This window comes from Sanguibacter sp. HDW7 (genome assembly GCF_011300875.1).
Lineage (GTDB): Bacteria > Actinomycetota > Actinomycetes > Actinomycetales > Cellulomonadaceae > Flavimobilis.
Genome location: NZ_CP049862.1, coordinates 2,741,338 through 2,853,743, shown reverse-complemented (window position 1 = coordinate 2,853,743; position 112,406 = coordinate 2,741,338). Strand labels below are relative to the sequence as shown.

Annotated in this window: 106 protein-coding genes, 1 tRNA gene and 1 pseudogene (2 of these 108 only partly in view); 70 read left to right on the top strand and 38 right to left on the bottom strand. The window is 72.7% G+C overall.

Annotation, left to right across the window (positions count from 1 at the left end; genetic code table 11):
- Positions 1 to 264, bottom strand: the 5' portion of a protein-coding gene (locus tag G7063_RS12930) for a DUF3806 domain-containing protein (protein ID WP_166414758.1). 255 nt of this gene lie to the left of the window's left edge; the window shows 264 of its 519 coding nt (coding positions 1-264); it begins with the start codon at positions 262 to 264; the stop codon falls past the left edge of the window.
- A gap of 183 nt (positions 265 to 447) precedes the next feature.
- On the opposite strand from G7063_RS12930, the gene G7063_RS12925 reads away from it, so the two are divergent.
- From G7063_RS12925 to G7063_RS12915, 3 genes are all read left to right on the top strand, one after another.
- Positions 448 to 885, top strand: coding sequence for an OsmC family peroxiredoxin (locus tag G7063_RS12925; RefSeq protein ID WP_166414757.1), 438 nt, complete (start codon positions 448 to 450; stop codon positions 883 to 885).
- An 89-nt stretch (positions 886 to 974) separates the two neighbouring features.
- On the top strand, positions 975 to 3,980 hold the full coding sequence (locus G7063_RS12920) for an FAD-binding and (Fe-S)-binding domain-containing protein (RefSeq protein ID WP_166414756.1): 3,006 nt from the start codon (positions 975 to 977) through the stop codon (positions 3,978 to 3,980).
- Between the two features lie 105 nt (positions 3,981 to 4,085).
- On the top strand, positions 4,086 to 6,011 hold the full coding sequence (locus G7063_RS12915) for a hypothetical protein (protein WP_166414755.1): 1,926 nt from the start codon (positions 4,086 to 4,088) through the stop codon (positions 6,009 to 6,011).
- 143 nt (positions 6,012 to 6,154) lie between these two features.
- Here G7063_RS12915 and G7063_RS12910 read toward each other — a convergent pair whose 3' ends face one another.
- The 3 genes from G7063_RS12910 to G7063_RS12900 all read right to left on the bottom strand — a co-directional run bounded on the left by G7063_RS12910 (position 6,155) and on the right by G7063_RS12900 (position 9,062).
- On the bottom strand, positions 6,155 to 7,186 hold the full coding sequence (locus G7063_RS12910; protein ID WP_166414754.1) for an alpha/beta hydrolase: 1,032 nt from the start codon (positions 7,184 to 7,186) through the stop codon (positions 6,155 to 6,157).
- Entirely contained in the window at positions 7,183 to 8,139 is a 957-nt protein-coding gene (locus G7063_RS12905; RefSeq protein WP_166414753.1) for a zinc-binding dehydrogenase, read from the bottom strand. Before G7063_RS12905 ends, G7063_RS12910 begins: the two co-directional genes overlap by 4 nt.
- A 188-nt stretch (positions 8,140 to 8,327) precedes the next feature.
- Complete coding sequence (locus tag G7063_RS12900; RefSeq protein WP_166414752.1) at positions 8,328 to 9,062, bottom strand: maleylpyruvate isomerase N-terminal domain-containing protein; 735 nt, start codon at positions 9,060 to 9,062, stop codon at positions 8,328 to 8,330.
- Positions 9,063 to 9,133: 71 nt separating this feature from the next.
- Between G7063_RS12900 and G7063_RS12895 the strand changes: the two genes are divergently transcribed.
- Together G7063_RS12895 and G7063_RS12890 are read left to right on the top strand one after the other, a co-directional pair.
- A complete protein-coding gene (locus tag G7063_RS12895) occupies positions 9,134 to 10,210 on the top strand; it encodes a hypothetical protein (protein ID WP_166414751.1) in 1,077 nt (358 codons plus the stop codon).
- 263 nt (positions 10,211 to 10,473) lie between these two features.
- Entirely contained in the window at positions 10,474 to 11,031 is a 558-nt protein-coding gene (locus G7063_RS12890) for a hypothetical protein (RefSeq protein ID WP_166414750.1), read from the top strand.
- A 172-nt stretch (positions 11,032 to 11,203) separates the two neighbouring features.
- Here the strand turns inward: G7063_RS12890 and G7063_RS12885 are convergent, their stop codons facing one another.
- Together G7063_RS12885 and G7063_RS12880 are read right to left on the bottom strand one after the other, a co-directional pair.
- On the bottom strand, positions 11,204 to 11,602 hold the full coding sequence (locus G7063_RS12885; protein ID WP_166414749.1) for a PPOX class F420-dependent oxidoreductase: 399 nt from the start codon (positions 11,600 to 11,602) through the stop codon (positions 11,204 to 11,206).
- 24 nt (positions 11,603 to 11,626) lie between these two features.
- On the bottom strand, positions 11,627 to 12,124 hold the full coding sequence (locus tag G7063_RS12880) for a MarR family winged helix-turn-helix transcriptional regulator (RefSeq protein WP_166414748.1): 498 nt from the start codon (positions 12,122 to 12,124) through the stop codon (positions 11,627 to 11,629).
- Positions 12,125 to 12,221: 97 nt separating this feature from the next.
- Here G7063_RS12880 and G7063_RS12875 point away from each other — a divergent pair, with 97 nt between their 5' ends.
- The 4 genes from G7063_RS12875 (at position 12,222) to G7063_RS12860 (ending at position 15,212) form a co-directional block, all read left to right on the top strand.
- Entirely contained in the window at positions 12,222 to 12,629 is a 408-nt protein-coding gene (locus G7063_RS12875) for a DUF6069 family protein (protein WP_166414747.1), read from the top strand.
- A gap of 48 nt (positions 12,630 to 12,677) precedes the next feature.
- Positions 12,678 to 13,751 carry an alkene reductase gene (locus tag G7063_RS12870; protein WP_166414746.1) on the top strand — a complete coding sequence of 358 codons (1,074 nt, stop codon included), beginning with the start codon at positions 12,678 to 12,680 and terminating at the stop codon, positions 13,749 to 13,751.
- Positions 13,752 to 13,834: 83 nt separating this feature from the next.
- Complete coding sequence (locus G7063_RS12865; RefSeq protein ID WP_166414745.1) at positions 13,835 to 14,293, top strand: nitroreductase/quinone reductase family protein; 459 nt, start codon at positions 13,835 to 13,837, stop codon at positions 14,291 to 14,293.
- A gap of 31 nt (positions 14,294 to 14,324) precedes the next feature.
- Complete coding sequence (locus tag G7063_RS12860; protein WP_166414744.1) at positions 14,325 to 15,212, top strand: SDR family NAD(P)-dependent oxidoreductase; 888 nt, start codon at positions 14,325 to 14,327, stop codon at positions 15,210 to 15,212.
- An 88-nt stretch (positions 15,213 to 15,300) separates the two neighbouring features.
- Here the strand turns inward: G7063_RS12860 and G7063_RS12855 are convergent, their stop codons facing one another.
- Both G7063_RS12855 and G7063_RS12850 read right to left on the bottom strand, forming a co-directional pair.
- Entirely contained in the window at positions 15,301 to 16,671 is a 1,371-nt protein-coding gene (locus tag G7063_RS12855) for a homoserine O-acetyltransferase (protein WP_240916086.1), read from the bottom strand.
- A complete protein-coding gene (locus G7063_RS12850) occupies positions 16,671 to 18,014 on the bottom strand; it encodes a bifunctional o-acetylhomoserine/o-acetylserine sulfhydrylase (RefSeq protein ID WP_166414743.1) in 1,344 nt (447 codons plus the stop codon). The genes G7063_RS12855 and G7063_RS12850 overlap by 1 nt, the downstream gene beginning before the upstream one ends.
- Before the next feature lie 389 nt (positions 18,015 to 18,403).
- Between G7063_RS12850 and G7063_RS12845 the strand changes: the two genes are divergently transcribed.
- The gene (locus G7063_RS12845) at positions 18,404 to 19,852 is read left to right on the top strand and encodes an NlpC/P60 family protein (protein WP_166414742.1); all 1,449 of its coding nucleotides are present in this window, start codon (positions 18,404 to 18,406) and stop codon (positions 19,850 to 19,852) included.
- Between the two features lie 151 nt (positions 19,853 to 20,003).
- On the opposite strand, the gene G7063_RS12840 is transcribed toward G7063_RS12845, so the two are convergent.
- Positions 20,004 to 20,498, bottom strand: a complete 495-nt coding sequence (locus G7063_RS12840) for an inorganic diphosphatase (protein WP_102510058.1) — start codon at positions 20,496 to 20,498, stop codon at positions 20,004 to 20,006.
- Positions 20,499 to 20,736: 238 nt separating this feature from the next.
- Here G7063_RS12840 and dacB point away from each other — a divergent pair, with 238 nt between their 5' ends.
- The 3 genes and pseudogenes from dacB to G7063_RS15515 form a co-directional block, all read left to right on the top strand.
- Entirely contained in the window at positions 20,737 to 22,149 is a 1,413-nt protein-coding gene (gene dacB, locus G7063_RS12835) for a D-alanyl-D-alanine carboxypeptidase/D-alanyl-D-alanine-endopeptidase (RefSeq protein WP_166414741.1), read from the top strand.
- Positions 22,146 to 23,252: a zinc-dependent metalloprotease gene (locus tag G7063_RS12830; RefSeq protein ID WP_166414740.1), complete on the top strand. Its 1,107-nt coding sequence runs from the start codon at positions 22,146 to 22,148 to the stop codon at positions 23,250 to 23,252. Before dacB ends, G7063_RS12830 begins: the two co-directional genes overlap by 4 nt.
- Positions 23,249 to 23,902, top strand: a pseudogene (locus G7063_RS15515) (ATP-binding protein); the annotation flags it as partial. The gene G7063_RS12830 and the pseudogene G7063_RS15515, both read left to right, overlap by 4 nt.
- A gap of 154 nt (positions 23,903 to 24,056) precedes the next feature.
- Here the strand turns inward: G7063_RS15515 and G7063_RS15510 are convergent.
- Positions 24,057 to 24,317, bottom strand: a complete 261-nt coding sequence (locus G7063_RS15510) for a pentapeptide repeat-containing protein (protein WP_370520745.1) — start codon at positions 24,315 to 24,317, stop codon at positions 24,057 to 24,059.
- Positions 24,318 to 24,456: 139 nt separating this feature from the next.
- Between G7063_RS15510 and hpt the strand changes: the two genes are divergently transcribed.
- From hpt to lysS, 16 genes are all read left to right on the top strand, one after another.
- A complete protein-coding gene (hpt, locus tag G7063_RS12820; protein WP_166414738.1) occupies positions 24,457 to 25,011 on the top strand; it encodes a hypoxanthine phosphoribosyltransferase in 555 nt (184 codons plus the stop codon).
- A gap of 143 nt (positions 25,012 to 25,154) precedes the next feature.
- Complete coding sequence (ftsH, locus tag G7063_RS12815) at positions 25,155 to 27,206, top strand: ATP-dependent zinc metalloprotease FtsH (RefSeq protein ID WP_166414737.1); 2,052 nt, start codon at positions 25,155 to 25,157, stop codon at positions 27,204 to 27,206.
- A complete protein-coding gene (folE, locus tag G7063_RS12810) occupies positions 27,203 to 27,796 on the top strand; it encodes a GTP cyclohydrolase I FolE (RefSeq protein WP_166414736.1) in 594 nt (197 codons plus the stop codon). The genes ftsH and folE overlap by 4 nt, the downstream gene beginning before the upstream one ends.
- 34 nt (positions 27,797 to 27,830) lie before the next feature.
- Positions 27,831 to 28,712 (top strand): dihydropteroate synthase, encoded by an 882-nt coding sequence (gene folP / locus G7063_RS12805; RefSeq protein ID WP_370520714.1) that lies wholly within the window; start codon positions 27,831 to 27,833, stop codon positions 28,710 to 28,712.
- Entirely contained in the window at positions 28,709 to 29,935 is a 1,227-nt protein-coding gene (gene folK, locus G7063_RS12800; RefSeq protein WP_240916085.1) for a 2-amino-4-hydroxy-6-hydroxymethyldihydropteridine diphosphokinase, read from the top strand. The genes folP and folK overlap by 4 nt, the downstream gene beginning before the upstream one ends.
- Positions 29,932 to 30,414 carry a DUF3180 domain-containing protein gene (locus tag G7063_RS12795; protein WP_240916084.1) on the top strand — a complete coding sequence of 161 codons (483 nt, stop codon included), beginning with the start codon at positions 29,932 to 29,934 and terminating at the stop codon, positions 30,412 to 30,414. The genes folK and G7063_RS12795 overlap by 4 nt, the downstream gene beginning before the upstream one ends.
- A 124-nt stretch (positions 30,415 to 30,538) precedes the next feature.
- Positions 30,539 to 32,851 (top strand): PH domain-containing protein, encoded by a 2,313-nt coding sequence (locus G7063_RS12790; RefSeq protein WP_166414735.1) that lies wholly within the window; start codon positions 30,539 to 30,541, stop codon positions 32,849 to 32,851.
- Complete coding sequence (locus G7063_RS12785) at positions 32,848 to 33,339, top strand: PH domain-containing protein (RefSeq protein WP_166414734.1); 492 nt, start codon at positions 32,848 to 32,850, stop codon at positions 33,337 to 33,339. Before G7063_RS12790 ends, G7063_RS12785 begins: the two co-directional genes overlap by 4 nt.
- Entirely contained in the window at positions 33,336 to 34,964 is a 1,629-nt protein-coding gene (locus G7063_RS12780; RefSeq protein ID WP_240916083.1) for a PH domain-containing protein, read from the top strand. Before G7063_RS12785 ends, G7063_RS12780 begins: the two co-directional genes overlap by 4 nt.
- Entirely contained in the window at positions 34,961 to 35,920 is a 960-nt protein-coding gene (locus tag G7063_RS12775) for a Rossmann-like and DUF2520 domain-containing protein (protein WP_166414733.1), read from the top strand. Before G7063_RS12780 ends, G7063_RS12775 begins: the two co-directional genes overlap by 4 nt.
- Positions 35,917 to 36,846 carry a pantoate--beta-alanine ligase gene (panC, locus tag G7063_RS12770; protein WP_166414732.1) on the top strand — a complete coding sequence of 310 codons (930 nt, stop codon included), beginning with the start codon at positions 35,917 to 35,919 and terminating at the stop codon, positions 36,844 to 36,846. Before G7063_RS12775 ends, panC begins: the two co-directional genes overlap by 4 nt.
- A 9-nt stretch (positions 36,847 to 36,855) precedes the next feature.
- A complete protein-coding gene (panD, locus tag G7063_RS12765) occupies positions 36,856 to 37,344 on the top strand; it encodes an aspartate 1-decarboxylase (RefSeq protein WP_166414731.1) in 489 nt (162 codons plus the stop codon).
- A 5-nt stretch (positions 37,345 to 37,349) separates the two neighbouring features.
- A complete protein-coding gene (locus G7063_RS12760; protein WP_166415364.1) occupies positions 37,350 to 39,125 on the top strand; it encodes an L-aspartate oxidase in 1,776 nt (591 codons plus the stop codon).
- 28 nt (positions 39,126 to 39,153) lie between these two features.
- Positions 39,154 to 40,062, top strand: a complete 909-nt coding sequence (locus G7063_RS12755; RefSeq protein WP_166414730.1) for a M15 family metallopeptidase — start codon at positions 39,154 to 39,156, stop codon at positions 40,060 to 40,062.
- Positions 40,063 to 40,234: 172 nt separating this feature from the next.
- On the top strand, positions 40,235 to 41,110 hold the full coding sequence (gene nadC / locus G7063_RS12750; protein WP_166415363.1) for a carboxylating nicotinate-nucleotide diphosphorylase: 876 nt from the start codon (positions 40,235 to 40,237) through the stop codon (positions 41,108 to 41,110).
- A 142-nt stretch (positions 41,111 to 41,252) separates the two neighbouring features.
- Positions 41,253 to 42,812, top strand: coding sequence for a lysine--tRNA ligase (lysS, locus tag G7063_RS12745; protein WP_166414729.1), 1,560 nt, complete (start codon positions 41,253 to 41,255; stop codon positions 42,810 to 42,812).
- Between the two features lie 131 nt (positions 42,813 to 42,943).
- On the opposite strand, the gene mmsB is transcribed toward lysS, so the two are convergent.
- The 3 genes from mmsB to chvE all read right to left on the bottom strand — a co-directional run bounded on the left by mmsB (position 42,944) and on the right by chvE (position 46,911).
- Positions 42,944 to 44,134, bottom strand: coding sequence for a multiple monosaccharide ABC transporter permease (gene mmsB / locus G7063_RS12740; protein ID WP_240916082.1), 1,191 nt, complete (start codon positions 44,132 to 44,134; stop codon positions 42,944 to 42,946).
- Positions 44,131 to 45,690, bottom strand: coding sequence for a multiple monosaccharide ABC transporter ATP-binding protein (mmsA, locus tag G7063_RS12735; RefSeq protein ID WP_166414728.1), 1,560 nt, complete (start codon positions 45,688 to 45,690; stop codon positions 44,131 to 44,133). Before mmsA ends, mmsB begins: the two co-directional genes overlap by 4 nt.
- Before the next feature lie 72 nt (positions 45,691 to 45,762).
- The gene (gene chvE, locus G7063_RS12730) at positions 45,763 to 46,911 is read right to left on the bottom strand and encodes a multiple monosaccharide ABC transporter substrate-binding protein (RefSeq protein ID WP_166414727.1); all 1,149 of its coding nucleotides are present in this window, start codon (positions 46,909 to 46,911) and stop codon (positions 45,763 to 45,765) included.
- Positions 46,912 to 47,328: 417 nt separating this feature from the next.
- Between chvE and G7063_RS12725 the strand changes: the two genes are divergently transcribed.
- Complete coding sequence (locus G7063_RS12725; RefSeq protein WP_166414726.1) at positions 47,329 to 47,514, top strand: hypothetical protein; 186 nt, start codon at positions 47,329 to 47,331, stop codon at positions 47,512 to 47,514.
- Positions 47,515 to 47,905: 391 nt separating this feature from the next.
- Complete coding sequence (locus G7063_RS12720) at positions 47,906 to 48,238, top strand: Lsr2 family protein (protein WP_166414725.1); 333 nt, start codon at positions 47,906 to 47,908, stop codon at positions 48,236 to 48,238.
- Positions 48,239 to 48,424: 186 nt separating this feature from the next.
- Here the strand turns inward: G7063_RS12720 and G7063_RS12715 are convergent, their stop codons facing one another.
- Together G7063_RS12715 and xylA are read right to left on the bottom strand one after the other, a co-directional pair.
- A complete protein-coding gene (locus tag G7063_RS12715; protein WP_166414724.1) occupies positions 48,425 to 49,882 on the bottom strand; it encodes a xylulokinase in 1,458 nt (485 codons plus the stop codon).
- A 158-nt stretch (positions 49,883 to 50,040) separates the two neighbouring features.
- The gene (gene xylA, locus G7063_RS12710; protein WP_166414723.1) at positions 50,041 to 51,228 is read right to left on the bottom strand and encodes a xylose isomerase; all 1,188 of its coding nucleotides are present in this window, start codon (positions 51,226 to 51,228) and stop codon (positions 50,041 to 50,043) included.
- Between the two features lie 65 nt (positions 51,229 to 51,293).
- Here xylA and G7063_RS12705 point away from each other — a divergent pair, with 65 nt between their 5' ends.
- The gene (locus tag G7063_RS12705) at positions 51,294 to 52,517 is read left to right on the top strand and encodes an ROK family transcriptional regulator (protein ID WP_166414722.1); all 1,224 of its coding nucleotides are present in this window, start codon (positions 51,294 to 51,296) and stop codon (positions 52,515 to 52,517) included.
- A 178-nt stretch (positions 52,518 to 52,695) separates the two neighbouring features.
- Positions 52,696 to 53,877: a beta-propeller fold lactonase family protein gene (locus G7063_RS12700; protein ID WP_166414721.1), complete on the top strand. Its 1,182-nt coding sequence runs from the start codon at positions 52,696 to 52,698 to the stop codon at positions 53,875 to 53,877.
- 105 nt (positions 53,878 to 53,982) lie between these two features.
- On the opposite strand, the gene G7063_RS12695 is transcribed toward G7063_RS12700, so the two are convergent.
- Entirely contained in the window at positions 53,983 to 54,288 is a 306-nt protein-coding gene (locus G7063_RS12695; RefSeq protein WP_166414720.1) for a (2Fe-2S)-binding protein, read from the bottom strand.
- A 233-nt stretch (positions 54,289 to 54,521) separates the two neighbouring features.
- Between G7063_RS12695 and mshA the strand changes: the two genes are divergently transcribed.
- Positions 54,522 to 55,760: a D-inositol-3-phosphate glycosyltransferase gene (gene mshA, locus G7063_RS12690; protein WP_240916287.1), complete on the top strand. Its 1,239-nt coding sequence runs from the start codon at positions 54,522 to 54,524 to the stop codon at positions 55,758 to 55,760.
- A 13-nt stretch (positions 55,761 to 55,773) separates the two neighbouring features.
- Here the strand turns inward: mshA and G7063_RS12685 are convergent, their stop codons facing one another.
- The gene (locus G7063_RS12685; protein ID WP_166414718.1) at positions 55,774 to 56,154 is read right to left on the bottom strand and encodes a GntR family transcriptional regulator; all 381 of its coding nucleotides are present in this window, start codon (positions 56,152 to 56,154) and stop codon (positions 55,774 to 55,776) included.
- A complete protein-coding gene (locus G7063_RS12680; RefSeq protein ID WP_166414717.1) occupies positions 56,151 to 57,086 on the bottom strand; it encodes a hypothetical protein in 936 nt (311 codons plus the stop codon). The genes G7063_RS12685 and G7063_RS12680 overlap by 4 nt, the downstream gene beginning before the upstream one ends.
- 53 nt (positions 57,087 to 57,139) lie before the next feature.
- Here G7063_RS12680 and G7063_RS12675 point away from each other — a divergent pair, with 53 nt between their 5' ends.
- Together G7063_RS12675 and G7063_RS12670 are read left to right on the top strand one after the other, a co-directional pair.
- A complete protein-coding gene (locus G7063_RS12675; RefSeq protein ID WP_166414716.1) occupies positions 57,140 to 57,829 on the top strand; it encodes a hypothetical protein in 690 nt (229 codons plus the stop codon).
- Between the two features lie 71 nt (positions 57,830 to 57,900).
- Complete coding sequence (locus G7063_RS12670; RefSeq protein WP_166414715.1) at positions 57,901 to 58,641, top strand: phosphoglyceromutase; 741 nt, start codon at positions 57,901 to 57,903, stop codon at positions 58,639 to 58,641.
- Positions 58,642 to 58,718: 77 nt separating this feature from the next.
- On the opposite strand, the gene phoU is transcribed toward G7063_RS12670, so the two are convergent.
- Entirely contained in the window at positions 58,719 to 59,372 is a 654-nt protein-coding gene (phoU, locus tag G7063_RS12665; protein ID WP_166414714.1) for a phosphate signaling complex protein PhoU, read from the bottom strand.
- Between the two features lie 264 nt (positions 59,373 to 59,636).
- On the opposite strand from phoU, the gene G7063_RS12660 reads away from it, so the two are divergent.
- The 6 genes from G7063_RS12660 to pstB all read left to right on the top strand — a co-directional run bounded on the left by G7063_RS12660 (position 59,637) and on the right by pstB (position 65,993).
- Positions 59,637 to 60,812 (top strand): sensor histidine kinase, encoded by a 1,176-nt coding sequence (locus tag G7063_RS12660; RefSeq protein WP_370520713.1) that lies wholly within the window; start codon positions 59,637 to 59,639, stop codon positions 60,810 to 60,812.
- Positions 60,809 to 61,531 (top strand): response regulator transcription factor, encoded by a 723-nt coding sequence (locus G7063_RS12655; RefSeq protein ID WP_166414713.1) that lies wholly within the window; start codon positions 60,809 to 60,811, stop codon positions 61,529 to 61,531. The genes G7063_RS12660 and G7063_RS12655 overlap by 4 nt, the downstream gene beginning before the upstream one ends.
- Before the next feature lie 268 nt (positions 61,532 to 61,799).
- Entirely contained in the window at positions 61,800 to 62,945 is a 1,146-nt protein-coding gene (gene pstS, locus G7063_RS12650; RefSeq protein WP_166414712.1) for a phosphate ABC transporter substrate-binding protein PstS, read from the top strand.
- A 4-nt stretch (positions 62,946 to 62,949) separates the two neighbouring features.
- The gene (gene pstC / locus G7063_RS12645; RefSeq protein ID WP_370520712.1) at positions 62,950 to 64,134 is read left to right on the top strand and encodes a phosphate ABC transporter permease subunit PstC; all 1,185 of its coding nucleotides are present in this window, start codon (positions 62,950 to 62,952) and stop codon (positions 64,132 to 64,134) included.
- Complete coding sequence (pstA, locus tag G7063_RS12640) at positions 64,134 to 65,192, top strand: phosphate ABC transporter permease PstA (protein ID WP_166414711.1); 1,059 nt, start codon at positions 64,134 to 64,136, stop codon at positions 65,190 to 65,192. Before pstC ends, pstA begins: the two co-directional genes overlap by 1 nt.
- 21 nt (positions 65,193 to 65,213) lie before the next feature.
- A complete protein-coding gene (gene pstB, locus G7063_RS12635) occupies positions 65,214 to 65,993 on the top strand; it encodes a phosphate ABC transporter ATP-binding protein PstB (RefSeq protein WP_166414710.1) in 780 nt (259 codons plus the stop codon).
- A 159-nt stretch (positions 65,994 to 66,152) separates the two neighbouring features.
- Here the strand turns inward: pstB and G7063_RS12630 are convergent, their stop codons facing one another.
- Positions 66,153 to 66,614, bottom strand: coding sequence for a hypothetical protein (locus G7063_RS12630; protein WP_166414709.1), 462 nt, complete (start codon positions 66,612 to 66,614; stop codon positions 66,153 to 66,155).
- Between the two features lie 217 nt (positions 66,615 to 66,831).
- Here G7063_RS12630 and G7063_RS12625 point away from each other — a divergent pair, with 217 nt between their 5' ends.
- From G7063_RS12625 to G7063_RS12605, 5 genes are all read left to right on the top strand, one after another.
- On the top strand, positions 66,832 to 67,314 hold the full coding sequence (locus G7063_RS12625) for a CarD family transcriptional regulator (RefSeq protein ID WP_166414708.1): 483 nt from the start codon (positions 66,832 to 66,834) through the stop codon (positions 67,312 to 67,314).
- A gap of 222 nt (positions 67,315 to 67,536) precedes the next feature.
- On the top strand, positions 67,537 to 68,325 hold the full coding sequence (locus G7063_RS12620; RefSeq protein ID WP_166414707.1) for a 2-C-methyl-D-erythritol 4-phosphate cytidylyltransferase: 789 nt from the start codon (positions 67,537 to 67,539) through the stop codon (positions 68,323 to 68,325).
- Complete coding sequence (gene ispF, locus G7063_RS12615; protein WP_166414706.1) at positions 68,322 to 68,831, top strand: 2-C-methyl-D-erythritol 2,4-cyclodiphosphate synthase; 510 nt, start codon at positions 68,322 to 68,324, stop codon at positions 68,829 to 68,831. Before G7063_RS12620 ends, ispF begins: the two co-directional genes overlap by 4 nt.
- A gap of 114 nt (positions 68,832 to 68,945) precedes the next feature.
- A complete protein-coding gene (locus G7063_RS12610) occupies positions 68,946 to 69,104 on the top strand; it encodes a hypothetical protein (RefSeq protein ID WP_166414705.1) in 159 nt (52 codons plus the stop codon).
- Positions 69,105 to 69,196: 92 nt separating this feature from the next.
- Positions 69,197 to 70,087 carry a hypothetical protein gene (locus tag G7063_RS12605; RefSeq protein WP_166414704.1) on the top strand — a complete coding sequence of 297 codons (891 nt, stop codon included), beginning with the start codon at positions 69,197 to 69,199 and terminating at the stop codon, positions 70,085 to 70,087.
- Positions 70,088 to 70,108: 21 nt separating this feature from the next.
- On the opposite strand, the gene G7063_RS12600 is transcribed toward G7063_RS12605, so the two are convergent.
- On the bottom strand, positions 70,109 to 70,501 hold the full coding sequence (locus G7063_RS12600) for an MmcQ/YjbR family DNA-binding protein (RefSeq protein WP_240916081.1): 393 nt from the start codon (positions 70,499 to 70,501) through the stop codon (positions 70,109 to 70,111).
- Positions 70,498 to 71,865 (bottom strand): D-arabinono-1,4-lactone oxidase, encoded by a 1,368-nt coding sequence (locus tag G7063_RS12595; protein WP_240916080.1) that lies wholly within the window; start codon positions 71,863 to 71,865, stop codon positions 70,498 to 70,500. Before G7063_RS12595 ends, G7063_RS12600 begins: the two co-directional genes overlap by 4 nt.
- A 69-nt stretch (positions 71,866 to 71,934) precedes the next feature.
- On the opposite strand from G7063_RS12595, the gene G7063_RS12590 reads away from it, so the two are divergent.
- From G7063_RS12590 to rlmB, 3 genes are read left to right on the top strand one after another with little or no spacing between them, the layout of a single operon-like run.
- Entirely contained in the window at positions 71,935 to 73,119 is a 1,185-nt protein-coding gene (locus G7063_RS12590; protein ID WP_166414703.1) for an alanine racemase, read from the top strand.
- 54 nt (positions 73,120 to 73,173) lie between these two features.
- Positions 73,174 to 74,607 (top strand): cysteine--tRNA ligase, encoded by a 1,434-nt coding sequence (cysS, locus tag G7063_RS12585; RefSeq protein WP_166414702.1) that lies wholly within the window; start codon positions 73,174 to 73,176, stop codon positions 74,605 to 74,607.
- The gene (gene rlmB / locus G7063_RS12580) at positions 74,607 to 75,596 is read left to right on the top strand and encodes a 23S rRNA (guanosine(2251)-2'-O)-methyltransferase RlmB (protein ID WP_166414701.1); all 990 of its coding nucleotides are present in this window, start codon (positions 74,607 to 74,609) and stop codon (positions 75,594 to 75,596) included. The genes cysS and rlmB overlap by 1 nt, the downstream gene beginning before the upstream one ends.
- A gap of 92 nt (positions 75,597 to 75,688) precedes the next feature.
- Here rlmB and G7063_RS12575 read toward each other — a convergent pair whose 3' ends face one another.
- The 4 genes from G7063_RS12575 to G7063_RS12560 form a co-directional block, all read right to left on the bottom strand.
- Positions 75,689 to 76,954, bottom strand: a complete 1,266-nt coding sequence (locus tag G7063_RS12575) for a DUF4032 domain-containing protein (protein ID WP_166414700.1) — start codon at positions 76,952 to 76,954, stop codon at positions 75,689 to 75,691.
- Positions 76,955 to 77,083: 129 nt separating this feature from the next.
- Positions 77,084 to 78,208: an ABC transporter ATP-binding protein gene (locus G7063_RS12570; protein ID WP_166414699.1), complete on the bottom strand. Its 1,125-nt coding sequence runs from the start codon at positions 78,206 to 78,208 to the stop codon at positions 77,084 to 77,086.
- A 160-nt stretch (positions 78,209 to 78,368) separates the two neighbouring features.
- Positions 78,369 to 79,166, bottom strand: a complete 798-nt coding sequence (gene otsB / locus G7063_RS12565) for a trehalose-phosphatase (RefSeq protein WP_166414698.1) — start codon at positions 79,164 to 79,166, stop codon at positions 78,369 to 78,371.
- Positions 79,163 to 80,683, bottom strand: coding sequence for a trehalose-6-phosphate synthase (locus G7063_RS12560; protein ID WP_166414697.1), 1,521 nt, complete (start codon positions 80,681 to 80,683; stop codon positions 79,163 to 79,165). Before G7063_RS12560 ends, otsB begins: the two co-directional genes overlap by 4 nt.
- A gap of 213 nt (positions 80,684 to 80,896) precedes the next feature.
- On the opposite strand from G7063_RS12560, the gene G7063_RS15140 reads away from it, so the two are divergent.
- From G7063_RS15140 to G7063_RS12540, 4 genes are all read left to right on the top strand, one after another.
- Positions 80,897 to 83,002: a serine/threonine-protein kinase gene (locus G7063_RS15140; RefSeq protein WP_206188155.1), complete on the top strand. Its 2,106-nt coding sequence runs from the start codon at positions 80,897 to 80,899 to the stop codon at positions 83,000 to 83,002.
- Positions 83,003 to 83,060: 58 nt separating this feature from the next.
- A complete protein-coding gene (locus G7063_RS12550) occupies positions 83,061 to 83,603 on the top strand; it encodes a hypothetical protein (protein WP_166414696.1) in 543 nt (180 codons plus the stop codon).
- A gap of 59 nt (positions 83,604 to 83,662) precedes the next feature.
- Positions 83,663 to 84,490 carry a thioredoxin domain-containing protein gene (locus G7063_RS12545; RefSeq protein WP_166414695.1) on the top strand — a complete coding sequence of 276 codons (828 nt, stop codon included), beginning with the start codon at positions 83,663 to 83,665 and terminating at the stop codon, positions 84,488 to 84,490.
- An 80-nt stretch (positions 84,491 to 84,570) separates the two neighbouring features.
- Positions 84,571 to 84,643: transfer RNA gene (locus G7063_RS12540), tRNA-Thr, on the top strand.
- A gap of 64 nt (positions 84,644 to 84,707) precedes the next feature.
- Here the strand turns inward: G7063_RS12540 and G7063_RS12535 are convergent.
- Positions 84,708 to 85,373: a response regulator transcription factor gene (locus G7063_RS12535; protein WP_166414694.1), complete on the bottom strand. Its 666-nt coding sequence runs from the start codon at positions 85,371 to 85,373 to the stop codon at positions 84,708 to 84,710.
- A gap of 159 nt (positions 85,374 to 85,532) precedes the next feature.
- Here G7063_RS12535 and G7063_RS12530 point away from each other — a divergent pair, with 159 nt between their 5' ends.
- From G7063_RS12530 to G7063_RS12510, 5 genes are all read left to right on the top strand, one after another.
- Positions 85,533 to 86,744: a sensor histidine kinase gene (locus G7063_RS12530; protein WP_166414693.1), complete on the top strand. Its 1,212-nt coding sequence runs from the start codon at positions 85,533 to 85,535 to the stop codon at positions 86,742 to 86,744.
- A 147-nt stretch (positions 86,745 to 86,891) separates the two neighbouring features.
- Complete coding sequence (locus tag G7063_RS12525; protein ID WP_166414692.1) at positions 86,892 to 87,323, top strand: hypothetical protein; 432 nt, start codon at positions 86,892 to 86,894, stop codon at positions 87,321 to 87,323.
- A 391-nt stretch (positions 87,324 to 87,714) separates the two neighbouring features.
- A complete protein-coding gene (locus G7063_RS12520) occupies positions 87,715 to 88,143 on the top strand; it encodes a hypothetical protein (RefSeq protein WP_166414691.1) in 429 nt (142 codons plus the stop codon).
- 4 nt (positions 88,144 to 88,147) lie between these two features.
- Positions 88,148 to 88,861 carry a signal peptidase I gene (locus G7063_RS12515; RefSeq protein WP_166414690.1) on the top strand — a complete coding sequence of 238 codons (714 nt, stop codon included), beginning with the start codon at positions 88,148 to 88,150 and terminating at the stop codon, positions 88,859 to 88,861.
- Positions 88,861 to 89,673 (top strand): hypothetical protein, encoded by an 813-nt coding sequence (locus G7063_RS12510; RefSeq protein WP_166414689.1) that lies wholly within the window; start codon positions 88,861 to 88,863, stop codon positions 89,671 to 89,673. Before G7063_RS12515 ends, G7063_RS12510 begins: the two co-directional genes overlap by 1 nt.
- Here the strand turns inward: G7063_RS12510 and G7063_RS12505 are convergent.
- Both G7063_RS12505 and G7063_RS12500 read right to left on the bottom strand, forming a co-directional pair.
- A complete protein-coding gene (locus tag G7063_RS12505; RefSeq protein WP_166414688.1) occupies positions 89,653 to 90,537 on the bottom strand; it encodes an SGNH/GDSL hydrolase family protein in 885 nt (294 codons plus the stop codon). The genes G7063_RS12510 and G7063_RS12505 overlap by 21 nt on opposite strands.
- Entirely contained in the window at positions 90,525 to 91,220 is a 696-nt protein-coding gene (locus tag G7063_RS12500) for a uracil-DNA glycosylase (protein WP_166414687.1), read from the bottom strand. Before G7063_RS12500 ends, G7063_RS12505 begins: the two co-directional genes overlap by 13 nt.
- 137 nt (positions 91,221 to 91,357) lie before the next feature.
- Here G7063_RS12500 and G7063_RS12495 point away from each other — a divergent pair, with 137 nt between their 5' ends.
- The 3 genes from G7063_RS12495 (at position 91,358) to G7063_RS12485 (ending at position 92,833) form a co-directional block, all read left to right on the top strand.
- Positions 91,358 to 91,690, top strand: coding sequence for a DUF3263 domain-containing protein (locus G7063_RS12495; RefSeq protein ID WP_166414686.1), 333 nt, complete (start codon positions 91,358 to 91,360; stop codon positions 91,688 to 91,690).
- A gap of 94 nt (positions 91,691 to 91,784) precedes the next feature.
- The gene (locus tag G7063_RS12490; protein ID WP_166414685.1) at positions 91,785 to 92,444 is read left to right on the top strand and encodes a LytR C-terminal domain-containing protein; all 660 of its coding nucleotides are present in this window, start codon (positions 91,785 to 91,787) and stop codon (positions 92,442 to 92,444) included.
- A gap of 185 nt (positions 92,445 to 92,629) precedes the next feature.
- Positions 92,630 to 92,833, top strand: coding sequence for a cold-shock protein (locus G7063_RS12485; RefSeq protein WP_166414684.1), 204 nt, complete (start codon positions 92,630 to 92,632; stop codon positions 92,831 to 92,833).
- Positions 92,834 to 92,987: 154 nt separating this feature from the next.
- Here G7063_RS12485 and G7063_RS12480 read toward each other — a convergent pair whose 3' ends face one another.
- Positions 92,988 to 94,364 (bottom strand): glycoside hydrolase family 15 protein, encoded by a 1,377-nt coding sequence (locus G7063_RS12480; protein WP_240916078.1) that lies wholly within the window; start codon positions 94,362 to 94,364, stop codon positions 92,988 to 92,990.
- 143 nt (positions 94,365 to 94,507) lie between these two features.
- On the opposite strand from G7063_RS12480, the gene G7063_RS15320 reads away from it, so the two are divergent.
- From G7063_RS15320 to G7063_RS12445, 8 genes are all read left to right on the top strand, one after another.
- On the top strand, positions 94,508 to 95,497 hold the full coding sequence (locus G7063_RS15320) for a DUF262 domain-containing protein (RefSeq protein WP_240916077.1): 990 nt from the start codon (positions 94,508 to 94,510) through the stop codon (positions 95,495 to 95,497).
- 27 nt (positions 95,498 to 95,524) lie between these two features.
- On the top strand, positions 95,525 to 97,000 hold the full coding sequence (locus G7063_RS15315; protein WP_240916076.1) for a DUF4268 domain-containing protein: 1,476 nt from the start codon (positions 95,525 to 95,527) through the stop codon (positions 96,998 to 97,000).
- Between the two features lie 131 nt (positions 97,001 to 97,131).
- On the top strand, positions 97,132 to 97,788 hold the full coding sequence (locus G7063_RS12470; protein WP_166414682.1) for an RHS repeat-associated core domain-containing protein: 657 nt from the start codon (positions 97,132 to 97,134) through the stop codon (positions 97,786 to 97,788).
- Positions 97,789 to 97,867: 79 nt separating this feature from the next.
- Positions 97,868 to 98,086, top strand: a complete 219-nt coding sequence (locus G7063_RS12465; protein WP_166414681.1) for a hypothetical protein — start codon at positions 97,868 to 97,870, stop codon at positions 98,084 to 98,086.
- 13 nt (positions 98,087 to 98,099) lie between these two features.
- A complete protein-coding gene (locus G7063_RS12460) occupies positions 98,100 to 98,336 on the top strand; it encodes a hypothetical protein (protein ID WP_166414680.1) in 237 nt (78 codons plus the stop codon).
- Between the two features lie 411 nt (positions 98,337 to 98,747).
- Positions 98,748 to 100,256, top strand: a complete 1,509-nt coding sequence (locus tag G7063_RS12455; protein ID WP_166414679.1) for an NAD(P)/FAD-dependent oxidoreductase — start codon at positions 98,748 to 98,750, stop codon at positions 100,254 to 100,256.
- 208 nt (positions 100,257 to 100,464) lie between these two features.
- The gene (gene groL, locus G7063_RS12450; protein WP_166414678.1) at positions 100,465 to 102,090 is read left to right on the top strand and encodes a chaperonin GroEL; all 1,626 of its coding nucleotides are present in this window, start codon (positions 100,465 to 100,467) and stop codon (positions 102,088 to 102,090) included.
- A gap of 275 nt (positions 102,091 to 102,365) precedes the next feature.
- Positions 102,366 to 102,656 carry a WXG100 family type VII secretion target gene (locus tag G7063_RS12445; RefSeq protein WP_166414677.1) on the top strand — a complete coding sequence of 97 codons (291 nt, stop codon included), beginning with the start codon at positions 102,366 to 102,368 and terminating at the stop codon, positions 102,654 to 102,656.
- 9 nt (positions 102,657 to 102,665) lie between these two features.
- Here the strand turns inward: G7063_RS12445 and G7063_RS12440 are convergent, their stop codons facing one another.
- The 8 genes from G7063_RS12440 to G7063_RS12405 form a co-directional block, all read right to left on the bottom strand.
- Entirely contained in the window at positions 102,666 to 103,490 is an 825-nt protein-coding gene (locus tag G7063_RS12440; protein ID WP_240916075.1) for a hypothetical protein, read from the bottom strand.
- A gap of 104 nt (positions 103,491 to 103,594) precedes the next feature.
- Positions 103,595 to 105,274, bottom strand: coding sequence for a cell wall metabolism sensor histidine kinase WalK (locus G7063_RS12435; RefSeq protein ID WP_166414676.1), 1,680 nt, complete (start codon positions 105,272 to 105,274; stop codon positions 103,595 to 103,597).
- On the bottom strand, positions 105,271 to 105,993 hold the full coding sequence (locus tag G7063_RS12430) for a response regulator transcription factor (RefSeq protein ID WP_166414675.1): 723 nt from the start codon (positions 105,991 to 105,993) through the stop codon (positions 105,271 to 105,273). Before G7063_RS12430 ends, G7063_RS12435 begins: the two co-directional genes overlap by 4 nt.
- A gap of 201 nt (positions 105,994 to 106,194) precedes the next feature.
- Entirely contained in the window at positions 106,195 to 106,767 is a 573-nt protein-coding gene (locus G7063_RS12425) for an NYN domain-containing protein (protein ID WP_166414674.1), read from the bottom strand.
- A gap of 122 nt (positions 106,768 to 106,889) precedes the next feature.
- Positions 106,890 to 107,648 (bottom strand): PspA/IM30 family protein, encoded by a 759-nt coding sequence (locus G7063_RS12420; RefSeq protein WP_166414673.1) that lies wholly within the window; start codon positions 107,646 to 107,648, stop codon positions 106,890 to 106,892.
- 134 nt (positions 107,649 to 107,782) lie between these two features.
- Positions 107,783 to 109,840 carry a TPM domain-containing protein gene (locus G7063_RS12415; RefSeq protein ID WP_166414672.1) on the bottom strand — a complete coding sequence of 686 codons (2,058 nt, stop codon included), beginning with the start codon at positions 109,838 to 109,840 and terminating at the stop codon, positions 107,783 to 107,785.
- A gap of 131 nt (positions 109,841 to 109,971) precedes the next feature.
- Positions 109,972 to 110,910 (bottom strand): carbamate kinase, encoded by a 939-nt coding sequence (locus G7063_RS12410; protein ID WP_166414671.1) that lies wholly within the window; start codon positions 110,908 to 110,910, stop codon positions 109,972 to 109,974.
- Between the two features lie 99 nt (positions 110,911 to 111,009).
- Positions 111,010 to 112,406, bottom strand: partial view of a hypothetical protein gene (locus G7063_RS12405; protein ID WP_206188154.1) — the 3' portion only. It continues 259 nt past the right edge of the window; 1,397 of the gene's 1,656 nt are visible here — the last part of the coding sequence; the start codon falls outside the window, past its right edge — the gene reads right to left on this strand; it ends in the stop codon at positions 111,010 to 111,012.

Sequence of the window (112,406 nt, the reverse complement as noted above, 5' to 3'; positions counted from 1 at the left end):
GCCGACGGCGATGCCGAGCGCGGTGAGCGACGGCATGGGGTTCCAGCGTTCCGTGGGCGGCGTCGCGTGCCAGCGGCAGCACCAGTCGACGAAGAGTCGCTCGACGTGCTCAGGGATCGTGAGGTCGACCCCGGGGACCCGGAGGAGCTCGCGGAGCTCCTCCATCCGGACCAGCTGGAAAGGGTCCGGCTCCTCGACCTGCAGAGCCGTGTCCGAAGAGTGGCGGAAGCCGCTCTCGGGGCTCTGCTCGGTCCGCTGCGTCATACCTCTGTATCGGCACCCGTGCGTCGCAGCATGAGCGTTCGGGTCGGTGTCGTCGGGGTGAGTCTTCGGGTGATGCGCTCGGTGCGACCGAGGTGCAGGACGACGGTGGCGAGCCATGGCCGTTGTCGGCGGCTCGGGCTAGGTTCGGAAGGGTCAGCTGGTCCCGATGCACTGGAGGTTGTCATGCCCACGCGTACCGCACGTACCGCATGGAACGGCTCGTTCGAGGAGGGGCAGGGCCAGGTCGAGCTGTCGAGCTCCGGTGCCGGCACGTTCACGGTCTCGTTCCCGACGCGCTCGGCCGACGACGCGAACGGGGTGACGAGTCCTGAGGAGCTCATCGCGGCCGCGCACTCGTCGTGCTACGCGATGCAGCTCTCGGCGCTCCTCGGTGCGGCGGGTCACGCCCCGGACGCGCTGCACGTGAGCGTCGAGGTCGACCTGGGTCCGGACCCGGCGGGCGGCTTCCGCATCCCGGGGATCCGCGTCGCGGTGGAGGGTGAGGTCCCGGGGATCGACGAGGCGCGCTTCGTCGAGATCGCCGAGCAGGCGAAGGCGACGTGCCCCGTGAGCAAGGCGCTCGCCGGCACGGAGATCACCCTCGAGGCGTCGCTCGCCTGACGTGGCGCGCCGGCGGGCCTCACGCCCGCCGGCGGCACCCGGGCGTGGCGCGCCCTGCCGGCGTCGGTAGGTCCGAGGTCCGGACAGACATGTCCAGGTCGTGGGAGGATTTCCCCGTGTCGAGCGCACCCGCAACCCTGCCCTCCCCCGAACCTTCCGAGGCCGCTGACCTCGTCGCGGCGCTGAGCGTCGCCGTCTCGGGAGAGGTCGACGCGTCGTCGGCGAGGCGGGCGCAGTACTCGACGGACGCCTCGAACTACCGGGTGCCGCCGCAGGTCGTCGTCGTGCCGCGCAGCACGGACGACGTGCTCGCTGCGCTCGAGGTCGCGCGGGAGGCGGGCGTGCCGGTGACGGCGCGCGGCGCGGGGACGTCGGTCGCGGGCAACGCGGTCGGTCCGGGCGTCGTCCTCGACCTGTCGCGGCACCTGCACCGGATCCATGAGATCGACCCGGAGGCGCGCACGGCGCGCATCGAGCCCGGCGTCGTCATGTCGAGCCTGCAGAAGGCGGCTGCGCCCTACGGCCTGCGCTTCGGCCCGGACCCGTCGACGCAGAACCGCGCGACGCTCGGCGGCATGATCGGCAACAACGCGTGCGGCCCCCACGCGGTCGCGTACGGACGCACCGCGGACAACACGCTCGAGCTCGACGTCGTCGACGGGCTCGGGCGCCGGTTCACGGCGGGTGCGGGCGCGGGTGCGCTCACGGTCGTGCCGGGGCTCGATGAGCTCGTCACGGCGGAGATGGCTCTCATCCGCACGGAGCTCGGCCGGTTCGGCCGTCAGGTGTCGGGGTACTCGCTCGAGCACCTGCTGCCCGAGAACGGCCGGGATCTCGCCAAGGCGCTCGTCGGCACGGAGGGCACCGTGGTCACGGTGCTCGGTGCGACGGTGCGTCTCGTCGAGCAGGCCACCGCGCCGGTGCTCGTCGTGCTGGGCTACCCGGACATGCCGACCGCTGCGGACGACGTCCCGGCGCTGCTCGCGCTCGACCCGCTCGCGATCGAGGGGCTCGACGCGCGGCTCGTCGACGTCGTGCGACGGGTCAAGGGCCCGGGCTCGGTGCCGGAGCTTCCCGCGGGTGCGGGCTGGCTCATGGTGGAGGTCGCGGGCGACGGGCTCGACGACGCGCTCGACAAGGCTCGTCGCATCGCGACGGCGGCGTCGACCGACGCGACCGTCGTCCTGCCCCCGGGGCCGGAGGCCACGGCGATGTGGCGCATCCGTGCGGACGGGGCGGGCCTCGGCGGCCGGACCCCGTCGGGCAAGCAGGCGTGGCCGGGCTGGGAGGACGCGGCGGTGCCGCCCGAGCGCCTCGGCACGTACCTGCGCGAGTTCGACGCGCTCATGGAGTCCTACGGCGTCGAGGGCATGGCGTTCGGCCACTTCGGCGACGGCTGCATCCACGTGCGCATCGACCTGCCGCTCGAGCACGACGCGGCGGTGTTTCGCCGCTTCATCGTCGACTCGGCGACGCTCGTCGCGAAGCACGGCGGTTCCCTCTCGGGCGAGCACGGCGACGGGCGCGCGCGCTCGGAGCTGCTGCCGCTCATGTACTCCCAGGGGGCCATCGACCTCTTCGAGCGCTTCAAGGCGCTGCTCGACCCGGACGACGCTCTCAACCCCGGTGTCATCGTGCGGCCCGCGCCGCTCGACGCGGACCTGCGCCGCCCCGCGGCGCGCCACGAGGTCGTCAAGCACCCGGGGAAGAAGGGTGCGGGCTTCGCGTTCACGCACGACGACGGCGACATCACCAAGGCCGTCCACCGCTGCACGGGCGTCGGCAAGTGCCGTGCGGACAACGCGACCGCCGGGGCAGGCTTCATGTGTCCCTCGTACCAGGCGACGCGCGACGAGAACGACGTGACGCGCGGCCGGGCCCGGACGCTCCAGGAGATGCTCAACGGACGACTCGTCCAGGGCGGCTGGCGCTCGCCCGAGGTCCACGGGGCGCTCGACCTGTGCCTGTCGTGCAAGGCGTGCTCGAAGGACTGCCCTGCGGGCGTCGACATGGCGATGCTCAAGTCGGAGGTCCTCCACCGCTCCTACCAGGGGCGGCTGCGGCCCGTCGACCACTACTCGCTCGGCTGGCTGCCGCGCTGGGCGCGGCTCGTCACGACGGTGCCGGGGCTGCCCGCGCTCGCGAACGCGGTGTTCAAGGTGCGTCCGCTCGCCAGGGCGATCCTCGCGGTCGGCGGCATGGACACGGCGCGCCCCAAGATGGTGACGTTCGCGTCGGAGCCGTTCCGGCGCCGCTGGCGCAAGGGTGGCGTCCCGGTGACGTCGTCGGCGGACGCGACGGTGACGACGGGCGTGCTCGGCGCGGCCGACGGCACGCCGCTGACCCCCGGCGTGCGCGGCCGCACGAAGGTCGTCCTGTGGACCGACACGTTCTCGGACACGATGGCGCCGCAGGTGCCGACGGCCGCGGTCGAGGTGCTCGTCGCGGCGGGCTACGACGTCATCGTCCCCGACCAGGAGGCCTGCTGCGGCCTCACGTGGATCTCGACGGGTCAGCTCGACGGGGCACGGCGCCGTCTCGAGGGCCTGCTCGACGTCCTGGGGCCGTTCGGCGTCAACGGGGTGCCGATCGTCGGCCTCGAGCCGTCGTGCACGGCCGTGCTGCGCTCGGACCTGCTCGAGCTCCTGCCCGACGACCCCCGAGCGCACGCCGTCGCCCGCGCGACGACGACGCTCGCTGAGCTGCTCACGGCGCCCGCGCCGCTCGGTCCGGACCCCGAGGTCTGGACGATGCCCGACCTCTCGGACGTCACGGCGGTCGTGCAGCCGCACTGCCACCACCACTCGGTCATGGGCTTCGAGGCCGACCGTGCGCTGCTCGCGGGCGCGGGTGCGACGGTGACGGAGCTCTCGGGCTGCTGCGGTCTCGCGGGGAACTTCGGCATGCAGAAGGGCCACTTCGACGTCTCGGTGAAGGTCGCCGAGCAGCAGCTCCTGCCGGCGCTCGACGCGATGGCGGACGGCGACGTCTACGTGGCGGACGGCTTCTCGTGCCGCACGCAGGCGGACCATCTGCGGGGCACGCACGGCGTCGCGCTCGCGGAGCTGCTCGCGGAGCACCTGCCGCGGGACTGACGTCGCAGGCTCGGTCATGGTTCGGGCTGCATTCGGCGCGCCGCTGCCCTAGGCTTGCCCCGCGCGTGGTATTCCCGCGCGCCTCAGGGACGAGCAGGAGCTGATGTGGCGATCTTTGAGCTCGACGCGGACCGCACCGTCGCGGTGCAGGCCATGGAGCCCGCACCGGGGGCCGTCGGGGCGCAGGTGGAGCGGATCATCGAGCAGCGGCTCGGTGCGCTGCTCGGCGAGCGGCTGCTCACCGTCGCGCGCGGGCGTGCGGGTCACGACGAGCCGTTCCTCCTCTCGGTCGACGGGTTCGGCGGCGTCGTCGTCACGGAGATCGTCACGAACCTCGACGCGGCGACGCTCGCGTCGGCGCTCGTGCGTGCCGGGCACGCGTCGCGCCTCGGCGACGCCGAGCTCGCGCAGCGCTACCACCGCGGCCCGCAGGCGTTCGTGGGAGACCGCGCCCAGCTCTTCACGACGGTTCCCGAGGTCGTCGGCGGCGAACGTCGCCCCGGTGGCGCGCGGCTCGTCGTCGTGTGCGCGGCAGTCGCGCTCGACGCGCTCGACGCGCTCGAGTTCCTCCGTCAGCCCGGCAGCAGGGTCGACGTCCTGCGCGTCGGGGTCCTGCGCGGTACGGACGGTCGACGCGTCCTCGACGTCTCGCCGCTCGGCCTCGGTGGCCGTGGCCCGCGTGGGCTCGAGGAGACGGTGCGGCCCCAGGCCACGGCCGCGCCGCAGGTGACGCGCACGTCCGCGCTCGCCGGGCACGAGCCTGTCGACCACGAGGTCGAGCGTCGTCGTCTCGCTGCGATGGTGTCGACGCAGGCGCTGCCCGTCGTCACGGACCCGCCGGCTCACGACCAGCCGTCGTACGACCACCACCGTGCGCCTGCTGCGTCGTACGCCGCCCCGACGTCCTCGTACGAGGCGCCGCGTCGGGAGCCCGTCGTCGAGAGCCCCTCGCCGGTGCGCGCCGCGTCCACGTACGCGGCGCGGCCCGAGGTCGGCGGCGCCGCGGTCGGCGGCCCCGGCGTCGGCTCCGTGGCGCAGCAGCCCTCGGCGTACGCGACCCGCTCGGCGGAGCCGCAGCGTCATGTCGAGCCGCAGCGTCCTGCCGTGCAGCAGCGCCCCGCCCCCGAACCCCGTGCGGCAGCGCCCGTGCGCGAGCCGCAGCCGATGCACGAGCCCGTGTCGCCCGCACGTGCGGCGATCGGCGTGACCCAGACCCCTTCGCACGCGACGGCGCACCCGCGGCCGTACCAGCCGTCGAGTGCCCCGGCGACGTCGGGCGCCTCCGCGCACCCTGCCGGGTATGCGGGCGCTCGCTACCGTGCCCGTCTCGCGTCGGTCGAGGAGGTGTCGATCGACACCAACCCGAACGACCTCAGCTCGCTGCGCGACTCGTCGCGCTCGTTCGCGGCCGCGATGGCGTACGACGTCCCCGCGTCGGCCGCTGACGAGGTCTACGTCGAGGCGCCCGCGCTCGCCGACCCGGACCCTGTCTACCTCGAGCCCGAGGTCCACGCGCCCGAGCCGGCACCCATGGCCTACGAGCTTGCACCTGACGCGTACGACCTCGGTCCGTACGCGTCCGAGCCCGTCGTGCACGCGGCGCCTGCGGCGTACGCCGCCCCGGTCGCGTACACGGCCTCTGGTGCGTACGCGTCACCCGCCGCGCTGCGCGCGCAGTACTCGGTCGTCGACGTCACCGAGGAGCAGGTCTCCCGCTACGCCACGCCCCACGCGTCGCAGGCCCCGTCCGCGCCGCAGGTCGCCCCGCCGAAGGGCCCGCGCGACCCGGCGCTCGCAGCGCTCGCGGCGCGGCTCGACGGTCCCGCCCCGCTCGTGTGGGTGCGCCACCGTCGGGGCGAGACGATCCACGCGACGCTCTTCACGGACGGCGTCCTCGAGCTCGCGGACGGCCAGCGGTTCTGGTCGGCCGACCTCGCGGCGAGCGCCGCGGTGGGCGCGTCGGGCATCGACGGCTGGCGCATGTGGCGCCTGGGCGACGAGACGGGCCCGACGCTCGCCGAGTGCCGCTGACGCACCGCTGAGATCAGAGGCGGGTCGCACCCCTGGGTGCGGCCCGCCTCAGCGCTTTGTTCCTGTGGGCGGGACGGCCCGCGTGCCCGCGGGGACATCGCCCGCGGCGTCGGGCGGCCCGTCGTGGACCCGGTGCCGCGCCGCTATCCCCAGCCGTACGCGAGCGACCATCGCGCGAGCTGCAGGAAGTAGTGCGCCCGGGGACCGGTCGGGGACAGGGCGAGGTCATGGATGCCGCCGGGCACGCGGACGAGCGTCACGGTGCCGCCGAGCGACGGGACGCGGCGCGCGATGGTCTCGACGTCGAGGACGACGTCGGCGGCACGCATCTCCTCGCTCCAGCGGGGATTGATGTACGTGCGTGCCGAGAGGCACACGAGCACGGGCACGTCGATGTCGAGCCCCGCAGCGACGGTCGCGTGGCCCGCGAGGATCGCGCGCAGCCAGCCCGCGCGCACGGGGAACGACGGGTTGGGACGCCAGCGCGGGTCGGTGGTCCATGCTCCGCCCGAGTGCTCGTCGACGACGCGAGCGTAGTAGCCGGGGTCGATGTTCGGCAGCGGCGTGCGCGGGTGGAAGCGTGCGATCTGCGTGACGGCAGGTGTCGAGACGGTGCGGGCGATCGAGGAGCCCTGAAGCTCGAGCCACGGCGAGTTGAGCGCGAGACCCGTGATGCGGCCGGGGTTGCGGTCGGCCCAGAGCGCGGTGATGAGGCCGCCCGTCGAGTGCGCAGTGAGGAGGACGGCGCAGTGCGGGCCGAGCTCGGCGTGGATGGCCGCGAGGGCTGCGTCGATCTCCTCGTCGTACGTCCGGAGACTCTCGACGTAACCAGGGGTCTGGTGCTCGCGCATCGAGCGCCCGTACTTGCGCAGGTCGAGCGCGTAGAACGCGATGTTCTGCTGGGTCCAGAACTCGGCGAGGCCCGTCTGGAAGAAGTAGTCGGACCAGCCGTGCACGTAGAGGACGGCGCGCGCGGGGCGCAGTCCGACGAGCCCGGGGTCGTGGCGGACGAGCGTCGCGACGACCTCGCCCTCGTCGTCGGGCTCGAGCGGGAGCGTGAGCGCGCGGTAGTCGTCGCCGAGGACGTCCGTGACCCAGCCGTCGGGCATGCCGAGGGGCGCGTGGGGCGGGAGGTCGGCGAGCGTGAACGGCTCGCCGGGGCGGTCGCCGCTCATGGCGTCAGGACGAACTTGCCGAAGTGCTCGCCCGCATCGAGGGCGCGCAGGGCACGCTCGGCCTCGGCGAGCGGCAGGATGTCGGCGATCGGCGGTTCGATGCCCGTGCGGGCGACGAACGCGGCGAGGGCCGCGAGGTCCTCGCGCGTGCCCATGGTGACGCCCTGGACGCGCAGCTCCTGGAAGAAGATGCGGGTGAGGTCTGCGGCGTCGGGGTCGCCCGTCGTCGCCCCGGCGACCGCGACGGTCCCACCGGGGCGCACCGAGGACACGGAGTGGCGCCAGGTCGCGCGGCCGACGGTCTCGACGACGCCGTCGACCCGGTGGGGGAGACGCGCCCCCGGCTCGAGCGCGGTCGCGCCGAGCGCGGCAGCACGCTCACGCTTGGCCTCGGAACGGCTCGTCGTGAAGACCTCGAGACCTGCGGCGACGCCGAGGACGATCACGGCCGACGACACGCCGCCGCCCGCGCCCTGGACGAGCACCGAGTCGCCGGGGCGAAGGTCGCACGCCCGGAACAGCAGGCTGTACGCGGTGAGCCACGCGGTCGGCAGGCACGCCGCGACAGTGAGGTCGAGGCCGTCGGGAACGTCGAGCACGTTGGCCGTCGGCACGGACACCTGCTGCGCGAGCGTGCCCTGGTAGCGCTCGGAGAGCAGCGAACGACGCTCTGTCGGGCCGACGCCGTGCCCGTCGGCGCCGATGACGCCGTGGACGAGGACGCGGCGGCCGTCAGGAGTCGTCCCCGCGGCGTCCGTGCCCAGGATCATCGGCAGGAGAGCGTCGGGCAGCCCGACGCCGCGCAGCGACCACAGGTCGTGGTGGTTGAGCGACGCGGCGGCGACGTCGACCGTCGTCCAGTGCTCACGCGGCTCTGGGGCAGGGCGCTCCCCGACGACGAGGCCCGCGAACGGGTCGGTGGACGAGGTCGAGGCGACGTAGGCGGCCAGCATGACGCCACGATACCGACCTCACCAGCCCGGCCGCTGCCCCTTCGTGCGCACGGGACGCTACGCTCGCCCGCATGACGACCAGGGGGCAGCAGGAGACGTGGGGCGACCGGCGGCGGCGCGAGCGCAACCGTGAGACGTGGTGGCGACGGGCATGGGACGCCCTGTTCTTCTGGCTCTGAGCCGAACCGCTACAGGAGCGGCAGGACGTTGCCGAGGTCGGGCACCGAGTCGGCGGTGAACGTCGTGCGCAGAGCGACCGCGAGCTCGTCGACGTCGTACGGCACGCGGCCCGCCGCGAGCCGCACCCACAGGCGGGCGTCCGTGACCTCGAGGTCCCAGCCGCCCCGCGACCGCACGATGTTGCACAGCTCGTCGGCGACGATCGCGAGAGCCGCACGGTCGACGGGGTCGTCCGCGCCGCGCGTCGAGGCGACGTCCGTGAACGAGCGCGCGATGTCGTCCGCGTGGACGACGAGCTCGACGAGCCGCGTGACGACGAGGTCACGCAGCCGCAGCGGTGCACGGTTGCCGAGGACGACGGCCTCGTCGTCGTCGCCGAGGGTGCGCAGGTGCGCGAAGGCCTCCGCGACGAGCCGCGAGACCTCTGCGAGCCTGTCGCCGCCGATGCGGCCGTCGAGCTCGCGCGTCACCGTCGTGATGTGCTCGGCCGCTCCCTTGTAGCCGCCGAGATACTCCGAGAGCGTCGCGGGGCGCGTGCCCGCAGGCTGCGGGACGGCCGCGGTGAGCGCGCCCATGCAGCGCCCGAGGTGGCTGACGAGCTCGCCCCGCGTCCAGCCCGGCAGGACGCTCGGCAGCGCAGCCGTGCCGAGCAGGTCGTCGCCGAGAGGCTCGAGCCAGCGCTCGAGCCTCGACCACTGACGGGTGAGCGCGTCGGTAAGGTCCGGGAGCGTCGTCGCTGTCATGCCACCATCCTGCCCGTCACGCCGCGCGGGCGCACTGCGTCCGGCCTGCGACCTCCGGTAGGTTCTCAGCCATGCTGAGCGTCGTCCGGAGCGTCGTGGTCGTCCTGTGCGTGCTCGTCGTGGGTGTCGTCGTGCCGACCGCACCCGTCGCGCGCTGGGTGCACGGCGCGATCGACGACACCGACGCGTACGTCGCCACGGTCGCGCCGCTCGCGCGCGACCCCGAGGTGCGCGAGCGGCTCGCGGACGAGGTGACGACGCGCCTGCTCGAGACCTTCGACGCCGAGGCGACGGTGCGCGGTGCCGCAGCGACGGCGCTCGGGCCGCTCGCCGACCTCCCGGGCGTCGGTGGCCTCATCGACGACGCCGTGACCGCCGGTGCGGCGCGCCTGCGCGACGGCGTCGCGGCGGGCGTCCGGTACGCCGTCGGCACCGAGGCGTTCGGCACGGCGTGGGACTCCGCGCAGCGTGCCGCGCACTCGGGGGTGCGGTGGGCGCTCACGAGCCCCGACATCTCAGCCGCGCATCGCCCAGGCGTCGGCATCGACGCGGACGGCGCGGTGGTCCTCGACCTCGGGACGCTTGCCGACGTGGTCGTCGAGCAGCTCGACGCACTCCGCTTCCCCGTGCCGCAGGCACTGCGGGACATGCCCGCCGCCGCGGGCATCGTCGCGCGTCTGGACGCCCTGCGCCTGCCCGTGCCCGACGCGCTGCGCGAGCTCGACGTCCAGGTCCCCGTCGTCACGTCCGCGAAGCTCGTGAGCGCCAGGACGGCGCTCGGCGTCATCGACACGTGGGGCGCCGTCGCGCCGTGGGTCGTGCTCGCGGCCGTCGTCGGCGCGCTCGTTCTCGCGCGCCGTCGCTGGCTCACGCTCGCGGCGTGCGGCGCGGCAGCGCTCGCGGGCACGGCGGTCCTCCTGGCGGGTGCGTACGTCGCAGCGCGCGAGGTCGTCGCGCAGCTCGCGCTGCCGTCCGACGGGGTGCTCGCGCTCGTCACCGACCGTCTCGTCGCGATGCTCGCGCACGGCCTGCCGAACCTGCTCGCGGACGGCGCGCTCGTCGCGGCGGCAGCGCTGCTCGTGGGTGCAGGCGCCCTCGTCCTCACCCGCCTCCGAACCCGCCGTGCGACACCCCTCACCGACTCGTAGCGCTCCCGCACACTCCTTCGCCTCCGAGGGAGTGTGCAGAGCTGCCGCGAGCCGCTCTGAAGACATGACTCGTAGCACCGGTGCACACTCCTCCTGTGTGCAGGGACGCTACGAATCGCTGAAGTGGGTCGGTTCGACGGGGCTGACTGTCGTGCGACGTGGGGAGGAGATGCACGATGGCAACGTCGATGAGTGCAGCGGGAGCCACGAGCTCTCCTCTCGCGGACGCGCTGCGATGGAGCGATCTGGTCGAGACAGGGTCGGTGAGGCCCGGCGACGAGATTCAGTGGTTTCGGGCGCTCGGACTCCCGTGCGCCCTCGTCAGCATCGTGCCGGACTCGTCGACAGTTGCTGACTGCGCGGGGCGTGATCCGCGCCGGCTCGCGGGTCATCTGCTGATCGACGGTGCGCCTCCGGACGACGTCGTGGCCTGGACGTTGCGAGGCGTGGTCCTGTTCCTCGAGTCCGCGATCGTCGCGCGGACCCTCTCCACGCGCGAGCTGTCGGCCCACCCTGCCGGGTGCGACGACGGGGCGCCGGCGGGCGACCGGCTCGAGCGCGCGGCGCGTCTCCTGAGGACGCATTGGCAGAGGGCGCTGAGGCACGTCGTCGTGGGCGACCAGCTCTCGGTGTCGTTGCGCCGGATGCCGCAAGAGATCCGCGTGCGTCTGGTCCCCGGAACCACGAAGCTGATGCCGAGCCCGACCGGCTACACGGTGGAGATGAGCGACCAGGCGCCACCTGACGACATCGCGTCGGTCGTCGCCGGGGTGATTCACGGTGCGTCGCCCGACGGCTGGGGACTGCCGATCGAGTCGTAGGCCCCATCCCTGTTCGATGGTGCTGGGGCACTACGAGTCGCCGCGGACCTTGCGGGTTCGCTGCTCAGATCTGGCGCGCTGATGTCAGTAGGTGGAATGTCCGCCCCGTGATGCGAGGGCATCTGTCGCGACTCCATCCGTGCGCTCGTGCACGCGTGACGGTGGTTCGCGTCTAGCGGACGTCGCGAGCATTGATCGAGTACGAATGGGCGTCGTGGTCAGGTTCGTCGATGCCATAGCTGATGATGCGGGTGGGGTGGATGCGGATGATGGGTGGCCGGCCGCCGTCGGCCGGGAGGGCTTCGGCGTGGCCCCGGATCTCGACACAGCGCGGGCGCCAGGGGCGCACCGAGGCGAGGTCGTCGACCACGAACGCGACGCGGCCGTTGTCGGCGATGTTGCGGTACTTGCGGCTGCCGGACATGTTGAAGCCGCTGATGTCGATGGTCCGCGTGTCGGCGTTGTAGGTGAATCCGACGGGGCTGTTCTGCAGTGTGCCGTTCGGCTTCTGGGTCGCGAGGCGGCCCAGCGGCTGGCCCTTGAGGTAGGCGATCTCGGAGTCGGTGAACATCGGCGGGTCCTTTCCGGCTTCGGTTCAGCAGTCCTGGGTGATGTCGCGGCGACGGCTGAACTGGGCGGCGACGATCGCGCTCGTCCAGGTGGTGAAGGTCGGGCGGTCGGCGGCAGGCAGCGTGGCGATCATCCTGTCGAGCGTGACGTTGAGCTGCGCATAGAACGCGACCGAAGCCGCCGCTCCGGCGTCAGTGATGATGACCTGGGTCGAGCGACGGTCGCCCGGAACGGACTCGCGAGCGACGAGTCCGCGAGACTCGGCGCGGTCGACGAGGCCCGTGAGAGCGGCCTTCTCGACCCCGAGGTTCTGGGCGAGCTCGGCCATGCGTCGTGGACCGTGGACGAGCAACCCGAGCATGCGGGCTTGCATCGGGGTCAGGCCGTTGCGGTCGGCGACCGTGCCGACCTCGGCGGTGACGATCACGGCAAGCTGGGCGAGCGGGTGCAGCGGACTGGTGCCGTCGGGCCCGACGGCGCAGGCGTCGCCCTGGGCCAGCTGTGCGGGGTTCTCGAGCGTCATGGGAATACTGTACATGGCGTAGATAGTTCACGGCATGTACAGTCGCTAGTGCGAACTCATCCCGACGCCGTCGCGTCCCCCGTCTCGAAGGAACCTCATGTCGACCATCGCCTCGACCCCCCAGACCTCCCGGCCCGCTACGCCTGCCCGCAGGGTGGGCCTCGCTGTCGTCGCCGCGCTCGTGGTCAACGTGGCCACGTTCTTCGTCGCCAAGGCAGCCGGAGCCTCGTTCACCGGCGACATGCCCTACGCGGTCAACGTGGTGGGCGTCGCCGTCGCGTCGGTCGTGCCGATCGTCATCGCGGTGCTCGTGCTGTCGCGGATCGTGCGCCGCTGGACGCGGTTCCAGAACACGGCAGCCTGGCTCGGCCTCGCGCTGGCCCTGGTGAGCTGCGCCTCGCCGTTCGCGGTCGCGGCCGACACGGCCACCGCGATCGCCCTCGCCCTGATGCATGTGTTCACCGGCCTGGCCTGGTTCTTCGCCGTCCGCCCGCGGACCGCCTGACCTGCTGCTTCCCCTGCTCCGCCGAACAACCACGTGAGGTAGAACCCCATGACTTCCGCCGCATTCAAGAGCCTCGACCTGGCCGGCACGACGCTGCGCAACCGCATCGTCATGTCACCGATGACGCGCAGCCGCGCGTACGGTGCGGGTCAGACCCCGACCGACCTGATGGCGACGTACTACGGCCAGCGCGCGAGCGCGGGCCTGATCATCACCGAGGGCACCCAGCCCTCGGTCGTGGGCCAGGGCTACCCCGACACCCCGGGCCTGCACTCGCCCGAGCAGGTCGAGGCGTGGAAGCTGGTCACCAGCACCGTCCACGCGCAGGGCGGTGCGATCTTTGCCCAGCTCATGCACACCGGCCGGGTCGGAGACCCGGACCTGCTTCCGGGTGACATGACACCGGTCGGACCTTCCGCCGTGCGTCCCGCCGGACAGATCTACACCCACGCCGGCATGAAGGACCACCCCACCCCTCACGCTCTGACCGAGGACGAGATCGCCGCCACGATCGCCGACTTCGCGGCCGCAGCGCGCAACGCGATCGCCGCCGGGTTCGACGGGGTGGAGATCCACGGCGCGAACGGCTACCTCGTGCACCAGTTCCTGGCGACCAACGCCAACCAGCGCACGGACGGCTGGGGTGGGTCGGTGGTTGGGCGCACCCGGTTCGCGGTCGAGGTGGTCCGTGCCGTGGCCGCGGAGGTCGGCGCCGAGCGCACCGGGATCCGCCTGTCTCCCGGCACGACCCTGGGCGACATCGCCGAGGAGAACCTGGAGGAGACCTACGTGTCCCTCATCGAGAGGCTCGCCCCGCTCGACCTGGCCTACGTGCACGTCATGGAGGCGCCCGGCAGGCGCGACCTGACCCTGCGCATCTGTCAGGAGTGGCCCAACACCCTCATCCTCAACCCGGCCACCGCGCCCGAGCCGACCGGCCCGGACGCCCTGGCCCTCATCGAGGACGGCACGGCCGACCTCATCTCCTTCGGCGCGCTGTTCCTGGCGAACCCCGACCTTCCCGCTCGCCTGGCCGCCGGCGGCCCGTTCAACACGCCCGACCGGGCCACCTCCTTCGGTGGGGACCACCACGGGTACACCGATTACCCGACCCTCGGCTGAGCCCTCGGCCCGGCACCCGAGCCGGCGGGGCCCCACCCGCACCACCGACGGGGCCCCGCCCCCCTCGCGCCTGGAGAGACACGATGAGCTTCACGACTCCCAACGGCACCTACGGTGTCCAGCTCCCCAGCGCCGAGCAGATGCGCGCCCTGAACGAGCGCAACGCTGCGGCTCTGCGCGAGGGCCGCACGATCATGGGGATGCGCGCGCTCCTCCTCATCACCACCGGCAAGCGCTCCGGCCTGCGGCGGGAGAACCCCGTCGCATACTTCCTCGTGCCTGACGGGTCGTGGCTCGTCATCGCCTCGGCCGCCGGCGCGGCCAAGCATCCCGACTGGTACTTCAACCTCGGCGCCCACCCCGACGAGGCAGTCGTCGTGCTCGACGGCGAGGAGTTCGCCGTCGATGCCGAGGAGCTGCCCGGTGAGGAGTGGGAGCGCCACTGGCGCCAGATCACCGCAGCCTCCCCAGGCTTCGCCCAGTACGAGACCCTCGCCGACCGGGTCATCCCCGTCATCCGCCTCTCACGGCGCGCCGACTGACGACCATCCGCACACCACACGAAGGACTGCCATGAAGAAGGACACGAGCGTGAACGTGCAGCCCGCTCGCACCAGCAGCTTGAGCGGCAGGCGCGTCGCCGTCGTCGGAGGTACCGGCGGCATCGGGCAGGCGCTGAGTCGACAGATGGCCACCCAGGGCGCCCAGGTCATCGTCGTGGGTCGCACCTTCCGCGACGCCGGTACCGCAGGCATCGATTTCGTCCAGGCCGATCTGTCCCTGATGAGCGAGGCCGAGCGCGTGGCGAAGGATCTGCCGGCCGAGGACCTCGACATGCTCGTCCTGACCACCGGGATCTTTGCTGCCCCCCAGCGGCAGGAGACCACCGAGGGCCTCGAGCGCGACATGGCGGTCAGCTACCTCAGCCGGCTCGTCCTGGTGCGCAACCTCGCCGACCGGCTCGGGACCGGACGCCCTCCGGGCGCCCCGCAGCCGCGGATCTTCGTCTACGGATACCCCGGCACCGGACAGACCGCCCACCTCGGGGACCTCAACTTCGAACAGTCCTATGCCGCCATGAAGGCGCACATGAGCACGGTCGCCGGGAACGAGGCTCTCGTCGTGGACGCCGCTCAGCGCTACCCCGCCGTGGGCGTCTTCGGCCTCAACCCTGGGCTGATCAAGACCAGCATCCGCTCGAACATGCTGGGGCAGAACAGCGTCAAGCACCGCGCGACGGAGACCGTCATCGGCTGGTTCACCCCGAGCGCCGACACCTACGCCAAGCGGATCCTGCCCCTGCTCACCACGCCCGACCTGGATGGTCGAACTGGGCTCATGTTTGACAAGAAGGGTGCCGCGATCCTGCCTTCACCGGCGATGACCCCGCAGCACGCGAGCCAGGTCGTCATCGCCTCGATCGACCTGCTGCACCGCGTGGTGCCCGGCACTCAGGTCTGAACGGCCGGACGTGGTGCCGGTGCGCGTGTGTCGGCTGAAGGCGGAGCGGACTCCGCGGGTCGAGAGCGCGGGGCGCGGGCGAGCGCGCTCAGCCGCGCCGCGTCACCAGGCGCTTGAGGAAGTGGCGGACCACCGGCCCGAGCTGGTCGAACTCGATGAGGAAGCCGTCGTGCCCGTGCTCGGACCTCAGTACCTGCAGCGGCCAGGCTCCCGGCAGGTTCCGGGTGATGCGCTCGGACTCGACGGGTTGGAAGAGCCTGTCGGAGTCGACGGCGACGACGAGGGCCTTCGCGGTGATGGACGCGAGCGCGGACTCGACGCCGCCGCGGTCGCGGCCGAGGTCGTGCGTGAGCATCGACTGCGTGAGCACGAGGTAGGAGTTCGCGTCGAAGCGGCTCGCGAGCTTGTGCGCGTGGTGGTCGAGGTACGACTGGATGGCGTAGCGCCCGCCGCGCAGCGGATTCTCGGCGTTCTGCGGGATGCGGCCGAAGCGTCGGTCGAGCTCGGTCGCCGACCGGTACGTCGCGTGTGCGATCTGACGCGCGATGCCGAGCCCGACGTGCGGGCCGATTCCGTCGGCCGCGTCGTAGTAGTCGCCGCCGTGGAAGTGCGGGTCGGCGAGGATCGCAGCGACCTGCGGGTGGGCCCACGCGATCTGGTCGCCCGTCGTCTGGGCGCCGGACGCGATGATGCCGATCGACTCGACGTCGATGCCGGCGTCGGGCCCGCAGATCGCCCACTCGAGCGCGCGCAGACCACCCATGGACCCGCCGACGACGAAGTGCCACGACGTCACGCCGAGGGCGCGCGCGAGCGCGATCTCGGCGCCGACCTGGTCGCGGACCGTGAGGTGCGGGAAGCGTGATCCCCACGGGCGGCCGTCGGGCGCGGGTGAGGACGGCCCGGTGGAGCCCTGGCAGCCGCCGACGACGTTGGGTGCGACGACGTAGTAGCGGTCGGTGTCGATGGGGGCGCCGGGGCCGATCATCTGCGACCACCAGCCGGGTGTCGGGTGGCCCGGCCCGGCGTCGCCCGTGACGTGGGCGTCGCCCGTGAGCGCGTGGAGGACGAGCACGGCGTTGGAGCCGTCGGGAGCGAGCGTCCCCCAGGTCTCGTACGCGACCGTGACGTCCGGCAGGTCGAGGCCCGACTCGAGCTCGAGCGTCCCGACCTCGCAGAAGCGGCGCTCGCCGTGCTCGTCGCCTGGCTGCCACGCGCCGCTCGGTGCGGGAGCGTCCGACGGCTCGACGGGCACGTCCAAGCCGGGGCGTGGCGTCGCGCCCGCGAACGGCGGGGCGAGGCGGCGCGGTCGGGGAGCGGGCGTCGTGCTCACGGAACCATCATCCGACGGAACCGGGGCAGGACGTGACGACGCGGCGCCGTCGGGCATGACCGGACCGTCCGGGAGCGTCCCCGGGGTGGCCTGGCCGTCGCTCGTCGGCGCCGCGTCGGTACACATCAGACGGTCGTCTCGGCGCCCGCGTGCAGCGCGGCGACGGCGGCGAAGCCCGCCTCGAGGTCGGCGAGGATGTCGTCGACGTGCTCGAGGCCGACCGAGAGACGCACGAGGCCAGGCGTGATGCCCGAGAGCAGCTGCTGCTCCGGGGTGAGCTGGGAGTGCGTCGTCGAGGCGGGGTGGATGACGAGCGAGCGGACGTCGCCGATGTTCGCGAGGTTCGAGTGGAGCTCGAGCGCGTCGACGAACGCCTTGCCTGCCTCGAGGCCGCCGTCGAGCTCGAACGCGACGATCGCGCCCGCACCCTTCGGCAGGTACTTCTGGGCGTTGGCGTGCCAAGGGCTGGAGGCGAGACCCGCGTAGTGGACGCGGACGACGCCGTCGTGGCCCTCGAGGAAGGCCGCGACCTTCTCGGCGTTGGCGACGTGGCGCTCGATGCGCAGCGAGAGCGTCTCGATGCCCTGCGCGATGAGGAACGCGTTGAAGGGGCTGATCGCGGCGCCGAGGTCGCGGAGCAGCTGGACGCGTGCCTTGAGGATGAAGGCAAGGTTGGCGCCGAAGGCGCCGCCGACGCCGAGGTCGCGTGCGTAGACGAGCCCGTTGTACGACGGGTCGGGCTGGTTGTAGTTGGGGAAGCGCTCGGGGTCCTGCGCGAAGTCGAACGAGCCGCCGTCGACGATGACGCCGCCGATGGCCGCGCCGTGCCCGCCGAGGAACTTCGTGGCGGAGTGGACGACGATGTCGGCGCCGTGCTCGAGCGGACGGAGCAGGTAGGGCGTCGCGACGGTGTTGTCGACGATGAGCGGCACCCCGACCTCGTGGGCGACGGCCGCGACGGCCTCGATGTCGAGGACGTCGGCCTTGGGGTTGGGGATGGTCTCGGCGAAGAAGAGCTTGGTGTTCTCGCGGGCGGCGGCGCGCCAGGCCTCGGGGTCGTGCGGGTCCGAGACGAACGTCGTCTCGATGCCGAGCTTGCGCAGCGTGTGCGCGAGGAGGTTGTAGGTGCCGCCGTAGAGGGACGGGCTTGCGACGACGTGGTCGCCGGCCTCGGCGATGTTGAGGATCGCGAAGGTCTCGGCGGCCTGGCCGGAGGCGAGGAGGAGCGCGCCGACGCCGCCCTCGAGGGAGGCGATGCGGTCCTCGACGGCGCCGGTCGTCGGATTGCCGATGCGGGTGTAGATAGGGCCGAGGTCGGCGAGCGCGAAGCGCGCGGCGGCAGTGTCGGCGTCAGGGAAGACGAACGACGTCGTCTGGAAGATCGGGAGGGCGCGGGCGCCCGTCGCGGGGTCGGGCTGCTGCCCGGCGTGGATCTGGCGGGTCTCGAAGGACCAGGCGGCGTTGCTCATGGGTGGCTCCAGGTTTGTCGTGTACGGCCTGCGGGTGGGCGGGCGTCGAACGGTGTCCTGGTGCCGTGGCGCGACTCGTCGAGTCGTCGCTGCACTGGCGGGTGCGGTCCCGTCGTCGCCCTGGGGGCGTGTCCGCACCGGCTCCCGGCGCGGCCGGGGCGTGAGTGCGGTGGTGTCAGCGACACATTCGACGGGTCATGGCGGTCACTCTAGGCGGAGGTGGTCACGGTATGGAACGACATGACCATCAGGTGAGATCGCTGTGACTGGTGTGACTCCCGGGGCTCCTGTGACAGATGTGACGCACGATGTTGCTGAGGTGGGAGTTCACAACGGGAGCGAAGGCGACTAGCCTCGTCGTGCACCGCTGTACCTGCCACGGAGGCTCCATGTCCCGCCTGTCCCGGATCCCGAGGACCACGACCACGCTCGTCGCGTCGGCGCTCGTCCTCGGGCTCACCGTGCCCGTCGCGCTCGCCGCGCCCGAGGACGATGGCGTCGCGTCCGCCCGCGCCTCCGAGGCCGCCGTCGCGGGCTCCGTCGCCGACATCGAGGTCGAGCTCGCGCGCCTCAGCACCGTCGCGGACACCGCCTGGGCACTCTCGGCGACAGCCGGCGAGCGCTACGTCACCGCGCAGGTCGCGCTCGAGTCCGCGCAGGACGCGGCCGCCGCCGCGGACACGAAGCTCGCCGCCGCGGTGAAGACCATGGACGCCTCGCGCCAGATCCTCGCGGGCATCGCCATCGAGCGGTACCGCTCGGGCGGCGCCATCCAGAACCTCGAGGCGGTCCTCACCGCCGACGGCATCACCGACGTGGTCCGCCGCACCTCGTCCCTGCGGGCCGTCGGCGACGTCGCCGACGCAGCGGTGCAGCAGTACCGCGCGGACGCGCTCGTCGCCGACGTCCTCCGTGCTGACGCGGCCGCCGCGGTCGCGAGCGCGCAGACCGCGGCCGACGAGGCCGAGGACGCGCGCACCGAGACCGACCGCCTCACCGCCGCGGCGCAGACCGCCGTCGACTCGGCCTCGTCGCGCCGCGACACCCTCATCACGCAGCTCGCCGCGGCCCGCAGCACGACGGTCGAGGCCGAGCGCGCACGCCAGGACCGCATCGACCGCGACCGCGAGCAGCAGCGCGAGGATCAGGCCGAGTCCGACCGGGAGCCGGCCGACAGGCCCAGCACGCCGACGAGCGACCCGACGACGCGCCCGCCGTCGAACCCGCCGACGACGACGCCCACGGTCACTCCGACCGAGGAACCTTCGAACGAGCCGACGACGCCCCCGACGCAGCGGCCGACACCGACGACCCCGCCGACGGTCGACCCGACTCCCACCCCGACGCAGGAGCCGACGACCGAGCCGACGACGACCCCGCCGACGCAGCGCCCGACGCCCACCCCCGAGCCGACGAAGCCGCCGACGGTCGACCCCCCGGGCCTCGGCCAGGGCACCGCGGTCGGCACGGCGGCCCAGGGCCGCAAGGCCGTCGAGTGGGCGCGCACGCAGATCGGCAAGATGTACGGCTGGGGCACGACAGGGCCCAACACGTACGACTGCTCGGGACTCACCATGCGCGCGTGGGAGGCAGCCGGCGTCGGCATCACGCGGACGAGCCGCTCGCAGTACGTGCGCGTCAAGAAGATCAAGTACTCCCAGATGCGTCCGGGCGACCTCATCTTCTGGGCCAACGACACCTCGGACCCCAGCACGATCCGCCACGTCGCGATGTACACGGGCGGCGGCATGATGATCGAGGCCGCGCGCCCGGGCATCCCGGTGCGTGAGGTCCCCGTCCGCTACGCGGAGACCATGGCCTACGCAGGCCGCCCCTGACGGACGGCTCAGCGGGTCGCTGCGCTCAGCGGCCCCGCAGCCAGCCTGCTGAGGCCCCGGAGCTCGTCTGCGACAGACCCAGCACGCACGAGACCGGGCGCCCCGCTGCGTGCAGCGGGGCGCCCGGTCTCGTGGTGCGTGTGCGTGTGCGTCAGTGCGCGTAGCCCGAGTCGATCGCACGCTGGCGCGAGCGCTCGATCTCGGCCTCGGCCTCGGCGCGGCCGACCCAGTGCGCGCCCTCGACGGACTTGCCTGGCTCGAGGTCCTTGTAGACCTCGAAGAAGTGCTGGATCTCGAGACGGTGGTAGTCCGACACGTCGTCGATGTCCTGGCGCCACGCGGCGCGCTGGTCGCCCGTGGGGACGCAGAGCACCTTGTCGTCGCCGCCGGCCTCGTCGCGCATGCGGAACATGCCGAGCGCGCGGCACCGGATGAGGCAGCCCGGGAACGTGGGCTCCTCGAGCAGCACGAGCGCGTCGAGCGGGTCGCCGTCCTCGCCGAGGGTGCCCTCGATGAAGCCGTAGTCGTCCGGGTAGCGCGTCGAGGTGAAGAGCATCCTGTCAAGACGGATGCGACCGGTGTGGTGGTCCACCTCGTACTTGTTGCGCTGACCCTTGGGGATCTCGATCGTGACGTCGAACTCCACTGCTCTTCCTCCAGACACGGGCGGCCGTCGCCGTCCGAGCACCTCTCGTCGTTCGTCCCGCGGCACGGGCGCGGGCCCGTGAGCCGTCGTGGCGTGGTCGTGCCAGGCGACGGTTCACGACGCGTCCGCCGTGCGGGGGCACGGGGGCGCGCTGCTCGGTCGCCGTCGTCCTGCGGGTCCAGTGTGACGCACGCGCGGGCTAAGGTGTGAACCGCGACCGAGGTGCGGGAGGAACGTCATGGGTCTGGCGGCACGTGTAGCAGCGGCGACGACGACATTCGCGCTGCTCGCCGGCGGCGGGTATCTCGTCGCCGACGCGTTCGACATCGTGCCCGGATTCCTCACGAACGCGCCGGTCGCGGCGCCGCCGGCACCCTTCCCGACGGCTCCAGGGGCGACGACGGGACCGGCGCTCACGGCGGGTCTGTCCCCCCTGCCCACGGACGCGCCTGTGCCGTCCGCCACATCTGTCGAGGACCTTGTCGAGCAGCTCGTCAAGGAGAAGGACTACGTCGGCAAGCGTGTCGGTGTGCTCGTCACGGACGCGGCGACGGGCCAGGGCATCGCGGGCCGCTCGGCGACGTCGGACTTCGTGCCCGCCTCGACGCAGAAGCTGCTCACGGCTGCGGCCGGTCTCTCGCGCGTCGGTGCCGACCGGACGCTCGACACGACGGTGATGCTTGCGGGTTCGACAGTGACGCTCGTCGGGGGCGGCGACATGATGCTCGCGGCCGGCGCGGGCGACCCGTCGAAGGTCAACGGTCGTGCCGGGCTGGCCGACCTCGCGACCATGGTCGCCGCGGCGGTCGAGGCCGCGGGGCTCGATTCCGTGACGGTGCGGGTCGACGACTCGCTCTTCTCGGGTCCGTCGGTCGCGCCGTCGTGGGACCCCAAGAGCGTCGAGGCCGGCTACGCGGCGCCCGTCACCGCGATCGCGGTCGACATCGCGCGCCGCACGGACGACACGTACGCGCAGCGCTACCCGGACCCGTCGCTCGCCGCGGCGCGCGACTTCGAGCGGGCGCTCGAGAAGGTCGGCGTCACGGTCACGGGAACCGCAGCCCGCGGCGTCGCGGCCGAGGGCGCGACGGAGGTCGGGCGTGTCATGTCGGCGCCGCTGTCCGAGGTCGTCGGCTACTTCCTGCAGACCTCTGACAACACGATCACCGAGGTCGTCGGCCGGGTCGTCGCGATCGAGACGGGCCTGTCCGGCTCGGTCCAGGGCGCGACGGCGGCCGTGCTCGACGCGGTCGGGGCGCTCGGCGTCGACCTCACGGGCGCGAAGCTCGCGGACTGCTCGGGGCTCGGCGAGGGCTCGCGGCTCTCGCCCCGCCTGCTCAACGAGCTGCTGCTGCGCATGGTCGACCCGGCGACGCCGGCGCTGCGCGCGGCGGCGCTCCAGCTGCCGCTCGCAGGGGTCTCGGGCACTCTTCACGAGCGGTTCACGACGACGGACGCCCGCGGCCGCGTGCGAGCCAAGACCGGGTCGTTGCCCAACGTCTCGGGCCTCGCGGGAACGCTCGTCACGGCCGACGACCGGCTGCTCGTCTTCGCGGTCCTCGTCGACGACTTCCCCGACGGCAACGCGTGGAACGCCCGGGCGACGATCGACAAGTTCGTCTCGGGCCTCGCGTCGTGCGGGTGCGGATGACCGGCGAGAGCCCATCCGGCCCCGACGCGCGGTCGGTCGTCGACTGGGACGCCGCGCGAGGCCTCGGCGCGTTCCTCGCGCCCGCCGGACCCGTCGACTCCCGTGCGGTGATGAGCGCGCACGTCGAAGGGCTGAGGCGGGCCGCGGCGCTCGCGGTGCCGCACGTCCTCGACGTCTCGGCGATGGAGCCGGCCGACGGTCGCGACGTCGTCGCCGACCCTGCGCTGCTCTCGCGCGTCCACGTCGTCGACCGCGCCTCGTGGGTGCGCTCGGCGTCGCAGGGCATGGAGCTGCTCCTCGGTGCGGCCGTCGCGGTTCCGGGCGCGGCGCCCGGCGCTGTCGCGCAGGCCGCGGGTGCGGCCGAGGTGGGGGCGGCGCTCGCGCTCGTCTCGACGCGCGTCCTCGGCCAGTACGACCCGCACGTGGTGGGTCCCGGCGAGCCGGGCCGGCTCCTGCTCGTCGCCCCCAACGTGATGCGCGTCGGGCGTGCGCTCGACGCGGCGCCCGAGCCGTTCGCGCTGTGGGTCGCGCTGCACGAGCAGACGCACGCGCTGCAGTTCGCGGCAGCGCCGTGGCTTGCCGCGCACCTGCGCGGTCGCGTCGCGGCGCTGCTCGACGACGTCGTCGCGACGGGCGCGGAGCTCGGCCGGGGTGGTCCTGCGCAGCGTCTGCAGGCGTGGGCGACGACCGTCGGCCGGGTCGTGCGGGCTCCCGCGGGCAGCTCGCTCGGCTCCCGCCTGCTCACGCCGTCGCAGCGCGCGACGATGGCGGAGGTCGCCGCGGTGATGTCGCTCCTCGAGGGGCACGCGGACGTCATGATGGACCGCGTCGGGGAGAACGTCGTCCCGGGCGTCGGGAAGATCCGTCGTGCGTTCGACGCACGCCGCGAGCAGCGCGGCGGCACCGTCGACACGGTGCTGCGCAAGGTGCTCGGGCTCGACGAGAAGCTCGCGCAGTACTCCGACGGAGCCGCGTTCGTGCGCGGCGCGATGCTGCGGGTCGGTCGGCGGCGCCTCAACGCGGTGTGGGACGCGCCAGAGAACCTCCCGACGGCGCGCGAGCTCGCCGACCCCGCCGCGTGGGTGCGGCGCGTCCACGGATGAGCCTTCCCACCACGCACACGGTCGCGGGGCGCCGGGCGGTGCGGGCGGCGCTCGCCGACCTCCCGCCGGGAGCGCCGCTCGTCGTGGGCTGCTCGGGAGGCACCGACTCGCTCGCGCTCGTCGCGTGCCTCGCGGCGGAGCTGGGGCTGCGGCCGGTTCCCGACGGCCGTGCGGCTGACGGAGCTGCGCCCGACGCGCGCTCCGTCCCCACGGCGCTGCCCGCGGCACCGGCCCGCCCTGCTCGACCCGTGCGCGTCGTCGTCGTCGACCACGGGATGCAGGCCGGGAGCGCTGCGGTCGCGGAGCTGGCCGCGGCGACGTGCCGCCGGCTCGGGCTGCCGACCGACGTCGTGCGCGTCGTGGTCGACGGCCCCGGCGGGCCTGAGGCCGCCGCCCGTGCCGCGCGGTATGCGGCGCTCGGGGCTGCGCTCGACGCCCTGCCGGGCGGTGCTGACGGAGCGATCCTCCTCGGGCACACGCTCGACGACCAGGCCGAGGGCGTCCTTCTCGGCCTCGCCCGCGGTGCGGGCGCTCGTTCGCTCGCGGGCATGCGGCCCGTGCGGGGTCGCGTGCGGCGTCCGCTGCTCGGGCTCAGCGGGTCCGCGACGGCGGGAGTGTGCGCGGAGCAGGGGCTCGAGCCGTGGCACGACCCGACGAACACGCCAGCGCCCGACGACGACACGGCACCGCGCCGCTCGGCCCTGCGCACGCGTGTCCTGCCGCTGCTCACGGAGGTCCTCGGCCCGGGCGTCGTCCCCGCGCTCGCGCGGACCGCGGCGCAGCTTCGTGAGGACGACGATGCGCTCACGTCGTACGCGGAGCGGCTGCTCGCCGACGCGACCGTGCCCGACGCGACCGTGCCCGACGCAACCTCGCCCGACGCAACCTCGCCCGACGCAACCTCGCCCGACGCAACCGTGCCCGACGTCGTCGACACCGCCCCCGCCCTCTCTCGCGCCCCCCGCCTCGACTGCGCGACGCTCGCCGCGGCGCCCGCGGCCGTGCGCCGCCGAGCCCTGCGCGCGTGGGCCGTCTCGATCGGCGCGACCGACGGCGCGCTGTCACGCACGCACGTCCTCGCGCTCGACGCGCTCGTCGCGGCGTGGCGGGGGCAGGGACCCCTCCCGCTGCCCGGGCGCGTCACCGTCGCCCGCAGGTGTGGCACGCTTGAGGGACACAGTCCCGCACCCTGAGGAGCTTTTTCGTGGACCTGTCCGACATCGGCAACGACATCGATCACGTTCTGCTGACCGAGGAGCAGATCGGCACGCGTCTCGACGAGATCGCCGCGCAGATCGACGTGGACTACGCGGGCAAGGACCTCCTCCTCGTCGGCGTCCTCAAGGGCGCCGTCATGGTGATGGCCGACCTCTCCCGCCGCCTGCACACGCCCGCGACGATGGACTGGATGGCGGTGTCGTCCTACGGCTCCGGCACGAAGTCCTCAGGCGTCGTGCGCATCCTCAAGGACCTCGACACGGACCTCACGGGCCGTCACGTGCTCATCGTCGAGGACATCGTCGACTCGGGCCTCACGCTCTCGTGGCTGCTGTCGAACCTCCGCTCGCGCGGTCCCGCAACCGTCGAGATCGCGGCCGCGATGCGCAAGCCGGACGCGGTGAAGGTCGAGATCGACGTGCGCTACGTCGGCTTCGACATCCCCAACGAGTTCGTCGTCGGCTACGGCCTCGACTACGCCGAGAAGTACCGCAACCTGCCGTTCGTCGGGACGCTCGCGCCGCACGTCTACGAGCGCTGAGCGACGCGGGGCGTCCGCGTGCGCGGACGCCCCGGTCCCGGCCGTCCTGCCCTGGGCGAACACGCAGGGTTCGGCCCAGGCTCGCGATGTACGGTCGGGAGCGGAACTCCCGCGAGCGGAAGGAACGGGCACGCCCGTAGCCGATGAACCTCAAGAAGATCGCCAAGGGACCTGTCGTCTGGGTCCTGCTCGTCGTCGTGCTGCTGTGGATCGGCTTCGCCGTGTTCTCGGGCCAGGGCGTCAAGCGCATCGACACGTCGCAAGGCCTCGCGCTGCTCAAGGGCACGACGGTCGAGCGCGCGCTCGTCGTCGACGGTGACCAGCGCGTCCAGCTGACGCTCACCGAGCCGTTCGTCGACGGCAAGACGGACAAGGGCAAGAGCGTCGAGTTCTTCTACGTCCAGCCCCAGGGCAAGGACGTCGTCGACGCGGTCGCCTCCGCGAGCCTCGCCAAGGGCTACAACTCCGAGATCGCACGCGTGAGCTTCCTCGCGTCGATGTTCTCGGTGCTCGTGCCGTTCCTCATCATCGGCGTGATCTTCTTCTTCCTCATGAGCCGCATGCAGGGCGGCGGCAGCCGCGTCATGGGCTTCGGCAAGTCGCGCGCCAAGCTCGTCGGCAAGGAGTCGCCGCAGGTGACGTTCGCCGACGTCGCGGGCGCGGACGAGGCCGTCGAGGAGCTCCACGAGATCAAGGAGTTCCTCCAGGAGCCCGCGAAGTTCCAGGCCGTGGGCGCCAAGATCCCCAAGGGCGTGCTGCTCTACGGGCCCCCTGGAACGGGCAAGACGCTCCTGGCGCGCGCCGTCGCGGGCGAGGCGGGCGTGCCGTTCTACACGATCTCCGGCTCGGACTTCGTCGAGATGTTCGTCGGCGTCGGCGCGAGCCGCGTCCGGGACCTCTTCCAGCAGGCCAAGGAGAACTCGCCAGCGATCATCTTCGTCGACGAGATCGATGCGGTCGGTCGCCACCGTGGTGCCGGCATGGGCGGCGGTCACGACGAGCGCGAGCAGACGCTCAACCAGCTCCTCGTCGAGATGGACGGCTTCGACCCCAAGGCCAACGTCATCCTCATCGCGGCGACCAACCGCCCCGACATCCTCGACCCCGCGCTCCTGCGTCCGGGCCGCTTCGACCGTCAGGTCGCCGTCGAGGCCCCGGACCTCAAGGGCCGCGAGGCGATCCTCAAGGTGCACGCGCGCGGCAAGCCGATCGTCGAGGGCATCGACCTCGCGATGGTCGCCAAGCGCACGCCCGGGTTCACGGGCGCGGACCTCGCCAACGTCCTCAACGAGGCGGCGCTGCTCACCGCTCGCTCGGGCGCGCACCTCATCGACGACCGCGCTCTCGACGAGGCGATCGACCGCGTCATCGCGGGCCCGCAGAAGCGCACCCGGGTGATGAACACCAAGGAGCAGAAGATCACGGCCTACCACGAGGGCGGGCACGCGCTCGTGGCCGCGGCCATGCGCTACACCGACCCCGTGACGAAGGTGACGATCCTGCCGCGCGGCCGTGCCCTCGGCTACACGATGGTCCTGCCGACGCAGGACAAGTACTCGACGACCCGTAACGAGCTGCTCGACCAGATCGCGTATGCGATGGGTGGCCGCGTCGCCGAGGAGCTCGTCTTCCACGACCCGACGACCGGGGCATCGAACGACATCGAGAAGGCCACCGCGACGGCGCGCAAGATGGTCACCGAGTACGGCATGAGCGAGCGTGTCGGTGCGATCCGTCTCGGCTCGACGGACGGCGAGCCGTTCCTCGGCCGCGACATCGGCCACCAGCGCGACTACTCCGAGGCCGTCGCGGGCACGGTCGACCACGAGGTCCGCAAGCTCATCGACGCCGCGCACGACGAGGCGTGGGAGGTGCTCGTCGAGTACCGCGACGTCCTCGACCACCTCGTCCTCGAGCTTCTCGAGAAGGAGACGCTCAACGAGGCCGAGCTCGCCGTGATCTTCGCCCCTGTGGTCAAGCGTCCGGCGCGCGAGGTGTGGCTCTCGAGCGAGCAGCGCAGCGTGTCGAGCCGCCCGCCGGTCCTCACGGAGGCGGAGAAGGCCGAGCGAGGCGACGCGCCGATCGTCCCGCAGGACGAGGGCACGGGCCGCGAGGAGCGCCCGGCCGAGTCGATCGGCGAGATCCCCGAGGGTGGCACGCCGGGTGCGGCCGCCGGGAACGAGGTGTCCGAGTGACCAGCGCAGAAGAGCTTCCCGACCACGTCGTCGACCTCCCGCGGGCCGCGGCCGCCGTCCGCGAGCTGCTTCTCGCGGTGGGCGAGGACCCGGACCGTGAGGGGCTCAGGGAGACGCCCGCACGCGTCGCCCGCGCCTACGCGGAGGTCTTCGCGGGGCTCGGCCAGGACCCGGCGGACGTGCTCGGCACGACGTTCGACATCGGCCACGAGGAGATGATCCTCGTCAAGGACATCGAGCTCTACTCGACGTGCGAGCACCACCTCGTGCCGTTCCACGGCGTCGCGCACGTCGGGTACATCCCCGGCGTCGACGGTCGCGTCACCGGGCTCTCGAAGCTCGCGCGGCTCGTCGAGGTCTTCGCGCGTCGTCCGCAGGTGCAGGAGCGGCTCACGTCGCAGATCGCGGACGCGCTCGTCGAGCACCTCGCGCCGCGCGGCGTCCTCGTCGTCGTCGAGTGCGAGCACCTGTGCATGTCGATGCGCGGCGTGCGCAAGCCCGGCGCACGTACGGTGACGAGCGCGGTGCGCGGCCAGATGCGTGACGTCGCGACGCGTGCCGAGGCCATGAGCCTCGTCCTCGGACGCTGACGGGGCGCCGGACCGCGCAGACAGGCCCACGACCGTGCACCATCCAGCTCCTCTCCCGTCCTCGCTCACCGGGCTCGACCGGACGCTCGTCATGGGCGTCCTCAACGTCACGCCCGACTCGTTCTCGGACGGAGGGGAGTGGTTCGGGCCCGAGGCCGCCGTCGCGCACGGCGTGCTCCTCGCGTCGCAGGGCGCCGACCTCGTCGACGTCGGCGGCGAGTCCACGCGCCCCGGCGCGGACCGCGTGCCCGAGGACGAGGAGCTCGGGCGCGTCCTGCCGGTCGTCCGCGAGCTCACGGCACGCGGCATCCCGGTGAGCATCGACACGACGCGTGCGCGCGTCGCGGCCCGCGCGGTCGAGGCCGGCGCCGTGGTCGTCAACGACGTCTCGGGCGGCCTGGCCGAGCCCGAGATCTACGACGTCGTCGCGCGCACGGGAGTCGTCTACGTCGCGATGCACTGGCGCGGCCACGCCGACGTCATGGACTCGCTCGCCGTCTACGAGGACGTCGTCTCGGACGTGCGCGACGAGCTCGCCGCGCGCGTCGCCGCGCTCGCCACCGCGGGCGTCGCCCGCGAGCAGGTCGTCCTCGACCCGGGACTCGGCTTCGCCAAGCCTGGCTCCGCCAACTGGCCGCTGCTCGCAGCGCTCGACGAGCTCGTCGCGCTCGGCCTGCCCGTGCTCGTGGGAGCCTCGCGCAAGAGGTTCCTCGGTACGCTGCTCGCAGGGCCGGACGGGCAGCCGGCCCCCCCGCTCGCGCGCGACGGTGCGACGGCAGCGATCTCGGCGCTCGCCGCCGCGGCCGGTGCGTGGTGCGTGCGGGTGCACGACGTCCCGGGCTCCGTCGACGCGGTCCGGGTCGCCCGCGCGTGGGACGGCGCACGCCGCCCCCGCAGAACCGAGGAGCAGAAGTGACGATCTTGCCCGGGCCGGTGCTCGACGCCCACGGCCGCCAGCTCGACCAGGTGCGCCTCACGGGCCTGTCCGCGACGGGGTTCCACGGCGTGCTCGACCACGAGCGGGCCGAGGGCCAGGTGTTCGTCGCGGACGTCACGGTCCACGTCGACACGCGCCGTGCGGCGGCGTCCGACGACCTGGCGCACACGCTCAACTACGCCGAGCTCGCCGCCGAGGTCGTGCAGGTCCTCGAGGGGCCCGCTGTGCGGCTCGTCGAGACGCTCGCGGAGCAGATCGCGTCGGCCGCGCTCGACCACACGCTCGTCGCGGCCGTCGAAGTCGCGGTCCACAAGCCGTCGGCGCCCGTCGGCGTGCCGTTCGTCGACGTCGTCGTCGCGATCCGTCGTGACCGCGTCAAGCTGCCGTCGGCACGCTTCGACCCTGCTGCGGCGCCGGCCTCGTCGGTTGCGACGATCGGCGCGCCCGAGCCCGTCGCGCCCGTCGCGCCCGTGGCGGCGCCGCTGCCCGTGGCGGCGCCGGTGCCCGCGGCCCCGACGGGAACCGCGCCGCTGCCCGCCGTCGACGCCCCCGCGCCCGTGCCTGCGCCGCCCGTCGAGGTCCCGGTCCTCGAGCCGTCCGACGACGGCCCCGCGACCGGCATCCTCGACGCGATCCACCTGCCCGAGCCCGACCTCATGGACCGAGTCCCCCCGGGCCCCGTGCAGGCCGTCCTCGCGCTCGGCTCGAACATGGGCGACCCCCGCGAGATCCTCGCGCGCGCCGTCGAGGACCTTGCGAGCGCGCCCGGCCTCGAGGTCGTCAAGGTGGCGCCGCTCGCGCGCACCGCGGCCGTCGGCGGCGTCGAGCAGCCCGACTTCCTCAACACCGTCGTCCTCGTCCGCACGACGCTCGCGCCGCGCGCGCTCCTGCGCGTCGCCCACGCCGTCGAGCAGGAGCACCACCGCACGCGCGAGGTCCGCTGGGGACCGCGCACGCTCGACGTCGACCTCGTGACGTACGAGGGCGTCGTCGGCGTGACCGACGACCTCGAGCTGCCCCACCCCCGTGCGCACGAGCGCGCGTTCGTCCTCGCCCCGTGGGCCGAGATCGAGCCGGACGCTGTCCTGCCCGGGCTCGGCGGCGGACCCGTCGCGACGCTCGCCGCGACCGCGCCGGACCGCGAGGGTGTGCGCTGGCTGCGCCTCGACTGGACGTCGGGCGAAGGAGGCGCGCGTCCGTGACGTCGGGTCTGCGTGTCCGCTGGCTCCTCGCCCTCGCCGTCGTGGCGGCGGGTGTCGGCTGGGGCGTCCTCACGCTCGTCGAGCGTGGCGGCGTCGTCGGACGGATCGCGTGGCCCGTGCCTGTGACGCTCGTGCTGCTCGCTGGCCTCGTCGTGCGGGCGGGCTGGGCGGTGCGGCAGTACACCAAGGGTCGTCGGCCCTCGCTCACTGGGCTGCGGGCCGCGCGCACGCTCGTCCTCGCGCAGTCGGCGGCGCTCACGGGTGCCGCGCTCGGCGGCTGGTACGTCGCGCACGTCCTGCTCGTCGTCGGTGACCTCGACGTCGCGGCGCTACGGTCGAAGGCCCTCTCGGCCGGGCTCGCGGCGCTCGCCGCTGCCGCGCTCGCCGTCGCGGGCGTCGTCGTCGAGACGTGGTGCAAGGTGCGCGGCGGCGAGGACGACGACTCCTCCGGGCACGGGGCATCCGCGACCCCTGCCTGAGCAGCGGCATTCCGAGGTCGCGTGAGACCAGACCTGGGGAGGTGCCGCGCCGGGTGGAACCGTCGGTAGTGTGCGGCGAGGCGCGCCGACGGAGCATGCCGCGCGAGGCAGGGGGACGGACGGCGTGCACGACGAGAACACCTGGCTGAGGCCACGTCCCCGGCAGGTGCGGGCGCGGTGCGAGACCGCGCTGTGGGCGCTCGGCACCCCGCTTGCGCTGAGCGCGGGCGTCGCGCTCCTCTGGACGCGCTGGGCGTGGATCGCCGCTGCGGTCTTCGGTCTGTGGCTCGTGGGGATGCTCGCGACGGCGCGCGCCCACGTGCGCGGGCTCGCGTGGCGGGCCGAGGACGACGCGTTCGTCACGCGGTCGGGATGGCTCGCGCGCCGGGTGCGGAGCGTGCCGTGGTCGCGCGTGCGGTCCGTCGAGCTCGGTGAGGGAATCATCGACAGCCGGCTCGGGCTCGCGACCGTGACGGTCAAGGTGCCGGGTGGGTCGACGGTCGTCCAGGGGCTCACGCCCGCGGAGGCCGCAGAGCTGCGTGACGTGCTGCTCGCACGGTCGGGGGCGGAGCTCGTCGTCCAGGAGGTCCCCGGGACCTCGGGCGTCGCGACACCTCTTGCGGCTGAGCCCCTGACCGACGTGGACATCGACGAGGAGCCCGCTGCGGCGACCGTCGTCGTCCCTCAGCTTCCTGACTCTCCCGACTCTCCCGACGCTCCTGTCGTGCCGGTCGGCGCCTCGGCTCCCGTCCCCGCAGACAGGGACGACGCGGCGGCGCGACCCGCGACCGAGCCCGACCCGTCGCTGCCCTGGTTCCGCGCGCACCCGCTGAGCCACGTCGCGGAGTCCTTCACGCTCGTCCTCGGCCTCGCCGGCTTCGGCGCGTACGTCCTCCTGCGCGAGGCCGAGGACGCCGGCGGCATCCTCGCCTGGGTGGGCCGTGCGGTGACGGATCCGCGGTGGGCAGGCCTCGGGCTCACGCTCGTCGCGCTCGCGGTCCTGTGGATCGAGGTGAGCCGCCGCCGGACGTGGTGGGCGCTCGACGGCGACGAGCTCCACAGCCGGTACACCGGCAAGGTGCGCACGCACACGACGGTGCGGCTCGCGCGCATCGACGGGGTCGACCTCTCGGTCTCCCTCGGGGCCCGCGTCGTCGGGCTCGCACAGCTCACGGTGCGCGTCGCCGACGGCGACGACCAGATGGTCGTCGGGCTGCTGCGGCGTGCGGACGCGGAAGCGTTGCGGGAACGGCTGCTCGCTCGCGGCGAGGCGGTGCAGGCCGCAGTCGTGCAGGACGCAGCGGTGCTGGACGCAGCGGCGCTGGACGCAGCGGCGCTGGACGCGGCGGTGCAGGATGCGGCGGTGGTGCAGAACGCCGTAGGGCACGACGGCGTCGCCCTCGCGCCGCACGCCCGGGACACGGCGACGCAGGACCCCGACGGCGCCGACGCGCCGGAGCCCTCACCCGACCCCGACCCGCCTGCGCCGGGCGAGCCCCGCAGGCGCGTCTCCGAGCGTGCCCTGCTCGTGCGGACGGACCGGCGCACGGTCGTGCGGGCGTTCCTCCTGCGTGATCCCGTCGCCCCAGCGCTCGTCGTCGCGCTCGCCTGCACCGTCGTCGCACTCCTGGTGCCCTCGTTGCGCGAGGGCCTCTTCCTCGCCGCCGGTGCGCTCGCGTTCGCGGGCCGCCGCGTATGGCAGGCCGTCGAGAGCGGCTCGGGCCGGACGGTCGAGCGCGTGGGGGAGGATCTCCACGTCGCGTCCGGGCTCGCGACGCGCACGGAGAAGACCGTGCGGGCGGGTCGCGTGCACGCCGTGCGGATCGGCACGCGCCCGCAGTGGTGGGGCGGTGACCTGTGGGCGGTCAAGGTGCTCACGGGATCGGACGACGACCCGGACGAGGAGGACGACGACGAGCTCTCGGGCGCTCTCCTGCCCGCGGGCGACGCCGCCTCCGCGCTGCGGGTCGCCCAGGCGGCGCTGCCCGCCCTCGCGCGCGTCGACCGTCGCCTGCTCGCGGACCTCTGGCCGGGCGGGCGCGGCGTCGTCCACCCCGATCCCGCGGTCGACGGTGCACCCGTGAGCGTCCTGCGCGTGCCGGACCGCGCGTGGTGGCTCGCGCCCCTCACGTGGCGGGTGCGTACGGCGGCGCTCGCGGCCGACGGGCTGCTCGTGCGCGCGGGCCGGCTCGCCCCTCAGGTGACGTTCGTGCCGCTGCACCGCGTCCAGGCAGTCGCGGTCGAGCAGGGGCCGCTCCTGCGCCGGGCGGGGGTCGTCACCGTCGCGGTCCATCTCGTCGACGGGCCGCTCGCGGTCGACGTCGGTCCGCTCGATCCTGCGGCGGCCCGGCACCTCGCGGACGTGCTGGAGGACGCGGCCCGCCGGGACCTCCGGGTGCGCGCGATGTCGGAGGCTGGTGGGACACTGTGCGCATGACACCCGAGCCCAGCCCGTTCGACCTGCCCGGCGTCACGTGGCAGAGCGTCTCGCCCCGCCTCGTGCCCGCACGCCAGATCGCGGTGGGCCTCTTCCTCGTCGTCCCGCTCGCCGTCGGCGTCGTCCTCGCACTGGTCGTCCACCCGGCGTTCTGGGCGCTCGCGGGCGTCGTCGCCGCGCTCTGGCTGTGGATCGCGATCGTCATCGTGCGGCAGGTGCGCGCGATCGGCTACGTCGAGCGCGAGGACGACCTGCTCATCCGCAAGGGCGTGATGTTCCGCAACCTCGTCGTCGTGCCGTACGGCCGCATGCAGTACGTCGAGGAGACGCAGGGTCCGCTCGCGCGCATGTTCGGCATCAAGTCGCTCCAGCTCCACACCGCCTCGGCCTCGACGGACGCGTCGATCGACGGCCTCGACCCGGCCGAGGCAGCGCGCCTGCGCGACCGGCTCGCCTCGCGCGGCGAGGCGCGGCTGGCCGGGCTGTGAGCACCCGGACGTCCGCCGCCCCCGAGCTCGAGCCCGAGACCGGGCTCGTCTGGCGGCGCATGCACCCCGTGACACCCGTCGTACGCGGCTGGACCGTCATCGTGGTCCTCCTCTTCATCGTCCTGCAGAACTCCGCCGAGAGCCTCCAGGGCCTCGGTGACACCGTCGACCTCGCCCGCGGCGTCGGGCTGCTGTGGATCCTCGGCGGGCTCGCCGTCGTCCTCGCCGTCGTCTCCCTGTACTGCTGGGTCGCCTGGCGCTTCACGCGGTACGCGATCGGCACGGACGCCGTCCACCTGCGCAAGGGCATCCTCTTCCGGCAGCAGAAGCAGGCGCGGCTCGACCGTCTCCAGGCCGTCGACATCGTGCAGCCGCTGCTTGCGCGCGCCTTCTCCCTCGCCGAGCTCAGGCTCGAGGTCGCGGGCGGCGCGGGCTCGGGCGTCGCGATCGGTTTCCTGCGCCGTGCCGAGGCCGACGCGCTGCGGGCCGAGCTTCTCGCGCGGGCTGCAGGCGTCGATGTCGCCGAGGGCGAGGCCGCGCCCGTCGCGCCCGAGCGCGTCCTCTACGAGGTGCCGTTCGCGACGACGGCCGGCTCGGTCGTGCGCTCGTTCGTCACGCCCGTGCTCGTCCTGCTCGTCGCGGGTGTCGTCATCGCGGTCGCCGTGACCTCCAGCGCGGCGCCGATCTTCACGCTCCTGCCGGCGCTGCTCGGCTTCGGCGGGTACGTGTTCCAGCGGCTCGTCTCCGAGGCGAACTTCGTCGGCGCGGTCTCGCCCGACGGCATCCGGTCGCGCTCGGGACTCCTCGAGACCCGCTCGCAGACCATCCCGCCGGGCCGTGTCCAGGCGATCCGCATGCGCCAGCCGCTGCTGTGGCGCCGCAAGGACTGGTGGCGCGTCGACGTCACCGTCGCGGGCTACACGATCGGTGGGGAGACCAAGGAGGTCTCGACGCTCCTGCTGCCCGTCGGTCCGCGCGAGACCGCGTTCGACGCGCTGTGGCTCGTCCTGCCGGACCTCGGCGTCGCCGACCCGCTCGCACTGCTCGCGGCGGGCCTCGACGGCTCGGGTGCCGACGGAGGGTTCACGACGAGCCCGCGCGCGGCCCGCTGGCTCGACCCGCTCACGTGGCGTCGCAACGGCTATGCGGTCGCGGGGCGCTGCCTCGTCATCCGGCGGGGGCGCCTCACGCGCAGCCTCACGCTCGTCCCGCACGAGCGCACGCAGTCGCTCGCCCTCCAGCAGGGGCCGTGGCAGCGACGCCTCGGGCTCGCGAGCGTCGCGCTCCACGTGACGCTCGGCCCGGTCCAGGCGCAGGTTCACCACCTCGGCGCTGCCGACGCTGCGCGGCTGCTCGACGAGCAGGACGACCGCGCGCGTTCGGCCCGCCGCGCGGAGGGCCCGGAGCAGTGGATGCGCCGGGTCGCGCCCGAGCTCGCGGAGCAGGTCGAGGCCACGGACGACGCGTCCGGCGTGCCCGTTCAGGCGCCGCCCGTCCCGGTCCCGCCCGTCCCGGTCCCGCCCGTGCTCGGCGCGGAGGCTCCGGCCGCCGCCCCGACGCAGCCCGCTCCCGAGCACCCGACGCACGACGACACCCGTCGCCTCGACGGCGAGCCGAGCGCATGAGCCCTGCCCGCCCCGGGCGGCTCACGGTCGGCGTCGTCGGCGCCGGCCGCGTCGGCGCGGTGCTCGGCGCTGCGCTGCGCGCGCTCGAGCACGACGTCGTCGCCGTCTCGGCGGTCTCCGAGGCCTCGCTCGAACGTGCTGCGACGCTCCTGCCGGGAGTGCCCGTGCGTGAGGTCCCTGACGTCGTGCGTGCGGCCCAGCTCGTGCTGCTCACGGTCCCGGACGATGCGCTCGGCGACCTCGTCGCGGGCCTCGCTGCCGTCGGCGCCTGGCTGCCGGGCCAGCTCGTCGTCCACACGTCGGGCCGCTACGGGACGCAGATCCTCGCGCCCGCCGCGGCCGCGGGCGCGATCACGCTCGCGATCCACCCGGCCATGACGTTCACGGGCACGTCGCTCGACCTCGCCCGGCTCGACGGCACGGCGTTCGCCGTGACGAGCGGCCCGACGGTCCAGGCGATCGGCCAGGCGCTCGTCATGGAGCTCGGCGGCGAACCCGTGGTCCTGCCCGAGGAGCGTCGCGGGCTCTACCACGCGGCCCTCGCTCACGCGTCGAACCACCTCGTCGTCCTCGTCTCGCAGGCCGCGCAGGCTCTCGGCGCGGCGGGCGTCGAGCAGCCGGGCGCGGTGCTCGGACCGCTCCTGCGTGCCGCGCTCGACGGTGCGCTGCGCGCGGCCGACGTGGCGGACTCCTCGCAGCCGCCGTCGGCCGCAGACCCGGGCGCGATGTCCGCCCTCACGGGTCCCGTCGTCCGCGGCGACGTCGGGACGGTGCGCGAGCACCTCGACGTGCTCGCGGGGCTCGCCGCGGAGGAGGACGCGCTCGACGTCCTCGACTCCTACCGCGCCCTCGCGCGTGCGGCCGCCGCACGCTCCGTGCGCACCGGCCGCCTCGCGGAGGGCCCTGCGCGCGAGATCATGGACGTGCTCGCCCAGGACCACCCGGAGGAACCATGACCAGCCCGACCGTCGCCCGCACCCGCGCAGAGCTCGACGCGGCCCTGTGGTCGCCCGAGGAGCTCGCGGGGATCGACCTCGAGGCCTTCGAGGAGACCGGCGAGGTCCCGCGCCGCGCCGTCGTCATGACGATGGGCGCTCTGCACGACGGGCACCTCGCGCTCGTACGCGCCGCGCGCGAGGCCGTCGGTCCCGAGGGCCAGGTCGTCGTCACCGACTTCGTCAACCCGCTGCAGTTCGGGCCCGGCGAGGACTACGAGCGCTACCCGCGCGACCTCGACTCCGACCTCGCGACGCTCGCGCGCGGCGGCGCGCGCGTCGACGTCGTCTTCGCGCCGTCCGCCCAGGAGATGTACCCGACGGGGCCGATCGTCCGCGTGACGTCCGGCCCGATCGGCACCGTCCTCGAGGGCGCGGTCCGACCCGGGCACTTCGACGGTGTCCTCACGGTCGTCCTCAAGCTCCTCAACCTTGTCGCCCCGGACGTCGCGGTTTTCGGGGAGAAGGACGCACAGCAGCTCCTCGCGATCCGGCGCATGGCGCTCGACCTCGAGCTGCCCGTCGAGATCCTCGGTGTGCCGATCGTCCGGCAGGCCGACGGCCTCGCGCTGTCGTCGCGCAACGCGTACCTGAGCGACGACGAGCGCACCCGCGCGCTCGCGCTGTCCGGCGCGCTGCACGCCGGTGCCGAGGCCGGCGGGAACGGTGCGGACGCCGTCCGCGCGGCCGCGAACGCCGTGCTCGAGGCCGCCGGGGTGGACCCCGACTACCTCGTGCTCGTCGACCCGACTACCGTGGAGGACGTGCCCGCGGCGTACGCGGGCGGCGCGCTGCTGCTCGTCGCGGCGCGCGTCGGTACGACCCGACTCATCGACAACACGGCCGTCGACGTCGTCCCGCCGAGCGCGGGCGTCGCCCAGGCCTGAGGATCCCTCATGAACACCACACCTCCCGCGTCGCTCCAGCGCCCCATGATGATCGCGAAGATCCACCGGGCCACGGTCACGCAGGCGGACCTCCACTACGTCGGCTCGATCACCGTCGACGCGGACCTCCTGCGCGCGGCGGACCTCGTCGCGGGGCAGAAGGTCGACGTCGTCGACGTGACGAACGGCTCTCGCCTGTCGACGTACGTCATCCCCGGCGAGCCCGGCTCGGGCCAGATCTGCATCAACGGTGCGGCCGCCCACCTCGTGCACCCCGGTGACGTCGTCATCCTCATCGCCTACGGGATCATGAGCGACGCCGACGCCCGCACGTACATGCCGCACGTCGTCTTCGTGGACGCTGCCAACAGGATCGTCGACGTCAACGAGGAGCCGGGTCTCGTGCCCGACGGCTACGGCCTCGAGGCGTCGGGCCTGCCCATCGCAGCCTTCCAGGGGCACGGCGCCGGCCCGCAGGACGCGGCGGAACTCGCGTGACGACGATCGACCCGGCGCTCACGAGCGCCGCCGCGAGCGTCGCGGTCGAGAGCACGCGCCCCGTCCTCGCGCGGCGCCTCACGGCCCCCGAGCCGGGCTGGACCGCGCACGCGGACGTCGTCGTCGTCGGCTCGGGCATCGCGGGCCTCACGGCAGCTCTCGAGCTGCGCCGGCGCCTGGGCCCCGAGGGCCGGCTCATGCTCGTGACGAAGGGCGAGCTCTCCTCGGGCTCGACCGTGTGGGCGCAGGGCGGCATCGCGGCGGCGCTCGCGCCGACCGACTCCCCGGACGCGCACCTCGAGGACACGCTCGTCGCAGGCGTCGGCGTGTGCGACCGTGCGGCGGTCGAGGTCCTCGTCACCGAGGGCCCGGACCGTGTGCGCGAGCTCGTCGGCCTCGGCGCGCACTTCGACCTCGCGGCCGACGGCGACATCGCGCTCACGCGCGAGGGCGGCCACCACGCGGACCGCATCGCGCACGCGGGCGGCGACGCGACGGGTGCCGAGATCTCGCGCGCGCTCATCGTGCAGCTCGAGGCCGTGCGCAACGACCCGGGCATCGAGATCGTCGAGCACGCGCTCGTCCTCGACCTGCTCCAGGGCCCCACGACGCTCGACGACGAGGGCCACGAGGTCCCCGGCGCGGTTGCGGGCGTGACGCTCCACGTCATCGGCGAGGGGCGTCGCGACGGCGTCGGCGCGGTGCTCGCGCCCGCGGTCATCCTCGCGACGGGCGGCATCGGCCAGGTGTACCGGTCGTCGACCAACCCGGTGCAGGCGACGGGTGACGGCGACGCGCTCGCGCTGCGCGCCGGGGCGACGCTCGGCGACGTCGAGTTCGTCCAGTTCCACCCGACGGTCCTGTGGGCCGGCTCGGGCGTGCGCGGCCAGCTCACGCTCGTCTCCGAGGCCGTGCGCGGCGAGGGTGCGCTGCTCGTCGACATCGACGGAGTGCGCTTCATGCCCGACGTCCACCCCATGGCGGAGCTCGCGCCGCGCGACGTCGTCGCGCGCGCGATCGTCGAGCGGCTGCGTCTCACCGAGTCCAACCACGTCTACCTCGACGCGCGCCACCTCGGTGCGGACTTCCTGCGCGAGCGGTTCCCGACGATCACCGAACGGCTCCTCGAGCACGGCATCGACTGGACGACGGACCTCGTGCCCGTCGCACCGGCGCACCACTACCACTCGGGCGGTGTCGTCACGGACCTCCACGGGCGCTCGACGGTCCCGGGGCTCTACGCCGCGGGCGAGGTCGCGTGCACGGGGGTCCACGGTGCCAACCGGCTCGCGTCGAACTCGCTGCTCGAGGGCCTCGTCTTCGCGTACCGTGCGGCGGTCGACGTCGCCGCGCGCCTCACGTCGGGCGAGCTCGTGCGGATCGAGCCCGTCGCGCACGAGGGTCGGACGGCGCTCGTCGCGGCCGCGATGCGTTCGCGCGTGCAGCGCGCTGCGGCGACCGGTCCGGGCGTGCTGCGCTCGCGCGAGGGTCTGCTCGCGTCGCTCGAGCGTCTCGCGTCGGTGCCGACGAACGGCGGGCCTCGGCCCGCGGGAGTCGTCGACGCGCACCCGCAGGTCGCCGAGTGGGAGACGACGAACATCCACCAGATCGCGACCGTCCTTGCTGTGACGGCGCTCGAGCGCGAGGAGTCCCGCGGGGGTCACGTCCGCACGGACTTCCCCGAGCGGGACGACGCGTGGCTCCTGCGCATCGAGGTGCGGCTCGCGGCCGACGGCTCGCTCGAGATCCTCCACCGTGCCCACACCTCCGCGGAGCGTTGACGACACGCGGCATCGGTACGATCGCCCGGTGACCACGGCGGCTCGATCTCGGACCCGGCGGCGTCGTCGACGCGTCGCGTTCGTCGTCGCGCCGCTGCTCGTCGTCGTCTCCGGGATCGGGGCGTTCGTCGCGCTCGACAGGTTCGCGCCGGACGCTCTCGCCGCGCGAGTCGGTGCGGTGCTGCCGTCGGGCTGGCTCGGGGCACCGTCGGTTCCGGCTGCCGGCGGACCGGCACCTGGGCTGACGACCGAGGGCTCCGCGACGCCCGACGCCCCGCCTGCGGCGACGCCGGACCCGCCTGGCGCCGACGAGCCTGAGCCCCCGCCGACGGTCGAGCCGCCCGGCCGCGGCTACGACATCGACTCGCCGGGCTCCGTCACCGTCGTCGTCAACAAGCGTCGCCCGCTCGACCCTCTCGAGTACGCGCCCGACGACCTCGTGCCGGTTGCGGGAGCGGCCGTGACGATGCGCGCGGCGGCGGCGGAGGCCCTCGCCGACCTGCGGGCGGACGCCCAGCGTGACGGCAGCCCGATCGCGGTGCACTCCGCGACGCGCACGTACCTCGAGCAGCGCACGACGTTCGAGGGATGGGTCGCGCAGCTGGGCGACGAGAAGGCGGAGCGCGCCTCGGCGCGCGCGGGCTACTCGGAGCACCAGACGGGCCTCGCGGTCGACGTCGTCGCTCTCGGCGACCCCTGCGGCGTCATGAGCTGCTTCGGGCAGACAGATGCGTCGGCGTGGCTCGTCGCGAACGCGTACCGCTACGGCTTCGTCGTCCGGTACGGCGATGGGCACGAGTCCTGGACGGGATACAAGGCGGAGCCGTGGCACCTGCGGTACGTCGGTTCCGGGCTCGCGGCGGCGGTGCACGAGGAGGGCGAGCCGTCGCTCGAGGAGTTCTTCGGCCTCGAGCCCGCTCCCGACTACGGGGAGTGAACGTCTCCGCACGTGGGACCGTGGTCCGTGAGCCGAGACCCTGCGGGTGATGTAGCGTTCGGGCGTGACCACCCCCACCACGGCGATCTCGCCTGCTTCAGTCGCGCCCAACGCCCCCGCGTACCCCTCGGACCCGACCCTTCCCGGTGACCCCGGCCCGGGCCGCGCGTGGATGGCGGCGACGGTCGCGATGGCGCTCGAGGAGGACCTTGGCGGGCGCGAGCGACGCGACGTGACGACGCAGGCGACGATCTCGCCGGTCGTGCTCGGCACGGCGGACCTCGTCGCGCGCGAGGACGGCACCGTCGCAGGTCTCGGTGCTGTGCGGGAGACGCTCACGCAGGTGTGCGAGATCTTCGACCTCGCGCCCGTGCGCGTCGAGCACCTCGTCGTCGACGGCGACCGCGTGAGCGCGGGCCAGGTGCTCGCACGCCTCACCGGTCCGGTGCAGGCGCTTCTCGTCGCGGAGCGCACCATGCTCAACATCGCGTCGCGCGCCTCTGGCGTCGCGACGGCGGCGCGCGCGTGGACGGACGTGCTCGACACCGTCGTGCGGCCGGACGGGTCGCGGGCGCGCGTGCTCGACACGCGCAAGACGACGCCGGGCCTGCGCGCGCTCGACAAGTACGCGGTCCGTTGCGGCGGCGGCACGAACAAGCGCATGGGCCTGTACGACGTCGCGATGATCAAGGACAACCACGTCGTCGCGGCGGGCTCCGTCGCGGCAGCCGTCACGTCGGTGCGCGAGCGCTTCCCGGACGTCGCGGTGCAGGTCGAGGCGGACACGCAGGCGCAGGCCGTCGAGGCCGTCGAGGCGGGCGCGGACTTCCTGCTGCTCGACAACATGGACGACGACGCGCTGCGGTCGACGGTCGAGGCCGTGCGCGTGCTCGAGAAGGTACGCGGCAAGGTCGAGCTCGAGGCGACGGGCAACCTCTCGCTCGAGCGTGCGGCGAGCGTCGCTGCGACGGGCGTCGACTACATGAGCGTCGGCGCGCTCACCCACTCCGCCCCGATCCTCGACCTGGCCCTCGACCTCCGAGCCTGACCCCACCCCTCTCCTTTCGCGAGATAGGGGTCTGCACTCGAGATAGGGGTCTGTAGACCGCTATCTCGCGACGGAACCCCTGTCTCGCGGGAGTCCTGAGCGGGGAGGGAGAGGTGCGCTGGGGGTCGGTAGGATTGGGGGCGTGACTGCTTTCGACGCGACGGCTTCCGCGCCCACGCCCCAGGACCCCTCGACCGCCACGGCGGACGACACCCCCGAGCAGATCCGGGTCCGCAAGGAGAAGCGTGAGCGCCTCCTCGCGTCCGGCCAGGAGGCCTACCCCGTCTCCGTGCCCGTGACGACGACGATCTCCGCCGTCCGCGCGCAGTACGGCCACCTCGAGGCAGGCGTCGAGACCGACGACGTCGTCGGCGTCGCCGGCCGCGTCGTGTTCCTCCGTAACACCGGCAAGCTCTGCTTCGTCACCATCCAGGACGGCGCCGGCGAGCGGCTCCAGGCGATGCTCTCGCTCGCGGCCGTCGGCGAGGAGCGCCTCGCGGCGTTCAAGTCCGACGTCGACCTCGGCGACCACCTCTTCGTCGGCGGCCGCGTCGGCTCCTCGCGCCGCGGCGAGCTCTCCGTCTTCGCCGACACCTGGCAGATCGCCGCGAAGTCGCTGCGCCCGCTGCCCAACCTCTACCAGCGCGAGGACGGCTCGACCGCCGAGCTCTCCGAGGAGGCGCGCGTCCGCCAGCGTTACGTCGACCTCATCACGCGCCCCGCAGCGCGCGAGATGGTGCGCACGCGCGCGGCCGTCGTGCGGTCGCTGCGCGAGAACTTCCACGGGCGCGACTTCATCGAGATCGAGACGCCCATGCTGCAGACGATCCACGGCGGCGCTGCGGCGCGTCCGTTCTCGACGCACATGAACGCGTTCGACATGGAGCTCTTCATGCGCATCGCGCCCGAGCTCTTCCTCAAGCGCGCGGTCGTCGGCGGCATCGAGAAGGTCTTCGAGATCAACCGCAACTTCCGCAACGAGGGCGCGGACTCGAGCCACTCGCCCGAGTTCACGATGATCGAGGCGTACGAGGCCTACGGCGACTACGACACGATGGCGGCGCTCACGCGCGACCTCGTGCAGCAGTCGGCCCTCGCGGTGCGTGGCACGACGCTCGTGACGCTCGCCGACGGCACCGAGTACGACCTCGGTGGCGAGTGGGCCGAGATCACGATGTACGACTCGCTGTCCGAGAAGCTCGGCGAGGAGATCACCGCGGGCACGACGGTCGAGCACCTGCTCGCCCTCGTCGAGCGCTTCGACCTCAAGGTCGACCCGAAGAAGCAGAACCACGGCAAGCTCGTCGAGGAGCTGTGGGAGCACCACGTGGGTGACCACCTCTTTGCCCCGACGTTCGTGCGCGACTTCCCGGTCGAGACCAGCCCGCTCACGCGCGGCCACCGCTCCAAGCCGGGCCTCGTCGAGAAGTGGGACCTCTACGTGCGAGGCTTCGAGCTCGCGACCGCCTACTCCGAGCTCGTCGACCCGGTCATCCAGCGCGAGCGCTTCGAGGCGCAGGCGCTGCTCGCCGCGGCAGGCGACGACGAGGCGATGGTGCTCGACGAGGACTTCCTCACGGCCATGGACTTCGCGATGCCGCCGAGCGGCGGCATGGGCATGGGCCTCGACCGCCTGCTCATGGCGATCACGGGCTACGGCATCCGCGAGACGATCACGTTCCCGCTGGTCAAGCCGCTCTGATCTAGGCCTGACGAACCCGCGCGCAGCCCCGGCTGCGCGCGGGTTCGTGCTGTGCGGTGCGTCAGCGCAACGAGCTCGGGCCCCCGGTCGACGGGAGCCGACCAGGGGCCCGAGAGCCGGTGCGGGACCGATCAGACGGCCGCGTTGCGCCGCTTGTTGAGGATGTCGAACGCGACGGCCGCGAGGAGCACGAGACCCTTGACGGTCTGCTGCCACTCGGCCGGGACGTTCATGAGCGACAGGCCCATGTTGAGCACGCCCATGATGAGCGCACCGATGATCGCGCCGGACACCTTGCCGATGCCGCCGGTGACGGCGGTTCCGCCGATGAAGGCTGCGGCGATCGCGTCGAGCTCGAAGTTCACGCCGGCGGCGGCGATCGACGCACCTGCACGGGACGTCGTGACGACGCCTGCGATGCCCGCGAGGATGCCCATGTTGACGAAGATCATGAAGTTCACGCGCTTGGTGTTGACGCCGGAGAGGACGGCCGCGTGGAGGTTGCCGCCGATCGCGTAGATGTGCCGGCCGAAGACCGTGCGGTTCATGACGAACGTGTACGCGAGGACGAGGAGGCCGACGATGATGAGGACGATCGGCGTGCCCGTGCTCGACGGGTCCGCGACGACGTTCGTCGCGAGCTTGTACGTGACGAAGCCGATGAGCGCCGCGATGACGGCCGTCTTGACGATCCACGCGACGAGCGGCTCGGAGTGCAGGCCCTCGCGGCGCAGGACGGAGCGCTTGCGGAGCCCCGCGACGACGAGGCCTGCGATCGCGACGACGCCGACGAGCAGCGTGAGGAGGTCGAACGGTCCTGCGAAGCCGAACCACGCAGGGATGTAGCCGCCTGCGATGTTCTTGAACCCCTGCGGGAAGCCGGAGATCGTCGTGCCCGCGATGACGATCGCGAGGCCGCGGAAGATGAGCATGCCCGCGAGGGTGACGATGAACGCCGGGATCCCGACGTACGCGATCCAGAAGCCCTGCCAGACGCCGACGAGGGCGCCGACGCCGATCGCGAGGACGACGACGAGCGGCCAGGGGAGTCCCTGGTTGATCATGAGCCAGCCGGTCACGCCGCCGACGAACGCGACCACCGAGCCGACCGAGAGGTCGATGTGGCCTGCGACGATGACCATGACCATGCCGATGGTGAGGATGAAGACGTACGCGTTCTGCGTCACGAGGCTCGCGATCGCGGGCGACTCGAGGATCTTTCCGTCCGTGAGCACCTGGAACACGATGACGATGACGATGAGGGCCGCCATCATGCCGTAGTCCCGCACGTTGCGGCTGAGGTACTGCGTCAGCGCGTTCACGCGTCCGCCCCTTCCTTCTCCTTGGTCATGAGGCGCATGAGCGTCTCCTGGTCGGCCTCGGCGCGTGTCACCGATCCGGTGATGCGTCCCTGGCTCATGGCGTAGATGCGGTCGCACGTCCCGAGCAGCTCGGGAAGTTCGGACGAGATGATGAGGATCGCCTTGCCGGCGTCTGCGAGGGCGTTGATGATCTGGTAGATCTCGTACTTCGCGCCGACGTCGATGCCGCGTGTCGGCTCGTCGAGGATGAGGACGTCAGGGTCGGTGAAGATCCACTTCGCGAGGACGACCTTCTGCTGGTTGCCGCCCGAGAGCTTGCCGGTGAGCGCGTCGACCGTCGGCGTCTTGATGTTGAGGTCCTGGCGGTACTTCTCGGCGACGGTGACCTCGCGGCCGCCGTCGACGACGCCCCAGCTGGAGATCTTGCCGAGCGCGGACGCGGCGATGTTGCGCTTGATGTCCTCGATGAGGTTGAGGCCGTAGCGCTTGCGGTCCTCGCTCACGTAGGCGATGCCGGCGCGGATGGCCTGCTGGACGTTGCGCAGCTCGACCTCCTGGCCCTTGACGAGGATCTTGCCGGTGTGGTGGCGGCCGTAGGCGCGACCGAAGACGCTCATGGCGAGCTCGGTGCGGCCGGCCCCCATGAGCCCGGCGAGCCCGACGACCTCGCCCGCCCGGACGTGCAGGGAGGCGTCGGAGACGACCTGACGGTCGTCGTGGAGGGGGTGGTCGACGGTCCAGCCCTCGAGCCGCAGCACCTCGTCGCCGGGGTGGGACTCGTGGTCGGGGTAGCGGTTGTCGAGCGAGCGGCCGACCATGCCGCGGATGATGCGGTCCTCGGAGACGGGCTCGTCGCCGTGCATGTCGAGGGTCTCGATGGTGCGGCCGTCGCGGATGACGGTCGTCGAGTCGGCGATCGCGGTGATCTCGCCGAGCTTGTGGCTGATGATGATCGAGGTGATGCCCTGCCCCTGGAGCGATCGCATGAGGTCGAGGAGGTGGGCGGAGTCCTCGTCGTTGAGCGCCGCGGTGGGCTCGTCGAGGATGAGGAGCTTGACCTGCTTGGAGAGCGCCTTGGCGATCTCGACGAGCTGCTGCTTGCCGACGCCGATGTCGCGGACCTTGGTGTCGGGGTGCTCGGAGAGCCCGACGCGCGCGAGGAGGAGGGCCGCCTCACGGTTGGTGCGGTTCCAGTCGATGACGCCGCGCGTCTGGCGCTCGTTGCCGAGGAAGATGTTCTCGGCGAGCGACAGGTGGGGGCTGAGCGCGAGCTCCTGGTGGATGATGACGATGCCGCGCTCCTCGGAGTCGCGGATGTTCCGGAACTCGCAGGCGTCGTCCTCGAACCGGATCTCGCCGTCGTAGGTGCCGTGGGGGTAGACCCCGGAGAGCACCTTCATGAGCGTCGACTTTCCGGCGCCGTTCTCGCCGCAGATCGCGTGCACCTCGCCGCGGCGGACCTCGAGCGTGACGTCCTCGAGGGCCTTGACCCCGGGGAACGTCTTCGTGATGCCTCGCATCTCGAGGATCGTGCTGTGCTGTGACAGGTCGTCCATCTCTCGTCCTCGTCGTCGTGCTGGTGGGGCCGGGGAGCGGCGCCGGGGCGGGTGCCCCGGCGCCGCTGCCGGTCAGAGGCCGAGGTCGGAGGCCTTGTAGAAGCCGGACTCGACGAGGGCGGACTTCACGGTGTCCTTCGTGACGACCTGCGGGGCGAGGAGGAAGGACGGGACGACCTTCTTGCCGTTGTCGTACGTCTCGGTGTCGTTGACCTCGACGGTCTGGCCCTTGACGATCTGGTCGACCATGAGGGCGACCTGGTCACCGAGGGTGCGGGTGTCCTTCCAGACGGTCATGGCCTGCTTGTCGGCGAGCATGTTGATGACGTTCGCCTTGTCGGCGTCCTGGCCGGTGACGAGCGGCCAGTCGGCGCCCGGCTTGTAGCCGTTGGACTCGAGGGACTGCTCGATGCCGAGGGCGAGGGAGTCGTTGGGCGACAGGACGACGTCGACCTTCTTGTCCTGGTAGTTGGCGTTGAGGCGGTTGTCCATCTCGGACTGGGCCTTGGCCGTCTCCCAGCCCTGGATCCCGATGGACTTCCAGTCGTCGTTGGTCTTGGGGCTCTTGCCCGACGGGACCACGAGCTTGCCGGACTCGACGAACGGGAGCAGGACGTCCCAGGCGCCGGAGAAGAAGAACTTGGCGTTGTTGTCGTCGGGCGACCCGGCGAAGGGCTCGAGGGTGAACGGGCCGGCCTCGGAGTCGAGCTTCAGCTGCTCCTTGACGAACTCGCCCTGGAGGGTGCCGACCTTGTAGTTGTCGAACGTCGCGTAGTAGTCGACGGCCTCGGTGCCGTTGATGAGGCGGTCGTACGCGATGACCTTGATGCCCTTGGCGGCGGCGGCCTCGAGGGCGTTGCCGAGCGCCTCGCCGTCGATGGACGCGACGACGAGCACCTTGGCGCCGGAGTTCACCATGGTCTCGATCTGGGAGATCTGCTGGTCGACCTTGTTGTCGGCGTACTGGAGCGACGTCTCGTAGCCGGCCTTCTTGAGGAGCTCGTCGAGGTGCTTGCCGTCGTTGTTCCAGCGCTCGAGGGAGCGGGTCGGCATGGCGATGCCGATGAGGCCGCCGGCCTCGCCGCCGCCTGCGGTCGTGGTCGCTCCGCCGCCGGCGGTCGTGGGGGAGGTGCCGGGGTCGCGCTCGGAGGCGCAGGCGGCCAGTCCGAGCGTGAGGCTCGCGGCGGCGGTGAGGGCGACGAGCTTGGTGGTCCTGGACATCGTGGGTGGTTCCCTTCGTCGGGTGGTCACGTCTTCAGGCGGGCTCATGAAGAGCTTCGTGCTGGGGTGCTGCGGTGTGCTGCTGCCTCGTCGATGAGGCGGTTCGGGTCCGCGTCGCTGCGGACGTGTTCCGCACCACAGGTTGCTGCGTTCAAGTCTTGAACGCAAGTGGTGTCGGTTTGTTGTGTCGTTGAACATATCAAGAGCCGCGGATTGGAGCCAATACCGACGATGTAACGATCCGGTTGCGACGAGTCCCGACGCGCGATTGCGCAGTTCGCTCCCTATGCGGTGGCGCGCGCTGGGGTAGCCATGGCTTCGAATCATGGACGCAGCGGCAGGCCTGCGGCTGGGGGAGTGCGCGATCGCACGCCCCGGCAGGGCCACGGCCGTGGCGCACGAACGTACGATGGGTGGGTGGACAGCATCGGAGCAGCGATCGGCGCGCTCATCCCCTCGATCGGCGTCGGCCTGCTCTTCTGGTGGGGCATGCGCGCGATCCTCCGCGCCGACCGCAGCGAGCGCGAGGCGCTCGCGCAGTTCGAGTCCGAGCGTGACGGCGTGATCGTCCCCGCCGCCAACGCCGCGTCGCGCGAGCGCTGACCCTCCCGAGCCCCGCCGCAGGCAGGGCCGTCGTCGGTCTGGACCGGGCTGTCGGCTGCGCCGCCTTCGTAATGGCGGGGCTGCCGACGAGCCGTGCCCGAGCTCTTGCGCCCCGTTCCGGGAGCGAACTCAGCGCGCGCTCAGCAGTCGCGTCCCGCCGGCGCGCCCGCCCTTGTGCTCGTGTCGCCCGGGCTCGCGCACGTGACCAATAGGCCACCGACAATGTGGTCGCGCGCCGCACAATGCCCCGTCTCAACAGGCGACCCTCGTCGACATGCCCCGCAATGTCGCAATACCGTGGGCCTGCGGCGACAGGGAATCTTTTGACGGCGCTGCACGTCCGTGAACATAATTGCTCAACACTCACGCGACGAAGGGACCGGAAACAGAAATGGCACAGAGGACCGTGGTGATTCTTGAGGATGACATCGACGGTGGCGAGGCTGCCGAGACCGTGACCTTTGGTCTGGACGGCGTCACCTACGAGATCGACCTCAACGACAAGAATGCAGCCGACCTTCGCGCCGCGCTCGCCCCGTGGGTCGGTCACGGACGCCGTGTGGCCCGTGGTTCCCGCGCTGCCGCGCCGGCCCGCGCGCCGCGTCGTCGTGGCACGTCGGACGCGACCGTCATGCGCGAATGGGCGCGGGCGAACGGCTTTACGGTCAACGACCGCGGCCGTATCTCGGCCGAGATCCGCGCTGCTTACGAGGCCGCTCACTGAGCTTCGACGCACTTCTCCGGCATTCACCGACGCGCCTGCCGGACGACGAGGCCCGACGATCTTCATCGTCGGGCCTCGTGCCATTCCGGGGGGATTCGACCTCCCGTGCCCGACCGTGGACGCGTCGGGCGCCGGCGGCCGTCCTGCGTCGATCCGGACAGCTTCCCGGGTGATTCCGGGTGAATCTCAGGCGCGGTCGAGGACGTGCGCCCGTGCCTCGGCATAACGTGCCCGCACGCGTGAGGTCGTCGCGCGGCCCTCGGCTGACGTGTCGGCGCGCAGCAGCTCGCCCGCCCCGGAGAGCGCTTCCCACACAGGAGCGTCGTCGGCGCCCGAGAGCGCCCACGCGGCCTGACGGGCCGCCCCGTCCGCGACGTACTCGCCCGCAGGCGGCACGAGGACGTCGACACCGAGGACGACGGGCGCGATCGCACGCACGGCCGGCGACTGCGCGCCACCGCCGACGAGGACGACGCGCTCGGGCGTCGTGCCCTGGCGGACGATCTGGTCGAGGCCGTCGGCGAGCGCGCCGAGCAGACCCTCGACGAACGCCCGGGCGATGTTGCCCGGGTTGGCGTTGGCGAGCGTGAGGCCGTGGAGCGACGCCGAGGCGTCGGGCAGGTTGGGCGTGCGCTCGCCCTCGAAGTAGGGCACGAGGACGACGCCGTCGGCGCCTGCGGGCGCGGCGAGCGCGAGCTCGGCGAGGCGGTCGTAGTCGACGCCGAGGACGCTGCAGGCGGAGTCGAGGATGCGTGAGGCGTTGAGCGTCGCGACGAGCGGCAGGAAGCGACCGGTCGCGTCGGCGAAGCCCGCGACGAGGCCCGAGGCGTCGGCCGCAGGTGTGTCCGTCACGGCGGCGACGACGCCCGACGTGCCGATCGACACCGAGACGTCGCCCGCGCGCAGCCCGAGGCCGAGCGCCGCACCCGCGTTGTCGCCGGCGCCGACGCCGACGACGGCCCCGCGCGTGAGCTCGCAGTCCGTCGTGCCGGCGGACGCGCCGGGGCTGAGGACGCGGGGCAGGACGACGTCGTCGCGGCCGAGCGCGAGCGCGAGCAGGTCGTGGCGGTACTCGCCCGTCGTGGGGGACCAGTAGCACGTGCCGGACGCGTCCGAGCGGTCCGTCGTGAGGTCCTCGAGCGAGCGGGCGCCGCGCAGGCGCCACGTGAGCCAGTCGTGCGGCAGGCACACGGCCGCGACGCGCGCGGCGTTCTCCGGCTCGACGCGCGCGAGCCAGCGGAGCTTCGTCCCCGTGAACGACGCGACGGGCACGGCGCCGACGGCCTCGGCCCATGCGGCCGCGCCGCGTGCCGTGTCGCCGTCGCCGAGCTCGCGCACGAGGTCGGCGGCGTCGGGCGCGGAGGACGTGTCGTTCCACAGCATCGCGTCGCGGATGACGCGGCCGTCGGCGTCGAGCACGACCATGCCGTGCTGCTGGCCGCCCACGGCGATCGCGGCGACGTCGTCGAGGCCGCCTGCGTCCGCGGCGGCTGCGACGAGCGCGTCCCACCAGGCGTCGGGGTCGACGGTCGTGCCGGCCGGGTGCGAGGCGCGGCCCTCGCGGACGAGCGCGCCGGTTGCGGCGTCGCGGATGACGATCTTGCAGGACTGCGTGGAGGAGTCCACGCCGGCGACGAGGGTCATGTGTGTTCCAGGAGTCGGGTGGGTCGGGTGGGGGATGCGGCAAGGGCGGCCCTCCGCGTGGGAGGGCCGCCCGGCTGCGCCGGCCGTGTCGAGCCCCGGGGTCGGGGCCGGCAGGCGAGCGTGCGTGCCGGGGGATGGAGGAACCCCGGCGCGGGTTCTCAGCGAGCGCCGATCGCGTGCTCGAGTGCGAGCTGGTTGAGGCGGACGAAGCCGAAGCCGTGTGCGGCGACGGCGTCGACGTCGAGGTCCTCGTAGACCGAGGTGTCGGCGAGGAACGACTCGAGCGTCTCGTCCTCGGCGAGCGTCGGCTGCGAGAGCTCGAGGACGCCCGCGGCCTCGAGGGCCTCCTGGACCTCGGGGTCGGCGCGGAACGCGAGCGCGCGCTCCTTGAGGAGGAGGTACGTGCGCATGTTCGCGGCGGCCGAGTCCCAGACGCCGGTGAAGTCCTCGGTGCGCGAGGGCTTGTAGTCGAAGTGGACGGGGCCGTCGTAGCGCGGGCCGCCGCCGGGGAAGCCGTTGACGAGGAGGTCGACGGTCGCGAAGGCGCTGAAGAGGTCGCCGTGGCCGAAGACGAGGTCCTGGTCGTACTTGATGGAGCGCTGGCCGTTGAGGTCGATGTGGAAGAGCTTGTCGGCCCACAGCGCCTGGGCGAGGCCCGTCGTGTAGTTGAGGCCGGCCATCTGCTCGTGGCCCGTCTCGGGGTTGAGGCCGACGATGTCGCCGTTCTCGAGCTTCTCGATGAGCGCGAGGGCGTGCCCGACGGTCGGCAGGAGGATGTCGCCGCGGGGCTCGTTGGGCTTGGGCTCGAGGGCGATGCGGAGGTCGTAGCCCTTGGACTTGATGTAGGCGGCGACGGTGTCGATGCCCTCGGCGTAGCGGTCGTGCGCGGCGTAGAGGTCCTTGGCGGAGTCGTACTCGGCGCCCTCGCGGCCGCCCCACATGACGAAGGTGGCTGCGCCGAGCTCGGCGGCGAGGTCGACGTTGCGCAGGACCTTGCGGAGGCCGTAGCGGCGGACGCGGCGGTCGTTCGAGGTGAACGCGCCGTCCTTGAAGATGGGGTGGGAGAACGTGTTCGTCGTGACCATCTCGACGGTGACGCCGGTCTCGGCGAGGGCGCCCTTGAAGCGGTCGAGGATCCGGTCGCGCTCGGCGGCGTCGGAGCCGAAGGGGACGACGTCGTCGTCGTGGAAGGTGACGTGGGCGGCGCCGAGCTCGGCGAGGCGGTGGACGGACTCGACGGGGTCGAGCCACGGGCGGCTCGCGGATCCGAACTGGTCCTGAGCGTTCCAGCCGACGGTCCAGAGGCCGAACGAGAACTTGTCAGCGGGGGTGGGGGTGAGCGACATGGGGTCTCCTCGTCGAGTTTTGTATTGCGAATGAACTTATCGCGCTCCGGCGGTAGGGTCAACCCATGTCGACGAGCCAGCAGCACGCGCGACGCGGACCTTCCCGGGGGACGGCCGCGCGTCAGGCGAGCCTGCGCGAGCACAACCTCTCGCTCGTCCTCGGTCACGTCCTCGACGCCGACGGCCCCGTCTCGCGCGCCGACCTCGCAGCAGCGACGGGCCTCACCCGCGCGACCGTCTCCGCGCTCGTCGACCTTCTCGTCGAGTCCCGCGTCCTCGCCGAGGGCGACCCGGTCCAGACGGGCAGCGCCGGACGCCCCGCCGTCCCGCTCACCCCCGCGCGCGGAACCCTCGCGGGCCTCGGCCTCGAGGTCAACGTCGACTACCTCGGCGTCCGCGCCGTCGACCTCGCGGGCGACGTCCTCGAGTCCGTCGTCGTCCCCGGCGACCACCACGCGTCCGACCCCGCCGTCGTCCTCGCCGACCTCACCGCGCACGCCGAGGCCGTCGTCGGCAGGCTCGAGGCCCGCGGGATCGACGTCATCGGCGCGATCCTCGCCCTGCCCGGCCTCGTCGACCCCTCCGCCGACCGCCTGCGTCTCGCGCCCAACCTCGGCTGGGCCGACGTCGACCTCTCCGCGCTGCGCGAGGTCGCGCCGTTCGACCGCCTCGGCCTCACCGTCACCAACGAGGCCAACCTCGCCGCCGTCGCCGAGTGGCGCGCTCGCAGCCGCCACCTGCAGAGCTTCCTCTACGTCTCCGGCGAGGTCGGCATCGGTGGCGCGCTCCTTCACGACAACGCCGTCTTCGGCGGGGTCCGCGGCTGGTCCGGCGAGCTCGGGCACACGACCGTCGAGCCCGACGGCCCCGAGTGCGCGTGCGGCGCCCGCGGCTGCCTCGAGGCGTACGCGGGCAAGGACGCGCTCATGGTCGCGGCGGGCCTCGACCGGCTCGGCCCGGTCGCGGACCTCCGTGCCCGGGCCGACGACGGCGACACGGCCGCGCTCGCCGCGCTCGCGCGCGCCGGCTGGGCGCTCGGCGTCGCGCTCGCGAACTTCGTCAACCTCACCGACGTCGCGCACGTCGTCCTCGGCGGCGTCTACGGCCCGCTCGAGCCCTACCTCCGCGCCCACGTCACGGCCGAGCTCGACGCGCGCGTGCTCACCGCGCCCCGGTCCGACCTCGTCGTCGAGCCGTCGGTCGCCGGCGACGAGGCCGCGATGACCGGGGGAGCGGTCGAGGTCCTCCGCGGGCTCATCGCCAACCCCTCCTCCCGCCTCCCGTCCTGATATCCACACTCTCGCGAGATAGCGGTCCCCAGCCGAGATAGCGGTCCCCAGACCGCTATCTCGGCTCCAGACCGCTATCTCGGCGACTTCCGGGTGCCCGGGAGAGTCCGGGGGCGGCGGGCTGGCAGGATGGGCAGCATCCCCACCGCGGCAGCGCCGCCCCGACGGAAGGACCCCTGTGGACCCCGTGCGCCTGTGGCTCGGCACGTACCCGAGCAGCGACGACGCCCCCGAGCAGCCCTCGGGCGTGCGCCGCGTCGACCTCCTGCCCGACGGCACCCTCGTCGACCGCGGCACCGCGGCCGAGCTGCCCCATGCCTCGTGGGTCGAGCTCCACCCCTCGGGCCGCACCCTGTGGGCGACGAGCGAGACGCCCGACGGCCTCGTCGTCGCCTACGACGTCGACGGTGACACCCTCACCGAGGTCGCACGCCTCGCCGCGGGCGGCGACTACCCGTGCCACCTGGCGATCGTCGCGGGCCCGGACGACGGCGCGCTGCTCGTGTCGAACTACGGCTCGGGCACGTTCACCGTCGTGCCGCTCGACGCCGACGGCCGCCCGACGGGCGACGGCGTCACGCACGTCCACCTCGGCTCGGGCCCGAACGCCGACCGTCAGGGCGAGGCGCACGTCCACTCCGCGTGGGAGCTGCCGGGCGGGGCGTACGCGTGGGTCGCCGACCTCGGCACCGACGAGCTGCGCCGCTACTCCCTGCGCCCTGACGGCGTCGACGGCCAGGTGCGTGTCGAGGCTGACGGCGTCGGTGCGCGCGCGAACCCGGGCTCGGGCCCGCGTCACGTCGCGATCCACCCGGACGGCGTCGCGTTCGTCGTCGGCGAGCTCGACTCGCGCGTGACGACGTACCTGCTCGCGGACGACGGCTCCGGCACGGTCGTCGGCGAGCAGGCGGCGTGCTCGTCGCCGCCCTCGGAGCGCGGTTCCTACCCGGCGCACGTCTCGCTGTCCGCCGACGGCACGCGCCTGCACGTCACCGTGCGCGGGCCGGACGTCCTCGCGACGTTCGCCGTCGAGCGCGACGCGGAGGGTCGCCCGACGGTCCTGCGGCACCTCTCCGACACCCCGCTCGGTGCCTCCTGGCCCCGCCACCACGCGCTCGTCGCGCAGGTCGGGGCGGACGGGATCGTCGTGGCGGCCGCATCGCCCGCGATCCCGAGCCATGCGAGCGTGTGGCACGGCGCGGACTCGCCCGCCGGGGTCCCTGCGGGCGACGACCTCGTGCTCGTCGCGTCGCAGGGCGGCGCGTGCCTCGTCGCGGTGCGCGTCGCGGAGGACGGGGCGGGCGAGGTCGTCGGTCGCCTCGACCTCCCGGTCAAGCCGTCCTGCGTCGTCGTCGCGTAGCCCGCCCTCGTCCAGCCGCCCAGCGAGTCGGCACAGCGAGACGACTCGTAGGTCTGGAGCACCGTTGGATGGTGCTCCAGACCTACGAGTCGAGCAGGGGGTGGGTCAGGCGATGCCGGCGCGGCCGAGCTCGATCGAGACGACCTCGGTGAGCAGCGGCACGCACTTGCCGCACGACCCGCCGGCACGAGTGCAGCGCTGGATCTCCTCGAGCGACGAGCAGCCGGCCTCGTGGATGAGACCGCGGAGCTCGCCCGCCGTGACGTTGGTGCAGTGACAGACGATGTAGTCGTCCTCGAGCGTCGCGGCGTCGACGACGGGTGCGGCGGCGTCGACGACGGCCGGCTCGGCGGCGAGCTTCGCGCGCAGGGCCTCGAGCGGGTTCGGCGTGGTTCCCGACGGTGCAGTCATAGGACCACTCTCGGGGATTAAACACGGGACCACGTAGGACTTCCGGCCCACCTTCCGGACGATCCGTCCCGATCCCGACATCGCTGGGGGTGAGGGTGTGCCGAGTCTCCCGGACCGACCCGCCCCGACGCTCGTCGCTGGTCGATACTGAGGTCATGGCCCTCATCGACCTTCCCGGCACGTCCGCGCCCGCGGACGGTGAGGTCGTGCGCGCCGACGGCCTGCGGGTCGCGATGCTCTCGGTGCACACCTCGCCCCTCGCGCAGCCCGGCACGGGCGACGCGGGCGGCATGAACGTCTACGTGCGTGGTCTCGCCCGCGCGCTCGCGGGGCTCGGCGCGCACGTCGAGATCTTCACGCGCGCGACGGCGTCGGCGCAGCCCGACGTCCACGAGGCCGGCGAGGGCGTGCTCGTCCGCCATGTCCCGGCGGGGCCGTACGAGGGCCTCGACAAGAACGAGCTGCCGGGGCAGCTGTGCGCCTTCACGGCGGGCGTCCTACGCACCGAGGCGTCGCGCCGTCCGGGCTGGTACGACGTCGTGCACTCGCACTACTGGCTCTCGGGGCAGGTCGGCTGGCTCGCCGCTGACCGCTGGGACGTGCCGCTCGTCCACTCGATGCACACGATGGCGAAGGTGAAGAACGCGGCGCTCGCGCCGGGCGACGTGCCGGAGCCGCACGGTCGCGTCGTCGGCGAGGAGCAGGTCGTCGACGCGGCGGACGCGCTCGTCGCGTCGACGCCCGACGAGGCTGCTGAGCTGCGTGATCTCTACGGTGCGGACCCGGCTCGGGTGCACGTCGTGGCGCCGGGCGCGGACCTCGAGCTGTTCCGGCCGGTGCCGGGGCCGCGCGGTGCCGACGATCCTGCGCTGCGGGACCGGCTCGGTCTGCCGCAGGGTCCGCTCGTGCTCTTCGTCGGCCGCGTGCAGCCGCTCAAGGGTCCGGACACGCTCGTGGAGGCTGCGGCCGAGCTGCGTGCGCAGGGTCGTCCGGTGCCGTGGGTCGTCGTGTGCGGGGGTCCGTCGGGGCGTCCGACGGCGGTGCGGGAGCTGGCAGTTCTCGCCGACCGGCTGGGTGTGGGCGATCGCGTGCTGTTCCGTCCGCCCGTGCCGCGCTCGGCGCTCGGCGACTGGTACCGCAGCGCGGACATCGTCGCGATGCCGTCGCACTCGGAGTCGTTCGGGCTCGTCGCTGCGGAGGCGGAGGCGTGCGGGACGCCCGTCGTCGCGACCGCCGTGGGCGGGCTGCGGACGGTCGTCGTCGACGGCGTCTCGGGCCTGCTCGTCGAGGGGCACGAGCCGCGCGCGTGGGCGGCGGCGCTCGACAGGGTGCTGGCCGACGACGCGCTGCGGGCGCGGCTCGGCGAGGGGGCGGCCGTGGTGGGAGCGAGCTTCGGCTGGGAGGCCGCGGCTCGCGGGATGCTCGACGTCTACCGCGACGCGGCGAAGGTGCGGCGCTCGCGCGTCGCGTAGGTCGGGCTGCTCGTCAGGTGCGGTTGCGCCCGAGCGCTGCGGCGAGCGCCGCGTGGGCGACGCTGTCGTCGAGCCCGGCCGCCCGGATGACGCTCGCGAGGGCGTCGGCGGCGATGTCCACCTCGACGTGCGCCGGAGCGGCCGGCGGGCTGCCCTGGGTCCCGGCCACGATCGTGCCGTGGCGTCCGGCGGTGCGGACGACGCCGTCGCGCGCGAGCTGCTCGTAGACCCTGGCGACCGTTCCGCGCGCGATGCCGAGGTCGGCGGCGAGGTGCCGGATGGGCGGCAGGGTGTCGCCCGGTCGCAGCGTGCCGTCCGCGACGTGCCGCGCGATCTGCGCCCGGAGCTGCTCGAACACGGGCACGGGCGAGGTCGGGTCGACGGTGACGATCATGCGGTCGTGCCGTCGGAGGGCGTGGGGACCTCGCGCGCGGGGCCGCCCGAGGCCCCCACGAGGCCGAACTGGCCGGCAGGTCCGCCGTCGTCGGGCAGGAGCGGCCGCCGGCCGCGCGAGCGCGGCGCGGCGTGCCACAGCGTGACGACGGCGGCGGCGAGCAGGCCGAGCCCTGTGACGAGGACCGTGGCGCCGATCGCGTCGTGGCGACGGCTCCAGCGCCCGTCGAGGTCGAGGAGCCAGGCGGCGGCGCTCAGCGCGGCGGCGAGCTCGAGGCGGCTCACGGTGACGGCGGCGAAGGCGCGCAGGCGTGCGTCGACGTGCTCGGCGCGCGGCGAGAGCGCGGGCCGTGGGCGGTCGCGGACGGTGCGGAGCACGACCTCGCACAGGAGCCACGGCGCGAGGAGGGCGAAGGTGAGCGCCGCTGTGCCGAGCCTGGGTTCGAGGGCGAGGTCGACGATGCCGAGCGCGAGGGCGCCGAGCGCGATGAACCGGGCCGCGCGCCGTACGCCGCGCGCGGGCAGCGGCGCACGCGGGACGAGGGAGGCCGAGGCCGGGCCGGGTCGGCGTCGCAGGCGGTAGCTCTCGGCGAGGAGCGCACCGACGGCGACGCCCGCGACGAGGCAGTAGAGGACGTCGCCCACGGGGCCGAGGCTGCTCGTCCCGAGGCTCACGGTGCCGTGGTCGAGGAGGAGGCCGCTCGCGACGGCGACGGTGAGGCCTACGGCGCCCCACCAGAGGCGTGAGGTGCGGTGACGGTCGAGGTGGTCGGCGTAGACGGCCTGCTCGTCGGGCGTGACGTCGTCGGTCCCGGCGAGCCACAGGACGTCGTCGCTCGTCACCCTCCGTCGCGCGAGGAGGATGCCGAGGATGACGCCACCGACGACGAGCGGCGCGAGGAGGGCCATGCCGAGTGCGAGCAGGTTGGTCATGCGATCCTCCGGTCGGTCTTGTCGTCGTCCTATCGTCACAGTACATTGTGACAATGGCTGCGACAACACCTGACCCCGAGCGCGACGAGACGCTCGACCTCCTCGTCCCGCCGCGTTCGCGGCGCCTGCGTGCCGCGGCCGTCGTCGGCGGGATCGTCGTCCTCGTGACAGCCCTCGTCACGGGCTCGTGGTGGCCCGGTGTCGTGGACCTCGGGATGTCCTACTCCCACGCCGACGGCTCGCGCGCCGAGGGTTTCGACGGCTCGACCTCGGTCGTCCTCGTCGGACGCCCCGGTCCTGACGTTCCCCTCACCCTCACGAGCCTCGACCCGCCGCCCGGCTGGCGTATCGTCCATGCCGGCGTCGCCGCGCCCTCCGCCGACATGCGCGACGGCGTCGCTCCCGAGGACCTCGCCGCGCTGCCCGCCGCGCTCACCGCGCGCTCGCGGGTCGTCATCGCGTGGGAGGTGGACTGCGCGGCCGCGATCGAGCTCGTGCGCGCCGACCCGTCGATGATCTCGACGTCGCGCGAGGCTCAGGGGGAGTTCCCGGCCGGGACGACGCTCATGCTGCGCCCGCAGACGGCGTCCGCCCACCTGCGGATGCTCGGGGTGCTGCCGGTGACGACGGGCCGCAGCGGCGACGATCTCTGGCTGTCACGCACACCGAGCCGCGACCTCGTCGTCGAGTGCGGCCTCGGCGCCGACGAGGTCGCGACGCTTCGGCAGCTCACGACGGGCTGAGGACCACGTCCGGCGTCCCACGGACCGAGGTCCCCCGTCCATGCACGGCCGCGTGCGTCACAATAGAGACCATGACCTACACCCTCGTGCTGCTCCGCCACGGCGAGAGCGAGTGGAACGCCAAGAACCTGTTCACCGGCTGGGTCGACGTGGCCCTCTCCGAGAAGGGCGTCGAGGAGGCGAAGCGCGGAGGCCAGCTCCTCCGTGACGCTGATGTCCTCCCGGACGTCGTCCACACCTCCCTCCTGCGTCGTGCGATGAACACCGCGCACCTCGCGCTCGACTCCGCGGACCGCCTCTGGATCCCCGTGAAGCGCTCCTGGCGCCTCAACGAGCGTCACTACGGTGCGCTCCAGGGCAAGGACAAGGCCCAGACGCTCGCCGAGTTCGGCGAGGAGCAGTTCATGCTCTGGCGCCGTTCCTACGACGTCCCGCCGCCCGCGATCGAGGTCGGCTCGGAGTTCTCCCAGGACGCCGACCCGCGCTACGCCGACGCCCCGCAGGTCCTCACCGAGTGCCTCAAGGACGTCCTCGAGCGCGCGCTCCCGTACTGGGACGCCGAGATCGTGCCCGACCTCAAGGCCGGCAAGACCGTCCTCGTCGCCGCGCACGGCAACTCGCTGCGCGCGATCGTCAAGTACCTCGACGGCATCTCCGACGACGACATCGCGGGCCTCAACATCCCGACGGGCATCCCGCTCGTCTACGAGCTCGACGAGGAGACCCTCAAGCCGGTGAAGCCGGGTCAGTACCTCGACCCCGACGCCGCGGCGGAGGCCATCAAGGCCGTCGCCAACCAGGGCAAGAAGTGACCGTCTGACGACGGACGGCAGGACCCCCGGGAGCCACGCTCCCGGGGGTCCTGCCGTCTTCCGGCGCTGAGAGGACCTCAGTCCTCCGTCGTCTCGAAGGCGCCCGTGACGAGGAAGAGCATGCGGCGCGCGATCGACTCGCCGTGGTCGCCGAACCGCTCGTAGTAGCGGCCGAGCAGCGTGACGTCGACGGTCTCCTGCGGCGTCCCCTCCCAGCCGCCGCCGAGCAGCGCCGCGAACGTGTCCTGGTGGAGGGCGTCGAGCTGGTCGTCGTCACGCTCGATCTTGTGCGCGAGCGTGAGGTCGCGCGTCTCGAGCAGCTGGGCGACGCGCTCGGCGACGTGCACCGCGGCCGCGTTCATCTGGGCGAACGTCGCCGCGACGTCGCCGGCGACGGCGGGCCGGGGGTAGCGCCCGCGAGCGACCTGCGCGATGTGCCGGGCGAGGTCGCCCATGCGCTCGAGCGTCGAGGAGATGCGCAGCGCCGAGACGACGACGCGCAGGTCGGTCGCGACGGGCGCCTGCTGCGCGAGCAGCAGCACGCACCGCTCGTCGAGGTCGCGCTCGAGGGCGTCGATCTCGCCGTCCTTCTCGACGACGGACTGGGCGAGCCCGAGGTCGGCCTCGAGCAGCGCCGTCCCGGCGTCCTTGATCGCCGACTCGACGAGCCGCGCCATCGCGGTGAGGTCGTCACCGATCTGCCGCAGCTCGGCCTCGAAGATTCCGCGCATGTCTACTTCCTTCGGTCGTGGTCGGCCGTGCGGCCGGGGCCGCCTCCCGCCCGCGAAGGCGGTCGGGGAGACGGTCGGGGGAGTCGGCCGGCCCGGGACTGCGGCCCGAGCGGCCGGGGGCGCATCGGCCCCGGCCCACTCTCACAGCGCCGGCCCACGTCCAGGTGAACGGCAGGAGCGCCCTCGGTGAACTTCGGGCGAGCAGTCGTCGCAACGGCCTCGCGCAGTGAGGTGGACGCGCGCGTCCCGCCTACGCTGGGGCACGTGGACGGACTCCTCATCGTCATCTCCGGCGTCGTCGGCCTCATCACCGGCGTGTTCGCGACGCTCCTGTTCCTGTGGAACGAGCGGCGCGAGCGTGTCGTGCCCGTCGGCCCGCCCGCTGACCTCGACGAGGGATTCGTGCGGGCGCTCGCGGTGCTGCGCTCGGCGGCGGTCGTCGTCGGCGAGAACGACGAGATCGTGCGGGCGTCGGCCCCTGCGTACGCGCTGGGTCTCGTGCGGCACGACGCGCTCACGCACAAGGCCGTCGAGGACATGGTGGCCTCGGTGCGGCGCACGGGGGAGATCCTCGACGTCGAGATCGAGCTGCCGCGCGGACCGTCGGGCCGCGGCGACGTGCTGCTGCAGGTGCGGGTCGCGCAGGTCGACGCCCACCACGTGCTCGTCCTCGCGGAGGACCGGACGGAGGCGCGTCGGCTCGAGGCGATCCGTCGGGACTTCGTCGTCAACATCTCCCACGAGCTCAAGACGCCGGTGGGGGCGCTCGCGCTGCTCGCGGAGACCGTGCACGACGCGGCCGACGACGCTGAGGCCGTGCGTCGCTTCTCGGGGCGCATGCAGCAGGAGTCGGCGCGCCTCGGTGCGCTCGTCCACGAGGTCATCGAGCTCTCGCGCCTGCAGTCGGCGGGGGCGCTCACGCAGGTGCAGGCCGTTGCGGTGCGCGGGATCGTCGAGGAGTCGGTCGACCGGGCGCGTACGACGGCGACGGGACGCAACATCCGCCTCGCGAGCGCGGGCGACCTCGACGCGGCCGTGTACGGCGACCACAACCTGCTCGTCACCGCGCTGCGCAACCTGCTCGACAACGCGGTCAACTACTCCGCGGACGGCTCGTCGGTGACGGTCGGCGTGCGCAGCTCGCAGGACTTCGTCGAGATCTCGGTCGTCGACCAGGGCGTCGGCATCTCGCGCGAGGTCCAGGACCGCATCTTCGAGCGCTTCTTCCGGGTCGACCCGGCGCGCTCGCGCGAGACGGGCGGCACGGGCCTCGGCCTGAGCATCGTCAAGCACGTCGTCGCCGACCACGGCGGCGAGATCACCATCTGGTCCCAGCCGGGACAGGGTTCCACATTCACCATGAAGATCCCCGCGGCGCACGTCGCGACGGAAGCAGTCGGAGTGGCGACGGTCGTCGCCGAGAAGGAAGAGGACGCATGACCCGCATCCTGGTCGTCGAGGACGAGGAGTCCTACGCCGAGCCGCTCACGTACCAGCTCCGTCGGGAAGGGTACGAGGTCGTCGCTGTCGGCACGGGCCCCGACGCCCTCACGGCGTTCGACGAGGGCGGGGCGGACCTCGTCCTGCTCGACCTCATGCTCCCGGGCCTCTCGGGCATCGAGGTGTGCCGTGAGCTGCGCGTGCGCTCGAACGTGCCCGTCATCATGCTCACGGCGAAGGACGGTGAGATCGACAAGGTCGTGGGGCTCGAGATCGGGGCCGACGACTACATGACGAAGCCGTACTCGTTCCGTGAGCTGCTGGCCCGCATGCGGGCCGTGCTCCGCCGGCACGCGGAGGTCACGGCCGCGACGGCCGCGGCGACGAGCGCGCGCTCCGAGGTCGTCGACGATGGCGCGGTGCTCGAGGCGCGCAACGTGCGCCTCGACGTCGACCGCCACGTCGTCACGGTCGACGGGCAGCAGGTGGCGTTCCCGCTCAAGGAGTTCGAGCTGCTCGAGCTGCTCATGCGCAACGTCGGCCGCGTCCTCACGCGGGGGCAGCTCATCGACCGCGTGTGGGGATCGGACTACGTCGGGGACACGAAGACGCTCGACGTCCACGTCAAGCGCATCCGCGCGAAGATCGAGGCGGACCCGGGCAGCCCGACGCTGCTCGTCACGGTCCGCGGGCTGGGCTACAAGCTCACCGACGACTGAGTCGTCCCGCGAGAGGGGGTCGTCCCGGCGCTGCCGGGGCGGCCCCCTCCGTCGTGCGCGGGAGCGCCCGTCGTCGTGACGGGTCCGTCACCCTCCCGACCCCTCGCCGACACTGTTGTAGTGCGCGCGCACGAGGCGTCCGACGACTTCGGGGGCTGTTCACCGGCGGTTCACCGTCGTCACCCGACCGGGTCATCTTCGCTCCCTAACGTCCGAGGTAGATCGCAGGCACAAGACCTGCGGCGACAGACTTCAGGATGGAACTCCAGTGAGCATCAGCCGCACCAGCCGTCGCGCCGGGTCCCTCGTGGCCGTCGGCGCCCTCGCGTTCGCTCTCGCCGCCTGCAGCGACTCGAACGAGACGACCCCCGGCGCCACCGGCTCCACCGGTTCCGGTGACACGACCTCCGAGGCCCCGGCCGGGCTGAGCGGCACGCTCGCCGGCGCCGGCGCCTCGTCGCAGGGCAAGGCCATGGAGGGCTGGGCCGCGGGCTTCGCGGACCTCGCCCCGGACGTCCAGTTCTCCTACGACGGTGCCGGCTCGGGCGCGGGCCGCGAGCAGTTCCTCGCGGGCTCGACGCTCTTCGCAGGCTCCGACTCGGCGCTCAAGCCCGAGGAGATCACGGCAGCCGCCACGCGCTGCTTCGGCGGCGAGGCCCTCGAGCTTCCCGTCTACATCTCGCCCATCGCGGTGATCTACAACCTCCCGCAGGTCTCGGCGGCGAACATCAACCTCGACGCGAAGACGATCTCGCAGATCTTCGACGGCAAGATCGCGAAGTGGAACGACCCGGCGATCGCCGCGCAGAACGAGGGCGTCGAGCTCCCGGACCTCGCGATCATCCCGGTCAACCGCTCCGACGAGTCGGGCACGACCGAGAACTTCACCGAGTACCTCGCCGCGGCCGGCGAGGGCGCGTGGACGCACGAGCCGTCGGGCGACTGGCCCGTCTCGGGCGGTCAGTCGGGCAACGGCACGTCGGGCATGGTCGACACGGTCAAGGCGGCCGAGGGCACGATCGGCTACGCCGACGCCTCGCGCGCCGGTGACCTCGGCACCATCGCGGTCAAGGTCGGGGACGCGTACGTCCCGTACTCCGCGGAGGCCGCGGCCAAGGTCGTCGACGCGTCGCCCGCCGCCGAGGGTGCGACGGACAAGCGCCTCGTCATCGAGCTCGACCGCACGACGACGGCCGCCGGCGCCTACCCGGTCGTCCTCGTCTCCTACGACATCGCGTGCTCGGTCTACGAGAACGCCGCGGACGTCGCCAACGTCAAGGCGTTCCTCACGTACGTCGCCTCGGAGGAGGGCCAGGCCCGCTCGGCGCAGGCCGACGTCGCGGGCTCCGCGCCGATCTCGGCGGACCTGCGCACGAAGATCCAGGCCGCGATCGACTCGATCTCGGTGAAGTGACCCCGTGCCCACCCCCCTCCCGGGCGGACCACTCCCGGACGCCGCCGTCGAGGACGGTGGGCAGGCCCCTCGCGGGGCCATGACGACCGCCGCCGCCGGCACCCCCGCAGGGGTGCCGGCGGACGGCCGCCGCACGTACGACGCGACGATGGACGAGGACATGCACGACGACAGCTCGGCCTGGGCAGCGCCCGGGCCCACGGACGTGGACCGCCGGGTCCCGAACCCCGCTCAGGCGGCCGCACCCGCGGTCTCCCTGCGCGCGAGCGGCGCCTCGCGCGTCGCCGACAAGATCTTCAAGGGCGTCTCGGGCGCGACGGGTGTGCTCATCCTCGTCGTCCTCGCGGCCGTCGCAGGCTTCCTCGTCATGCGGGCGTGGCCCGCGCTCACGGCGAGCCCTGACGAGCTCGCGAAGATCTCCTGGATGAACGGTCAGTCGCTGCTCACGTACGTGGGCCCGCTCGTCTTCGGCACGCTGCTCTCGGCGCTCCTCGCGCTCGCGCTCGCGGTGCCGCTGTCGCTCGGCATCGCGCTGTTCATCACGCACTATGCGCCGCGCCGCGCCGCACAGGCGCTCGGGTACGTCATCGACCTGCTCGCCGCGATCCCGTCGGTCGTCTACGGCCTGTGGGGCGCGCTGTGGCTCGCACCCGTGCTCGACCCGATCTTCCGGTGGCTCTCGGACGCGCTGGGGTTCATCCCGCTGTTCGCCGGCTACACGGCGCCCGCGCGCAACGTGCTCGCGGCCGCGACCGTCCTCGCGGTGATGATCATCCCCATCATCACTGCGGTCTCGCGCGAAGTGTTCTTCCAGACGCCCGTCCTCCACGAGGAGGCGGCGCTCGCGCTCGGCGCGACCCGCTGGGAGACGATCCGTATGGCGGTCCTGCCGTTCGGTCGCTCGGGACTCGTCTCGGCGTCGATGCTCGGCCTGGGCCGCGCGCTCGGCGAGACGATGGCGGTCCTCATGATCCTCTCGCCCGGGTACCTCTTCTCGTTCTTCCTCCTCAAGCCCGGCCAGCACCAGTCGATCGCGGCGAACATCGCCGCGAAGTTCCCGGAGGCCTCCGGCCTGTCGGTGTCGGTGCTCATCGCCACGGGCCTCGCGCTCTTCGTCATCACGCTCGCGGTCAACATGGTCGCGCGCTGGATCATCGCCCGCCGGGCCGAGTTCTCCGGAGCCAACTGATGTCCCTCGCTACCGCCACCGCGAGCTCTGCTCTCTCCCTCACAGGCAACCGTCTGCCGCGCTGGGCGCCGTGGGCCTCGCTCGCAGGCTCGGCGCTCGTCGCCGGGGGCGGGCTCGCCCTCACGGGCGAGCCGACGCCGACGACGGTCGCCGCGCTCACCGCCCTGCTCCACGCGATCGCGCTCACGGCGGCGTCCCGCTACGTCGAGGGTCCGCGCCGCGCGAAGGACCGGCTCGCGACGACGCTCGTCACGGTCGCGTTCCTGCTGGCGCTCGTCCCTCTCGTCTCGCTGCTGTGGACGGTCGGCTCGCGCGGCCTCGTCCTCTTCTCGGGCACGTTCCTCACGACTGACATGGTCGGCATCTTCGGCGACATGACGTCGGGCGGCGTTGCGCACGCGATCGTCGGCACGCTCATGGTGACGCTCACCGCGACGCTCATCTCGGTGCCGATCGGCCTGCTCACCGCGATCTACCTCGTCGAGTACGGGCGCGGCCCGCTCGCCAAGGGCATCACGTTCTTCGTCGACGTCATGACGGGCATCCCGTCGATCGTCGCCGGCCTCTTCGCGTTCGCGCTCTTCACGCTCGTCATGGGCCCTGCATACCGCTCGGGGCTCATGGGGGCGGTCGCGCTCGCGGTCCTCATGACGCCCGTCGTCATCCGGTCCGTCGAGGAGATGCTGCGCCTCGTGCCGAACGAGCTCCGTGAGGCGTCGTACGCGCTCGGCGTGCCGAAGTGGCTGACGATCCTCAAGGTCGTCCTGCGGACGTCGGTCGCCGGCATCGTCACGGGCGTCATGCTCGCGATCGCCCGGGTCATCGGCGAGACGGCGCCGCTGCTCATCACGGTCGGCATGATCACGCGCACCAACTGGGACGTCTTCGAGGGGCGCATGGCCACGCTGCCGGTGTTCGCGTACTCGCAGTACCAGCAGGGCGGCGTGGGCGTCGACCGTGCCTGGGCCGCAGCCCTCACCCTCATCCTCATCGTCATGCTCCTCAACCTCGTGGCGCGTGGCATCTCGCGGGCGTTCAGCCCCAAGACCGGCCGCTGAGCCACCGAAAGGCCTCCTCCCATGTCCAAGCGCATCGACGTCGAGAACCTCGACGTCTACTACGGAGACTTCCTCGCGGTCGAGGGCGTGTCGATGGCGATCGAGCCTCGCTCGGTCACCGCCCTCATCGGCCCGTCGGGCTGCGGCAAGTCGACGTTCCTCCGCACGCTCAACCGCATGCACGAGGTCATCCCGGGCGCGCGCGTCGAGGGGCGCGCCGTCATGGACGGCCAGGACCTCTACGCGTCCGAGGTCGACCCGGTGCAGGTCCGCCGCCAGGTCGGCATGGTCTTCCAGCGCCCCAACCCGTTCCCGACGATGTCGATCGCGGACAACGTCCTCGCGGGCGTCCGCCTCAACAACAAGCGGATCTCGCGCTCGGAAGCGGCCGACACGGTCGAGCGCTCGCTGCGTGGCGCGAACCTCTGGAACGAGGTGAAGGACCGTCTCGACAAGCCGGGCTCGTCGCTCTCGGGCGGCCAGCAGCAGCGCCTGTGCATCGCGCGTGCGATCGCGGTCGAGCCGCAGGTGCTCCTCATGGACGAGCCGTGCTCCGCGCTCGACCCGATCTCGACGCTCGCGATCGAGGACCTCATGAGCGAGCTGAAGAACGACTACACGATCGTCATCGTCACCCACAACATGCAGCAGGCGGCGCGCGTCTCGGACCGCACGGCGTTCTTCAACATCGCGGGCACGGGGCAGCCGGGCAGGCTCATCGAGATGGCGGACACGCCGACGATGTTCTCGTCGCCGTCCGTCCCCGCGACGGAGGACTACATCTCGGGCCGCTTCGGGTGAGTCCCGCATGACCTGGCGACGTCCGGCCGTACCCCATCGCGGCCGGGCGTCGTCCGGTCCGTCGCGGTCGCCGTCCACGGTCGCGGCAGGCGGGACCTAGGAACGCACGAGCCCCGGCACCCTCAGGGTGCCGGGGCTCGTGCGTCGTTCGCGGGAGCGTCAGGACGCGGCGGGCACGTACGGCGCGTAGTCGGCGTGCGATCCGTCGAGGACGGGCACGGGGACCTGCGTCGCGTCGTCCGGGGTGCCGACGGCGACGCGCAGGACGGCGCCGGGCGCGACGTCGACGGCGGCGAGGCTCGCGGTCTCGCCGGACTCGCCGCCGAGGATGACGGTGGAGCCGGCGGGGACGTCGAAGCGGAGCGTGTCGATCGCGATCGTGACGTCGGCGGCGGTGGCGTTGACGAGGCCGGCCTGGACGGCACCGGGGGCGCCCTTCGCCGACGTGAGCACGAGAAGGTTCTCGACGGTGACGCCCGAGGCGACATCGACACGGATGCCGTCGGACGCTGCGTACGGGCGGTGCGTCGTGATGGGCGAGCAGGCGGCGAGGCCCGCGACGACAGCGAGGGAGAGGGCGGCGGCGGCCCCGCGGCCGGTGCGGGTCTGCAGGCGGTTCACGTGTGCTCCTGGATGCTCGTTCCGCGGTGCGCTCCGGACGTGGGTCCCAGGAGGTCGCGGTGGTCGTGTGGTAGGGGTGTCCCGGTCCAACCCTAGTGCTACGACGGTGGTCGGAGCGCCGGGCCATGTCCACGGAGCGTGCACGAGGCCGGACGGCCCCCGTGATTCCGCCCTTTTTCGTGGTAAGATGGTTGTCCGCGAAAGGGGATCCAATCCAATGACTTTCTCAGTGGGGGAGACCGTCGTCTACCCGCACCACGGTGCTGCGCTGATCGAGGAGATCAAGACTCGGACGATCAAGGGAGAGGACAAGGTCTACCTCAAGCTCAAGGTCGCCCAGGGCGACCTGACGATCGAGGTCCCTGCAGAGAACGTCGACCTCGTGGGTGTCCGCGACGTCGTCGACCAGCAGGGGCTCGACAAGGTGTTCGAGGTGCTCCGTGCGCCCTACACCGAGGAGCCGACCAACTGGTCCCGCCGCTACAAGGCCAACCTCGAGAAGCTCGCGTCGGGTGACGTCATCAAGGTGGCAGAGGTCGTCCGTGACCTCTCGCGCCGCGACGCCGACAGGGGCCTCTCGGCCGGCGAGAAGCGCATGCTCTCGAAGGCGCGCCAGATCCTCGTCTCGGAGCTCGCTCTTGCCGAGCACACCGAGGAGGAGAAGGCCGAGGCCATCCTCGACGAGGTGCTCGCGTCCTGACGCGCGCCTCGCATGCTCGGAAGGAGCCCCGTACCGTCCCGGTGCGGGGCTCCTTCCGTCGAGGCGGTCCCCTCCGCGACCCGTAGGTCCGGAGCACGGTTCGATGGTGCTGGAGCCCTACGAGTCGCTCCAGCTTCTCGACTCGTAGCGCTCCTGCACGCTCCGGCGTGTGCAGGAGCGCTACGAGTCGGGGAGAGCTGGGCGGGGCGGTAGGTTCGGGGCATGCTCCGCTCCGCGATCCTCACGGCCGCCGGCTCCGGCTCCCGCCTCGGGTCGACGCTCCCCAAGGCCCTCGTCCCGCTCGACGACGTCCCCCTGCTCGTCCACGCCGCGCGACGTCTGCTCGCGTCGGGCGAGGTGACGACGCTCGTCGTCACGGCTCCGGCCGCTCATGTCGAGGACGTGCGCGCGGCGCTCGTCGGGCTGCGGCTCCCCGACGGAACCCTGCCCGACGTCACCGTCGTCCGGGGCGGGGCGAGCCGTCAGGCATCGGTCGCCGCGGGCCTCGCGGCGCTGCCACCGGGCGACGGCACGGTGCTCGTCCATGACGCGGCCCGTGCCCTCACACCGCCCGCAGTGGTCGCGCGCGTCGCGCGCGCCGTCGCCGCCGGGCACGTCGCCGTGACGCCGCTCGTGCCCGTCGTCGACTCCCTCCAGACCGTCGTCGACGGCGCCTTCGTCGGTGGCCGGCTGCCCGACGGCGGCACGCCGGCGCTCGGCGCGACGCCTCGGACGGGGCTCGGCATCGTCCAGACCCCGCAGGGTTTCGACCGGGCGACGCTCGACGCCGCGCACGCCGCCTCCCGCGCGGCGGGCGTCGACGGCTCCGACGAGGCGACGGCTGCGACCGACGACGCGACGCTCGTCGAGCGCGCCGGGCACCGGGTGCACGCTGTGCAGGGCGACGACCTCGCGCTGAAGATCACGACGCGCCGCGACATTGCGCTCGCGAGCCTGCTCCTCGCGGAGCAGACCCCCGTTCCCACGCACGACGAGGAGACCACCCCATGACCACCGACGACGCACGTCGCGGGTTCCCGCTGCCGCGCACGGGCATCGGCGTCGACGTCCACGCCTGGGCGGCCGACGACGACACGCGCGACCTCGCGCTCGCGGGCCTCAGCTGGCCGGGCGAGCGGCCCCTCGCAGGTCACTCGGACGCGGACGCCGCCGCGCACGCGGCCGCGGACGCGTTGTTCTCGGCGTCGGGCCTGGGCGACCTGGGCTCGAACTTCGGGACCTCCGAGCCGGAGTGGGCGGGCGCGGCGGGCACGGTGCTGCTCGCCGAGGCCGCGCGACGCGTGCGGGCCGCGGGCTTCGAGATCGGCAACGTCGCGGTTCAGGTCGTCGGCAACCGTCCGCGCCTGGGCCCGCGCCGTGCCGAGGCGGCGGCGGCGCTCACGGAGGCGTGCGGCGCTCCCGTGACGGTGAGCGCGACGACGACGGACGGTCTCGGGTTCACCGGCAGGGGCGAGGGAATCCTCGCGGTCGCGACGGCGCTCGTCGTCGCCGTCTGAGGGCTCCCGGCGCCGTGGGCGCCCCGACGTGCGGAGGCTACGAGCGTCGGGCAGGATGCACGGGACAGCGGTGCCGACGGGGGAGGACGCGTGCAGGGACTCGGACCAAGGATCGTGGCGTTCGTGGGCGGCGTGGGCCTGCTCTACCTCGCGTACCGCGAGATCGTCCGGCCGTGGGGCTCGGACATGCTGACGACGGTCTCTGCGATCGTCGGTGCGACGATCCTCCTGTCGTTCTCGCTGCGTCCGGGCCGGAACCGTAGCGTCGACTAGGGCTGTGCCCTCGTTGTCCGGCCACCGGCGCCGGGTCTAGGCTCGGGGCACCGGGCGAGGGTGTCCGGGAGCCGTCTCCGCGGGAGGTTGCCATGCTCCGCCGTCGCGCGACGTTCCTCGCGATTGCGTTCGCGGCCGCGGCGAGCGCGCTCGTCGGGTGTGCGGACCCTGCGGGGAGCCCCTCCGGCCCGTCGTCGACGACGCCCGCCCCGTCGACGACGACCCCGATGACTCTGCCGCACTTCACGACGGGCGACCGCACGCCGCTCGACTGTCCGGTCATCGCGGAGGACGAGGACGCGGCCGCCCGCAACACGTTCCTCGTCGACGAGGACTGTGCGGCACGCGCGCTCGCCGCGGAGGCGTGCAGCCTCACCGTGACCGATCCCGTCGAGCTCACGGCCACGGAGACGGCTGGCGCGACGCGCGCGTTCGGCTACGCGACGGCCGAGGGCGCGCGGGTCGTGCTGGCGCTCCTGCCCGGCCTCGCCGGTGACAACGACATGGAGCCGGAGTACGTGCTCGCGTGCGGTGACCGACCGAACGCTGCGATCCTCACGCGCGGCGACGCCGACGCGCTGCTGCGGAACCCCGACGAGGGCGGCGGTGCGTCCGCTCTCGAGCGCGTCCGGACGCTCGGCGCCGATCCTGCCGCGGAGCTCGCGCCGGGCTGCCCGGGCACACCCGCGTCGGTGACGGCCGAGTCCGCGGGGCGCTGCGTGTTCGACGCGTGGGTGGAGGCGCGGCTGTACGACGTCGGGTTCTACGCCGCGACGCAGGTTCGTGAGCGGTTCGACGGTGACCCGCCGACGGGTGTCGTGTGGGACGGCTGCCGTGCGGCGACGCACGGCAGCACGGCCGAGTCCTGCTACGGGCGCTTCACGGAGAGCGGCTCGCTCGTCGAGCTGTCGATCGCGCACGACGCGTTCTCGGGGCTGCGCTGGGTGACGGGCGCGGACTTCATCCAGCCCGACGAGGGCTGAGCGGGCGGCCGACGCCCGGGCTCAGCCGCGGTGCGTGAGGGGCCGCAGCGCGAGCGGCAGCTTCGCGACGACGAGGTCGTAGGAGTCCTCGAGGAGCTGCCCGAGCAGCTCGGGGTCGAGGTCGTCGTGGAGGACGAGCGACACCCAGTGCCGCTTGTTCATGTGCCAGCCGGGCAGGACGTCGTCGTGCGCCGCGACGAGGCCGTCGACGAGCACGGGCTCCACCTTGAGGTTGACGAACGCGTGCTCCTCGCTCACCCGGGGCGAGCTCGAGAGCAGGGCGAACATGCGGCCGTGGATGCGGAACGCCTCGGCGTCGGGCCCGAAGGGGAAGTCGCTGCGGGCGTCGGGCAGCGCGAGCGCGAGCTCCCGCAGCGCGCGGACGGACGGACCTGGCCCGGCGTCGGGGCTCACAGTCCGAGCACCTGCCGCACGTGCGCGTTGAGGAAGACGCCGTCGGGGTCGACGCCCGCACGCACGTCGAGGAAGTCGCCGAGCCGCGGGTAGACGCTCCGGAGGTGCTCGATGCCGGCGGCGTGCTCCTTGCCCCAGTGCGGTCGGCCGCCGTGCGCGACCATGATCCGCTGCACGGCCGCGAAGAGCCGCGTGGGGTCGGTCCGCCAGAACTGGTGGACGGCGACGTACGCGGTGCGCCGGCCGTGAGCGGTCGAGAGCCACACGTCGTCGGGCGCCGCGAAGCGCACCTCCATGGGGAACGAGACGGTCTCGCCCGACGACTCGATCCACGCGTCGATCTCGGCGAGGACCGGCAGTAGCACCTCGTGGGGGACGGCCCACTCGGACTCGCGGAAGCGCACGCGCCGCGGCGAGACGTACACCTCGTGCGACGGCGCCGTGAAGCGGCGCGCGCCGAGCGCGCGGGCGCTCACCGCGTTGAGTCGGGGGATCGCGCGCGGCGCGAGGCGGCCGACGCGGTTGACGACCTCGAAGAGGCCGTTGGAGAGCAGCTCGTCGTCGACGAGCCCGCGCACGCGCCCGAGCGGGGTGTCGGACACGGGACGCCGGTTGTTGCGCTTGGTGAGGGCGCGGCGCGTGTGGGGGAACCAGTAGAACTCGACGTGCTCGTTCGCGGCGAGCAGGTCCTCGAGCCCGTCGAGCACACGGTCGAGGGGCCACGGCTCCTCGACCGCCTCGAGGACGTAGGCGGGCTCGACGGCAAGCGTCACCGCCGTGAGGACGCCGAGCGTGCCGAGACCGAGGCGCGCGGACTCGAAGAGCTCGGGCCGCTCGGTCTGGGACGCGGTGACGCGCGTGCCGTCGGCGAGGACGAGCTCGACACCCCGCACCTGCGTCGACAGGCCCGCCGCGACGCCGCCCGTGCCGTGCGTGCCCGTCGAGATCGCACCCGCGACGCTCTGGTGGTCGATGTCGCCGAGGTTGCCCATCGCGAGGCCGAGCCGCGTGAGCGCGAGGTTGAGGTCGTGCAGCCGCAGTCCCGCGCCGACGCGCACCGTGTGCGTCGCGCGGCCCTCAGGCACCGCGAGCGGCACGGGCTCGTCGACGAAAGCGAGCCGGTCGAGCCCCAGCAGGACCCCGTCCGTCGCGACGAGCGGCGTGAAGGAGTGCCCGCCGCCGACGACGCGCACCCCGCGGCCGTCGGCCACCGCCTGCCCGACGTGCCGGGCGACGTCGTCCGCGTCGGACGGCTCGACGAAGGCTGTCGGGCGGCACGTGACGGAGCCCGACCAGTTGCGCCACAGGCCGTCGGGGCCGGGGGCGTGCGAGCGGGGGGCGCGGGAGAGGACGTCGATGGCCACACCGCACTATCGGACCTCGATGGCCCCGTGGTCAACGACCCACGCGCAGGTCGCGGTATGTTCGGCGGCATGAGCACCCTGCGCGCCCGTCTCGACGCCGCGACGGCCCACCTGCCCGCTCCGCTCGCCGTCGTCGACCTCGACGTCCTCGAGTCCAACGCCGACGACCTCGTCCGGCGTGCGGGCGGCACGCCCGTGCGCCTCGCATCGAAGTCCGTGCGCGTGCGCACGCTCCTCGACCACGTCCTCGCGCGGCCGGGCTGGGCGGGGATCATGGCGTTCTCGCTCGCCGAGGCGCTGTGGCTCGTCGAGCACGGCCACGACGACGTGCTGCTCGGCTACCCGGTCGTCGACAGGAGGGCGCTCGCGGCGCTCGCGGCCTCGCCCGCGGCGCGGGCCGCGGTGACGCTCATGGTCGACGACGTCGCGCAGGCGCGCCTCGCGTCCGACGCGCTCGCGGGGACGGACGGCCCCGACGTGCGCGTGTGCCTCGACGTCGACGCGTCGTGGCGTCCGGGCGTCGGGCGCTTCCGCGTGCATCTCGGCACGCGCCGCTCGCCGCTGCACGAGGTCGGCGATGTCGTGCGCGTCGCCCGCGCTGTCGACCTTCTGCCGGGGCTCGTCGTCGGCGGGCTCATGTTCTACGAGGCGCAGGTCGCTGGTCTGCCCGACGCGAGCCCGGCCGTGCGGTTCGTCAAGGCGCGTTCGGTCGCGGACCTCGACCGGCGCCGCGGGGTCGTGAGGGCTGGGGTCGAGGACGTGCTGGGGCGCGGGCTCAGCCTCGTGAACTCGGGCGGCTCGGGCTCGCTCGCGACGAGCTCGGCGGACCCGGCGGTCACCGAGGTCACGGCAGGCTCGGGTCTCTACGTGCCGGGTCTGTTCGACGGCTACCGGAGCTTCGAACCGCGCCCGTCGGCGTTCTTCGGGCTCGACGTCGTGCGTCGTCCCGCGCCCGGTCTCGCGACGCTCTTCGGCGGCGGGTACATCGCGTCGGGCCCGCCCGGGCACGCGCGCGAGCCGCGCCTCACGGCGCCCGCCGGGCTGCGCCTCACGGGCTCCGAGGGTGCGGGCGAGGTCCAGACGCCCGTGCGTCTGCCGCGCGGGACGGACCTCGCGGTCGGCGATCGCGTGTGGCTGCGCCACGCGAAGGCGGGCGAGCTCATGGAGCGCTTCGACGTCGTCCATCTCGTCCGCGGTGACCGGATCGAGCGCAGCGTGCCCACGTACCGCGGCGAGGGACGCACGTTCGGCTGAGCCGCGGACGCCGCGCGGCGGGCCTGCGCGGGCGCGCCCGATAGGCTAGGGCCCGTGACTCTCCGCCTCTTCGACACCGCCGCGCGCGAGCTGCGCGACCTCACGCCCCTCGAGCCGGGCAAGGTCGGCATCTACCTGTGCGGCGCGACGGTCCAGAGCGCGCCCCACGTCGGGCACATGCGCGCGGCCGTCGCGTTCGACGTGCTCGTGCGCTGGCTGCGCCGGGGCGGGCTCGACGTCACGCTCGTCCGCAACGTCACGGACATCGACGACAAGATTCTTGCGAAGGCCGAGGCCGCGGGGCGGCCGTGGTGGGCGCACGCCGCGCTCTTCGAGCGCGCGTTCACAGAGGCGTACGACGCGCTCGGCGTCGACCGTCCCACGTACGAGCCGCGCGCGACGGGTCACGTCACCGACATGGTCGACCTCATGGAGCGGCTCGTCGAGCGCGGCCACGCGTACAGGACGACGCCCGGCAACGTGTTCTTCGACGTCGGCTCGTTCCCCGAGTACGGCTCGCTCACGCGCCAGCGCCGCGAGGACCTCCAGCCGGCCGAGGAGACCGCGGACGCGCACGGCAAGCGCCACCCGCACGACTTCGCGCTGTGGAAGGCCAACCGTCCCGGCGAGCCTGCGACGGCCTCGTGGCCCACGCCCTTCGGCCCCGGCCGGCCCGGCTGGCACCTCGAGTGCTCCGCGATGGCCCGCCGCTACCTCGGCGACAGCTTCGACATCCACGGCGGCGGCCTCGACCTGCGCTTCCCGCACCACGAGAACGAGCAGGCGCAGTCGCGCGCGGCCGGCCTCGGCTTCGCGCAGCACTGGATGCACTCCGCGTGGGTGACGCAGGGTGGCACGAAGATGAGCAAGTCGCTCGGCAACGGGCTCGGCGTCGCCGAGCTCCTCGAGCACGCCCGTCCGGCCGCCGTCCGCTGGGCGCTCGCGACCGTCCACTACCGTTCGATGCTCGAGTGGACCGACGAGACCCTCGTCGACGCCGAGGCCACGTGGGCGCGGCTCGAGGGCTTCGTCGAGCGCGCCGCGGAGCACGTCTCCGTGACGGCCGACGATGTCGCGGCAGCGGCCGTCCCGCAGGCGTTCGCGGACGCGATGGACGACGACCTCAACGTGTCGGTCGCGCTGGCGGCCGTCCACGAGGCGCTGCGCGCAGGCAACTCCGCGCTCGCCGCGGGCGACGGCGCGGCGCTGCGCGCGGCGCTCCTCGACGTCCGCGTCATGCTCGACGTCCTCGGGCTCGACCCGGCCTCTCCCACGTGGGCGGGCACAGCGGGCGACGACCGGGCGCAGCGCGCTCTCGACGTCCTCGTCGAGGCCGAGCTGGCCCGCCGCGCGCAGGCGCGCGCGGACCGCGACTTCGCGACGGCCGACGCCGTGCGCGACCGTCTCACGGCGGCCGGCGTCGTCGTCGAGGACTCTCCGACGGGGGCCCGCTGGTCCCTCGCCACCGACTCACCGAAGGACCTCTGATGGCAGCAGGCAAGGCGAAGCGACCCGGAGCGGTCCGCAAGGCGGGATCCAAGAAGGGCCCCACCGTCGGCACGGGCGGCCACGGCCGCAAGTCCCTCGAGGGCAGGGGCCCGACGCCCAAGGCAGAGGACCGCTCGTACCACGTCGCCGCGAAGCGCAAGGCGGCAGCGTCGAAGGGTTCGCCGCAGCGCCCCGCGGGCAAGGGCGCGCAGGCCGGGCGTCGCACCGGAGGCGGACGCTCGTCGACCCACGAGATGGTCGCGGGCCGCAACTCGGTCCTCGAGGCGCTGCGCGCGGACATCCCGGCGACGAGCCTCTACCTGGCCTCGCGTCTCGAGCAGGACGACCGCACCAAGGAGATCCTCCAGATCGCCGTCGAGCGGAACGTCAACCTCCTCGAGGTGACGCGCACCGAGCTCGACCGTCTCACGGACGGCGCGATCCACCAGGGCGTTGCGCTGCAGGTGCCGCCGTACGAGTACGCGGACCTCGACGACCTGCTCGACGCCGCAGCGGCGTCCGGGCGTGCGCCGCTCATCGTCGCGCTCGACCAGATCACCGACCCGCGCAACCTCGGCGCCGTGCTGCGCTCGGCCGCGGCCTTCGGCGCGCACGGCGTGCTCGTGCCCGAGCGGCGTGCGGCGCAGATGACGGCGTCGGCGTGGAAGGTGTCCGCCGGTGCGGCGGCGCGCCTGCCCGTCGCGCGCGTGACGAACCTTGTGCGTGCGCTCGAGGAGGCCCGCAAGGCGGGCTGCTTCGTCGTCGGGCTAGACGCGGGCGGCGAGACGAAGATCGACGCGCTGCCGTACGCGAACGACCCGCTCGTGCTCGTCGTCGGCTCGGAGGGCAAGGGCCTCGCTCGCCTCGTCCGTGAGACGTGCGACGCGATCACGTCGATCGAGATCGACTCGGCGACCGAGTCGCTCAACGCGGGCGTCGCCGCGGGCATCGCCCTCTACGAGGTCGCACGCACCCGCCGCCAGGCCTGACCCGGTCCTCGACGCACCGACGCCTCCCGACCATGCGATGGTCGGGAGGCGTCGGTCCGTCGTGAGGGTGGAGGTAGGGCCGGCGGGGCCCGTCAGCCCCAGCTGCCGCCGTCCTCCTGGAGCGCTGCGTCCTCCGGAGCGAGGCCCAGCAGGCGCTGCTCGTCGCGCCGGTGCGCGAGGACGTTCGCGACGTAGCTCGCGACGGCCTCCGGCATCGGCACGTCGCGCCGCTGCTTCTCGGAGATGTACCAGCGGTGGTCGAGGATCTCGTGGAACATCTGCGCGGCCTCGAGCTTGCCGCGCATGGAGCGCGGCACGGCCCGGACGGTCGGTTCGAAGACCTCGGTCACCCAGTCGTGCGCGACGAACTGCTCCTCCTCGCCCTGGCGGTCGGCCGCGGCGCGGTACTCGTCGAGGTCGTTGAGCAGGCGGCGTGCCTGGTTGTCCTGCACGTCGAGCCCGGTGAGGCGCAGCAGGCGGCGGGAGTGGTGCCCGGCCTCGACGACCTTCGGCTGGATGTGCACCTTGGTGCCGTCGAGGTCGGTCGTCATCTCGAGCTCGCCGACGTCGAAGCCGAGCCCGTTGAGGCGCTCGACGCGGGCGGCGACGCGCCACCGCTCGGCGGCGCCGAACGTCTCCTCGTCGGTGAGGGCGGCCCACAGCTCGTTGTAGCGCTGCACGAGGGCGTCGCCGATCGCGATGATGTCGGTGTCCTCGTCCATGTACTCGCCCGCGATGAGGTCCATCATCTCGCCGATGATGTTGGTGCGGGCGAGGTCGACGTCGTAGTTGCGCTGCCCGTCGGTGAGCCTCGCGTGGAGGTCACCGGTCTCGGCGTCGACGAGGTAGGCGGCGAAGCGGTCGGCGTCGCGCCGGAAGAGCGTGTTCGACAGCGAGACGTCGCCCCAGTAGAAGCCGGTGAGGTGCAGACGCACGAGCAGCACGGCGAGCGCGTCGATGAGACGCGTCGCGGTCTCGGGGCGCAGCTCCTGGCTGAAGAGGGCACGGTAGGGCAGCGAGAACTGCAGGTGGCGCGTGATGAGGACGGCCTCGAGGGGCTCGCCGTCGTCCGACGTGCGACCCGTGATGACGCCGACGGGCTCGACGCACGGCACGCCGCCGATGCGGCCCAGCTGGCGCAGCAGCTCGTACTCGCGGTGCGCGACGGTCTCGCCGATCTCCTTGACGGCGATGATGCCGCCCGAGAGCCGCGCGAACCGCACGATGTGGCGGGAGATACCGCGGGGGAGGGCGGCGAGGCGGTCGGCCGGCCACTCCTCGAGCGGGATGTTCCAGGGCAGGTCGAGCAGCGCGGGGTCGGGGTCGGCTGCGGTGATCTGCAGGCGCTGGTGGGGCACGGGTGTCCTCGTTCGGTCGCGGCGTGGCGGACGTGGGTGCGGCGAGGCACCCACGTCCCAGCATAGGGAGCGGGAATGCCGCAGGGGCGGCCCGGCGTGTGCCGGACCGCCCCTGCGTGCGTCAGATCGTCAGGCCGGGAGGCGCAGACCGGAGCCGGCACCGAAGAGGTGCTCCTCGCCCGGGCGGATCGCGACGAAGATGCGCTCGCCCTTCGCGGGGACGTTGCGCGGGTCGATGCGCACGATGATCTGGTTGTCACCGGCGCCCGAGTGGACGTCGGCGTCTGCGAGCGAGCCCTTGAGCGTGCCGTAGACGAACGCGTCGGAGCCGAGCTCCTCGACGATGTTGACCTCGACCGGGAACGCGGAGGCCTCGGCCTGCGAGACGACGTCGAGCGACTCGGGGCGGAAGCCGAGCGTGATGCGGCCGCCGTCCTCGGCGCCGAGAGCACCGAGGGCGGTGCGCGACACGGGGATGCGGGCCGGGCCGACCTCGGCGACGCCGCCGGTGACCTTGAACGTGCCGAGGTTCATCGCGGGCGAGCCGATGAAGCCGGCGACGAAGACGTTCGCGGGGGTGTCGTACATGTCGCGCGGCGTGCCGACCTGCTGGAGGAGGCCGTCCTTGAGGACCGCGATGCGGTCACCCATGGTGAGCGCCTCGGTCTGGTCGTGCGTGACGTAGACGGTCGTGACGCCGAGGCGGCGCTGGAGCGACGCGATCTGCGTACGGGTCTGGACGCGGAGCTTGGCGTCGAGGTTCGACAGCGGCTCGTCCATGAGGAACACCTGGGGCTGGCGGACGATCGCGCGGCCCATGGCGACACGCTGACGCTGGCCACCGGAGAGGGCCTTCGGCTTGCGGTCGAGGTACTCGGTGAGGTCGAGGATCTTCGCGGCCTCCTCGACGCGGGCACGGATGTCCGCCTTCGGGGTGCCGGCGATCTTGAGCGCGAAGCCCATGTTGTCCGCGACGGTCATGTGCGGGTACAGCGCGTAGTTCTGGAAGACCATCGCGATGTCGCGGTCCTTCGGCTGGATGTGCGTGACATCCTTGTCGCCGATGAGGATGCGGCCGCCATTGACGTCCTCGAGACCCGCGAGCATGCGCAGGGAGGTCGACTTGCCGCAGCCCGAGGGGCCGACGAGGACGAGGAACTCGCCGTCCTCGATGTGGAGGTCGAGCTGGTCGACCGCCGGGCGCTCGGTGCCCGGGTAGATCCGCGATGCCTTGTCATAAGTGACGGTAGCCATGGTGGTAACCGTTCCCTTCACCGGCAGGTACGTGCCGGACGATCCGTTGTGAAGAGTGTCAGTGCTGATTCGATTGTGCGTCGTCTCTGACACGAACCGCGCGTCTGCGCGAGGTTCGTCGCCCATGATGCCACAAGTTGTGGGACGTACCACGTGGGACCTAGGTCACGATCGCATCTCCGACGTGCGCGAGCACGGCGGCGGCGTCGGTGGTCCCGGTGACGCGGAAGCGGGCGACGGTCTCGCCGGGCCCGACGCGCACGGTGACGTCGTCCGGACCGAGCGCGGCGAACGCGCGCTCGTCGGTGACGTCGTCGCCGAGGTAGAGGGTGCGGGCGGCGCTGGTCTCGGCGCCGAGCGCCGTGAGCGCGGCGCCCTTGGAGGTCGCGACGACGTTGCAGTCGACGACGTCCTTGCCGAGCATCGCGTCGACGCCGAGCGCGCGGACGCGTTCGAGCGCCTCGGAGCGCAGGTCCTCGGCGGCAGGTTGAGCGACGAGCCGCACGTGGAGCACCGCCGACGTCGGCTTGCGCTCGACCCAGGCGCCCTCGGCGCGCTCGGCGACGTCCTCGAGGACGCGGACGACGGCGGCGAGACGGTCGGCGTCGGCAGCGGGAAGGTCGAGGGGGCGGGCGTCGAGCGTGCCGTCCGGCGCGACGACGCCACGTTCGGCGCCGTGGGAGCCGACGAGGACCGTCCCGGCGGGCGCACCGGACAGGCGGGCGAGCGTCACGACGTCGCGGCCCGAGACGAGCGCGAGCACGGCGTGCGGACCCGCGGTCGCGAGCCGGGCGAGAGCCGCGGCGGCCTCGGGCCGGGGCCGGGACGACTCGGGGTCGTCGACGAGGTCGGCGAGGACCCCGTCGAAGTCGGACGCGACGACGACCGTCCGTCCGGCGCGGGCGAGCGCGGCGAGGTCGTCGAGCGCTTCCCTGAGGTCCGCGGGGAGCGCCGTCACGCGAGCGTCTCGTCGGCGTAGGAGTCGGGGTGACGCTCCTCGAGCGACAGGTCGGCGTGCGTCGCGCGGTCGCGGACCACGTCGAGGAACGTGCGGGACCACAGCGCGACGTCGTTCTCGAGGACCTGCCGGCGCAGGCGGCGCATGCGGGTGCGCATCTCGCGCCGCGGCATCGACGCGGCGCGCATCATCGTCTCCTTGAGCCCGTCGATGTCGTGCGGGTTGCACAGGAGCGCCCCGCGACCGAGCTCGTCGGCGGCACCCGTGAACTCGGAGAGCACGAGGACGCCGGACTCGTCGGAGCGGGCCGCGACGTACTCCTTGGCGACGAGGTTCATGCCGTCACGCAGCGAGGTGACGAGCATGACGTCGGCCGCGCAGAACAGCGCCGCCATCTCCTCGGCCGGGTAGGAGTGGTGCATGTAGTGGACGGCGGTGTGGCCGAAGTCGGCGACCTCGCCGTTGACGCGCCCGACGAGCCCCTCGACCTCCTCGCGGAGCTGCATGTACGCGCCGACGTTCTCGCGGCTGGGGCTCGCGACCTGGACGAGGGTCACGGACGCGACGTCGATGCTGCCGTCGGTGACGAGCTCCCCGAACGCCTTGATGCGGTGGCGGATGCCCTTGGTGTAGTCGAGACGGTCGACACCGAGCATGACGACCTCGGGGTTGCCGAGCTCGTGGCGGATCTCGCGCGAGCGCGCCTGGACCTCGGGCGTGCGGGCGAGGGCGTCGAACGAGGTGGCGTCGATCGAGATGGGGAAGGCGCCCGCGCGCACCTCGCGCGTGCCGCCGTCCGGGGTGGGCACGAGCACGTGGTGTCGTCGCGTCTGACGGTCGGTGAGACGGCGGACGGCGCGCAGGAAGTTCGCGGCGTCCGCCTTGCGCTGGAACCCGACGACGTCCGCGCCGAGCAGTCCTTCGAGCACCTGGTTGCGCCACGGGAGCTGCGCGAAGATCTCGACGGGCGGGAAGGGGATGTGGTCGAAGAACCCGATGCGGAGGTCGGGCCGCAGGCGGCGCAGGATCGCGGGGACGAGCTGGAGCTGGTAGTCCTGCACCCAGACGACACCGCCGGGCGCCGCGACCTCGGCGGCGGCGCGCGCGAAGCGCTCGTTGACCTCCTGGTAGGTCTCCCACCAGGTGCGGTGGAAGCTCGGCGGAGCGATGACGTCGTGGTAGAGCGGCCAGAGCGTGTCGTTGGAGAAGCCCTCGTAGTAGCGCTCGACGTCGCCCGAGGAGAGGGTGACGGGCACGCAGCGGATGCCGCCCGCGTCGAACGGCTCGTGCTCGACGTCGGGCGCACCGGCCCAGCCGACCCACGCGCCCTCGTCGGCCTCCATGAGGGGCGCGATCGCGGTGACGAGCCCGCCGGGGGCGCGTCGCCACACGGAGCTGCCGTCGGCGTCGACCGCGTGGTCGACGGGCAGCCGGTTGGCGACGACGACGAGGTCGTAGCCGTCGTCGGGCGCTGAGGCGCTCGGGGGCGTGGGTGCGTGGGTGAGGTCCTCGGTCATGAACGTTCCGCTCCTCCGTCGTGCGTCGAGTCCCGACGGCTGCGGCGCGCCGGTCGTCCCGATGGACGTCGCGCGCGGGCGTCGGATCCGTCCACGATCGTACCTTGACAATCCTTGACCGTCCCAGGGAGAAGTCATGGCGCTCGGTCCCTCGCCCCGGGCCGACGGCGTGTGCCGGGCGCGCCTGCGGACCCGCTCGGCTAGGTTGCGAGCATGGAGCGCAACGAACGGACGGCCGGGGACGAGGTCGGCGGCTACACGATCGAGAAGGTGCTCGGCGCCGGGGCGTCGGGCACGGTCTACCGCGCGGTCGACGGCGGCGGGACACCCGTCGCGCTCAAGGTCCTCCACCGTTCCCTCGCCGCGACGGACGGCGCCCGGGAGCGCCTCGTGCGCGAGGTCGCGGCGCTGCGCAAGGTCGAGGACGACGCGTTCGTCACGGTGCTCGACGCGGAGGTCGACGCGGACGAGGCGTTCGTCGTCACCGAGCTCGTCGACGGCCCGAGCCTCGAGGACGAGGTCCTCGGCGGCGGCCCGCTCGACGCCCACGACACGCTCGAGCTCGCGGAGAAGCTCGCCCGCGCGCTCCACGCGGTGCACGACGCGGGGCTCGTTCACCGCGACGTCAAGCCGTCGAACATCCTCCTCGCGGACCACGGGCCCGTGCTCATCGACTTCGGTATCGCGCAGGCGGTCACGGACGCTCGCGTGACGTCGCACGGCTTCGTCATGGGCACGCCCGGCTACCTCGCGCCCGAGCTCCTCGACGGCGCCGCCCCGTCGCCCGCGGGCGACTGGTGGGGCTGGGCCGCGTCGATCGCGTTCGCCGTCACGGGCCGCGCGCCCTTCGGCGTGCGCCCGCTCGAGGCCGTGCTCGGCCGCGTGCGCGCGGGCGACGTCGACCTCGGCGGGGCGGGCCCGCTCACGGCCGCCGCACTGCGGGGTGCGCTCGTCACGGACCCGTCCGCCCGGACGTCGCCCGACGACGTCGTCGAAGCCCTGCGCGAGGCCGTCGAGGCGGGGGAGACCCACGCGGCCGTCCCTGCGGCGCTCCTCGTCGGGCACGCCGCGCGCTCCGACGCCGACGAGCGCCCGGCAGAGCCGGACGCGCGCGTCGTCGAGCACGAGGGCACGGGGCCGTACGGCTCCGGCGCGGGGCCGCGCGTGACCACGAGTCCCGGCCCCGCCAACGACGGCCGCACCGACGTCCTGCGCGTCCCCACGGGCGCGTTCGGCACGCCCGCACCCGCCCCCGAGCCCGAGGTACCGCCGTTGCCCGGTTTCGACGACGTCGTCGCGGGCCGTGCCGTCCCGACCGGCGGCGTCGCGCTCGCGGCCGCCGCCGCTGCGGCCTCGCACGGCATCGACCCGACGCTCGCCGTGCCCGCCCCCGACGCGGGTGCGACGACGCCGCTGCCTGCGGGCGCCGACGGCTCGACGCGCGCGCTCCCCGCCGACGACGTCCCGTCGCCCCCGGCGGAGGCCACGGCCGTCGTCCCGGTGAACCCGTACGCCCCGCGCACCGAGGTGCTGCCGGCCCGGATGGACGACGCGTCTGTCGCGCCGTCCGCTGAGGAGCACACGGCGCTCGAGCCTGCGTGGGAGGGTGACCCGCTCGGCGACGAGGTCGCGAGCACGCACGACGCCGACGGCGACGGCGTGCCCGACGACGTCGAGCACGCCCGTCGGCCCGTCGCCGTCCTCGCGCTCGCGGTCCCGGCCGCGTTCGCGCTCGGGCTCTTCCCCGTCGTCGCGATGTTCGCGATCGTCGTCATCGTCGTCCTGGTGCGCTCGGTCGGCGTGACGTCGGACGCGGTGCGGACGCGTCGTGCGGCCCGCGGCCGCGGACGCGCCGACGGGGCACGCGCGACGATCTCCTACCCCTGGTACCTCCTCAAGGCGGGGCTCACGCTCCTGCCGGCGCTGCTCGTCGCGGGGGCCGTCGCGGCCATGTTCGGCGGGCCGCTGTGGTGGCTCCTACAGACAAACCGCATCGTCGTCTCGACGCACGAGCTGGGGGAGCGTGGGCACGGCGCGTTCGTCGCCCCCGCCGAGGGCACGACGAACGCGACGTGGGTGTTCGTCGCGGCGCTCGCGGTCGTCGGGCTCGTGTGGCTGCTGCTCGTGTGGTTCGGGCCGCTCGGCTGGTCGACACGCTGGGGCGCGCGGACCATCCTCGGGCACCTCGCGCCCGGGCGGGGCGGCACTCTCTTCGTCGTGCTCGTCGCGCTCGCGCTCACGGGCGTGGGCGTGCTGCTCGTCGCTGTCGGCATGCCGATCTTCTGGTCGCCGCTCGGCGGGCCGCCCAATCTGTCCTGACACAGGTCGCTCCCAGGCATTCTGCAGGCTGCTGCAGTATCCTCACCCCGTGCGCAGCATGACGACCCCCTCCGGCGGCGCCTCCGCGCGCCTCCGTGCGGTCGCGCTCGTCACGCGCGTCGTCGGCGCCGCCCTCGTGCTCGGCTACCTCGCCGTCCAGGCGAGCCTGCACCTCGCATTCGCGCTCGGTGACGCCGGGATCTCCGTCGTCTCGCGCTGCGTGAGCGGCACCGGCGCTCCGGCGTGGTGGGCGACGCACCTCGCGATGGTTCGTGCCGACGCGGCCTGCGCGGACGGCACGCTCGCGCTCGGCGGTGCGCCGGGCGACGTCGCCGTCGTCCTCGCGACGATCGCCGTGCCCGTGCTGCTCGCCCAGATGCTCCTGCTCGTCGTCGCGGGTGGACTCCTTGCCGCGCTGCGCACGACGCTGCGCACCGTGCGCGCCGTCGTCGGCCGCCGCCTCGTCCAGCCCGCGACGGCCCCTGTCGTCACCCCTCTCGGTCGTGTGCGCCTCGCGCCGCGGCCGCTTCTCCGGCGCGCCCGCGTGCGCGTCGGCGGACCGGTGCCCGTGCGCCGGGGCCCGCCCGTGCTCGCTGCCTGACCAGCTCGCACCCGCACGACCAGCCCCGCACACCTCGAACCACCCGGAAAGGACCTTCCATGTCCTCGAAGAAGCCCGCCACCGTCCCGAGCCGCGACAGCGCGCGCGCCCTCGCCGCCACGATGCGCGCCGAGCAGGCCGCGCGCGAGAAGCGCGTCAAGACCATCACGATCGCCGTCTTCGGCGTCGCCGTCCTCGCGCTCGTCGCCGCGATCGTCTGGGCGGTCATCGCCTCGCGCCCCACCAAGCTCCCCGAGCCCGGCGCGCTCGCGACGCCGTCGGTCGTCGCCGAGTCCGGCGGCATCTCGCTCGGCAAGGACGGGGTTGCCGGCACGTCGAACGAGGGGGCTCCCGTCGTCGACGTCTACCTCGACTACATGTGCCCGTGGTGCGGAGTCTTCGAGGAGACGAACTCCTCGCTCCTCGCGGAGATGCGCGAGGCCGGCGACATCACGCTCGTGATCCACCCGGTGACGATCCTCGACCGCTTGTCGTCGGGTACGGCCTTCTCCTCGCGTGCGGCCGCTGCTGCCGTGTACGTCGCAGAGAAGGCGCCCGAGAAGTTCGACGCGTTCAACACCGCGATGTTCGCGAAGCAGCCGGAGGAGAACTCCAAGGGTCTGACGGACCGCGAGATTGCCGACATCGCGAAGAGCGTCGGCGTGCCCGCCGCGGTCTCCGACGCGATCGCGAACCTCGACGCGTACAAGACGTACGCCCGTTGGGTCGGCTCCCAGACGGAGAAGGCGAGTGCCGACACCAAGCTGCACACGCAGGACGGGATCTTCTCGACCCCGACTATCGTCGTCGGGGGCACGAAGTTCAACGGCGACTGGCGCGACCAGACGCAGCTGCGCGCCGCGGTCGACGCCGCGAAGAAGGGCTGACGCGATCCCCGGCGGGCACGGTCGTCACGGCCGCGCCCGCCGGGGCCGCTACACTCGTGGCCGCACGTCCGTGAGGACGCGCCGCCTTAGCTCAGCTGGTAGAGCACCGCTCTTGTAAAGCGAAGGTCGTCGGTTCGAACCCGACAGGCGGCTCGCGCACGCGGGCCCCGGAACCCTTGCGGGTTCCGGGGCCCGCGTCGTCCCCCGAGGCGACCCGTCAGGCGGGCCCGGTCTCTTCGATGAGCTGGAGTGCTGCGCTCACGCGGGGGTTGCGGTCGGGGTGGGCGTCGATGCCGAGGGTCGAGTAGACGGCGTTGACGTGGTTCTGCACGGACTTCTCGGCGATGCCGAGCTCGTGCGCGATCCCCGCGTTCGACAGGCCGGACGCGAGCAGTCGCAGGACCGAGTACTGACGGTCGGTGAGCTGGGCGACGCGTGAGCCGGCGCGCGGCCTCATGCGCTCGAGCAGCACCGGGTCGAGGGTCGAGCCGCCCGCGGCGGCGATGCGCACCGCCCGCAGGAGGGAGTCGGAGTCGTTCGTCGACGTCTTCGACAGGTAGCTCCAGCTGCCGGCGATGTCGCGCGGGAGGTCGAGCATGAGGTCGATCGCGTCCTGTGCGGAGAGCAGGACGATCTTGAGCGCGGGATCGGCGCGGCACAGCAGCATGCCGAGCCCGATGCCGTTGCCGTCGGGCAGGTCGACGTCGAGGATGACGACGTCGGTCGAGCCCGGCGTGATGCGGGCCCGCGCCTCCGTCGCGGTCTCGACCGAGCAGACGAGCGACATGTCCGAGACCTCGGTGACAAGGTGCTCGAGCATGCTGCGGAACAGCGTGTGGTCCTCGACGACCGCGACGCGCAGGGTACCTCCACCGTTCTCCATCGCCCCAGTATCGCGTCTGACGGGCCAGGACGGGAGTACCTGGGCCGAACGTCCCCCGTGCGGGGCGCGTGGCTCACCCAGGAGCGCCCTTGTGGCGCCGTTCGGAGAGTGCCGTGCCCGGGTACTCCCGTAGGTGACGGCATGTGGTGATACTTGTGCATGGGCACCACCACCCCCGTCGAGGACCGTCGTGACAGGTTCGCGCACGTCGTCGCGTCCCTCGTCATCATCACGACGTTCTACACGGTGACGGGCGCCTACCTGTGGGCACAGGGATTCTTCGAGCTGCCGGCCGCGATCGTCACGTCGTGGACCCGGTTCCTCATCAACGTTCTCACGGGTGTCGTCCTCGCGCTCGTCCTCGCGGTCGTCCCCGCCTACCGGGCGCGTCGGCTGGGGGGGGCGCTGCCGGGGATCGTCCTCGCGTCCGCGATCGCGGCGGGGATGCGGCTCGGGCTCTTCGTCCTCGCGCACGAGCTCCCTGAGGCTCCGGGGATCCTCAGCGTCGAGACGATCTCAGGGTTCGCGTTCTGCCTGGGCGCTGCGTGCCTCGGCTTCGCCTACGCTTCCGTGCGCCGCGGCGAGCGGTTCGAGGCCAGGCTCGCGGCCGACGCCGCCTACCAGCGCGAGCTCGCGCTGCGCACGCTCGAGACCGAGGAGGTGCGCGTCCGACGTTCGATCGCGGAGGGGCTCCACGGCAGTCTCCAGCAGCGTCTCGTCATCGCGACGGTGCAGGTCGACATGTTCATCACGGAGGCGCGTCGGCGCGACCGCAGCGAGGAGGACATCGCACCGCTCGTCGCGCTGCGCAACGACCTCGAGGACATCCGCGAGAACGATGTGCGGGCGACGAGCCGCATGCTCTACCCGGAGGGCATCGAGATCGGCGTCGTGCCTGCGGTACGCATGCTGCTGCGGCGCCTGCCGACGGGCATCGCGACCCGGCTCCACATCGGCGACCGGCTGCGAAAGCTCGACGACCCCGGCAACTCGGAGGTGCGGCCTGCGGACCGCCTGCTCGTGGTGCGGATCGTCGAGGAGGCGGTGACGAACGGGCTGCGGCACGGGCACGCGACGTCGTTCGACGTGTCGATCGACCTCGAGGGCGACGCGACGATCATCGTCGACGTCGCCAACAACGGTGCAGCCGTCGACGTGCACCGGGCGACGCACGGCTCGGGCACGCGCCGGCTGCGTGAGCGGGTCGAGCTAGCGGGCGGGACGCTCGTCCTGGGTTCGGACGTCGAGGCGTCGCGCATCACGTCGGGCGAGGTCGACGGGACGGCGCTGCACCATGCGCACCTGTGGGCGCGGATCCCCGTGACGCGGGAGAAGATCACCGGGCTCGGCCATCTGCCGTCGAACGAGTGACCTCGTGAGCGTCGTGCGAGGTCTGTGGCGGTCGCGCGCGGTGCAGGCCTACACGATGCTTGGCGGTGACCGATAGTGAGAACCAGACGTGCTCGACGGAGGCGTGAGCCGCGATCGACGCGCCATTCAGAGTCCCTGGAGGTGACGATGCTCCGCGCCACCGACCCGCGCCGTGCGCGGCGCGTCGTAGCGGCCCTCGTCGCGCTTGCCGGGGTCGTAGGGCTCTCGCTCGCCTCGGCCACGTGGCTCGACCTCCCGTGGGGCACAGGCAGTCTCCAGCAAGGCAGCGTTCGTGCGACCGCGGGCTGCCAGGACCGGGACGCGGTTGTCGTCGCGTACGGTGCACCGGTCGTCGCGGCGGTCGGCGAGGATCCCTGGCGTGTCGCGACCGTCGAGTTCGCGGGCATCGCGGAGGCGTGCGCGGGCAGGACCTACGAGGTCGCCTACTCGACCGACGGCTCGGAGTCGTGGAAGCGCTTCGGCACGGTCGGAGTCGTCTCAGGGTCGTCGCTCACGGTGAGCCTCGAGGGCGTGGGTAACCCTGAGGCGATCACCGGCTGGTCCCTGAGGATCTACTGAGGGCGGACACGCCTCGAGGCTCCCGGACAGCCTCGCGGAGCGGGTGAATATGGGCGCGGGCGACAGAGTGGCGCGAGTCACGTCCTGCCTGCCTCGGCGGATTTTTCACGCCCTAGATGCCCTGTCCGTGGCGAATCAAGCAAGTCTCTTATCACCCAAACTTGCTGCGCGCATCCGGAAGTGCCTGCGGGATCCCGCTGAACGGTCTAGGTGGAAGGACCTATCAGGTCCGCCAAGCGGCTTTCACCTGCGCCGGGACGGTGCGTAGCGTGAGCGCCGCCGCGCCGCGAGGTGTGGCGCATCTCGTCGCGGACTGCCGATCCCGACCAGCACCCCCGTGCTCGTCGGCCGTCGTGCCGTGACCACCTACCACCCACGTTTGGGAGCAACTATGTCCTCCACCACCTCCCGTCGCCCTCGTCGTGCCGCCGCTATCGCCCTCGCGATCGTCGGCGTCGCGGGCCTCTCGCTCGCCTCGGCCTCGCAGCTCGACCTCGTCTGGGGCTCCGGCCAGCTTCAGGCAGGCAATGTCGCGGTCGACGCGGGCTGCCAGGGCACCGCGCCCGTAACTGTCTCCTACGGCGCACCGACGTTCACCTCGTCGACGACCAACCCGTGGTCCGGCTCGACGGTCGACCTCACGGGCATCGAGGGCGCGTGCGGCGGCAAGCACTACGAGATCGCCTACTCCGTCAACGGCGCGTCGTCCTGGACGAAGCTCGGTTCGACCGGCGCCGTGAGCGGCACGTCGATCTCCGCGAACATCGCGAGCATCGCTGCGCCCGAGTCGATCACCAACTGGGCCCTGACGATCTACTGAGCGCATGACCGACGTTCACGAGCCCGTCGTACCCGGTGCCCACCGTGCGCACCGGGTACGACGCGTGCTCGTGAACGTTCTGCTGTGGCCCTTGCTGGTCGTCGCGCTGTGGTTCGTCTGGCCGGTCCAGCTCGGCGGGTGCACGACCCTGACCATCGTCAGCGGCCACTCGATGGAACCCACCCTCTACACCGGGGACCTCGTCGTCTCCCGGTGCGCCGACCCCGCCGTGGGTGACATCGTCGTCTACGCGACCCCGGAGACCCAGGGCGGGCGCGTCATCCACCGGATCGTGGGCGGCGACTCCTCCGGATGGGTGCTCCGCGGCGACAACAACCCGGCGGACGACCCGTTCCACCCGACGGACGAGCAGGTCCTCGGCAGTGCGGTCCTCCACGTGCCTAGGGTCGGCACGGTACTGACGTCGCTCGCGAACCCCGTCGTGTGGCTCAGCTGTCTGCTCATCGCCGCGGCCTTCTTCCTGTGGCCCGACAAGGACCCACGGGGTCGCGCGGAGGCCGAAGGCCCTCGCGACGACACCGCGGACGACACCGCGGACGACACCGCGGACGACACCGCGGACGACACCGCGGACGACACCGCGGACGACACCGCGGACGACGATCTCGCCGACGACGCCCCGGTCGACGCCAGGTACGGCGACGCGCCGGTCGAGGACGGCCTCACCCTGCCCGACGACGACAAGGCCCTCTTGTGATGTCGCGACGGACCGCAGGGGCGTGGCTTGCCGTCATCCTCGCGACCCTGCTGCTCGGTACCGGAACGGCGAGCGCGAGCCAGCTCTCGCTCGTCGGCCCCACGCGCGCGGTCGCGACGAGCGTGGCCCGCTGCGGCAGCGCCACAGTCGCCGTGACGCCCGACGGCACGGCGAGCGCGGGCGGCACCTACACCCGCGTCCGGGTCTCAGGTGTCCCGTCAGGCTGCACCCTCGGGACCGTCCGGGTCGCGGGTCGTACCGGGACGGCATGGGCGCAGGTGGTCGTCGCGCAGCCGGCCGCGGCGGTCGCGTCAGGCGCCTTCACTGTGACCGTCCCCGCGTTCGTCCCGCCGACGACCACGGCAGGCTCCGTCTGGGCGACGCTCGACGGCTGGCCCGTGCCGGCCTCCTGGACCTTCACGCCGCAGGTGACGACCGGATGCGTCGTGCGCACCGCGTCGGGCACTGTGACCGGCAAGCCGTGCAGCCTGACGGACTTCCGTGTCAACAACTCGTGGGGCGCCGCACCGAACCGCGAGGCCAACGCCTACTTCACGGTCGTCGCCCCGACGGTTGACTACGGCGCGGGCGAGATCGTCCGGGTGACGCTCGACTTCTCTACCGCGGTCGGCATGCCGTCGGGCTGGAGGTGGACGACGACGGGGGTCGGGCCGGGCAACCTGGTCGCGGTGCCCGGGACGTCGTGCTCGACGCTGCCCGTCATCGTCGCGGACGTCGCCGCGTGGAACACCAACGTCTTCGTGCCGATCAAGGAGAACCGGGCCGGCGGCTCAGGCTTCGTCTGCTCCTGAGCCGGCGCTGTCCCTGGGCGCTCCTGCCGCGTGTTCCCCTGCTGCACCGGAACCGGGCGCTGCGGGCGCGGGCCGCTTGGCGCTGCGGCCGTCGCCCGACGAGCGCCCTGTGAGCCGCCGCTGCATCCACGGCAGCGCGTGCTGCCGCATCCACACAGCGTTCTCGCGGGCGCGCACGGCCCAGGCCTCGGTGTCGGGTGCGTCGAGCGGCGTGTTCCACGCGGGGTCGGTCGGCTCGAGGCCCAGGGCCTCGAGCGCGCCCTCGGCGACGCGCCGGTGGCCCTCGCTCGTGAGGTGGAGGCGGTCGACGTCCCAGAGGCGCCAGTCCTTGATGAAGCGCATGCCCCACTGGTCGAGCACGAACGCACCGTGGCGGCGCGCGATCGACCACACGTGCGCGTTGAACGTCGCGACGCGCGGCCTGGTGAGGCGCAGGAGCGCCGAGCCGTCGGCGTCGACGCCGGTGGCGAGCAGGACGTCGGCCCCGGTCTCGCGGACACGCACGACGGCGTTCTCGAGACGGTCGGCGAGCCGGTCGACGTCGACGCCGGGCCGCAGGATGTCGTTGCCGCCGCCGACGATCGAGACGAGGTCGGGCTGCAGGTCGAGCGCCGCGGGGAGCTGGTCGGTGAGGATCGGGCCGAGCAGGCGGCCGCGGACGGCGAGGTTGGCGTACTCGGTGCCGCCGGGCGTGCGCGCGTCGAGGTGCTCGGCGAGGCGGTCGGCCCAGCCGCGGCATGCGTCGGACCCCTCGGCCTCGCGGTCCCAGAGGCCCTCGGTGAAGGAGTCGCCGATCGCGACGTAGCGGTGCCAGCGGGGCGCGGGCGGGGTCGTGGGGGGTAGCTCGGTCGTCACAGGAACCATCCTGCACCCGCAGCGGGGGCGAGGGACCAGTCGACCGGCGCCGCGCCCTGCTCAGCGAGCGCGGCGGACGCGCGTGAGAAGGGCCGGGAGCCGAGGAAGCCGCGGCGCGCGGACAGCGGGCTCGGGTGCGCCGAGACGAGGACGGGGTGGCGCGCGAGCCGCGGTGAGAGGCGTTCGGCGTCCTTGCCCCAGAGGATCGCGACGAGAGGCTCCGGCCGGACGTCGAGCACGTCGACGACGTGGTCGGTCACCTGCTCCCAGCCGTGGCCGCGGTGCGAGCCGACGTCGCCCGCGCGCACGGTGAGGACGCGGTTGAGGAGGAGCACGCCGCGGTCTGCCCAGGCGGAGAGGTCGCCGCTCGTCGCGTCGGCGACCCCCGTGTCCGCCGCAAGCTCGTCGAGGACGTTGCGCAGCGAGCGCGGCAGCGGCCGCACGTGCGGCTCGCACGAGAAGGCGAGGCCGTGCGCGTGCCCGGGGGTGGGGTAGGGATCCTGCCCGACGACGAGCACGCGCACGTCGTCGAGCGGACGCGCGAACGCGCGCATGACCTGGTGGCGCGGCGGAAGCACCTCGTGGCCGGCGGCGGCCTCGGCGTCGAGGAACGCGTCGAGGTCGGCGAGGTGGTGGGCGACAGGTGCGAGCGCCCGGGCCCAGGTGGGATGGACGTCGTCGAGGAGGGGCACGAGGTCGACGCTACCGGCAGACCGTGGCGTGCAGGCGGCCGTGACAGGGAGGAATGACACCGGTGTGCTTCGCGCGTACGATCAGAGCCGTACGGCCGCAGGCCGGACGACGGTGAGACGAGACGAGGGGAGAAGTGATGGCCGAGCTGCACGCGGTTCCCGACGACCACGACGTTCCCCTGGGTGACGCCGTCGCGTCCGACGCCGCGGACCGTCCGTCGGGCCTCAGCGAGCGGGACGAGAGGATCCTCGCGTTCGAGCGCCAGTGGTGGAAGTATGCGGGTGCGAAGGAGCAGGCGGTGCGCGAGCTCTTCGACCTGCCCGCCACCCGGTACTACCAGGTGCTCAACGCCCTCATCGACACCCCCGAGGCTCTCGCCCTCGACCCGATGCTCGTCAAGCGCCTGCGGCGCCTGCGCTCGAGCCGCCACCGTGCACGCAGCCAGCGCCGGCTCGGCGCCGAGGCCTGAGCGCGAGCGGCGTCCCCGGATCTTCGCAACCTCTCCAAGCGCTGACCTGCCTCGTCGACGCAGATCCGAGCGCGCGCACCGGTAGCCTGTCCACGTGAGCGGCTACCCCTACCCGAACGACGAGTTCGACACCGAGCTCGACGATACCCATGCGCTGGGCATCCACCACTCCCGACGGTCGACGTGGAGCCGGGTGTGGCCCTTCCTCGTCGTCGTCCTCGTCTGCGCCGCGCTCGCCGCGGGGCTCGTCACGTGGTTCACCGCGCAGGGGCACCCCAAGGTGCCCGGCACGACGCCGGCCCCGACCACCGTGAGCACGACGTCGACGACCGCCGGGACGCCCACCGATCCGACGACGACGCCTGAGGAGTCGGAGCAGCCGACGACCGACGAGCCCACGGACGAGCCGACCGACGAGCCCACGGACGAGCCGACCGACGAGCCCACGGACGAGCCCACGGACGAGCCGTCGGCCGTCGAGATCGACCGCTCGACCGCGATCCGCGTGCTCAACGCGACGAGCACCCAGGGCCTCGCCGCAGGGCGCGTCTCGACGCTCAAGAGCGCCGGCTGGACGAACGTCGTCGGCGAGAACTTCCCGAGCGGCCAGAGCAAGCCCGCCACGACGTCCGTCTGGTACCGCGCGGCGGAGAACGAGGACGAGGCGAAGCAGGTGGCCAAGGACCTCGGCATCGACACAGTGACGCTCGTCGAGAGCCTGCGCGGAGCGGTCTCCGTCGTCCTCGTGAACTGACCTCGAGCGCTCCGAGTCGACCCCGGCGGCCTGTGCCGTCGGGGTCGACGCGCGTCCGGGCTTTGCCGACCCTTGGCCCGGGCGGACGAACCCTTTCCTCGGAGCAGGTGGTTCCCCTAGGCTGGCGGTGTCGACGACCCGACGATGGGCGTGGGCGCACGCGAGACACGAGCAAGGAGCAGTACATGGCGCAGGGCACGGTCAAGTGGTTCAACGCTGAGAAGGGCTTCGGGTTCATCACCCCGGCCGACGGCGGACAGGACCTCTTCGTTCACTTCAGCGCGATCCAGTCCGACGGCTACCGGAGCCTCGACGAGGGCCAGAACGTCGAGTTCGAGGTCGGTCAGGGCACCAAGGGGCCGCAGGCCGAGCAGGTCCGCCCGGTCTGATCCGGCCGCCACGCAGGACTTCCGCGACGGCGCTCGGCAGCGGCACTACCGCTGCCGAGCGCCGTCGTGCGTCCGGGCACGTCCGCGGCGGGTGCACCGGCGGGCGTAGGGCCGTCGGGCGTGGGCAGGCCAGCGTGGGTGACGCGTCGGTAGCTCAGCCCGCAGGGAGGGCGTCGAGCCTGTCGAGCGCGAGCACGACGTTCGCGCTCGACCAGGCGAGCGGAGCGACGGCCGACGGAGACCCGTCGGCGAGCACCTTCTCCGGGATCGCACCCGACGACGTGCGGTGCGCGTCGATCCAGCCGAGCCACTGCTCGGCCGTGCCGCGGTCGCCGACCGCTGCCGCCGTGAGTGCGTAGAGCGTCGTCTGCGGGGTCCACGAGATGCCGTCGGGCCGCCACGAGCCGCCCGGTGCGAGGCCGCCCGCGGGACGACGCATGGGGTCGACACTGCCGCGCCACGCGGCCTCCGCGCCCGCGAGCGGTGAGGCGACGAAGGGCGGAAGGACGAACGCCGTCGCGGCGTCCCGCGGACCGCCCGTCACGCGCCGCGGATAGCCGCGCGCTCCGAACTCGTCCTCGATGAGCGCGCGCAGGGCGGCGGCGGCCTCGGCGGCCTCGTGGGCGCGGTCAGGTTCCTCGAGCACCGCCCACGCCTCCGCGGCGGCCTCGAGCCCCGCGAGCAGCGGCGCGGCAGTGCCGAGAGTCGTGACCTTCTCCCGCACCTCCCAGTAGTCGGGAGACGCAGGGGGCAGGCGCCGCCCGGAGTCCGTGAGCTCGAGCGCGCGGTCCGTCGCACGCTCGAGCAGGCCGCGCAGGCCGAGGGCGACATCGGTGCGGGAGGGGGAGGTTGACGGCGACACGTCGGTGGGTGACGTCGCTGGACCCTCGGGCGTCGCCGCGAGCACCTGCCCGAGGGACCACAGGACCCAGCCCGTGCCGTCCGTCTGCGGGGCGCGCCCGTCAGGGGGACCTTCGCCGTCGAGCGTGTAGCGGGCCTCGAACGAGCCGTCGTCGGCCTGCACGCGTGCGAGGAAGCCCAGCACCCGCACCGCGTCGTCGACGTGGCCCGTCCGAGCGAGCGCCGCCGCGACGAACGCGTTGTCGCGTGGCCACGCGTAGCCCCAGCGCTCGTGGAGCGCGGCCGGCACGGCACCGTCGTCCGCGACGAGCGCGTGCAGGTCCGCTAGCGCACCCCGCGACATTTCCTCGAAGCGCGTGCCCGCGCCCGGGACGGTGCCCGCGTCGAGCCACGCGCGCTGCTCGGCCGCGAGCGCCGCGAGCGCAGCCCGGCGCTCGGGGGTGGCGTCCGGCTCGTCGGGCACGCGCGTTCCCGGCAGGTACTGCTGCGTGGTGCCGGGCGCGACGGTCGCGACACCCTCGGGCGTGACGACGAGCCCGTCGGAGTACAGCTCGATCGCGTTGCGGTCGACGCCGCCCGAGGTTGCGCCGGCCGCCGAGACGAGCGCGGTCGCGGCAAGGAGGGCGGCGGCCGACAGGCCGACGACCCGACCCCCCAGGCGTGCACGCATGGGACGACCGTATCCGTTCCGGACGGACGTCGGGGCGGGGCGTCCGGCGGGGATGTCGGTGATGCGTGGCAGGGTGCGGTGCATGGCGGGCGCGGCCGGTACGGTGAGCGCGAAGATCGCAGTGGAGCGAGGGAGACGAGTCAGTGGTCAAGGCAGCAGAGACGGACCTCTCCGGGGTGCTCGAAGGCAGGAAGCAGTACCAGGTCCCGCTCTACCAGCGGCCGTACTCGTGGGGCCACTCCCAGTGCGCCCAGCTCTGGAACGACATCATCGACCTCACGGCCGCCCGGCGCACCGACCCGGCGCTCACGCACTTCATCGGGTCCCTCGTGCTCGCGCAGAGCCCCGACTTCGAGCTCGTCGGCGTTGCCAGACTGCTGGTCGTCGACGGCCAGCAGCGGCTCACGACGCTGTCGCTGCTGCTCGCCGCGCTACGTGACCACCTCCGTGGCACCGGTGACGATGCGCGCGCGGACGGGATCCAGGCGCAGTACCTCGCGAACGTCTACGACAGGGGCACGCCGCCCAAGCTTCTGCCGACGCTCAAGGACAGGGACGCCCACCTCGCGGTCGTCCGCGCGGCAGCCGACGCGGGTGGCAGCGACAAGGTCGGCTCCGCCTACAACCACTTCCGAGCGTGGATCGCCGCGGCCGACGACCCTGACGACCCGCACGACCTCGAGGAGATCGAGACCGCCGTCGTGCGAGGCCTCTCGCTCGTGGTCGTCACGGCGGAGAAGGACGACAACGCGCACCGGATCTTCGAGTCCCTCAACAACACTGGTCTGCGGCTCGCGCAGTCGGACCTCCTCAAGAACTACCTCTTCATGAGGCTTGGCGAGCGCAGCGAGGCGGTCTACGCCGATGTCTGGCTGCCGCTCGAGAAGAAGCTCGGTCCCGACAACCTCGAGCTGCTCTTCTGGCTCGACCTTGTACAGACGGACGAGCGCGCGGCGCAGTCCGACACGTACGTCGGGCAGCAGAGGCGACTCGAGCGGTTCACCGGACCTGACGACATCGAGGCCGAGGTCCAGCGCATCGCGCAGCTCGGCGATCTGCTCGCCACGATTCTCGACCCGTCCCGCGAGCCCGACGCCGAGGTGCGCGGTCGGCTCGAACGCATCAAGGCGTAGGGCTCGACGACCGCCTACCCGCTCGTCATGCAGATCCTCGACCGACTTCGTTCCGGGACCGCGACGAGCGAGCAGACGGCGCGGGCGCTCACGTATCTCGAGTCCTACTTCGTGCGCCGGATCGTCGTGGGACGCGCGACCGCGGGGCTCAACCGGACGCTCCTCCAAGCGGTCGGAGCCGTCGCCGATGGGGAACAGCCCGACGTCGCCCTGCGGGACTTTCTCTCCCGGGGCCGCAAGCACTTCGCGTCCGACGCGCAGGTGCGCGAGGCAGTGACGAGCGTGCCCTTCTACTGGCAAGGGCGCGGACCGCAGCGCAAGCTCATCCTCCAGTGGCTCGAGGCGTCCTACGGGCTCAAGGAGGTCGTCAATCCCGCGAACCTCACGATCGAGCACGTGCTGCCCCAGACGATGAGCTCTGCAGTGCGCGCGGCCTTCGAGCCGAGCCTTCCTGCGGGGGCTGACGTCGTCGCCGAGCACGAGCGGATCGTGCACACCCTCGGCAACCTCACGCTCACGGGCTACAACAGCGAGCTTAGCAACCGGGTGTTCGCGGAAAAGCGCGAGATGCTCGGCTCAAGCGGGCTGCGCATGAACCAGGTGATCGCCGAGCACGAGTCGTGGGGACTTTCCGAGATCCGTGCGCGGGGTGCAGCCATGGCCGAGCAGCTCGTCGCACTGTGGCCCGGGCCGGACGAGAGCCTCGTCGGAACGGAAGACCCCTCGATCCTGCGACGCCAGGTCTCCGCGATCGTCGCCGAGATCCCTGCGGGTCGGTGGACGGCCCTCGACGAGGTCGCGCTCGTCGCGGGCGTCGCTCCTGGAACTGTCGCGCAGGTAGTCGCCGGCGGCACCCTGCCTGGCGTGTGGCGTGTGCTCGGAAGCGACGGGCGCCTCGGCGCCGGCGAGGCGGACGGCGTCCGCGCACGCCTCGAGGCCGAGGGGCTCGAGCTCGACGACGACGGATGTGCCCGCCCCGACGCGTTCCTCCCGGCCGACGACCTCGCCGCGCGGGCGGGGCTCGAGGTCGAGAGAGGGCATGCCACCAGTAGGCGCGGAACCGAGCGGCGCCGCAGCGCAGACGGGCCGCTGGGGGCGGATCGTAAGGCCTTCCAGCAGCGGGTCGTCGACCTGGGTGCCGCGGCCTCGACGTCGATCGAGCGGTGGCCCGCGCCACGGCGCCAGTACTCGGTCGACGTGAGCATCGGGCGGCCGGGCGTGGTCGTCGAACTCTCACTCTCGTCGCGGGAGCCCGCCGTGTTCGTTGCGTTCTACATCCTCGATGACAAGGACCTCTTCGCGAAGCTCTCGGCGCGACGCGAGGAGATCGAGCGCGAGGCTGGCTTCGGGCTCGAGTGGAAGAACGACGAGAGGTACAAGTCCGCCCAGGTGTTCGTCCGACGCGAGGGCGACTGGCGTGACCCGGCGCAGATCGACGACCTTGCCCGGTGGGCCGTCGGCATGATCGACACGTTTGCCGAGGTGTTCCCGCGCTTCCTGTGACGGAGTGACGAGTGGAGGTCGCGGAGAGGTGACATCGACGTCACCGTCGTGAGGTTCGGGCCCAACGGGCTCGCGACCCCGGTGACGCTCGTCCGTGCGGGGCGGCGCGTGCGGGGTCCTCGAGCGCGTCGGTGCCTGGTGAGCGGCAGTTCCTGGGCAAGACCCGTGATGATGCGACGGGTCTGACGTTGTTGGGGGCCCGGTACTACGACGAGCTGGTGGGGTTGTTCGTCTCGGTGGACCCGGTGCTCAGTCCGGGGGAGCCGGCGCAGTTCAACGCGTACGTGTATGCGGGGCACAACCCGATGACGTGGGCGGACCCGTCGGGGCTGTTCTGGAAGTCGATCACGTCTGGGGTGTCGAGCGCGTGGAAGGGTGCGAGCAGCTGGGTCAACCGGTATCAGGCGGAGATCGTCTCTGCGGTGGTCACTGGTGTGGCGTTCACCGGGTGCATGGCTGCGACCGGTGGTGTGGGCTCGATCGGTTGTGGGATCGCGGCGGGTGCTGCTGGTGGTGCGGTGGCCAACCTGTGGAAGACGAAGGTGCAGAAGGTTGCGCCGTTCTCCTGGAGCGGGTTGGCGCGGGATACCGCGTTGGGTGCTGCTGCGGGTGGTGTGGGGTCGGTGGCTGGTGTGGCGTTGGCTCGACCGTCGGCGGCGTTGGCGCGTCCTGTGTCGTCGGCGGCGGGCAGGGTAGGCTGCAGTCAAGTCGGCGGTCTCGAAGGTTCGCGAGGTCGCGAAGCCGAAGGCGCCGCCGGCGAAGGCCGCAAAAGCAGGATCTGGCGCTGACAATGCCGTCAACGATGTGCGGCTGCGGGCGCAGTTGACTGGCTAGGAGAACTCCGGAGGCCACGCGTTCCAGAAGCACGTGATCGACAAGGCAGAGTTCCCCGGGATCACGACGCGATCGCAGTTCGCATCCCACCTCGAGGACGTGGTGGCTCATGGTGAGAGGCGTTCCCTGAGCAGCGGTCGGACGGCCTACTGGCGAGATGGGACCATCGTGATTCGGAACCCGAAGGCTGCTGATGGGGGCACGGCCTTCCGGACCACGGACGGCTACGATTACTTCCTCAACGTGCCGTGAGGGGCTGTATTCGATGAGACTGCTTCAGCCGGAGGTTCCTTGGGTTGGCGATCAAGAGGTCGCCGACGACGAGTTCGTGATCACAGCGACTCGCGAAGAGCTGGTCGGAGTTGCTGGCGCGCTTAACGAGGAGCTAGAGACGATCGAGGCATGGGAGTTTCAGACCCGGCTGGGAATCACTCCCGAGGAGGCTCGGGCGCTGCGACAACAAGTCGGCGAGGTTCTTCGGGGTACCTACCGACCTGAGTAGCTCAGTTGAGGTTGAAGGCCCCAGATCTCTTGCCGCACCCTCCCGAGTTGGAAGGATGTACGGGACTGCTGCACGGACGGGGGATACTCAACCCCGGTGCTGACCAGCGCCGCTGAGAGTTGGTCTCACGATCCGCCCCCATCCATTCGAGGTCGTCGGGCGGCGTCCTGCGCAACGACCTCGCCCGCGATCCTCGCGGGCGTGTGTCACGCATCGCTGCTGACTGAAGGTGGGTCGCGCCGAGCGGTGCGGTGCGCTGAGCCCCGGAGAGGTCTTGGTGGAGCACCGAACGGGATTGTCGCGTGACCTCGCGGCGTCTGATCTAGCGTGGACGTCAGCAGTGATCCGTTGTGCCACAGCGGGTCCCGTCGGTCCTGCGCGGCACGAAGGCCCCGTTAGAAGGAGGTCCCCATGCGCGCTGACGCCGTCGTCGTCGGCTCGGGCCCGAACGGGCTCGCGGCCGCACTGACGCTCGCGCGCGCGGGCCTCGCGGTCGAGGTCCTCGAGGCGGAGGACGTTCCCGGCGGTGGCGCTCGGACGGTGCCGCTGGGTCGGGACGGTCTCGTCGTGCGCGGCGGGGTCGATGCCGAGCGGGTCGCGGCGCTGCCGCACGACGTGTGCTCGGCGGTGCATCCGCTCGCGCTCGCCTCGCCGTTCCTGCGCTCGGTCGACCTCGACGCGCACGGCGTGAGTCTCGTGACCCCTGACGTCTCCTACGCGCACCCGCTGCCAGGTGGTGCGGTGCTCGCGCACCGCGACCTCGCGACGACCGTCGAGCGCCTCGACGGCGAGGGAGCTGCATGGCATCGCACCTTCGCGCCGCTCGTCGGGAGCCCCGACGCCCTCGCGGCCCTGCTCCTCGACGACCGTCGCAACCTTGCGCGACCGCGCGGCGCCCGGGCTCGCGCGCGGGCCGCCGCCGCGCTCGCCGCGGGCCTCGCGTCGGCGCCCCGCGGCGGTCGGGCGGGCGCGCTCCTCGCGGGCGTCGCCGTCCACGCGCTCGCACCGCTCGCGTCGCCCGCCGCGACCGGAACAGGTCTTCTCCTCGGTACCCTCGCGCACACGGGCGGCTGGCCCGTGCCGGTCGGCGGCTCGGGCACTCTCGTCGCGGCGCTGCTCGCCGAGCTCACCCGCCACGACGTCGCCGTGACCACCGGCCGCCGCGTCACACGCCTCGCCGACCTGCCGCGCGGTGCCGACGTCGTCCTCTCGACGAGCGTCCCGGACGCCCTCGGCATCGTCGGTGCCGGCCTGCCCCGGCACGTCGAGGCCGCCCTGAGCCGATTCCGTCCCGGGCCCGGCGCGGCCGTCGTCCAGCTCGTGCTCGACGGTCCCGTCCCGTGGCGCGACCCCGACGTCGCCCGCGCGGGCACCGTCCACGTCGCGGGCGCCGTCGAGGAGATCCGTCGGGCGCAGGCCGACGTCAGGGCGGGGCGCCACGCCGAGCGGCCCGTCGTCCTCCTCGGCGACCCCACCCGCTGGGACCCGTCACGCGAGCGCGACGGCCTCCGCGTCGTCTGGGCGTACGCGCACGTGCCCGCCGGCTCCGGCCGCGACGTCACCGACGACGTCCTCGCGCACGTCGCCCGGTACGCGCCCGACGTGCGCGACCGCGTCGTCGCGACGCGCTGCCTGCCCGCCGCGCGACTCGTCGAGCACGACGCGAACCTCGCAGGCGGGGACATCGCCACGGGGGCCGTCACGGCGTGGCAGATGCTCGCGCGGCCGCGACTCGCAGCGGACCCGTACCTGCTCGGGAAGGTCGACGGGCGGCTCGTCGTGCTCGGCTCCGCCGCCACCCCGCCCGGACCGGGCGTCCATGGCATGTCGGGCCATCTCGCTGCGGCGTCCCTGCTGCGGCGAAGAGGGCGCGAGGACGGTCGCGGCGGGGCCTGTCCGCCGAGCGCGGACGTGACCTGATCCGTCTTGCACTCGGCCACGGCGAGTGCCAATAATGGCGTTAGCACTCTCGACCCGTGAGTGACAGTCGTCGCCCGGGTCGAGGGGACCACCCAGGGTCGCAAGGTGAGGTCCGGGACGCCGGCGTGACATGAACGCCGCCCGTCGCGAACCGTCCGTCGCGGGCACCGACCGACCTCCCACGCCACAAGCGGAGGATCACATCCCCATGGCAAAGATCATTGCCTTCAACGAGGAGGCTCGTCGCGGTATGGAGCGCGGGCTCAACGCCCTCGCCGACACCGTCAAGGTCACCCTCGGCCCGAAGGGCCGCAACGTCGTCCTCGACAAGAAGTGGGGCGCCCCCACGATCACGAACGACGGCGTCTCGATCGCCAAGGAGATCGAGCTCGAGGAGCCGTTCGAGAAGATCGGCGCCGAGCTCGTCAAGGAGGTCGCCAAGAAGACGGACGACGTCGCCGGCGACGGCACGACGACCGCCACCGTCCTCGCCCAGGCGCTCGTTCGCGAGGGCCTGCGCAACGTCGCGGCCGGCTCGAACCCCATCGCCCTCAAGCGCGGCATCGAGAAGGCCGTCGAGGCCGTCACCGCCGAGCTCGTCGCCGCCGCCAAGGAGATCGAGACCAAGGAGGAGATCGCCGCCACCGCCGCCATCTCCGCCGGTGACCCCGCCATCGGCGAGCTCATCGCCGAGGCCCTCGACAAGGTCGGCAAGGAGGGCGTCATCACGGTCGAGGAGTCGAACACGTTCGGCCTCGAGCTCGAGCTCACCGAGGGCATGCGCTTCGACAAGGGCTTCCTCGCCCGCTACTTCGAGACGGACCCGGAGCGCCAGGAGGCTGTTCTCGAGGACCCGTACGTCCTGCTCGTCGAGTCGAAGATCTCGAACGTCAAGGACCTCCTCCCGCTCCTCGACCAGGTGATGAAGCAGGGGCGCTCGCTCCTCATCATCGCCGAGGACGTCGAGGGCGAGGCCCTCGCGACGCTCGTGCTCAACAAGATCCGCGGCACGTTCAAGTCCGTCGCCGTCAAGGCCCCGGGCTTCGGCGACCGCCGCAAGGCGATCCTCCAGGACATCGCCATCCTCACGGGCGGCCAGGTCATCTCCGAGACCGTCGGCCTCAAGCTCGAGACCGCGACGCTCGACCTCCTCGGCACGGCCCGCAAGGTCGTCGTCACGAAGGACGAGACGACGATCGTCGAGGGTGCCGGCGACGCCGACCAGATCGCCGGTCGCGTGGGCCAGATCCGCTCCGAGATCGAGAAGTCGGACTCCGACTACGACCGCGAGAAGCTCCAGGAGCGCCTCGCGAAGCTCGCCGGCGGCGTCGCCGTCATCAAGGCGGGCGCGGCCACCGAGGTCGAGCTCAAGGAGCGCAAGCACCGCATCGAGGACGCCGTCCGCAACGCGAAGGCTGCCGTCGAGGAGGGCATCGTCGCCGGTGGTGGCGTCGCGCTCATCCAGGCCGGTGCCAAGGCTGCCCCCTCGCTCGAGTCGCTCGAGGGTGACGAGGCGACGGGCGCGGGCATCGTCCTGCGCGCGATCGACGCGCCGCTCAAGCAGATCGCCGTCAACGCCGGCCTCGAGGGTGGCGTCGTCGCGGAGAAGGTGCGCTCGCTCCCGTCCGGCCAGGGCCTCAACGCCGCGACCGGCGTCTACGAGGACCTCCTCGCCGCGGGCGTCAACGACCCGGTCAAGGTCACGCGCTCCGCGCTGCAGAACGCTGCGTCCATCGCCGCGCTCTTCCTCACGACCGAGGCCGTCGTCGCCGACAAGCCCGAGAAGGCCCCGGCCATGCCGGGCGGCGACGACATGGGCGGCATGGGCTTCTGACCCACGCTGCACCCGCGTCGTACCCGCTCCTGTGAGGGAGCACCCGCTCCCGGCAGGGAGCATGCAGGACCACGAAGGCCGTCGGCCGGGCTCGCGCCCGGGCGGCGGCCTTCGCCGTGCCGCATGCCCGCCGGTGACGCGACCCCGCCCACAGGCACTGGTCCGGGGGAGGCCGTCCACGGATCCGGACGGGCCCCGGGACGCGTGCCCCATGAGCGCCTAGCGTCCTCGACGTCCCTGGCGCACGGCCGGGGCACGACTCCAGGAGGTAGCCCATGTCGAGCTTCGAGGTGGACGCGAGCCAGGTCGCGACGGCGTCGCAGAAGGTGCAGACGAGCAGGGGAGTGATCAGCGGGGAGGCCGCCGCCATGGTGGTCCACCTGCGTGAGCTCGACCAGGTGTGGAAGGGGGCGTCCGCCGCCGGCTTCGCGGCCGTCCTCGCGGAGTGGGACGCCGCGCGCCAGCAGCTCGAGGACGCGCTCGACTCGATCGGTCGCGCGCTCGGGAGCGCCTCGACGATCTACGAGACCGCCGAGGCCGACGCCGGACGCATTTTCCAGCGCTGAGCCAGCGGCTCAGTCCTCGTCGTCCTCGTCGTCGAACGGTGCAGCAGCAGCACGCTCCGCCGGCGCGTGGACGACGGGGATCGCCGCCGTGAGCGCGGGGCGTTCGGTGAGGGGCCGGTCGAGGTCAGCCGGGTCCTCACCGAGCGCGGCCCACTCCTTGCGCAGCCGCACGAGCTCGCCCTGGACGTTCTGCCGGGCTGCGTCCTCCCATGCGGCGCCGAGCGGGCTCGAGAAGAGCGCGCGGCGCTCGAGGAGCCGGGTGAGGATCGCCACGCGTGCGCGCACGAAGTCGCGGTCGGGGATGTGCTCGTACTCCTTGCGGACATCCGCGAGGTACGACTTGTAGCGCTGCGGCTCTGCAGCGAGCATTCCGAGGTCCGCGTCGCACAGCACGGCGCAGTCGAAGTCGGCGGGGTCCGGGGCGTGGCGCAGGAGCGCCGTGACGAGCTGCGCGACGCGGTTCGCCGCACGCTCAGGCACACCGAGCCCGAGGAGCTGCTCGTGCGCGAGGACCGCGCTCGCCGTCTCGTTCTCGCCGCCGCGGGCCTCGTACGTCGCCTTCGTCTCCGCGTCGAAGATCGCGCCGTGGTACCAGGCGGCAAGGCGCACGAGCGCGGGCTCGTGCGTCTCCTCGACGAGCTCGTCGACACGGTTGAGGACGTCGGCGAGGTGACGCAGGTCGTGGAAGCGTCGGGCAGGGTCGCACCAGCGGGCGAGGAGGGCCTCGCCGATCTGACGGACACGCTCGGGGGAGGCTGTCGCACCAGCCTCTGCGGTGGCGCGGGACCAGGACGAGAACAACCACTGCGGGGCGTCCACGTAGGACACGCTCATGGGACAGCTTTCCTCGGGCAACAACTGACAAACTGCCACCCTACCCGCGTCCGGCACGCTCGTGCAGTCGATCCGGTCACGTCCTGGACACGGTCCGGGCACGCTCAGGTTGCGAGCGGCACCGTCACGACGAACGTCGCCCCACCCCCAGGTGTCTCCGTGGCGATGATGTCGCCCCGGTGCGCCCGGAGGATCGATCTGACGATCGCGAGACCGAGCCCCGAGCCGCCCGACGACGAGTTCCGCGACGCGTCGACACGGTGGAACCGCTCGAAGACCGCCTCGCGGTGCTCCGCCGGGATCCCCGGCCCGTGGTCGCGCACGGCAGCACGCGCGACCTGACCGTCCGACGACAGGACGATCTCCACGGGCGAGCCGGCGGGCGTGTGCCGCTGGACGTTGCCCACGAGGTTCGTGAAGACCTGCCGCAGCCGAGCGTCGTCCGCGACGACGAGCAGCGGCGAGCCGTCGTCCGGAACCGGCTCCTCACCGTCGGGACCCGTGAGGACCAGCGACGTCGTGCGCGTCGGATCCATCGCTCCCAGGTCCGCGAGGGCGTCGGCCGCTACCTCGACGAGGTCCACCTGCTGCAGCGCGAGCGGACGCTGCTCGTCGAGCCGCGCGAGCGCCAGCAGGTCCTCGACGAGCGTCCCCATCTGCACGGCCGACGACTCGATGCGGCCCATCGTCTCGGACGTCTGCTCGGGTGTCGTCACCGCGCCCATGCGGTAGAGCTCGGCGTAGCCGCGGATCGAGACGAGCGGTGTCCGCAGCTCGTGGCTCGCGTCCGCGACGAAGCGCCGCATCCGCGCCTCCGACGCGGCCCGGGCGTCGAACGACTCCTGGATGCGGCCGAGCATGACGTTGAGGCTCTGCGCGACGGAGCCGACCTCCGTCGTCGACGGCATGTCCGGGATGCGGCTCGACATGTCGCCGTCGGCGATGCGTCGGGCCGTCGCCTCGATCTGTCGCAGCGGGCGCAGCGACCTGCGCACCGCGAGGTAGCCGAGCGAGGCCGCCGCCGCGACGAGAACCACCGAGACGAGGGCGAGGACCTTGCCGAGCTCCGACGTCGTCTGGGTGACGGGTGCCACCGGCAGCGCGACGACGATCGCCCCGATGAACCTGTCGCCCGCCCCCACGACGGGGCGTGCCACCGCGCGCCACTGCGTCCCCACACCCGCGGGCGAGGAGTCCCCCTCCAGCGTGAAGGGCAGACCGTCGAGCTGCTTCGACGTCGCCGAGAACAGGGGTACGTCCGGCGTCCCCCAGCGCGGCTCGTGCAGCTCCTGCGGAGACACCTGCCGGCCATCGATCTGCAGCGAGAGCTGGAGGTCTGACTCGAGCGCGGTCCGGTTGATCGACCGGACGAGGTCGTTGAGAGGCATGCCCTCGCTCGAACGCAGCGCGACCGTGAGCTGCTCGTCGACCTGCGCGAGCATGTGCGAGCGCAGCTGGGCGGTCGCCGCGACCGTCGAGATGGCAAGACCGACCGTCAGGGTGACGACGAGGAGCACGACCATGCGCGTGCTGAGCGTCACCCGGCTCGCGAGGGCAGGCAGGCCGGTCGTCAGGCCGTGCTCGTCGCGCGTCGGGATGGTGTCGGGCGTGATGCCCGGGCCGGACGTCGTCGCCGGGGAGCCGGTCGGCGCTGCCGTGGCAGGTGCGGCGGACGCCGGTACGTCCGGGGTCGACGCGTCCGGAGCCGTCGCGTCGGCGGGGTCCGGGAGCGTGGGAGAGCCGTCGGGCTCCGGCGGCGGAGGAGGCGGGGGCGGGAGGCTCATGCGCCCTGCGGCTCCCGCAGCATGTACCCGACGCCGCGCTTGGTGTGGATGAGCGGGACGGGCGCCTGACCGTCGGGGCCCGCGACGTCGATCTTCCGGCGCAGGTAGGAGATGTACGACTCGACGATGTTCATGTCGCCCGACCAGTCGTACTGCCAGACGTGGTCGAGGATCTGCGCCTTCGACAGCACGCGGTTGGGGTTGAGCATGAGGTAGCGCAGCAGCTTGAACTCGGTCGGCGAGAGCTCGACGAGGCGGCCGGCGCGGTGGACCTCGTGCGTGTCCTCGTCGAGCTCCAGGTCGGCGAGGCGGAGCTTGGCCGTGTCGTCCTGGGCCTCGAGGGCGCGCGTGCGGCGCAGGACCGCGCGGATCCGCGCGATGACCTCCTCGAGGCTGAACGGCTTGGTGACGTAGTCGTCGCCGCCGACGGTGAGGCCCGTGATCTTGTCCTGCGTGTCGTCGCGCGCCGTGAGGAAGAGGACCGGCATGGTCTGGCCCTTCTCTCGCAGGCGCCGGGTGACGGTGAAACCGTCCATGTCCGGGAGCATGACGTCGAGCAGCACGAGGTCGGGCGTGGCCTCGCGCGCGAGGCGGAGCGCGGTGCTGCCGTCGGGGGCGGAACGCACTTCGAAGCCCGCGAACCTCAGAGAGGTCGCGAGGAGCTCACGGATGTTGGGTTCGTCGTCGACGACGAGGATGGAGGCCTCGGGCTCGGTCATGCGTCCAGCATGCGCCCGATTCCTGGGAACCGGCTGAAGCCATGCTGACAACCACCCGACTCGTAGCACCGTCGCACACGCGGCGAGTGTGCAGGAGCGCTACGCGTCGCGCAGGGGGAGGAACTCGTAGCGCCCCCGCACGCTCGGGAGCGTGCAGGGGCGCTACGAGTCGGAGGAGGATCCGAGGGGGAGAGGGCTCGCTCAGATGAAGCGCAGCGGGTCGAACTCCTCGATCGGGATGATGCGGACGCGCGGCAGCGGTGTGTTGAACGCGGCGACGTCGTACTCGAGGTCGAAGAACTCCACGCCCCGATCGCCGAGCTCGGCCATGCGGGAGTTGACGAACTCACGGAAGCACAGGACGCCAATACGGCGGCCCGGCGTGATGAGGGCCTCGATCTGCGGGATGAAGTCGCCGTCGTGGCTCGCGAGGAGGATGTCCGCGTCGCGGGGGATCAGCGCCTCGAGGGTGCGCTGGATACCCATGTCGACAACCTTGAGGCCCGGGCCGCCGGACAGCGGGATGGGCGTGTAGCCCATCGCGAGCAACGCCTGGACGAAGGGCATCGGCATGGAGCCGGAGGTCGCGTTGAGGAAGAACAGCGGGTGGACCGGCTGGCCCCACGCGTCCGCGGCGTGCTCGGTGATGCGGTCCCAGCGGGGGCGCTCGTCGGGGCTCGGGCGGTGCCCGAGGACGTTGACGCCGAGCGTCGCGTCGATGTTCTCGCCGTCGACGAGGAGGTAGGTCTTGCGGGGTGCTGCGCCGGGGGTCATGCCCCCACCCTAGCGGCGCGCCGAGCAGGGGAAGGGCCCTGGCGCGGAACTCACCCCGGCACGGATTGACGCCTTCCACCCGTCAAACGGGTGGAAGGCGTCAATCCGTCGAGAGAGCGAGATCAGGCCTCCGGGGCCTCGATCTGCGCGGCCTGCGTGCCGCCGAGCGCACGGTTCTTCAGCGCGGCGAGGCGCGCCTCGACCTCGATCTGACCCGCGTCGAGCTCGAGCTCGGCGAACTGCGAGTCGAGCGACGACGCCGCGACCTCGGCCTGGCCGAGCGCGAGCGCCTCCTCGCGGCGCACCTTCTCCTCGAAGCGCGAGAGCTCCGAGGTCGGGTCGAGCACGTTGATCGACGAGATCGCACCCTGGACGGCCGTCTGCGCCTGCGCGGACTTCTGGCGCGCGACGAGCTGGTCGCGGCGGACCTTGAGGTCGCCGAGCTTGTCCTTCATCTGGGCGAGGCCCGACTTGAGCTTCTCGGCGACGTCACGCTGCGACGCGATCATCGGCTCGGCGGACTTCGCCTCGCCCTCCGCGGCGATCTGCTTGGAGATGGCGACCTTCGCGAGGTTGTCGAACTTGTCGGCCTCGGCGGCGTTGCCCTGCGTGCGGAGCTGGTCGGCGCGCACCGAGGCGGCGATGGCCTTGGCACCCCAGTCCTGCGCGGCGTTGAGGTCCTCCTGGTGGTCCTGCTCGGCGAGACGCAGGTTGCCGATGGTCTGCGCGACGGCCTGCTCGGCCTCGACGATGTTGTTCGTGTAGTCGCGGATGAGCTGGTCGATCATCTTCTGCGGGTCCTCGGCCTTGTCCAGCAGCGCGTTGATGTTGGCCTTGGCCAGCTGGGCCACGCGCCCGAAGATCGTCTGCTTCTCAGCCATGGTGTCGCCTCTCTCGAAGGTAGGTCGTGCTCTGGTCGTGCTCGCCGGCCAGGGCCGGTCGGTCTGTGTGCCCGCAGGTGCAGGCGATCGGGGTGTGCGCCGGGTGCGGGTGGTGCGGGCGGGCCCGCCCCTCGTCAGAACGAGGTGCCCCCGCCTCCGCCGAAGCCGCCTCCGCCTCCGCCTCCACCGAATCCTCCGCCTCCGCCGAAGCCTCCGCCGAAGCCCCCTCCGCCTCCACCCCCGCCACGGAGCAGGGAGTCGAGGATGATGCCGCCGAGGATCATGCCTCCGACGTTGTTGCCGCCGCCGAAGCCGTTCCCGCCGCCGAAGCCGTTGCCGCGGTCGACGTCGCTCTGGGCGATGTCGCGTGCGGACCGGGCGAGGTCGAGGGCGCGCTGCGCGGCCGCGAGGGCGCGCTGCGGGTCGGTGGCGCGGTTCTGGTGGGCGTCCTGCATGTGCCGGATCGCCTCGGCCAGGCGGGTGCGGGCGGTCGGCCCGACGGCGCCGCGGCGCGTGTTGATGAAGTCGTCGGTGCCGCGGATCATCGCGTCGGCCTGGCCCATGACCTGGTCGAGCATCGCGGTGGCCCGACGGATCTGCTCGTCCGCGGCGCGCAGCGGCGCGAGCGCCTCGTCGATCGCGGCCTCGGCAGCCGTGAGCTCGCGCAGGGCAGCGAGCGGGTCGCCGCCCGACTGGGCGCTGCGGCCCGCGGTGATCGCGGCCTGGGCGCGCGTGACGTAGGGGGTGACGGCCGCGTTGGAGTGCGCGAGGCGCTTGGCATCGGTGACGTCGGAGCTGATCGACGCGATCGCGCTGACGAGCCGGGGTGCGGCGGAGTCGAGCTCTGCGCCTGCACCGTCGACGGCGTCGAGGAGCGTCGCGGCCTGCCCGACGGCGAGCTGTGCGGCGCGGGTGCGGACGACGGCGGTCGGCCGGTCGTCCTTGTCGACGTCCGCGCGTGCCTCCCGGATCGACTCGGCCGCGCCGTCGAGCAGCTCGACGGCCTGGTCGGGGTTCTTGAGGATCGACGCGAGGGCGGTCACCGGGTAGCGGCGCGTGAGCTCGCCGAGCGCGACGCGCGACGTCTGGACGCGCGCGCGGACCTCGCTCGCGCGCTGGTCGAGCTCCGCGAGGTGCTGGGGCAGGCGCGACTGCATGTCGCGCAGCTCCTGGAACGCGGTCTCCTGGGCGCGGAGGGTGGCCGACGCCTTCTCGCAGAGCGCGAGGATGTCGGTGAGCATCTGGCCCTTGACGTGGTCCGGCTCGGGGACCTCGTCGTCGAGGAGCTGCTGGATCTGGAAGGCCCTCTGCACGTCCGAGCGGGCCGCGTCGACGGCGGCCGTGAACTGGTCGGTGGCCTGGAGACCGAACTGGGCCTGGGCGAAGCTCAGCTCCTCGGCGGAGGACTTCACGGCGTCGTCCGCCGCGACGAGCGCGCTGCCGGCGCGCTTGCGCAGCTCCTCGAGCGAGACCTGGGGCGCCTGCTGCGGGCCGCCGACCGCCTTGCGCTTGCGGGACCGGACGATCGCGACGATGACGACGACGCCGATGCCGAGCAGCACGACGACGACGAGCAACGACGTGCCGGAGCCTGACGTGCCCGTGGGGCCGGACGTGCCGGGCGCACCGGGCTCAGCTGCGTCGAAGGATCCGTCGGCGACGGCCTCGAGCGTTGCGACCGTCGACTCGACCGCCGCGAGGTAGTTGAAGTCGTCGCGCAGCGCGTCGCGGGCGTCGGCGAGGATCTGGTCGCGAGCCTCTGGCGAGAAGTCGTCTGCGGCGCCGAGACCGATCTGACGGTCCTCGGAGGCGACCGCGAGGACGAACTGAGTGCCTCCGAAGCGCGACGTCTCGCCCGTCTGCTGCGCCCAGGTCTCGCCGTCCTGGCCGTCGAAGGTCTTCGTGACGACGACGAAGAGCTCGAAGTTCGTCGCGTCGGCGAAGCTCTTGAGCTGGTCCTCGATGTCGCTCACCTGCGAGCTGTCGAGGACGCCGTCGGGGTTCGTCACGGGCTGCGTGAGGCGCTGCGGCGCGAGCGCCGGCAGCGCGGCAGGGGCGACGACGGCGTCGGCCGTGCTCGGCACCTGGGCGAGCGTTGACGCCGTGGCCGCAGGCGCGACGAGCGCCACCACGGCGAAGATCCCGCCGACGATGGCGCGACGAAGGGGCAGGACGGTGCGTGCGGGTGTCACCCCTTGATCATCACGGAGGTGCGCGGGTCCGCGCAAAGCATGGGCAAAGAAGTTGTCACGCCGTGAGCGAAACGTGCGGCGAGCGGCCCCGGTCCAGGGCCGCCCGCCGCAGGGTCATGTCCCGTGCGCGCTCAGGCCTCGCGCAGGATCTCCCCGCCCTCGACGCCCTCGCGCACGACGGTTCCGGCGGTTCCCGCGAGGATCGCGGGCAGGTCGGAGAGCCGTCCGATGACGGCCTTGCCCCGCCCGCTCCGCACGAAGCGGCACGCGGCCTCGACCTTCGGGCCCATCGACCCCGCCGCGAAGTCGTACGCCTCGAGCGCATCCGGCGTGATCTCGGCGATCGCGCGCGCCTGCGGCGTGCCCCAGTCGAGCATGACCGCGTCGGCGTCGGTCGCGAGGACGAGCATGTCCGCCTCGAGGGCGCCCGCGAGCATCGCCGAGGACGCGTCCTTGTCGACGACGACCTCGACGCCCGAGAACGTGCCGTCCTCGGCGATCGCGACAGGCACGCCGCCGCCGCCCGAGGACACGACGATGTGCCCGCCCGCGAGCAGCCTGCGTGCCGAGTCGACCTGGACGACCCGCTGGGGACGGGGCGACGGCACGACGCGCCGCGGTGCGTCACCGTCGAGCCGGAACGTCCAGCCTCGCTCGGACTCGAGCCGCGCGGCCTCCTCGGCCGTGTAGACGGGGCCGACGAGCTTCGTCGGGTCGGCGAACGCAGGGTCGGCCGGGTCGACCGCGACGAGCGTGAGGACCGTCGTGAGCATCTTGCGGCCCGCGAGCGCGTTGCGGAGCTCGAGCTCGATGAGGTAGCCGATGAGGCCCTGGGTCTGTGCGCCGAGCACGTCGAGCGGGAAGGCAGGGACGTCGGGGTAGGCCGCGTTCTGCAGCGCGAGGAGGCCGACCTGCGGCCCGTTGCCGTGCGTGATGACGAGCTCGTGCTCGCAGCCGACCTCGGCGAGGGGGCCCGCGGCGGTGCGGAGGTTGGCCCGCATGTTCTCGATCGTGATCGGTTCGCCGCGGCGGGAGATCGCGTTGCCACCGAGGGCGACGACGATGCGCATGGGAACTCCTAAGGGGTGGAACGGGGGCACCGCCCGCGCCGGCGGCGCGGGCGGTGCCGGGGAGGGGTGGCCGGCGGTGAGGCGCCGCCGGTCGAGGGGTCAGTCCTTCGACGGGGTCTCGGCCGGGACGTCGGCCGCAGCCTCCGCCTCGCCGTCGACCGTGGGCACGAGCACCGGTGCGGGCGTCGTGGCGTGGGCCACGACCGCGTCGGACGGCACGCCGTCGTCGTAGGTCGTCATCGTGCCCTTGCGGACGTTGAGGAAGTGCTTGACGACGAACAGGGCCGCGACGAGCAGGTACGCCGTGAGGAACTCCGTGGGGCGCTCGCCGCCGAGGACGGGGGCGTTCTGGTGGATGACCCCGAAGAACGACAGCACCGCCGCGACGACCGCGAACGCCGCACCGCGCAGCGGGCGGTTGCGGATCGCGAAGATCGCGATGCAGCCCCACAGGAGCGAGGCGAGCGGCGCGCCGTTGCCGAGCGCGTAGAGGCCGCTGTACTCGACGCCCGCCTTCGTCAGGGCCTCGGTGCCGACGGTGCCCGCGTTCGTGCCGGCCGACTTCAGCGTGTTGCCCACGAGCGTGAGCGCCCAGTTGCCGATCCACGGGAAGAGGGCCACGAAGATCACGGGGACCTCGAGCTTTGGTGTCTCGCGGACCACCTGGTTCGCCGTGACGATACCGATGTAGATGAGGATCGGTGCGATCGCCGCCATGGGGATGACGCCGAGGAGGAACGAGCCGAGCCCGAACACTCCGACGACGAACATCGTGATGCCGGAGAACAGCGTGTAGCCGATGCCCGCGCCCATCTCCTTGTACGCGGTGTGGCCGACGTAGACCGTGACGGGGAACGGGTTGCCGAAGAGCGCGCCGACCATCGAGGCCGAGCCGTTGGCGAGCATGACGCGCTTGGTCGGGTACGGGTCGCCCGCGGCGTGCGCGCCCTCGATGTTCTCGAGGTCGAAGACGTAGTTCGCGAGAGCGAGGGGGATCGCCGAGGCGAGGTAGGGGCCCGCGACCGAGATGCCCGAGACGAAGTTCGTCACGTGGAGCGTCGGCGGGGAGAAGCCCGCGGCAGCGAGACCCTCGCGGATCGCGTCGGGCGACTGGAAGCCGAAGACCCAGGCGAGGGCCGTGCCGACGACGAGCAGCAGCAGGCCGGTCGGGATCTTGCGGAACATCGGCTGCTTGCCGAACCAGTTGATGAAGATGAGCGCGAGCACGACGAACGCGACGATCGGCGTCGAGAACGCCTGGAGCATCGGGTTCATCGCGAGGAGCAGCAGGCCGAGGCCGGCGAGGCACGAGAGCAGCACGGTCCGTGGGATCGCGCGGCGCAGCAGGTCGCCGAAGAACGCGCCGACGAAGAGGATGAGGCCCTCGATGAAGCACCAGACGAGACCCACCTTGAGCGCGAGCTCGGCGTCCTGCGTCGTCGTGTAGATCGGCAGCAGCACGAGGAACGTCACGGTGAAGATCGACGGGGCGCTCG

Coding starts and splice junctions, on each gene's coding strand:
- G7063_RS12705 (WP_166414722.1), top strand. CDS start 51,294: ATGTCGACGAGCCAGCAGCACGCGCGACGCGGACCTTCCCGGGGGACG.
- G7063_RS12670 (WP_166414715.1), top strand. CDS start 57,901: ATGACCTACACCCTCGTGCTGCTCCGCCACGGCGAGAGCGAGTGGAAC.
- nadC (WP_166415363.1), top strand. CDS start 40,235: ATGGCGGCGACGGTCGCGATGGCGCTCGAGGAGGACCTTGGCGGGCGC.
- G7063_RS12830 (WP_166414740.1), top strand. CDS start 22,146: ATGACCGGCGAGAGCCCATCCGGCCCCGACGCGCGGTCGGTCGTCGAC.
- G7063_RS12685 (WP_166414718.1), bottom strand. CDS start 56,154: ATGATCGTCACCGTCGACCCGACCTCGCCCGTGCCCGTGTTCGAGCAG.
- G7063_RS12880 (WP_166414748.1), bottom strand. CDS start 12,124: ATGACGCTCGAGAACCCCGCACAGCTGGCCCAGGGCGACGCCTGCGCC.
- dacB (WP_166414741.1), top strand. CDS start 20,737: ATGGGTCTGGCGGCACGTGTAGCAGCGGCGACGACGACATTCGCGCTG.
- G7063_RS12560 (WP_166414697.1), bottom strand. CDS start 80,683: ATGACCGAGGACCTCACCCACGCACCCACGCCCCCGAGCGCCTCAGCG.
- G7063_RS12920 (WP_166414756.1), top strand. CDS start 975: ATGTCCAGGTCGTGGGAGGATTTCCCCGTGTCGAGCGCACCCGCAACC.
- G7063_RS12925 (WP_166414757.1), top strand. CDS start 448: ATGCCCACGCGTACCGCACGTACCGCATGGAACGGCTCGTTCGAGGAG.
- G7063_RS12720 (WP_166414725.1), top strand. CDS start 47,906: ATGGCACAGAGGACCGTGGTGATTCTTGAGGATGACATCGACGGTGGC.
- G7063_RS12855 (WP_240916086.1), bottom strand. CDS start 16,671: ATGTGTACCGACGCGGCGCCGACGAGCGACGGCCAGGCCACCCCGGGG.
- mshA (WP_240916287.1), top strand. CDS start 54,522: ATGCTCTCGGTGCACACCTCGCCCCTCGCGCAGCCCGGCACGGGCGAC.
- G7063_RS12870 (WP_166414746.1), top strand. CDS start 12,678: ATGACTTCCGCCGCATTCAAGAGCCTCGACCTGGCCGGCACGACGCTG.
- G7063_RS12605 (WP_166414704.1), top strand. CDS start 69,197: ATGCTCCGCCGTCGCGCGACGTTCCTCGCGATTGCGTTCGCGGCCGCG.
- pstA (WP_166414711.1), top strand. CDS start 64,134: ATGTCCCTCGCTACCGCCACCGCGAGCTCTGCTCTCTCCCTCACAGGC.
- G7063_RS12440 (WP_240916075.1), bottom strand. CDS start 103,490: ATGAGCGTGTCCTACGTGGACGCCCCGCAGTGGTTGTTCTCGTCCTGG.
- G7063_RS12590 (WP_166414703.1), top strand. CDS start 71,935: ATGAGCACCCTGCGCGCCCGTCTCGACGCCGCGACGGCCCACCTGCCC.
- xylA (WP_166414723.1), bottom strand. CDS start 51,228: ATGTCGCTCACCCCCACCCCCGCTGACAAGTTCTCGTTCGGCCTCTGG.
- G7063_RS12430 (WP_166414675.1), bottom strand. CDS start 105,993: ATGACCGAGCCCGAGGCCTCCATCCTCGTCGTCGACGACGAACCCAAC.
- phoU (WP_166414714.1), bottom strand. CDS start 59,372: ATGCGCGGAATCTTCGAGGCCGAGCTGCGGCAGATCGGTGACGACCTC.
- G7063_RS12775 (WP_166414733.1), top strand. CDS start 34,961: ATGAGCCCTGCCCGCCCCGGGCGGCTCACGGTCGGCGTCGTCGGCGCC.
- G7063_RS12485 (WP_166414684.1), top strand. CDS start 92,630: ATGGCGCAGGGCACGGTCAAGTGGTTCAACGCTGAGAAGGGCTTCGGG.
- G7063_RS12845 (WP_166414742.1), top strand. CDS start 18,404: ATGTCCCGCCTGTCCCGGATCCCGAGGACCACGACCACGCTCGTCGCG.
- pstB (WP_166414710.1), top strand. CDS start 65,214: ATGTCCAAGCGCATCGACGTCGAGAACCTCGACGTCTACTACGGAGAC.
- G7063_RS12435 (WP_166414676.1), bottom strand. CDS start 105,274: ATGAGCCTCCCGCCCCCGCCTCCTCCGCCGCCGGAGCCCGACGGCTCT.
- G7063_RS12625 (WP_166414708.1), top strand. CDS start 66,832: ATGACTTTCTCAGTGGGGGAGACCGTCGTCTACCCGCACCACGGTGCT.
- G7063_RS12520 (WP_166414691.1), top strand. CDS start 87,715: ATGTCCTCCACCACCTCCCGTCGCCCTCGTCGTGCCGCCGCTATCGCC.
- G7063_RS12860 (WP_166414744.1), top strand. CDS start 14,325: ATGAAGAAGGACACGAGCGTGAACGTGCAGCCCGCTCGCACCAGCAGC.
- G7063_RS12455 (WP_166414679.1), top strand. CDS start 98,748: ATGCGCGCTGACGCCGTCGTCGTCGGCTCGGGCCCGAACGGGCTCGCG.
- G7063_RS12695 (WP_166414720.1), bottom strand. CDS start 54,288: ATGACTGCACCGTCGGGAACCACGCCGAACCCGCTCGAGGCCCTGCGC.
- mmsA (WP_166414728.1), bottom strand. CDS start 45,690: ATGGACGACCTGTCACAGCACAGCACGATCCTCGAGATGCGAGGCATC.
- G7063_RS12680 (WP_166414717.1), bottom strand. CDS start 57,086: ATGACCAACCTGCTCGCACTCGGCATGGCCCTCCTCGCGCCGCTCGTC.
- G7063_RS12425 (WP_166414674.1), bottom strand. CDS start 106,767: ATGACCCCCGGCGCAGCACCCCGCAAGACCTACCTCCTCGTCGACGGC.
- G7063_RS12530 (WP_166414693.1), top strand. CDS start 85,533: ATGGGCACCACCACCCCCGTCGAGGACCGTCGTGACAGGTTCGCGCAC.
- G7063_RS12875 (WP_166414747.1), top strand. CDS start 12,222: ATGTCGACCATCGCCTCGACCCCCCAGACCTCCCGGCCCGCTACGCCT.
- G7063_RS12905 (WP_166414753.1), bottom strand. CDS start 8,139: ATGCTGGCCGCCTACGTCGCCTCGACCTCGTCCACCGACCCGTTCGCG.
- G7063_RS12895 (WP_166414751.1), top strand. CDS start 9,134: ATGCTGAGCGTCGTCCGGAGCGTCGTGGTCGTCCTGTGCGTGCTCGTC.
- G7063_RS12715 (WP_166414724.1), bottom strand. CDS start 49,882: ATGACCCTCGTCGCCGGCGTGGACTCCTCCACGCAGTCCTGCAAGATC.
- G7063_RS12865 (WP_166414745.1), top strand. CDS start 13,835: ATGAGCTTCACGACTCCCAACGGCACCTACGGTGTCCAGCTCCCCAGC.
- ispF (WP_166414706.1), top strand. CDS start 68,322: ATGACCACCGACGACGCACGTCGCGGGTTCCCGCTGCCGCGCACGGGC.
- G7063_RS12535 (WP_166414694.1), bottom strand. CDS start 85,373: ATGGAGAACGGTGGAGGTACCCTGCGCGTCGCGGTCGTCGAGGACCAC.
- G7063_RS12545 (WP_166414695.1), top strand. CDS start 83,663: ATGTCCTCGAAGAAGCCCGCCACCGTCCCGAGCCGCGACAGCGCGCGC.
- groL (WP_166414678.1), top strand. CDS start 100,465: ATGGCAAAGATCATTGCCTTCAACGAGGAGGCTCGTCGCGGTATGGAG.
- ftsH (WP_166414737.1), top strand. CDS start 25,155: ATGAACCTCAAGAAGATCGCCAAGGGACCTGTCGTCTGGGTCCTGCTC.
- G7063_RS12510 (WP_166414689.1), top strand. CDS start 88,861: ATGTCGCGACGGACCGCAGGGGCGTGGCTTGCCGTCATCCTCGCGACC.
- G7063_RS12550 (WP_166414696.1), top strand. CDS start 83,061: ATGACGACCCCCTCCGGCGGCGCCTCCGCGCGCCTCCGTGCGGTCGCG.
- G7063_RS12900 (WP_166414752.1), bottom strand. CDS start 9,062: ATGACAGCGACGACGCTCCCGGACCTTACCGACGCGCTCACCCGTCAG.
- G7063_RS12460 (WP_166414680.1), top strand. CDS start 98,100: ATGAGACTGCTTCAGCCGGAGGTTCCTTGGGTTGGCGATCAAGAGGTC.
- G7063_RS12495 (WP_166414686.1), top strand. CDS start 91,358: ATGGCCGAGCTGCACGCGGTTCCCGACGACCACGACGTTCCCCTGGGT.
- G7063_RS12445 (WP_166414677.1), top strand. CDS start 102,366: ATGTCGAGCTTCGAGGTGGACGCGAGCCAGGTCGCGACGGCGTCGCAG.
- G7063_RS12655 (WP_166414713.1), top strand. CDS start 60,809: ATGACCCGCATCCTGGTCGTCGAGGACGAGGAGTCCTACGCCGAGCCG.
- panC (WP_166414732.1), top strand. CDS start 35,917: ATGACCAGCCCGACCGTCGCCCGCACCCGCGCAGAGCTCGACGCGGCC.
- G7063_RS12785 (WP_166414734.1), top strand. CDS start 32,848: ATGACACCCGAGCCCAGCCCGTTCGACCTGCCCGGCGTCACGTGGCAG.
- rlmB (WP_166414701.1), top strand. CDS start 74,607: ATGGCAGCAGGCAAGGCGAAGCGACCCGGAGCGGTCCGCAAGGCGGGA.
- G7063_RS12525 (WP_166414692.1), top strand. CDS start 86,892: ATGCTCCGCGCCACCGACCCGCGCCGTGCGCGGCGCGTCGTAGCGGCC.
- G7063_RS12515 (WP_166414690.1), top strand. CDS start 88,148: ATGACCGACGTTCACGAGCCCGTCGTACCCGGTGCCCACCGTGCGCAC.
- G7063_RS12850 (WP_166414743.1), bottom strand. CDS start 18,014: ATGAGCAACGCCGCCTGGTCCTTCGAGACCCGCCAGATCCACGCCGGG.
- G7063_RS15315 (WP_240916076.1), top strand. CDS start 95,525: ATGCAGATCCTCGACCGACTTCGTTCCGGGACCGCGACGAGCGAGCAG.
- G7063_RS12885 (WP_166414749.1), bottom strand. CDS start 11,602: ATGTTCACCGACTCCGAGATCGCCTACCTCAAGGGCCAGCCGCTGGGC.
- G7063_RS12480 (WP_240916078.1), bottom strand. CDS start 94,364: ATGCGTGCACGCCTGGGGGGTCGGGTCGTCGGCCTGTCGGCCGCCGCC.
- G7063_RS12505 (WP_166414688.1), bottom strand. CDS start 90,537: ATGGTTCCTGTGACGACCGAGCTACCCCCCACGACCCCGCCCGCGCCC.
- G7063_RS12675 (WP_166414716.1), top strand. CDS start 57,140: ATGGCTGCGACAACACCTGACCCCGAGCGCGACGAGACGCTCGACCTC.
- G7063_RS12570 (WP_166414699.1), bottom strand. CDS start 78,208: ATGGCTACCGTCACTTATGACAAGGCATCGCGGATCTACCCGGGCACC.
- G7063_RS12910 (WP_166414754.1), bottom strand. CDS start 7,186: ATGAGCGGCGACCGCCCCGGCGAGCCGTTCACGCTCGCCGACCTCCCG.
- panD (WP_166414731.1), top strand. CDS start 36,856: ATGAACACCACACCTCCCGCGTCGCTCCAGCGCCCCATGATGATCGCG.
- G7063_RS12620 (WP_166414707.1), top strand. CDS start 67,537: ATGCTCCGCTCCGCGATCCTCACGGCCGCCGGCTCCGGCTCCCGCCTC.
- G7063_RS12420 (WP_166414673.1), bottom strand. CDS start 107,648: ATGGCTGAGAAGCAGACGATCTTCGGGCGCGTGGCCCAGCTGGCCAAG.
- chvE (WP_166414727.1), bottom strand. CDS start 46,911: ATGTCCAGGACCACCAAGCTCGTCGCCCTCACCGCCGCCGCGAGCCTC.
- G7063_RS15140 (WP_206188155.1), top strand. CDS start 80,897: ATGGAGCGCAACGAACGGACGGCCGGGGACGAGGTCGGCGGCTACACG.
- G7063_RS12410 (WP_166414671.1), bottom strand. CDS start 110,910: ATGCGCATCGTCGTCGCCCTCGGTGGCAACGCGATCTCCCGCCGCGGC.